The sequence below is a fragment of the Falcatimonas sp. MSJ-15 genome, assembly GCF_018918265.1.
Classification (GTDB): Bacteria; Bacillota; Clostridia; order Lachnospirales; family Lachnospiraceae; genus Falcatimonas.
In genome coordinates this window covers 57,672-173,014 of record NZ_JAHLQC010000002.1, presented here as the reverse complement: position 1 = coordinate 173,014, position 115,343 = coordinate 57,672, and the positions used below count along the sequence as shown (strand labels likewise).

General features: G+C 33.3%; 91 protein-coding genes, 3 tRNA genes, 2 pseudogenes and 2 other annotated features (1 of these 98 only partly in view). Of the genes and pseudogenes, 84 read left to right on the top strand and 12 right to left on the bottom strand.

Annotation, left to right across the window (positions count from 1 at the left end; all coding sequences use genetic code 11):
• The 18 genes from KQI85_RS01760 to KQI85_RS01675 all read left to right on the top strand — a co-directional run.
• Positions 1-923 carry the 3' portion of a DUF4132 domain-containing protein gene (locus KQI85_RS01760; RefSeq protein WP_216574379.1) on the top strand. It extends 2,614 nt beyond the left edge of the window, so 923 of the gene's 3,537 nt are visible here — the last part of the coding sequence; the start codon falls outside the window, past its left edge; it ends in the stop codon at positions 921-923.
• A gap of 66 nt (positions 924-989) precedes the next feature.
• Positions 990-1,240 (top strand) — a binding site (T-box leader).
• Between the two features lie 138 nt (positions 1,241-1,378).
• Positions 1,379-2,383: an anthranilate phosphoribosyltransferase gene (gene trpD / locus KQI85_RS01755; RefSeq protein WP_216574377.1), complete on the top strand. Its 1,005-nt coding sequence runs from the start codon at positions 1,379-1,381 to the stop codon at positions 2,381-2,383.
• Between the two features lie 12 nt (positions 2,384-2,395).
• Positions 2,396-3,175 (top strand): indole-3-glycerol phosphate synthase TrpC, encoded by a 780-nt coding sequence (trpC, locus tag KQI85_RS01750; RefSeq protein ID WP_216574376.1) that lies wholly within the window; start codon positions 2,396-2,398, stop codon positions 3,173-3,175.
• Positions 3,176-3,209: 34 nt separating this feature from the next.
• On the top strand, positions 3,210-4,394 hold the full coding sequence (gene trpB, locus KQI85_RS01745; RefSeq protein ID WP_216574375.1) for a tryptophan synthase subunit beta: 1,185 nt from the start codon (positions 3,210-3,212) through the stop codon (positions 4,392-4,394).
• On the top strand, positions 4,387-5,181 hold the full coding sequence (gene trpA / locus KQI85_RS01740) for a tryptophan synthase subunit alpha (RefSeq protein ID WP_216574374.1): 795 nt from the start codon (positions 4,387-4,389) through the stop codon (positions 5,179-5,181). Before trpB ends, trpA begins: the two co-directional genes overlap by 8 nt.
• A gap of 259 nt (positions 5,182-5,440) precedes the next feature.
• On the top strand, positions 5,441-8,965 hold the full coding sequence (gene nifJ / locus KQI85_RS01735) for a pyruvate:ferredoxin (flavodoxin) oxidoreductase (RefSeq protein WP_216574373.1): 3,525 nt from the start codon (positions 5,441-5,443) through the stop codon (positions 8,963-8,965).
• Between the two features lie 23 nt (positions 8,966-8,988).
• Positions 8,989-9,780, top strand: a complete 792-nt coding sequence (locus KQI85_RS01730; RefSeq protein WP_216574371.1) for a TraX family protein — start codon at positions 8,989-8,991, stop codon at positions 9,778-9,780.
• A 204-nt stretch (positions 9,781-9,984) separates the two neighbouring features.
• Positions 9,985-10,122, top strand: a complete 138-nt coding sequence (locus tag KQI85_RS01725) for a hypothetical protein (protein WP_216574370.1) — start codon at positions 9,985-9,987, stop codon at positions 10,120-10,122.
• 24 nt (positions 10,123-10,146) lie between these two features.
• Positions 10,147-10,422: a DUF2712 domain-containing protein gene (locus KQI85_RS01720; protein ID WP_216574369.1), complete on the top strand. Its 276-nt coding sequence runs from the start codon at positions 10,147-10,149 to the stop codon at positions 10,420-10,422.
• Positions 10,423-10,585: 163 nt separating this feature from the next.
• Complete coding sequence (locus KQI85_RS01715) at positions 10,586-11,347, top strand: hypothetical protein (RefSeq protein WP_216574368.1); 762 nt, start codon at positions 10,586-10,588, stop codon at positions 11,345-11,347.
• Complete coding sequence (locus tag KQI85_RS01710) at positions 11,328-12,170, top strand: hypothetical protein (RefSeq protein ID WP_216574367.1); 843 nt, start codon at positions 11,328-11,330, stop codon at positions 12,168-12,170. The genes KQI85_RS01715 and KQI85_RS01710 overlap by 20 nt, the downstream gene beginning before the upstream one ends.
• A gap of 18 nt (positions 12,171-12,188) precedes the next feature.
• Positions 12,189-12,848, top strand: coding sequence for an ABC transporter ATP-binding protein (locus tag KQI85_RS01705; RefSeq protein WP_216574365.1), 660 nt, complete (start codon positions 12,189-12,191; stop codon positions 12,846-12,848).
• On the top strand, positions 12,829-13,401 hold the full coding sequence (locus KQI85_RS01700; protein ID WP_216574364.1) for a hypothetical protein: 573 nt from the start codon (positions 12,829-12,831) through the stop codon (positions 13,399-13,401). Before KQI85_RS01705 ends, KQI85_RS01700 begins: the two co-directional genes overlap by 20 nt.
• A 1-nt stretch (position 13,402) precedes the next feature.
• The gene (locus tag KQI85_RS01695) at positions 13,403-14,167 is read left to right on the top strand and encodes a hypothetical protein (protein ID WP_216574363.1); all 765 of its coding nucleotides are present in this window, start codon (positions 13,403-13,405) and stop codon (positions 14,165-14,167) included.
• Positions 14,164-14,979, top strand: a complete 816-nt coding sequence (locus tag KQI85_RS01690; RefSeq protein ID WP_216574362.1) for a hypothetical protein — start codon at positions 14,164-14,166, stop codon at positions 14,977-14,979. The genes KQI85_RS01695 and KQI85_RS01690 overlap by 4 nt, the downstream gene beginning before the upstream one ends.
• 154 nt (positions 14,980-15,133) lie before the next feature.
• On the top strand, positions 15,134-15,313 hold the full coding sequence (locus tag KQI85_RS01685; RefSeq protein ID WP_216574360.1) for a hypothetical protein: 180 nt from the start codon (positions 15,134-15,136) through the stop codon (positions 15,311-15,313).
• Between the two features lie 53 nt (positions 15,314-15,366).
• Positions 15,367-17,727, top strand: a complete 2,361-nt coding sequence (locus tag KQI85_RS01680) for a glycoside hydrolase family 2 TIM barrel-domain containing protein (protein ID WP_216574359.1) — start codon at positions 15,367-15,369, stop codon at positions 17,725-17,727.
• A 10-nt stretch (positions 17,728-17,737) separates the two neighbouring features.
• A complete protein-coding gene (locus KQI85_RS01675; protein ID WP_216574358.1) occupies positions 17,738-18,388 on the top strand; it encodes an HAD family hydrolase in 651 nt (216 codons plus the stop codon).
• Positions 18,389-18,418: 30 nt separating this feature from the next.
• Here the strand turns inward: KQI85_RS01675 and KQI85_RS01670 are convergent, their stop codons facing one another.
• Positions 18,419-19,177 (bottom strand): polysaccharide deacetylase family protein, encoded by a 759-nt coding sequence (locus KQI85_RS01670; RefSeq protein WP_216574357.1) that lies wholly within the window; start codon positions 19,175-19,177, stop codon positions 18,419-18,421.
• 178 nt (positions 19,178-19,355) lie between these two features.
• On the opposite strand from KQI85_RS01670, the gene KQI85_RS01665 reads away from it, so the two are divergent.
• The 3 genes from KQI85_RS01665 to KQI85_RS01655 all read left to right on the top strand — a co-directional run bounded on the left by KQI85_RS01665 (position 19,356) and on the right by KQI85_RS01655 (position 24,212).
• Complete coding sequence (locus KQI85_RS01665; protein ID WP_216574356.1) at positions 19,356-20,945, top strand: tetratricopeptide repeat-containing diguanylate cyclase; 1,590 nt, start codon at positions 19,356-19,358, stop codon at positions 20,943-20,945.
• 102 nt (positions 20,946-21,047) lie between these two features.
• Positions 21,048-22,610, top strand: a complete 1,563-nt coding sequence (locus KQI85_RS01660) for a GGDEF domain-containing protein (RefSeq protein ID WP_216574354.1) — start codon at positions 21,048-21,050, stop codon at positions 22,608-22,610.
• Positions 22,611-22,625: 15 nt separating this feature from the next.
• Entirely contained in the window at positions 22,626-24,212 is a 1,587-nt protein-coding gene (locus tag KQI85_RS01655) for a GGDEF domain-containing protein (protein WP_216574352.1), read from the top strand.
• Between the two features lie 203 nt (positions 24,213-24,415).
• On the opposite strand, the gene KQI85_RS01650 is transcribed toward KQI85_RS01655, so the two are convergent.
• The gene (locus KQI85_RS01650) at positions 24,416-25,564 is read right to left on the bottom strand and encodes a hypothetical protein (protein WP_216574351.1); all 1,149 of its coding nucleotides are present in this window, start codon (positions 25,562-25,564) and stop codon (positions 24,416-24,418) included.
• Between the two features lie 161 nt (positions 25,565-25,725).
• Here KQI85_RS01650 and glnA point away from each other — a divergent pair, with 161 nt between their 5' ends.
• The 9 genes from glnA to gatB all read left to right on the top strand — a co-directional run bounded on the left by glnA (position 25,726) and on the right by gatB (position 35,532).
• Positions 25,726-27,057: a type I glutamate--ammonia ligase gene (glnA, locus tag KQI85_RS01645; RefSeq protein ID WP_216574350.1), complete on the top strand. Its 1,332-nt coding sequence runs from the start codon at positions 25,726-25,728 to the stop codon at positions 27,055-27,057.
• Between the two features lie 36 nt (positions 27,058-27,093).
• Positions 27,094-27,639 (top strand): ANTAR domain-containing response regulator, encoded by a 546-nt coding sequence (locus KQI85_RS01640; RefSeq protein WP_216574349.1) that lies wholly within the window; start codon positions 27,094-27,096, stop codon positions 27,637-27,639.
• Positions 27,632-27,784 (top strand): hypothetical protein, encoded by a 153-nt coding sequence (locus KQI85_RS01635; protein WP_216574348.1) that lies wholly within the window; start codon positions 27,632-27,634, stop codon positions 27,782-27,784. The genes KQI85_RS01640 and KQI85_RS01635 overlap by 8 nt, the downstream gene beginning before the upstream one ends.
• Positions 27,785-27,883: 99 nt before the next feature.
• Positions 27,884-28,729: a diaminopimelate epimerase gene (gene dapF, locus KQI85_RS01630; protein WP_216574347.1), complete on the top strand. Its 846-nt coding sequence runs from the start codon at positions 27,884-27,886 to the stop codon at positions 28,727-28,729.
• A 21-nt stretch (positions 28,730-28,750) separates the two neighbouring features.
• A complete protein-coding gene (locus tag KQI85_RS01625) occupies positions 28,751-29,965 on the top strand; it encodes an LL-diaminopimelate aminotransferase (protein WP_216574346.1) in 1,215 nt (404 codons plus the stop codon).
• Between the two features lie 856 nt (positions 29,966-30,821).
• Positions 30,822-32,153 (top strand): aspartate--tRNA(Asn) ligase, encoded by a 1,332-nt coding sequence (gene aspS / locus KQI85_RS01620; protein WP_216574345.1) that lies wholly within the window; start codon positions 30,822-30,824, stop codon positions 32,151-32,153.
• A gap of 161 nt (positions 32,154-32,314) precedes the next feature.
• A complete protein-coding gene (gene gatC / locus KQI85_RS01615) occupies positions 32,315-32,608 on the top strand; it encodes an Asp-tRNA(Asn)/Glu-tRNA(Gln) amidotransferase subunit GatC (protein WP_216574344.1) in 294 nt (97 codons plus the stop codon).
• A gap of 16 nt (positions 32,609-32,624) precedes the next feature.
• The gene (gene gatA / locus KQI85_RS01610; RefSeq protein WP_216574343.1) at positions 32,625-34,100 is read left to right on the top strand and encodes an Asp-tRNA(Asn)/Glu-tRNA(Gln) amidotransferase subunit GatA; all 1,476 of its coding nucleotides are present in this window, start codon (positions 32,625-32,627) and stop codon (positions 34,098-34,100) included.
• A 1-nt stretch (position 34,101) separates the two neighbouring features.
• Entirely contained in the window at positions 34,102-35,532 is a 1,431-nt protein-coding gene (gene gatB, locus KQI85_RS01605) for an Asp-tRNA(Asn)/Glu-tRNA(Gln) amidotransferase subunit GatB (RefSeq protein WP_216574342.1), read from the top strand.
• 363 nt (positions 35,533-35,895) lie between these two features.
• Here the strand turns inward: gatB and KQI85_RS01600 are convergent, their stop codons facing one another.
• A complete protein-coding gene (locus KQI85_RS01600; protein WP_216574340.1) occupies positions 35,896-39,102 on the bottom strand; it encodes an RICIN domain-containing protein in 3,207 nt (1,068 codons plus the stop codon).
• Between the two features lie 344 nt (positions 39,103-39,446).
• Here KQI85_RS01600 and KQI85_RS01595 point away from each other — a divergent pair, with 344 nt between their 5' ends.
• Positions 39,447-41,054, top strand: coding sequence for a hypothetical protein (locus tag KQI85_RS01595; protein ID WP_216574339.1), 1,608 nt, complete (start codon positions 39,447-39,449; stop codon positions 41,052-41,054).
• A gap of 40 nt (positions 41,055-41,094) precedes the next feature.
• Here KQI85_RS01595 and KQI85_RS01590 read toward each other — a convergent pair whose 3' ends face one another.
• Entirely contained in the window at positions 41,095-41,469 is a 375-nt protein-coding gene (locus tag KQI85_RS01590) for a PilZ domain-containing protein (protein ID WP_216574338.1), read from the bottom strand.
• 450 nt (positions 41,470-41,919) lie between these two features.
• Between KQI85_RS01590 and purF the strand changes: the two genes are divergently transcribed.
• The 5 genes from purF (at position 41,920) to deoC (ending at position 48,454) form a co-directional block, all read left to right on the top strand.
• Positions 41,920-43,365 carry an amidophosphoribosyltransferase gene (purF, locus tag KQI85_RS01585; RefSeq protein ID WP_216574337.1) on the top strand — a complete coding sequence of 482 codons (1,446 nt, stop codon included), beginning with the start codon at positions 41,920-41,922 and terminating at the stop codon, positions 43,363-43,365.
• Positions 43,366-43,378: 13 nt separating this feature from the next.
• On the top strand, positions 43,379-44,812 hold the full coding sequence (gene purB / locus KQI85_RS01580; RefSeq protein ID WP_253293708.1) for an adenylosuccinate lyase: 1,434 nt from the start codon (positions 43,379-43,381) through the stop codon (positions 44,810-44,812).
• 170 nt (positions 44,813-44,982) lie between these two features.
• A complete protein-coding gene (locus KQI85_RS01575; protein ID WP_216574336.1) occupies positions 44,983-45,870 on the top strand; it encodes a LysR family transcriptional regulator in 888 nt (295 codons plus the stop codon).
• Positions 45,871-46,099: 229 nt separating this feature from the next.
• The gene (locus tag KQI85_RS01570; RefSeq protein WP_216574335.1) at positions 46,100-47,380 is read left to right on the top strand and encodes an adenylosuccinate synthase; all 1,281 of its coding nucleotides are present in this window, start codon (positions 46,100-46,102) and stop codon (positions 47,378-47,380) included.
• A 420-nt stretch (positions 47,381-47,800) separates the two neighbouring features.
• A complete protein-coding gene (gene deoC / locus KQI85_RS01565) occupies positions 47,801-48,454 on the top strand; it encodes a deoxyribose-phosphate aldolase (RefSeq protein ID WP_216574334.1) in 654 nt (217 codons plus the stop codon).
• A gap of 210 nt (positions 48,455-48,664) precedes the next feature.
• On the opposite strand, the gene KQI85_RS01560 is transcribed toward deoC, so the two are convergent.
• Together KQI85_RS01560 and KQI85_RS01555 are read right to left on the bottom strand one after the other, a co-directional pair.
• Positions 48,665-50,890, bottom strand: coding sequence for a beta-L-arabinofuranosidase domain-containing protein (locus KQI85_RS01560; protein WP_216574333.1), 2,226 nt, complete (start codon positions 50,888-50,890; stop codon positions 48,665-48,667).
• 223 nt (positions 50,891-51,113) lie between these two features.
• Complete coding sequence (locus KQI85_RS01555; protein WP_216574332.1) at positions 51,114-51,392, bottom strand: hypothetical protein; 279 nt, start codon at positions 51,390-51,392, stop codon at positions 51,114-51,116.
• Positions 51,393-51,702: 310 nt separating this feature from the next.
• Between KQI85_RS01555 and KQI85_RS01550 the strand changes: the two genes are divergently transcribed.
• Both KQI85_RS01550 and KQI85_RS01545 read left to right on the top strand, forming a co-directional pair.
• Complete coding sequence (locus tag KQI85_RS01550; RefSeq protein WP_216574331.1) at positions 51,703-52,569, top strand: DegV family protein; 867 nt, start codon at positions 51,703-51,705, stop codon at positions 52,567-52,569.
• A gap of 99 nt (positions 52,570-52,668) precedes the next feature.
• Positions 52,669-53,169: an SEC-C metal-binding domain-containing protein gene (locus KQI85_RS01545; RefSeq protein WP_216574329.1), complete on the top strand. Its 501-nt coding sequence runs from the start codon at positions 52,669-52,671 to the stop codon at positions 53,167-53,169.
• A 138-nt stretch (positions 53,170-53,307) separates the two neighbouring features.
• Here KQI85_RS01545 and KQI85_RS01540 read toward each other — a convergent pair whose 3' ends face one another.
• Positions 53,308-54,360: a DUF6709 family protein gene (locus tag KQI85_RS01540; RefSeq protein ID WP_216574327.1), complete on the bottom strand. Its 1,053-nt coding sequence runs from the start codon at positions 54,358-54,360 to the stop codon at positions 53,308-53,310.
• Between the two features lie 197 nt (positions 54,361-54,557).
• Between KQI85_RS01540 and KQI85_RS01535 the strand changes: the two genes are divergently transcribed.
• The 7 genes from KQI85_RS01535 to KQI85_RS01505 all read left to right on the top strand — a co-directional run bounded on the left by KQI85_RS01535 (position 54,558) and on the right by KQI85_RS01505 (position 64,403).
• Positions 54,558-55,304 carry a class I SAM-dependent methyltransferase gene (locus KQI85_RS01535; RefSeq protein WP_216574326.1) on the top strand — a complete coding sequence of 249 codons (747 nt, stop codon included), beginning with the start codon at positions 54,558-54,560 and terminating at the stop codon, positions 55,302-55,304.
• A 14-nt stretch (positions 55,305-55,318) separates the two neighbouring features.
• On the top strand, positions 55,319-56,197 hold the full coding sequence (gene hslO, locus KQI85_RS01530) for an Hsp33 family molecular chaperone HslO (protein ID WP_216574492.1): 879 nt from the start codon (positions 55,319-55,321) through the stop codon (positions 56,195-56,197).
• Positions 56,198-56,584: 387 nt separating this feature from the next.
• Positions 56,585-58,069, top strand: a complete 1,485-nt coding sequence (locus KQI85_RS01525; RefSeq protein ID WP_216574325.1) for an L-fucose/L-arabinose isomerase family protein — start codon at positions 56,585-56,587, stop codon at positions 58,067-58,069.
• 198 nt (positions 58,070-58,267) lie between these two features.
• Positions 58,268-58,468 carry a cold-shock protein gene (locus KQI85_RS01520; protein WP_216574323.1) on the top strand — a complete coding sequence of 67 codons (201 nt, stop codon included), beginning with the start codon at positions 58,268-58,270 and terminating at the stop codon, positions 58,466-58,468.
• A gap of 157 nt (positions 58,469-58,625) precedes the next feature.
• On the top strand, positions 58,626-59,519 hold the full coding sequence (locus tag KQI85_RS01515) for a YhfC family glutamic-type intramembrane protease (RefSeq protein WP_216574322.1): 894 nt from the start codon (positions 58,626-58,628) through the stop codon (positions 59,517-59,519).
• Positions 59,520-59,536: 17 nt separating this feature from the next.
• Complete coding sequence (locus KQI85_RS01510) at positions 59,537-62,326, top strand: glycoside hydrolase family 2 TIM barrel-domain containing protein (RefSeq protein WP_216574321.1); 2,790 nt, start codon at positions 59,537-59,539, stop codon at positions 62,324-62,326.
• 25 nt (positions 62,327-62,351) lie between these two features.
• On the top strand, positions 62,352-64,403 hold the full coding sequence (locus tag KQI85_RS01505; RefSeq protein WP_216574320.1) for a UvrD-helicase domain-containing protein: 2,052 nt from the start codon (positions 62,352-62,354) through the stop codon (positions 64,401-64,403).
• Between the two features lie 251 nt (positions 64,404-64,654).
• Here KQI85_RS01505 and KQI85_RS01500 read toward each other — a convergent pair whose 3' ends face one another.
• Positions 64,655-66,436, bottom strand: a complete 1,782-nt coding sequence (locus KQI85_RS01500) for a GGDEF domain-containing protein (protein ID WP_216574319.1) — start codon at positions 66,434-66,436, stop codon at positions 64,655-64,657.
• Positions 66,437-66,689: 253 nt separating this feature from the next.
• On the opposite strand from KQI85_RS01500, the gene argS reads away from it, so the two are divergent.
• The 7 genes from argS (at position 66,690) to kduD (ending at position 73,729) form a co-directional block, all read left to right on the top strand.
• The gene (gene argS, locus KQI85_RS01495) at positions 66,690-68,459 is read left to right on the top strand and encodes an arginine--tRNA ligase (protein ID WP_216574318.1); all 1,770 of its coding nucleotides are present in this window, start codon (positions 66,690-66,692) and stop codon (positions 68,457-68,459) included.
• 18 nt (positions 68,460-68,477) lie between these two features.
• A complete protein-coding gene (locus tag KQI85_RS01490) occupies positions 68,478-68,822 on the top strand; it encodes a phenylpyruvate tautomerase MIF-related protein (RefSeq protein WP_216574317.1) in 345 nt (114 codons plus the stop codon).
• A gap of 4 nt (positions 68,823-68,826) precedes the next feature.
• Positions 68,827-69,774, top strand: a complete 948-nt coding sequence (locus tag KQI85_RS01485) for an N-acetylmuramoyl-L-alanine amidase (RefSeq protein ID WP_253293707.1) — start codon at positions 68,827-68,829, stop codon at positions 69,772-69,774.
• A 16-nt stretch (positions 69,775-69,790) separates the two neighbouring features.
• Positions 69,791-70,636, top strand: a complete 846-nt coding sequence (locus tag KQI85_RS01480; protein ID WP_216574314.1) for a CPBP family intramembrane glutamic endopeptidase — start codon at positions 69,791-69,793, stop codon at positions 70,634-70,636.
• Between the two features lie 2 nt (positions 70,637-70,638).
• On the top strand, positions 70,639-71,781 hold the full coding sequence (glf, locus tag KQI85_RS01475; RefSeq protein WP_216574313.1) for a UDP-galactopyranose mutase: 1,143 nt from the start codon (positions 70,639-70,641) through the stop codon (positions 71,779-71,781).
• Between the two features lie 15 nt (positions 71,782-71,796).
• Entirely contained in the window at positions 71,797-72,813 is a 1,017-nt protein-coding gene (locus KQI85_RS01470; protein ID WP_216574312.1) for a glycosyltransferase family 2 protein, read from the top strand.
• A gap of 154 nt (positions 72,814-72,967) precedes the next feature.
• Positions 72,968-73,729, top strand: coding sequence for a 2-dehydro-3-deoxy-D-gluconate 5-dehydrogenase KduD (gene kduD / locus KQI85_RS01465; RefSeq protein WP_216574311.1), 762 nt, complete (start codon positions 72,968-72,970; stop codon positions 73,727-73,729).
• 264 nt (positions 73,730-73,993) lie between these two features.
• Here the strand turns inward: kduD and KQI85_RS01460 are convergent, their stop codons facing one another.
• Complete coding sequence (locus tag KQI85_RS01460) at positions 73,994-74,650, bottom strand: phosphatase PAP2 family protein (RefSeq protein ID WP_216574309.1); 657 nt, start codon at positions 74,648-74,650, stop codon at positions 73,994-73,996.
• A 299-nt stretch (positions 74,651-74,949) separates the two neighbouring features.
• Between KQI85_RS01460 and KQI85_RS01455 the strand changes: the two genes are divergently transcribed.
• From KQI85_RS01455 to KQI85_RS01360, 21 genes and pseudogenes are all read left to right on the top strand, one after another.
• Positions 74,950-76,134, top strand: a complete 1,185-nt coding sequence (locus KQI85_RS01455; protein WP_216574308.1) for a hypothetical protein — start codon at positions 74,950-74,952, stop codon at positions 76,132-76,134.
• A gap of 86 nt (positions 76,135-76,220) precedes the next feature.
• Positions 76,221-76,293 (top strand) — tRNA-Val (locus KQI85_RS01450).
• Positions 76,294-76,300: 7 nt separating this feature from the next.
• Positions 76,301-76,374, top strand: a tRNA-Met gene (locus tag KQI85_RS01445).
• Positions 76,375-76,487: 113 nt separating this feature from the next.
• On the top strand, positions 76,488-77,045 hold the full coding sequence (gene ispF, locus KQI85_RS01440; protein ID WP_216574306.1) for a 2-C-methyl-D-erythritol 2,4-cyclodiphosphate synthase: 558 nt from the start codon (positions 76,488-76,490) through the stop codon (positions 77,043-77,045).
• Positions 77,046-77,115: 70 nt separating this feature from the next.
• Positions 77,116-77,396, top strand: a binding site (T-box leader).
• 36 nt (positions 77,397-77,432) lie between these two features.
• Positions 77,433-78,107 (top strand): serine O-acetyltransferase EpsC, encoded by a 675-nt coding sequence (epsC, locus tag KQI85_RS01435; protein WP_216574304.1) that lies wholly within the window; start codon positions 77,433-77,435, stop codon positions 78,105-78,107.
• Complete coding sequence (gene cysS / locus KQI85_RS01430; protein WP_216574303.1) at positions 78,094-79,494, top strand: cysteine--tRNA ligase; 1,401 nt, start codon at positions 78,094-78,096, stop codon at positions 79,492-79,494. The genes epsC and cysS overlap by 14 nt, the downstream gene beginning before the upstream one ends.
• Positions 79,479-79,928 (top strand): Mini-ribonuclease 3, encoded by a 450-nt coding sequence (locus tag KQI85_RS01425; protein ID WP_216574301.1) that lies wholly within the window; start codon positions 79,479-79,481, stop codon positions 79,926-79,928. Before cysS ends, KQI85_RS01425 begins: the two co-directional genes overlap by 16 nt.
• Complete coding sequence (gene rlmB / locus KQI85_RS01420; RefSeq protein ID WP_216574299.1) at positions 79,925-80,671, top strand: 23S rRNA (guanosine(2251)-2'-O)-methyltransferase RlmB; 747 nt, start codon at positions 79,925-79,927, stop codon at positions 80,669-80,671. The genes KQI85_RS01425 and rlmB overlap by 4 nt, the downstream gene beginning before the upstream one ends.
• Positions 80,672-80,988: 317 nt before the next feature.
• Positions 80,989-81,060, top strand: a tRNA-Thr gene (locus tag KQI85_RS01415).
• A 461-nt stretch (positions 81,061-81,521) separates the two neighbouring features.
• Entirely contained in the window at positions 81,522-83,435 is a 1,914-nt protein-coding gene (locus KQI85_RS01410) for an ABC transporter substrate-binding protein (protein ID WP_216574297.1), read from the top strand.
• Positions 83,436-84,126: 691 nt separating this feature from the next.
• Complete coding sequence (locus KQI85_RS01405) at positions 84,127-86,037, top strand: ABC transporter substrate-binding protein (RefSeq protein WP_216574295.1); 1,911 nt, start codon at positions 84,127-84,129, stop codon at positions 86,035-86,037.
• 189 nt (positions 86,038-86,226) lie between these two features.
• A complete protein-coding gene (locus tag KQI85_RS01400; RefSeq protein WP_216574293.1) occupies positions 86,227-87,213 on the top strand; it encodes an ABC transporter permease in 987 nt (328 codons plus the stop codon).
• Between the two features lie 17 nt (positions 87,214-87,230).
• Positions 87,231-89,057 carry an ABC transporter permease subunit gene (locus KQI85_RS01395; protein WP_216574291.1) on the top strand — a complete coding sequence of 609 codons (1,827 nt, stop codon included), beginning with the start codon at positions 87,231-87,233 and terminating at the stop codon, positions 89,055-89,057.
• 13 nt (positions 89,058-89,070) lie between these two features.
• A complete protein-coding gene (locus tag KQI85_RS01390; protein WP_216574289.1) occupies positions 89,071-90,063 on the top strand; it encodes an ABC transporter ATP-binding protein in 993 nt (330 codons plus the stop codon).
• Positions 90,056-90,430 (top strand): annotated as a pseudogene (locus KQI85_RS16430) (ATP-binding cassette domain-containing protein); the annotation flags it as partial. The gene KQI85_RS01390 and the pseudogene KQI85_RS16430, both read left to right, overlap by 8 nt.
• Positions 90,431-90,769: 339 nt before the next feature.
• A pseudogene (locus KQI85_RS16425) lies at positions 90,770-91,534 on the top strand (ABC transporter ATP-binding protein); the annotation flags it as partial.
• 310 nt (positions 91,535-91,844) lie between these two features.
• Positions 91,845-92,225 (top strand): hypothetical protein, encoded by a 381-nt coding sequence (locus KQI85_RS01380; protein ID WP_216574285.1) that lies wholly within the window; start codon positions 91,845-91,847, stop codon positions 92,223-92,225.
• Between the two features lie 251 nt (positions 92,226-92,476).
• Positions 92,477-93,664, top strand: coding sequence for a serine hydrolase (locus KQI85_RS01375; protein WP_216574283.1), 1,188 nt, complete (start codon positions 92,477-92,479; stop codon positions 93,662-93,664).
• Positions 93,665-94,152: 488 nt separating this feature from the next.
• Positions 94,153-94,995 (top strand): DUF2225 domain-containing protein, encoded by an 843-nt coding sequence (locus KQI85_RS01370; protein ID WP_216574281.1) that lies wholly within the window; start codon positions 94,153-94,155, stop codon positions 94,993-94,995.
• Positions 94,996-95,101: 106 nt separating this feature from the next.
• Positions 95,102-97,144, top strand: coding sequence for an LTA synthase family protein (locus KQI85_RS01365; RefSeq protein WP_216574279.1), 2,043 nt, complete (start codon positions 95,102-95,104; stop codon positions 97,142-97,144).
• A gap of 324 nt (positions 97,145-97,468) precedes the next feature.
• Positions 97,469-99,001, top strand: a complete 1,533-nt coding sequence (locus KQI85_RS01360) for an ABC transporter ATP-binding protein (protein ID WP_216574277.1) — start codon at positions 97,469-97,471, stop codon at positions 98,999-99,001.
• 72 nt (positions 99,002-99,073) lie between these two features.
• On the opposite strand, the gene KQI85_RS01355 is transcribed toward KQI85_RS01360, so the two are convergent.
• Positions 99,074-99,796 (bottom strand): DUF6062 family protein, encoded by a 723-nt coding sequence (locus tag KQI85_RS01355; RefSeq protein ID WP_216574274.1) that lies wholly within the window; start codon positions 99,794-99,796, stop codon positions 99,074-99,076.
• Between the two features lie 206 nt (positions 99,797-100,002).
• On the opposite strand from KQI85_RS01355, the gene KQI85_RS01350 reads away from it, so the two are divergent.
• On the top strand, positions 100,003-101,406 hold the full coding sequence (locus tag KQI85_RS01350; RefSeq protein ID WP_216574272.1) for a PLP-dependent aminotransferase family protein: 1,404 nt from the start codon (positions 100,003-100,005) through the stop codon (positions 101,404-101,406).
• A 263-nt stretch (positions 101,407-101,669) separates the two neighbouring features.
• Here KQI85_RS01350 and KQI85_RS01345 read toward each other — a convergent pair whose 3' ends face one another.
• Positions 101,670-101,888, bottom strand: a complete 219-nt coding sequence (locus KQI85_RS01345) for a hypothetical protein (RefSeq protein WP_216574270.1) — start codon at positions 101,886-101,888, stop codon at positions 101,670-101,672.
• Between the two features lie 170 nt (positions 101,889-102,058).
• Here KQI85_RS01345 and KQI85_RS01340 point away from each other — a divergent pair, with 170 nt between their 5' ends.
• The 10 genes from KQI85_RS01340 (at position 102,059) to truA (ending at position 114,477) form a co-directional block, all read left to right on the top strand.
• The gene (locus KQI85_RS01340; RefSeq protein ID WP_216574268.1) at positions 102,059-102,322 is read left to right on the top strand and encodes a DUF6171 family protein; all 264 of its coding nucleotides are present in this window, start codon (positions 102,059-102,061) and stop codon (positions 102,320-102,322) included.
• 25 nt (positions 102,323-102,347) lie between these two features.
• Positions 102,348-103,238 (top strand): DNA-3-methyladenine glycosylase, encoded by an 891-nt coding sequence (locus KQI85_RS01335; protein ID WP_216574266.1) that lies wholly within the window; start codon positions 102,348-102,350, stop codon positions 103,236-103,238.
• Between the two features lie 200 nt (positions 103,239-103,438).
• Positions 103,439-103,723 carry a co-chaperone GroES gene (gene groES / locus KQI85_RS01330; protein WP_216574263.1) on the top strand — a complete coding sequence of 95 codons (285 nt, stop codon included), beginning with the start codon at positions 103,439-103,441 and terminating at the stop codon, positions 103,721-103,723.
• 24 nt (positions 103,724-103,747) lie between these two features.
• Entirely contained in the window at positions 103,748-105,370 is a 1,623-nt protein-coding gene (gene groL, locus KQI85_RS01325) for a chaperonin GroEL (RefSeq protein WP_216574261.1), read from the top strand.
• A gap of 639 nt (positions 105,371-106,009) precedes the next feature.
• Complete coding sequence (locus KQI85_RS01320; RefSeq protein WP_216574259.1) at positions 106,010-106,990, top strand: D-isomer specific 2-hydroxyacid dehydrogenase family protein; 981 nt, start codon at positions 106,010-106,012, stop codon at positions 106,988-106,990.
• Positions 106,991-107,136: 146 nt separating this feature from the next.
• Positions 107,137-107,634, top strand: coding sequence for a DUF6106 family protein (locus KQI85_RS01315; RefSeq protein WP_216574257.1), 498 nt, complete (start codon positions 107,137-107,139; stop codon positions 107,632-107,634).
• Between the two features lie 216 nt (positions 107,635-107,850).
• Positions 107,851-109,305: an IMP dehydrogenase gene (gene guaB / locus KQI85_RS01310; protein WP_216574255.1), complete on the top strand. Its 1,455-nt coding sequence runs from the start codon at positions 107,851-107,853 to the stop codon at positions 109,303-109,305.
• Between the two features lie 281 nt (positions 109,306-109,586).
• Complete coding sequence (locus KQI85_RS01305; RefSeq protein WP_216574253.1) at positions 109,587-112,655, top strand: glycoside hydrolase family 2 TIM barrel-domain containing protein; 3,069 nt, start codon at positions 109,587-109,589, stop codon at positions 112,653-112,655.
• Positions 112,656-112,725: 70 nt separating this feature from the next.
• Positions 112,726-113,721, top strand: coding sequence for an asparaginase (locus tag KQI85_RS01300; protein ID WP_216574251.1), 996 nt, complete (start codon positions 112,726-112,728; stop codon positions 113,719-113,721).
• A gap of 15 nt (positions 113,722-113,736) precedes the next feature.
• Positions 113,737-114,477, top strand: coding sequence for a tRNA pseudouridine(38-40) synthase TruA (gene truA / locus KQI85_RS01295; RefSeq protein WP_216574250.1), 741 nt, complete (start codon positions 113,737-113,739; stop codon positions 114,475-114,477).
• A gap of 237 nt (positions 114,478-114,714) precedes the next feature.
• Here the strand turns inward: truA and KQI85_RS01290 are convergent, their stop codons facing one another.
• Positions 114,715-115,212 (bottom strand): hypothetical protein, encoded by a 498-nt coding sequence (locus tag KQI85_RS01290; protein ID WP_216574249.1) that lies wholly within the window; start codon positions 115,210-115,212, stop codon positions 114,715-114,717.
• Between the last annotated feature and the right edge of the window lie 131 nt (positions 115,213-115,343).

Here is a 115,343-nt window from a genome sequence, read left to right as displayed (position 1 = left end):
AATTCAAAGTAGTATTAACACAGACACTTGCACTTGAAGTCTATGATGAAAAAGGTAAGAAACTTAAGAATCTTCCATCACCGGGAGTAAAAGATGATGCAGAGACTGCAAAGGCATCATATGAGGAATATAAAGAGCTTAAGAAACAGTTAAAGACTGTTGTTGCAAGTCAGAAGATGAGACTTGATGAAGCATTATCAGTTAATAGAACGTGGACAACAGACAAATGGAGAGAATTATTTGTTGATAATCCTATAATGCACCAATTCGCAACTGGATTAATCTGGGGTATATATGAAGATGGAAGACTTACAGATACATTCAGATATATGGAAGATGGCACATTTAATACAATAGATGAAGACGAATATGAACTTGATGAGGCAAAAGGTCAGATAGGACTTGTACATCCAATAGAGCTTACAGATGAACAGATAAGTAAGTGGAAAGAACAATTAGAAGATTATGAGATAACTCAGCCATTAGAACAGTTAGACAGAGAAGTATTTAAAGTGACAGAAGAAGAGAAAAAGTCAAAAGAACTTGTAAGATATGCAGGAATTATAATTAATGATCTGACACTTACAGGAAGAATGACTAAGCTTGGATGGTACAAAGGTTCAGTGATTGATGGAGGTGGATTCACAGACTTCTACAGAGAAGATGGAGACTATGGAGTAGAATTAAGTTTTGAAGGTGCGTATGTAAGTCCATTTGGTGAGAGTACGACAATCTATGAGACAAGATTCTATAAAGCCGGAACAGTAGAGAGAGGTTCTTATGTATATGATTATGCTGATGATAAGAAAGCGATAGAACTTGGCGATATTCCGGAGAGATATTTTTCAGAGATAGTGCTTCAGTTAAAACAGGTAACAGCAGGATGTGAAGACATAGATAAAGATTGGAGAAAACATAAATAAAATTATAATAAAAATAAAATTGGGGGTTGACATATCTGCTTTATAGTGATAGAGTGTTAGAAGAAAGAAAAACCGATGAACAAGAAGAGTAATTAATCAGATTTCATTTTCAGAGAGCTGTGATGGTGAGAAGCAGTATTGGAACAGTTAATGAATGGACTTGTGAGGGCAGATTGAAACTTCGTTAAGAAGGAGTAGTGGCTGACGGGAACCCTGTCCGTTATCAGTGGGGAGCATATGATTGTATGTGAATGAGAGGATGTTATTATACATCAATATGGGTGGTACCGCAGAAGTTACAGGCTTTTGTCCCATACGAATATATAAGTTCGTATGAGACAGAAGCCTTTTTTATATACTTAGGATTATCCCCTGTTCTTCATTTGTATACTAAAAGCGTTTCTAAACTACAATAATTAAAACAATAACGCAGAGATAACAAGGAGGAATTTTTTATGATTAAGGAAGCAATTCAGACAGCAGTAGAAGGCAAAGACTTAACAAGTGATACAGTAAGAGAAGTAATGGATGAGATAATGACAGGTAATGCTACAGAGACAGAGATGGCAGCCTATCTTACAGCACTTAGAATGAAAAAAGAGACAATAGAAGAGATTACTGCATCAGCACAAGGTATGAGAGAACATGGAGTTAAGCTTAATCATAAAGGTGATTTGTTAGAGATAGTAGGAACAGGTGGAGATAAGGCATTCACTTTTAACATATCAACAATATCATCTTTTGTAGTATCAGCAGCAGGAATACCGGTTGCAAAGCATGGTAACAGAAGTGTATCAAGTAAATGTGGTGCAGCAGATGTACTTGAGTCATTGGGAGTTAATCTTAATGTTGATACAGATAAGAATGAGAAGATACTTGATGAGATAGGAGTATGCTTCATGTTTGCACAGAAGTATCATTCATCAATGAGATATGTTGGTCCGGTAAGAAAAGCACTTGGAATAAGAACAATATTCAATATTCTTGGACCACTTGCCAATCCGGCAGGAGCTAATATGCAATTACTTGGTGTATATGATGAAGCACTTATAGAGCCAATGGCAAAAGTACTTAAGAATCTTGGAATCAAGAATGCGATGGTAGTAAGAGGTGATGACGGACTTGATGAGATAACTCTTACAACAACAACCAAAGTATGTGAGATAAGAGATGGCTTATTTAGATCATATATACTTGATCCTAGAGATTATGGATTAGAATTATGTGATCCTAAGGATCTTGTAGGTGGAGATCCTGAAGCTAACAAAGATATTGCAATAAGTATATTAAAAGGTGAAAAAGGACCAAAAAGAGATGTTGTAATACTTAATTCAGCTGCATGTATACATATAGCAACAGGCAAAGAGATAAAAGAATGTATAGACATAGCAAGAGATATGATAGATTCAGGTAAAGCATACGAACAGCTTGCAAAACTTGTAAAGCTTACTAATGAGTAGGATGGTGAAGTGATGATACTTGATGAGATTGCCAATAAGACCATTATAAGAGTAGAAGAAGCTAAAAAGAGAATATCATTAGATGAGATGAAAGCTAAGGCAAAAGCTATGAATAGTGATACAGGATATCCTTTTTACAAAGCATTGCAAAAAGAAGGAATATCATTCATCTGTGAAGTAAAAAAAGCATCACCGTCAAAAGGAATAATAGCCGAAGATTTTCCTTATATTGATATTGCAAAATCTTATGAAGAAGGCGGTGCATCAGCAATATCAGTGCTTACAGAGCCATATTACTTCTTAGGTTCAGATGAATATCTAAAAGAGATAAAAAAGAATGTATCAATACCGGTTCTTAGAAAAGATTTTACAGTTGATGAATATCAGATATATGAAGCAAAAGTAATTGGAGCAGATGCAGTCTTACTTATATGTTCATTGCTTGAGAGAGAGAGACTTAATAAGTATCTTAAGATATGTAAAGAACTTGGACTAAGTGCACTTGTTGAAGCACATACAGAAGAAGAGATAGACAAGGCAGTAAGTTTAGGAGCACAGATAATAGGAGTTAATAATAGGAATCTTAAAGATTTTACAGTTGACTTTGATAATTGTAAAAGACTTAAGAGCATGATACCACAAGATGTAATATATGTCGCAGAAAGCGGTGTATCATCAGTGGAAGATGTAAGAAGTCTAAAAGAAGCAAATGTTGATGCAGTTCTTATGGGAGAATTCTTAATGAGAAGCACAGACAGAGTTAAGACACTTACAGAACTTAGACAGATATAATATTAATTATAGAGAACTTTAGGAGGATAATGAAATGTCAAAAGGAAGATTTGGTATTCATGGAGGTCAGTTTGTACCGGAGACACTTATGAATGCAGTTAATGAATTAGAAGAAGCTTATGAAAAATACAAAAATGATCCGGAATTCGTAGAAGAAGTTAACCAGTTATTCAAAGAATATATAGGAAGACCATCATTATTATATTATGCTAAGAATATGACTGAGGATCTTGGAGGAGCTAAGATATATCTTAAGAGAGAGGATCTTAATCATACAGGTTCACACAAACTTAATAATGCACTTCCACAGGTTCTGCTTGCTAAGAAGATGGGCAAGACAAGAGTTATAGCAGAGACAGGAGCAGGTCAGCATGGTGTGGCAACAGCGACAGCAGCAGCACTTCTTGGACTTGAATGTGAGATATTCATGGGTAAAGAAGACACAGACAGACAGGCGCTTAATGTATTTAGAATGAGATTACTTGGTGCTAAAGTTCATGCAGTAACAAGTGGAACACAGACATTAAAAGATGCAGTTAATGAGACAATGAGAGAATGGACTAAGAGACTTGATGATACACATTATGTATTAGGTTCAGTAATGGGACCACATCCATTCCCAACAATAGTAAGAGATTTTCAGAGTGTAATTAGCAAAGAGATCAAAGCTCAGATGTTAGAAAAAGAAGGCAGACTTCCAGATGTTGTAATGGCATGTGTTGGTGGTGGAAGTAATGCTATTGGAGCTTTTTATGATTTTATAGAAGATAAAGAAGTAAGACTTATAGGATGTGAAGCAGCCGGAAGAGGAATTAATACTAAAGAGACAGCAGCAACAATATCAACAGGAAGTCTTGGAATATTCCATGGAATGAAATCATACTTCTGTCAGGATGAATATGGTCAGATTGCACCAGTATATTCAATATCAGCAGGACTTGATTATCCTGGAATCGGACCGGAACACGCTAATCTATATGATACAAAAAGAGCAGAATATGTTCCTGTAACAGATGATGAAGCAGTTGCAGCTTTTGAATATCTGTCAAAAACAGAAGGAATAATTCCAGCAATTGAATCAGCTCATGCAGTAGCACATGCAATTAAGATTGCACCTACAATGCCAAAAGATAAGATAATAGTAGTTAATCTCTCAGGAAGAGGAGATAAAGATGTAGCCGCAATAGCAAGATATAAGGGGGTAGAGATCTATGAGTAATTCAATAGAAAGAGCATTTGCAAAAGGAAAAGCATTCATACCATTTATAACAGCAGGAGATCCTGATCTTGATACAACAGAGAGATTAATCTGTGCAATGGCAGAGAACGGTGCAGACTTAATCGAGATTGGAATACCTTTTTCAGATCCTGTTGCTGAAGGACCTGTTATACAAAGAGCAAGTGAGAGAGCGCTTGCAACCGGAATAACAACAGATGACATTATGGATATGGTAGAAAGTGTAAGAAAAAAGACAGATGTGCCACTTGCATTTATGACATATATTAATCTTATATTCACTTATGGTGCAGACAGATTTATGAAAAGATGCAAAGAATTAGATATTGCAGCAGTTATAATTCCGGATATTCCATACGAAGAAAAAGCAGAACTTACACCTTCATGTAAAAAATATGGTATAAAACTTATCTCACTCATTGCACCTACTTCAAAAGACAGAATTAAGATGATAGCAAAAGACGCAGAAGGCTTCGTCTACTGTGTATCATCAATGGGTGTTACAGGAATGAGAAGTGAGATGAATAAGCACATATCTGATATGATAGACAGTGTAAAAGAGGTTAATGACATACCATGTGCAGTAGGATTCGGTGTATCAACACCAGAGCAGGCAGCAGAATATGCGAGATATGCAGACGGCGTAATTGTAGGTAGTGCAGTTGTGAAGATTGTGGAAGAATATGGTAAAGACAGCATAGAACCAGTGTCAGAGTATATTAAGAGTATGAAGGAAGCGGTATCAGAAGCACTTGTTGCAACAGCATAGACAATAATATGAAGAATAGAAAACTATAAGATGCAAGAATTATGGTAAATGATACAAAATGAACATGATTATAGATGCCTTTTAGGAATTCTTAAAAGGCATTTATTTTGGGGTAATATGGCTTATAAAGAGCATTTGTAAGATATCTGGTAATTAAAAAAAATAATGAACTGGATATTGATATTTTTACATCAAACTAATATAATTTGAGTATAACCGGTAATCCGGAATTTTTTGAGTAAACAGGAGGTAAGTAACGTTGAACAGAACTAGAAAAACAATGGATGGTAACACAGCAGCAGCTCATGTATCATATGCATTTACAGATGTTGCCGCAATTTATCCAATCACACCATCATCTACTATGGCTGAAGTAACAGACAAGTGGGCAGCAGATGGACTTAAGAACATGTTTGGAGAAGAAGTAAAAGTAGTTGAGATGCAATCAGAGGCCGGAGCAGCAGGTGCCGTACATGGATCACTTGCAGCAGGAGCTCTTACAACAACATTTACTGCTTCACAGGGATTATTATTAATGATTCCTAATATGTACAAGATAGCAGGTGAACTTTTACCTGGAGTTATCAATGTTTCAGCAAGAGCACTTGCAACACATGCACTTTCAATATTTGGAGATCATTCTGATGTATATGCATGTCGTCAGACTGGTTTCGCAATGTTATGTGAAGGTAATGTGCAGGAAGTAATGGATCTTACTCCGGTTGCTCATCTTGCAGCTATCAAAGGAAGAGTTCCATTCCTTAACTTCTTTGATGGATTTAGAACATCACATGAGATTCAGAAGATTGAACAGTGGGATTATGAACAGTTAAAGAGCCTTACAGATTTTGATGCAATAGATGAATATAGAAGAAGAGCCCTTAATCCAGAACATCCGGTTCTTCGTGGTTCAGCACAGAACCCTGATGTATTCTTCCAGGCAAGAGAAGCATCTAACCCATATTATGAAGCTATACCTGATCTTGTTAATGATTATATGGATAAGATCAATAAGATGATAGGAACAGACTATGCTCCATTTAACTATTATGGTGCAAAAGATGCAACAAAAGTAATCGTAGCAATGGGTTCAGTATGCGATACAATTGAAGAGACAATAGATTATCTTGTAGAGAAAGGTGAAAAAGTAGGTCTTATCAAAGTAAGATTATACAGACCATTCTCAGCAAAATACTTATTAAATGTACTTCCAAAGACAGTTAAAAATATAACAGTTCTTGACAGAACAAAAGAACCAGGTGCAATAGGCGAACCATTATTCCTTGATGTAGTAGCAGCATTAAAGGGTTCTGAATTCGAGAGCGTTCCTGTATTCAATGGCAGATATGGTCTTGGTTCAAAAGATACAACACCTGCACAGATAATTGCAGTATATAGAAATGAAGAGAAACAGAGATTTACAATTGGTATCAATGATGATGTAACACATCTTTCACTTGATATTAAAGAGAATCCTAATACAACACCAGAGAGTACAATAAGCTGTAAATTCTGGGGACTTGGTTCAGATGGTACAGTTGGTGCTAATAAGAACTCAATTAAGATCATTGGTGATCATACAGATATGTATGCACAGGCATATTTTGATTATGATTCTAAGAAGTCAGGCGGTGTTACAGTATCACACTTAAGATTTGGACACAGCCCAATCAAATCAACATATCTTGTTAATAAAGCTAACTTTGTAGCATGTCATAATGAGTCATATCTATCAAAATATCATATGGTAGAAGACTTAAAAGATGGAGGAACATTCCTTCTTAACTGCAGTTACGAAGGTGAAGAAGTTGAGAAACATCTTCCAAACAGTGCTAAAAAATATATGGCAGAACATAATATTAAGTTCTATGTAATCAACGGTATCAAGATTGGTAAAGAGATTGGACTTAATACAAGAATTAATACAGTACTTCAGGCTGCTTTCTTCAAACTTGCAGGAATTATTCCAGTTGAAGATGCTGTAAAATATATGAAAGACAAAGCAACAGAGACATACGGCAGAAAAGGTGAAGCTATCGTTAAGATGAACCATGATGCTATCGACAGAGGTATCAATGAAGCAGTTGAATATCCTGTTAATCCAGATTGGAAGAATCTTCCTGATGATGAAGAGACATCAGCTAATGTAGAAGGAAGACCAGAAGTTGTAGATTATGTTAATAAGATCATGAATAAAGTAAATGCAAAACTTGGAGATACACTTCCTGTTTCAGCATTTAAGGGAATTGAAGATGGTACAGTAGTTCAGGGTAGTGCAGCTTATGAAAAACGTGGAGTTGCAGTAGATGTTCCAGAATGGGATCCAGAGAAATGTATCCAGTGTAATATCTGTTCTTATGTATGTCCACATGCAGCTATAAGACCTGTGGCTATGACAGAAGAAGAAGCAGCTAATGCACCAGAAGGAACTAACCCACTTAACATGATGGCAATGCCAGGATACAAGTTTGCAATCTCAGTAAGTGCACTTGATTGTACAGGATGTGGATCATGTGTTAATGTATGTCCTGGTATGAAAGGCAACAAAGCACTTTCAATGAAACCAATCGAGACACAGTTAGACAAGCAGGCTGTATTCGATTATGGTGTGAAATTACCAGATAAGACAGAAGTACTTAACAAGTTCAAAGATAACACAGTTAAAGGAAGCCAGTTCAGACAGCCATTACTTGAGTTCTCAGGTGCATGTGCCGGATGTGGTGAGACACCTTATGCGAAACTTGCAACACAGTTATTTGGTGATAGAATGTATATTGCTAATGCAACAGGATGTTCATCTATCTGGGGTGGTTCATCACCTTCAACACCTTATACAGTTAATAAGGCAGGTAAAGGACCAGCATGGGCTAACTCATTATTCGAAGATAATGCAGAATTTGGATATGGTATGCTCCTTGCACAGCAGGCAATGAGAAACAGTCTTAAGAATAAGATTGCAAAACTTGCTGAGAATGCAGATAAAGCAGAAGTAAAAGAAGCATGTAATGCATACGTTGATACATATAATGATTCATGTGAGAATGCAGTTGCAACAGAGACACTTGTAAAAGTACTCACAGAATGTGGATGCGATGAAGCTAAGAATATTCTTAAAGATAAAGACTTCTTAACTAAGAAATCACAGTGGATATTCGGTGGTGACGGATGGGCATACGATATCGGTTTTGGTGGACTTGACCATGTAATCGCAAGTGGACAGAATGTTAATATTCTTGTATTTGATACAGAAGTATATTCTAACACAGGCGGACAGTCATCAAAATCAACTCCAGTTGGTGCAGTTGCCAAATTCGCAGCAGCAGGTAAATCAGTTAAGAAGAAAGATCTTGCACAGATAGCTATGAGCTATGGTTATGTATATGTAGCTCAGGTATCACAGGGTGCAGATTATGCACAGTGTATTAAAGCATTCAAGGAAGCAGAGAGCTATGATGGTCCATCAATCATCATCGCATACGCTCCATGTATCAACCATGGTATCAAAGGTGGTATGAAGGGTGCTCAGACAGAAGAGAAGAATGCAGTATTATCAGGATATTGGAACTTATTCAGATTCGATCCAAGACGTGCAGATAATGGAGAGAATCCATTCGTTCTCGACAGCAAAGAGCCAACAGAGAATTATCAGGACTTCATCAGAAATGAAGTAAGATATACATCTCTTGAGAGACAGAATCCAGAGAGAGCAGCAGAATTATTTGCTAAAGCAGAACAGAATGCTAAAGATAAATATGAAGCACTTAAGAAAAAAGCTGAGAAATAGATAGCAGTAAGAAATATAGATTAATGTCAACAAATATATTAAAACTAATCGCATTAATATGTATGTTGCTGGATCATATAGCAGAGTTTTCACCTGATTGTCCGGTATGGTTTGAGTATATAGGCAGAATAGCAGCCCCCATATTCTTTTATTGCAGTGCATGGGGGCTGCATTATACACACAATAGGATAAGTTATACAGTAAGGTTGTACGTATTAGGAATTGTGATGTCAATAGGAGACATAATAGTTGCATGTGCTCTGAAAAACGAAGTTATTTTTGCTAATAATATATTTACAACACTTTTCTTAGGGTGTGCGATAGTACTCTTGCTTAATAAGGCTGTTGACTGCAAAAAGAAAATTCTACTTGGAATAGCACTTATTATTCAACAGATAGTAGCATTTATATTCTGTTTTATATTAGCAGAAAAGTTAGGATTCCCTGGCTTTGTAGATATGTATATGCTATATCATGCATATGGAGCAATATTTGGAAGTGCGATATTTACAGAAGGAAGTATTGGCTTTGTGTTATTTTTTGTAATAATGTATTATCTAAAAGATAAGAAGGCATACTTAACGGGATTTATGCTGATGTTTGCACTTGTTATTGAGTTTATGGTTCGAAGAACATACTATATGAGAGGTCCTGCGTCTTATTTAATTCCATATAGTTCATTCCAATGGATGATGATTATGGCAGTTCCATTTATATGGTTATATAATGGAAAAAAAGGAAAAGGAAATAAATGGTTCTACTATGTGTTTTATCCAACACATATATGGATTCTTTGTATAATTAATAATATCTAAATATAGAAAAGATGGTCGCTTTGTACGACCATCTTTTTTGCTATAATAAAGAAAAAATAACAAAATTGTAAAAAAATGTAAGAAAAAGTTAATAATTTGTAAAAAAATAAAAAAATGATAAAGAAAAATGTGCTATTATATTATCATACAAATGTATCTGCAGAAACAATGTATAAAAACTATACAAAAGGAGAGATTTACATAATGAGTAAAATCAATAAAAGATTTTTCAATGCAATACTTTTTGTAGGTGTAGTTTTTTTAGGACTTACAATAAAAGATGATCTAGTACAGGCAGGACAAAACTTAGGAGACTATCATGATAGGGCTTTTGCAATCTAGTATGATGGTGGCGGTGGTGATGTTATGCCAGCAAAGAGAAGAAAATACAACTCAACCAGTATTTATACAAAGGATAATGATAATGTTGTTGATTGGTTTGTTACACCAGTTGCTGTGGTAAATAATCGAACAATAGATTGTCATGTAGGTAATTATGCTACATATGTGCCATGTAATCAGGGGACATATGTTCAAAATTTGGTGAATGAAAGAGGATATGAATATTGTTCTCTTTGGATTACACCTTCGGTTCATTATCCATGCCTAATAAAAGGTGTTTGGAGTCCTGATAGTATTTAGTGCTAAATAAAGAAATTGAGAACAAAGATACATTTACAAGAAGATAAATAATGGAAAACAAAAGATTAATAAAGAATAAAGTGAGTATAGTAATGGTATCGTCAATTAGTTTTGGCGTATATCATTACTATACATTAATATATATCAGAGGAGAGATGATAGAATGAAAAACAAAAAGACAGCAACAATTGCATTTGGAGGTATAATTATCATAGTTGCACTTGTATGTGTTGTTGTTAATGTGACTAAAGGAAAGAATAATGACAACAATACAACATTTTCAAGTGAAGTGGCAGCTAGTGAAGAGAATAGTAGTGGAGAAGCTACAGATGAACAGACAGAAGTTGTCGATAACACAACAGCAACAGATGATAGTAATAGTGATGCGGCGCTCAAATTCTACAATATAGGCGATAGAATTCCATTAGTCTTTCCAGAGATGGGAGATATAAAAGATTATGAGATAGAAGTTGTTATTAATTCTATTAAAAAAGTTGATGAACCATCAAAAGGTGTGTATCTCTTTGATTATATAAGAGATATATATGAAGGATACAGACAAGATGGACAGGATAATTATATGCTTGTTGAAGCAAATATAACAATCTACAATAAAGATGAGAATATAGAACTTTTTGATACTGAAATGTTTGGATTTAAGGATTACATAATTGATGATACAGAGTATACTGATTATAGGAATGAGAGGGATAGCTATGATGTAATTGGATACAGTCTTGATGATGATGCATCGGATAAAGATTCACTTTTTATCTCAATACAGCCAAGAACACAGATTAATATAACATTGGCATATTTAATCGAAAAAGAAGAATTAGAAAATGGAATATTCGATATTAACCCAACTGGAAACATGAAATTTGATAATTATAGGAGACGATTACATGCGACGATTGAACAATAATATATATTCGACAGAGATAAAACGAGCATTTTTAAATAAGAAAATGTTAATAGCATTGTTAAGTGGTTTCATAATAGCAATATGGAATTTTATTGAATATGCTCTAAAATATAGCAAAGTTATCGATGAAACTATAACGTTAGAGAGTCAAAAAGGAATGAAAATCTATCCAACTTCGGCATTCACGACATGGATGGGTGCGAATACAATTAATATTCAGGGATTTGTATATTGTCTTATAATACCACTTTTAGCAGCTATTCCATATGCAATGAGCTATTATGAAGATAGAAAAAGTGGTTATTTAAAAAATATTGTTATAAGAGGTGAATACAAAGAATATCTAAAGGCTAAGATGCTTAGCGTATTTCTTACAGCAGGTGTTGTAACAATATTGCCAATGATTCTTAATCTTATGCTTAACCTCATGGTGCTTCCAGGAATAAGACCTGAGATAACTTCTAACAGATATATGATGAGAGCAGGAGGGATGATGGCAGAACTGTTATATAAGAATGTATATATCTATTATGCAATATATTTTCTCATAGATTTTGTATATGTTGGAGTGCTTACGCTGTCTGCACTTGTTGTATCAACATTTGCCAAGAGCGGATTCATTGCAGGACTTACACCTTTTATAATATCAATGGTACTGTATCTGGTGTTTGGATATCTTAATAAAGCCAGTTTTATTCCATGTTACATTCTCAATCCTGCATTCAGGAATAATGCGATTGTAATATTGGCAGAGATAATCCTGCTTACAGCTTATGCTGTTACCGGTTTTTATTATACAGAGAAGAATTCAGACATAATGTAGAAGAATGGAGAAGACAGGATGAAGATAGAGATAAAAAATTATTCTAAGAAGATTGATAGTAATGTAGTTCTTGATAATATAAATGCGACTTTGGAATCGGGAAAAGTCTATGGCTTTAAGGGAAAAAATGGTTCAGGTAAGACTATGCTTATGAGAGCAATATGCGGTCTTATAAGTCCAACGGAAGGTGAAATTGTGATTGATGGAAAAGTGATTCGCAAGGATATTACTTTCCCAGAGAGCCTTGGCATTCTGATTGAGAATCCGGGTTTTCTGGCAGATTATACAGGATTCGATAATCTTAAGATGTTAGCTGATATTAAGGGGATTGCTTCGGAAGATGATATAAAAGAAGCGATAAGGATGTCAGGTCTTGATCCTGATGATAAGAGAAAATATAGAAAGTATTCGCTTGGAATGAAGCAGAAGCTTGGAATTGCGGCAGCATTCATGGAGAATGCAAGTCTTATAATTCTTGATGAACCTACGAATGCACTTGATGAGGACAGCGTAAGTGAATTCTTTGAAAGAGTGCGCAAAGAGCGTGAAAAAGGCAAGCTCATAATACTTTCGTGCCATGACAGTGAAGAATTGTATAAGATATCTGATGAGATTTTATACATTGAAAATGGAAGACTGAAAGGAAGTGAGAAGTTGAATGTCGGACAGAATAATTAAGAGAAAAATAATATCAATTGTAGTATGTGGAATGATTTTCTTAGCAGTATGGCTTTTCTTTTTTATAAGAATTAATAGCAGGTATGGTCAGATAAAGGATGAAGTCTATAAGAATGGCGAGACATTTAATCTTAATGGTGTGGATTATACATATAAGGGAACACAGTATTGTAAGGGCGCAGATGTTGAGAATATGGTAGATATGGCTAAGATGGGAATGAGAAGTGATGACATAATAGTTATAACAGAGTTAGAAGCTACTAACAGCAGTGATGAGAGCAAGATGGTTCTTTTTGATGATAAGAGTCTTGAGAAGGACAGATGTATTGCAGCATCAGTTGATATGCAGATATATTATGCTATGAATGAAGTTGGAATTGAATATAATATAGATGCTGGAGAGACAGTTAATGTGAAGATACCATACCGTTTTACGACCGATGATTTTACAGATAATGAGAAGAACAGTATCGAAAATGTTCCATTTAAACTGGTTACAAGTCTCTATCCAGTGAAAAAATCAATAGATATCACGAGAGTGGCAGGTGAATAATATGAAGACGTTAAGAAGAGAGATGGCTAAACAGCGTGACATAGTTACAGCACGTCTTAGTATACTTGTACTTGGAATAATAGTATATCTATTCATATTAAGCCGAATGATTAATTTTACATGCAGTCTTAATTATTCACAGGGCGTGGTGACGAGTATGGCTGATATGATAAAGTCATCTCTGTATAGGCAGACAGTATTCTTCGTATATATTCCGGTTTTTTTAATATATGTATATGCGATGACAGTGCGTGAGATTCAAAGTGGACGAATAGTTATGTTTGTTAACAATAAAAATTATGCAAGAACACTTTTGATGGAAAAGATATTGTGTGTTGTCTCATTTGCCGTATTAATTGCAGCAGCGTCAGGTATTCTGTCTTATATTGTATCTGGTGGGAAGAGAATGATTAATTTTGATGTTGTTTCAAGTGCTTATTTTAAAGAAACTGGTGATGTAAGCAGTGTATCATTTGCAGAATTTGAGATTAGATATCTATTATATATGACTGCCTTTTTTTACTGCGTTGCATCAGTTTATGATATTATAAGGCTATTCACCGGTAAGTTTGTGTTATCGTATATATTATGTGTTGTTGCAGGGATAATAGTCGAGTTCTTGAAGGCTGACAGCGTTATCTCATTCAATTATACCAATATAGGCAGCCTTAAAGTCATAATTATAATGTGTATTGTGGCGGTAGTTCTAAGTGCAGTTGAATATGCTGCTATATATTTGGCAATGAAGGGACGTGACTTCTTATGAAAAATCTGATAAGACACGATTGGTGTAATGGAATAAAAAGGCAAAAAATGTTATTAACAGGTCTTGTGTTATTAACTTTTATTAACTGTATTATGATATGGTTAAGGATTGGCAAAGTGTCTGAGAGTAGTGCAGGACTGTCAGATTATCTGTATGGTGTATATGGTGGAGAGAGAAGCCTTGAAGCGATGACTATATCAGAGATTATAAGATTACCTGTACCATGGATGGTGATGATTTTGTATATTCTTATTCCAATGGTAGAATATCCACTAAGAGATCTTAGAGAATCAGGCAGATATAGTATTGTAAGATGTAGAAATATAGCACATTGGTGGTATTCGAAGATGGTATGGTGCGTTCTTTATAATATGATTACACATATAGTGATTATAATTACATGTCTTATATCAACTTTAGTATTTGGTGGGATAAATAGTGGTTTTCATTCAGAATTTTTTGAAAAAAGAGATGATATAATATTTGCTATTAATAATGTTAATAAAAATCTTAACATAGATATTATTCATTATGTGAGTATAAGTATTATAATCATGCTTTTGCTATCGTTGTTTTTTATGGCATTTGCTTATATAACTAGTCAGATGGTAGGGATGATAGCAAGTATTATATGTATATGTCTGTCTGTTTTTTATAAAAGTGATTACTTTTCTTTTAATCAGACTATGATAGCAAGAACAGCAGTTGTAGATGCTGTTAATATAGTGCCAGGCATAGGAGTGGCTTTTATACTCATGGCACTGGCTAATCTTATCGCTATTAAAATAATCAAGAAAAGAGATATATATTAAGAAGTGTATTATATACATGTATTCCGGCGATATGAAGCCATAATGCTTCAGCACCAGTTGAAGTTTCGTATGAATGTGCTTCGTAGCAATTTAACCTAATAAATCAACAATTTTAAATCTTGTATCACACTATGAAAAGGCTTATGATATAATTATGACTAACACGTTTCATCCATGGGAAGGCGAAGAAGGAAAGATATCTACACAGTATAAAATAGTACTTATACAGATGGCAAAAGAAGATATTGTTAAAGAGAGATATGAAAAAGCAATAGAGTGTCTAAAAAAAGCTGACCATGGAAGTAGTGAAGTTGCAGGAGCAGGAAGATTATGAAAAACATAGTTTCGTAATTACCTGAAGAAATTAACGTTTGTAAGGAGACATATATGAGAAAGATTGATTTAGCGGGAGAATGGCTTATAAGGGATACAAACGACGAATATACAATTGATATAAAATTACCGTCTACAACAGAACTGTCAAAGATTGCATTTGAAGGAATTAACTATGAATGTGAGAAAGAGCATCTAAGAAGACTATATTATGTTAATCGTAATATTTTTTATAAAAAACAGATATATATTGATGAATATTTTGCAGACAGGCCACTTGAGATTAATCTTGAGAGAAGTAAATATACTAAGATATATATAGATGGTGAACTTGCATCATTCTCACATGATACAGTTGTTATGCAACATCATAAGATTAAGAGACTTACAAGAGGTATGCATGAACTTATAATAGCGATTGATAATAATCTTGCAATACATGAAGATTTTGATGAAGGCTTTCTTAATGGGCATCAATATACTGACCATACACAGACTAACTGGAATGGAATTATGGGGCAGATGTATATATGCGTTGACGGTGAACGAAAAGAAAAAGAGATTATGCTTAAGGATAATATTACTGTTAAAGATAATAAGATCTATGATAATGGAAAGCGTATAAGCCTTAGAGGTAATCTTGACTGCGCAATCTATCCAAGAACGGGAGTATGTCCTTTTACAAAAGAAGAATGGAAAGATATATTCAGAATATACATAGAGTATGGAATGAATCACTGTCGTTTTCATTCATGGTGTCCACCAGAATGTGCATTTGAAGCAGCAGATGAGTTAGGAATATATCTTCAGGTTGAGATGTCAGCATTTGCTATGGAATTATACAAAAAAGGTGACAGGAGATATAATCCGACAATATATAACTATTTCTATAATAATGGAAGCAAGATACTAAAAGAATATGGCAACCATAAATCTTTTATCATATTTGCAATAGGTAACGAGCTTAAGGGCGATATAAAAGCATTTGAAGAGCTTGTTAGTGAATTAAAAAAAATAAGAAGTGATATTCTTATAACAGGTGGAGCTAATAATTTCCTTGAACAGCCGGTTACCGGTGTTAATGATGATATATGGATAACAATGAAGACGGCTGTTGGAAGTAATATACGAGGTTCATTCTCTAATGGAGATCTTCCACTTGGAAGACTTCAGAGAAAAGAGAGATTGTCTACTGACTGGGATTATGAAAGAGAAGCGGCTATATCACAAAAACCTTTGATATCACATGAGACAGGACAGTATGAGATATGCCCTGATATAACTGAAGAAGATAAGTATATAGGTCCACTTGTACCGGATGAGCTAAAAGATTATGGTGCAAGACTTATTGAACGTGGAAGGTATGACAGATGGAAAGATTATTTTGTTAATTCTGGCAGGCTTACAGCATTTTTGTATAAAAATGAGATAGAAGCAATATTAAGAACAGATGGATTATCAGGATTTCAGCTTCTTGGACTTAATGATTTTCCGGGACAAGGGATGGCACTTGTTGGGATACTTAATAGCTTTTACGAGAATAAAGGAATTATAAGTGCAAAAGAATGGCGTGAATTCTGTAATGATACGGTGATATTGCTTAAGTTCGACTCTTATGTATATGAAAAAGGTGACATAATAAAAGTTAGTGCAATGCTTTATAATTATTCTGATATAGATTATACAAGCAAAGATATGTATATCTCACTTAAATATGGAGGAAGAGAGATTGCAAAAAGTCTTGTTAAAGTTACAGATGGAAGTCGTGGACTTCATAGAATCTGTGAAGTATCATTTGACACATCTGAATGTATGCAGACAGAGACTGCGCAATTAAGATTATGTGCATCAATGGATAATATAACTAATCATTATGATATCTTTGTATTCTCTAATGAACCTGCTAAGAATCCGGGCGATATAAGGATTATATACAAAGTTACTGATGATGATGTAAGGTTTGTTGAAGATGGTGGAAAGGCGATATTTATAGATTATAATGGTTTTGATGGAACTTTTGCAACGGATTTTTGGTGTTATGATATGTTTCGCAAAGCATGCGAAGCGGCAGGCAAGGAAGTGGCACCTGGTACGATGGGATTATATGTCAACAGGTACCATGATATCTTAGCATCTTTCCCAACAGATACTTATGCAAAAGCACAGTGGCAGCAGATTATGGCTAATTCAAAAGTGCTTAATGTTAATCGTGTAAGATGCGAGAATATAATAGAAGTTATTGATAATTTTAACAGATGTGATTATCTGTCACTTATGTATGAACAGAAGATTGGAAAGGGTATTCTTATAACTACCGGATGCGATTTTTACAAGCATATGGATAAAATTGAATTTAGACAATTATATAATAGTGTGATAAACTATTTGTCAGACAAAGAACGTATCTATAGATAAGGAGATTTATATGAAGAAATATGATGTTATATTGTTTGATCTTGATGGAACACTTACAGATCCAGAAGAAGGAATAACTAAGTCTGTACAGTATGCACTTTCAAAATTTGGAATAGATGTAAGTGATAGAACACTTTTATATCCATTTATTGGACCACCTCTTAAAGATGCTTTTATGGAATTGTATAATTTTAGTGAAGCTGATGCTATGATGGCGATTAAGTATTACAGGGAGAGATATGAAGTTAAAGGTCTTTTTGAGAATATTCCTTATGAGGGGATAGACAGACTTTTAGAAAGCCTTGTTAATAAAGGTAAGAAACTTATTGTAGCAACGTCAAAGCCTGAGAAGTTTGCGGTTGAGATAATGAAGCATTTTGATCTTGCGAAGTATTTTACATATATTGCAGGTGCGGCAATGGATGAATCAAGAAATACTAAAAGTGCTGTTATTGAATATGCATTACAGACTTGCGGTATCACTGACACATCAAGTGTTCTTATGGTCGGTGACCGCAAGTATGATGTAATTGGTGCAAGACAGATGTCTATGGACTGTGCCGGCGTATTATATGGTTACGGAACAGAGAAAGAGATGAGAGAAGCAGCACCGGCATATATATGTGCAACAATTGATGAGCTTGACAAACTTATAGTATAAAAATTAGTCAGAACTAAAAAGATCCTAATTCTAATTTAAATCGGATATCTGCTTACCGGTGTCATCCATATGATAGTTATCACGAAGTATTAGTTCGCTTATTGGAACAATTTCATAACCTTTTGATATAAGCCCTTCTATTACTTGTGGAAGGGCATCTTTAGTATATTTGGCACCATTATGCATAAGAATGATAGCACCATTGGTAAGATGTTTGTGATTAAGAACAGTTGATACGATACTGTCAGCACCATAATCTTTCCAATCTAAGCTGTCAACACTCCACTGTATCGGATAGTATTTAAGTGAAAGTGTTGTACTTATTACTTCATTATCATAATCACCATAAGGTGGTCTGAACAGGAACATATCGTAGCCTGTGAGCTCTTTTACTTTATTATGTGGTTTCATAATCTCATCAGTATTATCACTTACAGACAGTTGACTCATATTCTTATGATTTTCACTATGATTGCCAAGATCGTGTCCGGCGGCAAGGATTGCTTTTACGTCATCGGGATAAGATTCAATCCATCCACCAGTCATAAAAAAGGTAGCATGAATATTATACTGCTTTAGTATATCGAGAAGAATATGCGTGTCTTCATTACCCCAGGCGGCATCGAAAGATATCGATACCTGGGGTAATGAAGTCTCTACACTGTATATAGGAAGTTCTCTGTCTTTAAAAGAGCCACACAGTGAAGATACTCCTTTTTTTAGTATAATAACCGAGCAGACAGCTATAATTACACTGAAACATATAAGGGTCATTCGTTTAAGAGTCATAAGTAATCTCCATATATGATAATCTTATTATAAAATATATGAAGAAAAGAAAAAAATATTATAAAATCTAATTGTATATTTAAACACATTTACAAATTATACGATATCTTATAAAATAGAAGAAGTAAAATAACTTCGATACAATATAGCAGAGAAGTAATATAGATGGGAAATAAGTATGGATAATAATTTTTTTAAGGAAAAAGATAAAGAAGTAATGAAATACCGTTTTGAACAGCCTAAAAAGGCTTATGATATATGCATGGAGATACTAAGGCATGGTGAAAGTACATTGAATTGGTATGAAGTTGCATATGCATATATGTACATGGGTGATACACTACTGACAATGGGTAAAGCAAATGAAGCTATTGATAGTATGCTAAAGGCTGAAGCATATGAAAAGCAATATGGATATGATGAATTGCTTATGAAAAATTATAATATACTTGGTGTTGCTTATATGATTCAGTGTGATGATTTACTCGCTCTTGATAATTGGCTTTTGTCACTTGCTATAGGACAAAAATTGAATGATTATGCATACATAGGAGCATTGTATAATAATATAGGTGCACTTTTTCATAATAGAGGAGATATAGAATCTGCAGTTTCTTTTTTTCAAAAAGGCATTGAGATTGGTAAAAAGAATAATATTAAAGATGAAAACCTGATATATAATGAAGGCAAGATGGAGATTAATATTACAGCGGGTTATCTTAAAAATGAAGAGTATATAAAAGCTAAAGAGCATCTTGATAAGGGAGTTGAGTTGCTTATAGGTAAAATGACTAGAATGTTAAAAGTGAGTATAAATTCGATGTATGCACATATATATTATAATCTTGGGGATGATAATGCTGCGTATGAAACATGCAAATATATAATTGGCAGGGATATTAGTTACTATGAAGATATAGAAACTTTTGATTATTGTATAGAGATAATACAGATTCTTATAAAGATTAAAAGATATAAGGAAGCAAAAGATATTCTTGATATACTTGTTGCAATTAATAATAAAGAATATAATGCAAGCCGTAAAATTGATATATGTCAGCAGTATATCGAGCTATTTAAAGCGACAGAGGATAAAAATAAGCTTAATTATTGGTATAGGGAATATTATAAATCAAGGCAGGATGTAAGAAAGGAAGATTATGTAAGAGTTATTACAGCACTTGATAATAGAAAAAAACTTGAGACTGAGAAGATTATCAATAATAGATTGCAGAAAGATAATATAGAACTTATAAAAGAAAGCGAATATGATGAGCTGACAGAACTTAGGAATAGGTATGGCATTAAAAAATATTTTGCATCAATATATGGAGCAGCAAAGGAAAAAAATGAAAATATCTGTGTTGTTATGATTGATGTTGATTATTTTAAACTATATAATGACACGTATGGGCATCTTGCCGGTGATGAATGTCTTAGAAGAGTTGCAGATATAATAAAGAAGAGTTTTGAAGACGATTATTATGTGGCCAGATATGGTGGTGACGAATTCTTTGTTATAGCAAAGAATAAAGCATACGAAGAGATAGATATTGTACTTATGCATCTCGTTAATGACGTAATGCAAGCAAAGATTAAGTTTGAATCACATCCAGGATCAGATGTTGTAACAGTGTCAGCAGGTGCAGTTAATGTTGTGGCGCATGAAGGTTATGAGATATCAGATTTTATACATGAAGCTGATAATATGCTTTATAAAGTGAAAGAAAATGGACGAAAAGGATATTGCATAGCAGATAACATATAGCATAATTATATATTAAGAAAACTGCATTTACAGTTAAAAAATTATTTGATAGAATAAACTGCATAATATGTAGTTATGTGTATATATTAGGAGGATTTTGATATGAATGAAAAAGAGAGCCTTATGGAAGAAATCCTTAACATAAGATATGAATCGGCAGAAAAAGAGAAGGAATTGTGTATTCAATTATTAGATTGTAGTGATGATGATTATACACAGGCTTTTGCAAGAACATATCTTGGGGATGCTTTTCATTCTCTGGGACTTCTTGAGAGTGCATTAAGAGAATGTTTGAAGGCGTTAGAGATATCAGAGAAAAATAGATATGAGAAGTTAATGCTTACACTTTGTAACATTATTGGTATTATATATATTACTATTGAAGATGAGCAAAGTTCGCTTGATTATTATTATCGTGCCATGAGGCTTGCTGATGAAGTTAATGATAGAATGATGAGCAGTATGATAATGTCTAATATTGCATCTATATATAACAAATTTGGTGAGTATAATAAAGCTATGATAAATCTTGATAAAGCTTATGAGATAGCAAACAGTGCTACTGATAATGATTTACATCTTAAGTATGCAGATACATTTTTTAACGGCAATAAAGCAGACATAGCAATATCATCTGGCAATTATGAAGAGGGACTTAGATATCTTAAGAATACTAATATAGATCCAGAGACAACATGTGATATAAGAATAGTGATACTTTATGCATATTATTATACAGGTGTGCAAGATAAAGATAATGCACTAAAGTATATAAGCAGGATTATAGAACTGATTGAATGTGATAATAATAGTGTGGATATGAAGTCATATTATTTTGATATTATAGAGATGTATCTAAAGTTGAGCGAATATGAAAGTGCAAAGCGATATGCAATTAAACTTGAAGAAGTAGTGCGCAATATGAATATTACGGGAAAGTGGGTGAAGCTATTAGATCTTGAGATTAAGATATATACAGCATTAGGTGATGAAGACAGACTTAATGAGGCGTATCAGAATTTTTTTGAAAAAGATAAAGAGTTCAATGAAGAAAGAATGAAGACTAGCATAAAGAGACTTAAGAGAAGAATTGATCTTCAAAATGAAATTGATAAACATGCAGATATGAAGGCAAAACAGGAACAACTTATTAATATGAGTGAGAATGATGAGCTTACTAATGTACTTAACAGGCGAGGACTTAGAAAAAAAATTGATGATATGTATCAAAAAGCTAAAGAAGAAGCAAGTCTGCTTGCAGTTATGATTATTGATGTTGATTATTTTAAGGAATTTAATGATACATATGGGCATCTTGCAGGTGATGACTGCCTTAGAAAGATTGCAAGTGCATTAAGAGATTCTGTAGGAATGAATGGAATTGTAGGAAGATATGGCGGAGATGAATTCATGGTAGTGGTATCTGGAATGGAGAGAAATGAGCTTGTTAATATGATAACAAGAATAAGAGATTCGATAGATGGACTTTTTATTACCAATGTCAATTCAAAAGTCTCAGAATTTATAACTGTTACTATAGGTGCAATTAATACGATACCGTCAGATAATACAGATATACTTGAATATATGCATGCAGCAGATAACGCATTATATGAGATTAAGAAAAAATCAAGAAATGGATTTCATATTGCAAATGCGTTGTAAGGAGAAGATTAAGACATGAGTACTTTTTTTGAAGAAAAAGATAGTAAAGTAATGAAATACAGATTTGATGATCCAAAGAGAGCATATGATATATGCAGAGAGATTCTTGATCATGGAATACAAGAAGAAGAATGGTATGAAGTAGCTTATGCCTATCTTTATATGGGTGATACTCTTTTCTCACTCGGTAGAATGAGTGAAGCTATAGATTGTATGCTTATGGGAGAGAAGATTCAGAAAAAATATGGTTATGATGATCTTCTTATGAAAGGATATAATATAACAGCGATCATATATATGGTTCAGTCGGATGATTTTTTGGCACTTGATTATTATTATAAAGCTATGAAGATTGCAAAAAAACATAAGAATTATGTGATGCTTGGAATGATATATAATAATATAGGTACACTTATTAATAATAATGGTGATGCGGTTGGTGCAGCAGAATATTTTGAAAAAGGTATGGAGATTAGTCATATGAAGGGAGAAGAAGATGGTGGACTTACATATAGTGAGAGTCAGTCATATATTAATATAAGCAGTAAGTATGTAGAACTTGGTGACTATCTAAAAGCTAAAGAATATCTCGATAAAGCAGTGAAAGGGGATAAGAAGTATTATATCAAACATCTAAGAATTAATATTATATTAGCTTATGCTACAATATATCATAAGCTGGGTGAAGATGAAGTGGCATATAGAGAATGTATGAAGATTTTTGATAATGAACAGAGTTCTTTTTTTGAGATAGAGAGTTATATTGGTTATATTGATATAGGAGAGATTCTAATTGACATGGGATATACTAAAGACGCTAAGAGACTGCTTAAGATAATGGAAAAAGTATGTGAAAAAGAGTATACCAATGCAAGAAGAAAAGAGCTATGTATCAGATATATAGAATTGTATAATAAAGAGAATAATAAAGAAATGTCTATTTATTGGTGCAAAGAGTATTATAAAGTAAGTGAAAAATGCTATGAAGAATTAAGGAAGACTATTATAACATCAATCGATAACAGACAGAAGCTTGAAGATGAAAGAGTAATCAATATAGAACTTAGTGAGGATAATAAGGAACTTGTAAAAGAAAGCCAATATGATGAACTTACAGGTATTAATAATAGATATGGTTTGACAAAAGAGTATAATATACTTAATGAAAAAGCATACAGGAACGGATATAGTATATGCCTTGCAATCTTTGATATTGATTATTTCAAGATATATAATGATTCTTATGGACATCTTGCAGGTGATGAATGTCTTAAAAGTGTTGCAAATATACTCAAGAAGTGCGCAGGTAAAGACTATTATACAGTAAGGTATGGTGGAGATGAGTTCATTATTATGGGTATTAATAAGAGTGATAATGAATTAAAACAGTTTGTAGATAGGTTATTTAATGATATGGCGAAAGCTCATATAGAGTTCGGTGAGCATCCATTTTCGGATATAGTTACAATATCACTTGGTGCAGTTAATGTAAGTGCAGGTGAAGAATATGATATCTCGGAATTTATTCATAGTGCAGATAATGCACTATATAAAGTAAAACAAAATGGTAAGAACTCATATTATATAACAGATTCATTATAAGTCAACTACCTACCACCTAAATGTAGTGGGTTTCCAGCTATGACAAACGAGAATTTTATAAATGAATTGCACAAAGCGAAGTGACAAGTATATATATTATATGATAGATAAAAATGAAAAGGATGATAAAGTCGGTATATGACGATTTATCATCCTTTTATCTGTTTTAATAAGAACTCTATAATTGATAAAATTAATAACAGTTATTTGGCAATATAACTTTCAATGGCGTCAGCAGCTTTTAAAGTTCCTCCCATTAATTTAGTCTCTGCTTCTGTTATAATTATGTTGTCAAGGATAGTATCATTTTTTAGAAGATCAATTACTATCTGTCTTAGTCTGCCAAGCGAAAGCTCTTTTTTAGTGAGTTTTTTACCAAGATTAAGCTGTTCGACACGTTTTGCAAGATAGTAGTCGGTACGGCTGTTACAATATACAATAACAGGGATTCCGTAGAATAAAGCCTGATTAATCTTAGCGGAACTGCCATCTGTGATAAATAGATCTGTACGCTTTAATACTTCTTTTGGAAGCATTGCAGGATATACATAGAAGTTATCTGGGATAGGACCTATAATGTTAGCATTTGCACCATTTTCGAAAGCAATAATTACAGAGATTCTTGCGTTTTTAAAGGCTTCATAGCAGTAGTTAAGAAATTTAGAATCTGTTTTACAGCCTACTGATATAAATATAATAGCATCATTCATTGCACTAAAAGGAATGATGCAGGATACTTTACTATTCTCCATGGAAGGACCTGTAAAAACATAGTTTTTCTCAGGAAATGATGTATTCTCAGGTTGAAATGTTTTTGATACAAATGAGATATTAAGGTCAGATATTGTACTTAGTGTAAGTTCATTTACAATGTCTGATATGTTAAGTTCTTTTTTGTATCGTCCTGCTTCACCAAGGGCAAAAAAGTATGAGAATGGCTTAGTAAGGCTTAAGCGTTTAAAAAATGGAAGATAGCGTCTGAACTTTTTGATAGTAGTTGTATTATAGGCAATATCATAGTATATGCGTATATATTTCTTACCAAGTTTATGTGCTATCTTGGCACCTGCATAAAAATCAGCATCAAATACGATGCAGTCATATTCATAACCAACTCTTAATGTAGTCTCGACACAGTGGCGAAACTGAAGACGATTTATATGATGTTTTTTTGGTTCGATAGGATAATTATCATACGGAATATATAATGCACCGGCTTCAGTAACTTTATTTTCCCATTCTTCTGAGATTATATAGGCAACATTGTGCCCACGTTTTTTAAGCTCTTTTACTAAATTAAATGAAGTAAGAATATGCTCTTTTATCGGTAAACCTGTAAATAGAATTTTCAATTTTAATGCCTCCTGTCAGTCAAACTTATTTTTCGTAAATATTGAATGTAAATTTCCGTATAATGTAAAGTATATATCGGCTATTATATTATTGACATTAAAGCATTAAATGATTTAAAATTTAAACAGTTTTTAAAATTAGTAAAAGGAGAAATACAGGTATGAGTAAATATACGAAACAGGATATCATCAGAATGGTTGAGGAAGAGGATGTTGAATTTATCAGACTTCAGTTTACAGATATTCTTGGAACACTTAAAAATGTTGCAATAACATCAAGTCAGCTTGAAAAGGCACTTAATAATGAGTGTATGTTTGATGGTTCATCAATCGAAGGATTTGTAAGAATCGAGGAGTCAGATATGTATCTGCATCCGGATTATGACAGTTTTGAGATTTTTCCATGGCGTCCACAACAGGGAAAAGTTGCAAGACTGATATGTGACGTATATACACCTGATGGCAAGCCATTTGCCGGAGATCCAAGACGTGTTCTTAAGAATGTTATTGAGGATGCAAAGAGCATGGGATATGAGTTTTTAGTAGGACCTGAATGTGAATTTTTCCTTTTTCACACAGATGATCTTGGTCTTCCAACAACAGAGACACATGAGAGGGCAGGTTATTTTGACCTTGGACCGGTTGATATGGGAGAGAATGCAAGACGTGATATAGTGCTTACACTTGAAGATATGGGATTTATAGTAGAAGCTTCTCATCATGAAGCAGCACCTGCACAGCATGAAGTTGATATAAAGTATGGTGAAGCACTTATGATGGCAGATAATATTATGACATTAAAACTTACTGTTAAGACAATAGCCAAGAGACATGGACTTCATGCAACATTTATGCCAAAGCCTAAAACAGGCGTTAATGGTTCAGGTATGCATGTTAATATGTCTTTATCAAAAGATGGTAAGAATGTATTTTTTGATGAGAATGATAAGAATGGTCTTAGTGAGATTGCTTATCAGTTCATAGCAGGAATTATGGAACATATAAAAGCTATAACAGCAATTGCTAATCCGATTGTTAATTCATATAAGAGACTTATACCAGGCTATGAAGCACCTGTGCATATTGTATGGAGCGCTACTAACAGAAGTCCGCTTATAAGAATTCCAACTGCTAAAGGAGATGCAACAAGAGTTGAACTTAGAAGTCCCGATCCTGCAGCTAATCCTTATCTTGTGATAGCAGTATGCCTTGCAGCAGGACTTGATGGAATAAGAAGAGGCCTTACACCACCAGCGAGTGTTAATTGCAATGTGTTTGAGATGTCAGATGCTATGATGGATGAGATGAATATAGAGAGACTTCCTGTTGATCTTTATTCAGCTATAGAAGAACTTAAAAAAGATAAGTATATAATGGATGTTCTTGGTCCTCATTTATCACAAAAATATGTTGAAGCGAAACTTGCAGAATGGAATGAGTACCGTACTCAGGTATCAGCATGGGAGTTAGATGAATACCTTCACAAATTTTAGTTTTTAATAACTGGAAATTAGGTGGAGGTGTAGAATTTGACCAATATAATAGTTGTCTTTCCAAAAATTGAAGAGGCGAAGAGTATTAAGAATGTACTTGTAAGGAGTGGATTTAATGTAATATCTGCATGTACAACAGGAGCACAGGCTATTAATGCAGCAGACGGACTTAAAAGTGGAATTATAGTATGTGGATATAAGTTTCAGGATATGCTTTACAAGGAATTAAAGGAATATCTTACTTCAGACTTTGATATGCTTCTTGTAGCATCACAAAGATACTGGGAGCAGTGTTCTAATCAGAATATTATGTGTCTTGCAATGCCTCTTAAAGTTAATGATCTGATTAATACACTCTCAATGATGGAGAATGATATGAGCAGACGAAGAAAGAAGAAGCGTCTTGTTCCAAAACAGAGGAGCGAAGAAGAACAGGCTGTTATTGATGAAGCTAAAGAGATGCTAATGAGTAGAAATAATATGTCTGAGATGGAAGCACATAGATATATACAAAAGTGCAGTATGGACAGTGGTAACAGTCTTGTGGAAACTGCGCAGATGGTTCTTAGTATATATGGCTGATATATCTGCTAAGAAGAATAAGTATATGAAGATAGTTGATATATTTGCTAAGAGGAATAGATATATGAAGATAGCTGATATATCTGCTAAGAAGAATAGGTATATGAAGATGGCTGATATATCTGATGAATATATAATATTATAGATATATTTAATATGAAAGTTAAGTTATATGGCAGATAATGTAATTGAAAAGAGTATTTTACAGAAGTATATCGTTATATGACAGTTAGGAGAAAATAATATGAAATTTACAAAAATGCAGGGTATAGGTAACGATTATGTATATGTTGACTGTACTAAAAAAGAACTTGATAATCCGGCAAAGATATCTGAGTTTGTAAGTGACAGACACTTTGGAATTGGTTCAGATGGACTTATTCTTATCAAATCATCAGATAAAGCTGATTTTTTTATGGAGATGTATAATGCAGACGGATCTCAGGCAGAGATGTGTGGCAATGGAATAAGATGTGTCGGCAAATTTGTATATGATAAAGGACTTACTGACAAGACAAGTATAACTGTTGATACACTTGTTGGTATAAAATATCTTGATCTTAATGTAGTTGATGGAAAAGTAAGTTCAGTAAGAGTTAATATGGGACAGCCTATATTAAAACCTGAACTTATACCGGTTGTTGCACAAGATGATTGTGATGAATTTGTTGATGAGAGTGTTGAAGTTGATGGAGAGACATACAAAGTTACTTGTGTATCAATGGGTAATCCACATGCAATAGTATATGTAGATGATACTGATAGTCTGCCAATAGAAGTTATTGGACCAAAATTTGAAAATCATAAGATATTCCCAAGAAGAACTAATACAGAGTTTATTCAGATAATAGATAGAAGTCATCTTAAGATGAGAGTATGGGAACGTGGTTCAGGCGAGACACTTGCATGTGGAACAGGAGCATGTGCTTCACTTGTTGCAACAGTGCTTAATGGTCTGTGTGATACAAAAGCCACTCTTATGTTACTTGGCGGTGACTTAGAGATAGAGTGGGACAGAGAGAATAATGTAGTATATATGGAAGGACCTGCAACTACTGTATTTGAAGGTGAAGTAGAGATTCCATTTTAAGATATAGAAGGAGGAAAAAATATGTTTAAAATTAATGAAAACTATTTAAAATTACCAGGAAGCTATCTTTTCTCAACTATTGGAAAAAAAGTAAAAGAATATAAGAGTGCCAATCCTGACAGAGAAGTAATAAGCCTTGGTATAGGTGACGTTACACAGCCACTTGCACCAGCTATAATTGACGCACTTCATGGTGCAGTTGATGAGATGTCAAAAGCTGAGACATTCAAAGGATATGCACCTGATCTTGGATATGAATTCCTTAGAAAAGCTATCGTTGAGAATGATTATAAAAAACGTGGTGCTGATATAAGCATTGATGAAGTGTTTATAAGTGATGGAGCTAAGAGTGATTCAGGTAATATTGGAGATATCTTTGGACTTGATAATAAGATTGCTGTATGTGATCCAGTATATCCGGTATATGTTGATACTAATGCAATGAGTGGAAGAACAGGTGAGTATCTTCCTGACCTTCAAAAATGGAGCGATGTAATCTATATGCCTTGTACAGCAAGTACTAATTTTGCACCTGAACTTCCAACTGAGACACCTGATATTATATATCTGTGCTTCCCTAATAATCCAACAGGTTCAACAATTACTAAAGACGAACTTCAAAAATGGGTTGACTATGCTAATAAAGTTGGTGCTGTTATTATCTACGATGCAGCTTATGAAGCATATATATCAGAGAGCAATGTTCCTCATACAATCTATGAATGTGAAGGTGCAAGAACATGTGCCATTGAACTTAGAAGTTTCTCTAAGAATGCTGGATTTACAGGAACAAGACTTGGATTTACAGTTATTCCAATGGATCTTAAGTGTGGAGATGTTAAACTTAACAGTCTATGGGCAAGACGTCAGGGAACTAAATTTAATGGAGCACCATATATTGTTCAAAAAGCTGGTGAAGCGGTATATTCAGCAGCAGGACAGGAACAGACAGCTAAGCAGATAGCTTATTATATGAATAATGCAAAATTAATCAGAGAAGGTCTTGCATCAGCCGGATATACAGTATCAGGTGGTATTAATGCACCATATATCTGGTTAAAGACACCTGATAAGTTAACATCATGGGAATTCTTTGATCTGTTATTAAATAAAGCCAATGTAGTAGGTACACCTGGTTCAGGATTCGGACCAAGTGGTGAAGGATACTTTAGACTTACAGCATTTGGATCATACGAGAATACATTAAAGGCAATTGAGAGAATCAAAGCATTATAGTATGTATATAATATGCATGTAGTATGTTTATAGCATACTTACAGTATGCTTATAGAACAAAAAATATCAGATTGTTTTATATTGTTTTTAAGATGATTGATTATCTGATAAGATATAGATATAACAATGAGAGAGTATAAGATACAACTTGTACTCTCTTTTTGAATCTTTATCAAAGCGTGGTAAAGTCTTTTCACGTTTGATGAGATTAAAAATATAAAGCTTATATGAGTTAATTTTTAAAGAAATTTTTGAACAGTATAAAAATATCGGGAATGGATAGGTTAAAAATATAAGTTTTATATAAAAATCATCATTTTTTTGAAAAAAGGGGTTGCATATCAAAAAATGGTGTGCTAATATAAGCGTATCTTTAATAGAGTAAAGCAATGAAAGAGACTCAGGTTATGAAAGTCAACAGGAAGAAGGTGTCACCGACTGAAAGCACCTTTAGATGGAAGTTACCATGGGAACACTCTGGAGCAGACAGATTGAACATATAGATGAATTATTACATTGATGCATCTTAATATAAGTATTATGAAGTCTATAATTAGTAGGTCTGTACGTGAACACGCGTTAAGTGTAATTAAGTGGAGAGCTGAGTAATGGGTTGAACACGACGCCACAGCTTTCAATGCGGGTGGTACCGCGGATATAGAATTTTATCCGTCCCGGAATATTTTAAAGATATTCCGGGACTTTTTTTATGCAATAATGAGCAAAAGTTCATGCTTATATAAGCAGTCGGCAGCAGTGTAATAATCAATTCTTCTTATGATTACAAAAGCAACGAGCCAAAGTCCTGGAATAAGTAACAAATTAATCAGACAGATATGAAAAAGGAGAGATTAGTATGGAATTTATTCAAGGTGTAACACCAAAAGAGACTGTAGAGATTAGTGAGATAATTGAAAAAGAGCTTTTTGATACAGAAGTAAAAGTAACAGGAGCAATTCACAGCATTAGAGATATGGGTGAAGTAGAATTTGTAATACTTAGAAAGAGAGAAGGACTTGTACAGTGCGTACTTGAGAAAGACGCAGAGAGAACTTATGAAAAAGACCTTAAAGAAGAGATGACTGTTTGCATAGAAGGAACAGCAGTAAGAGAAGACAGAGCACCTAATGGATTTGAGATAAGAATAAAAAATGTAAAAGTTCTATCAGTACCTGCAGCACCGATGCCTCTTGCAGTTAATAAGTGGAAACTTAATACATCACTTGAAGCTAACCTAAATTATCGTTCACTATCTCTTAGAAATGTGAGAGAAAGAGCAAAATTTAGAATACAGGAAGGTGTTACAAGGGCATTTAGAGATTATCTATATTCGGAAGGATTTACAGAGATTCATACTCCTAAGCTTGGAGCAAAAAGTGCAGAAGGTGGAGCTAACCTTTTTAGACTTGAGTATTTTCACAGACCGGCAGTATTACAGCAGAGTCCACAGTTTTATAAACAGATGATGGTTGGAGTATTTGAGAGAGTATTTGAGACAGCACCGGTATTTAGAGCTGAGAAACATAATACTAAGAGACATCTTAATGAGTATACAAGTCTTGATTTTGAGATGGGATATATTGATGGATTTGAAGATATTATGAAGATGGAGACAGGATTTTTACAGTATATGACCAGACTTCTTGAAAGAGAATATGCCAAAGAACTTAAGATACTTAATATAACACTTCCTAAGACTGATACAATACCAACAGTAAGATTTGACGAAGCTAAAGAAAAAGTTGCAGAAAAATATAATAGAAAGATTCGTAATCCATATGATCTTGAACCTGAAGAAGAAGCACTTATAGGACAGTATTTTAAAGAAGAATATGATGCAGACTTTGTATTTGTAACACATTATCCATCTAAGAAAAGACCATTCTATGCAATGGATGATCCAGCTGATGATAAGTTTACATTAAGTTTTGATCTTTTATATCATGGGCTTGAGATTACAACTGGTGGTCAGAGAATTCATGATTATAATGAACTTCTTGAGAAGATAGAGAAGCGTGGTATGACGACAGAAGGAATGGAACAATATCTTGATACATTCAAACATGGTATGCCACCTCATGGTGGTCTTGGAATTGGACTTGAACGACTTACAATGAAGCTTATAGGTGAAGATAATGTAAGAGAGACAACTCTATTCCCAAGAGATCTGTCAAGACTTGAACCATAATTGGGTAATTGTGAAATTAAGATTATAGTAAAGAAGATGCCACATGACTTTATTGCCAGGATAATTGTTTATAATAGAGTAAGATTTTTTACTGTATATTATTGATAAGTATAAGATTGCAGATGCTTAATGAATTAGAATATAGAGAAGGAGAGAAGAAAATGGCACATATAATTGATGATGAGACAATTGAGTATGTAGGAATTCTTGCAAAGCTTGAATTGTCTGGAGAAGAAAAAGAGCAGGCAAAAAAAGATATGGAGAACATGCTTAATTATATAGATATGTTAAATGAGTTAGACACTGACGGAGTTGAACCAATGATTAATATATTCCCTGTTAATAATGTATTCAGAGAAGATGTTGTAACTAATGGTGATGATAGAGATGATATGTTGGCTAATGCACCGGCGAAAAAAGATGGTCAGTATATGGTTCCAAAGACTGTAGAGTAGAGGAGAGTAGTGTCGTATGAGTATATTAAGACTTACAGCTGTAGAGCTTGGAAAGAAGATTAAGGATAAAGAGATCTCAGTAAGAGAAGCTTGTGAAGCTGTTATAAAACAGATAGAAGCAGAAGAAAAGGAACTTAACTGTTATGTTACAGTTCTTGATAAAGAAGCAATATTAAAAAAAGCTGATGAAATTCAGGCAAAGATAGATTCAGGTGAACTTACAGGGCCACTTGCAGGTGTACCTTTTGCAGTTAAAGACAATATGTGTACTAAGAATGTGTTAACAACTTGTAGTTCGAAGATACTTGGCAATTTTGTACCAACTTATGATGCACAGGCAGTTATCAATCTTGAAGCAGCAGGTGCAATAGTGATAGGTAAGACTAACATGGATGAGTTCGCAATGGGAAGTACAACAGAGACATCAGCGTATGGAGTAACTAAGAATCCATGGAATATAGAACATGTTCCGGGTGGTTCATCAGGTGGTTCAGCAGCCGCAGTTGCATCAGGAGAATGTATAGCAGCACTTGGTTCAGATACAGGTGGTTCAATAAGACAGCCAAGTTCATTCTGTGGTGTGACAGGATTAAAACCTACTTATGGAACAATATCAAGATATGGTCTTATTGCTTATGGTTCATCACTTGATCAGATAGGACCGATAGCTAAGGATGTTACTGATTGTGCGACAATTCTTGAAGCGATAGCATCCTATGATCCTAAGGACAGTACATCTGTTAAAAGAGACAGCTATGACTTTACATCAGAACTTACAGGAGATGTAAAAGGAATGAAGATAGGTATTCCAAGAGATTATCTGTCAGAAGGACTTGATAGTGAAGTTAAAGAAGCAGTTTTAGGTGCAGCAAAAGCACTTGAAGAAAAAGGTGCAATTGTTGAAGAGTTTGATCTAAGTCTTGTGGAGTATGCTATTCCGGCATATTATATTATTGCTTCAGCAGAAGCAAGCTCGAACCTTGCGAGATTTGATGGTGTAAAATATGGATATAGAACCAAAGAATATGAAGGACTTCATAATATGTATAAAAAATCACGTTCAGAAGGATTTGGTCCAGAAGTAAAGAGAAGAATAATGCTTGGTTCATTCGTATTAAGTTCAGGTTATTATGATGCATATTATATGAAAGCACTTAGAACAAAGGCACTCATTAAAAAAGCTTTTGATAAGGCTTTTGAAAAATATGATGTTATATTATCACCGGCAGCACCGACAACAGCACCAAAACTTGGCAACAGTCTTAGTGATCCAATTAAGATGTATCTTGGTGATATATATACAATATCAGTTAATCTTGCAGGACTCCCGGGAATCAGTGTCCCATGTGGAAGTGATAGTAAAAAACTTCCAATAGGTGTACAGTTTATTAGTAATTGTTTTGATGAAAAGTCTATACTTAATGCAGCACTTGCTTATGAAAAGACAAGAGATATAACTTATTCAGATGTACTTGTAAAGGGGGACAAATAATATGAGCAGACAATATGAAACAGTAATAGGACTTGAGGTTCATGTTGAACTTGCAACACAGACAAAGATATTCTGTGGATGTTCAACTAAGTTTGGTGGAGCTCCCAATACACATACATGTCCAGTATGTACAGGTATGCCGGGTTCACTCCCTGTACTTAATAAACAGGTAGTTGAATATGCTATGGCAGTAGGACTTGCAACTAATTGTACAATAACTAAGAATTGTAAATTTGACCGTAAGAATTATTTTTATCCTGATAATCCACAGAACTATCAGATATCACAGTTATATTATCCAATATGCAGGAATGGTGGTATAGAGATAGATGTCAATGGCAATAAGAAAGTAATAGGAATTCATGAGATTCATATGGAAGAAGATGCAGGTAAGCTTATACATGATGAGTGGGAAGACTGTTCTCTTGTAGACTTTAACCGTTCAGGTGTACCACTTATAGAGATTGTATCAGAACCTGATATGAGAAGTGCAGATGAAGTTATAGCATATCTTGATAAATTAAGACTTATAATACAATATCTTGGAGCATCTGACTGTAAGCTTCAGGAAGGTTCAATGAGAGCGGATGTTAACTTATCTGTAAGAGAAGTTGGAGCACAGGAATTTGGAACAAGAACAGAGATGAAGAATCTTAACTCATTCAAGGCAATTGCACGAGCTATTGAAGGAGAGAGAAGACGACAGATAGAGCTTATAGAAGAAGGCAAAAAAGTCATTCAGGAGACAAGAAGATGGGATGATAATAAGGAATATTCATATGCAATGCGTTCTAAAGAGGATGCACAGGATTATAGATATTTTCCAGAACCAGATCTTGTACCTATTATAATTAGTGACGAATGGATAGAGAGGGTAAGAAAAGCACAGCCCGAACTTAGAGATGAAAAAAGACTCAGATATAAAGAAGAATTTGATATTCCGGAGTATGATGCTGATATACTTACATCATCAAAGCATATGGCAGATCTCTTTGAAGAGACAGTTGCTATATGTAAAAAACCAAAAGAAGTATCAAACTGGCTTATGGTAGAAGCAATGCGACTTCTCAAAGAAACTGAAAAAGAACCGGAGGATATGGATTTTGCACCAGAGAATCTTGCAAAACTTATTGAACTTGTAGGAGATAGTAAGATTAATAGAACAGTTGCAAAAGAAGTATTTGAGTTGATATTCAAAGAAGATATTGATCCTGAAGAATATGTAAAAGAAAAAGGTCTTATGATGGTTAATGATGATGGACAGCTTAGAAGTGTTATCGAAGCAGTAATAGAAGCTAATCCACAGTCAGTAAGCGATTACAAAAATGGTAAAGAAAAGGCATTAGGATTCCTTGTAGGTCAGACTATGAAAGAGATGAAAGGCAAAGCTAATCCAGGTAAGATTAATGAAATATTAAGAGAACTCTTATAGAATTAGAGATTAGTAGAACTTTTATATAGGCAGAGATAATTAGAGACTAATAGAACTTTTATATAGATAGAGATAATTAGAGATTAATAGAACTTCTATATAGACAGAGATAATTAGAGATTAATAGAACTTTTATATAGGCAGAGATAATTAGAGGTTGATAGAACTTCTACAGATGTAGAGAGTGAAATAGCGTGTGAGAATTTCTCACACGCTATTTTAGATCATAGAATATTATATAATAATGAACAATAATCTGTATTAATCAATAAAACATATTACGAATAATCATCATATTATAAATCATTACATAGTATAAATCATTACATTTCATTAGTAATTATACTAGTAAGAACAACATAATTATTTGATAACATAATTAGCTGGCTGTGTTGATGATGAGCCTGATGCAATGAAACATACTGAACATGACTGTCCAGGAGCTAAATCTGGACTCCATGCAGGGTTAGTAACAACATAGTGATTGTTACTTGATGAGCTTAGAGTAGCTCCCCATAATGAGTTTATATTACATCCATAATCAAATTCAACAGTCCATCCACTTATTGTAGTTGAACCAGTATTAGTTACTGTAATCTCAGCACTGAAACTACTTCCCCAGTCACTTGTTACTTTATAAGTGCAAGAGATATTTTTATTACCTGTAGAAGATGAACTTGTAGGTGTTTCGGTAGATGCTTCAGTCGCTTTTTCAGTAACTTTCTCAGTAGCTTTTTCAGTAGTAGCTTCAGTAACTTTTTCTGTTGAAGTTTCAGAAGTAATAAGTGAAAGTTTCCATTTCTGGTTATTAGAGTACTTGTTATTGTATTGAATTACATTAGCACCATTATTTTTGCTGGCACCTGATACATCAATAGCTTTTTTAAATCCTGATACTTTAGTTACAATAGAGTAAGAACCGTCAGAATTCTTAATAAATGCAAATTTTTGTGAGTCGCTGTCAGCATCTTTTGAAAGCTCAATATTAGTATTGTTAGAATTCTTTCCACCTTTTACAGTAACAGCCATCTTATAATTAGAACATGCAGCAAGAAGTTTGTAATATCCGTCACTAGTCTTAACCACTTTAAACTGCTGTGGATTAAGACCATTGCTTTCCCACTGGCCTATGTTACTTCCTTCAGCTGTAAGTCCATTATATACATCAAGACATTTGCCACTGTTTACATTAGTAAATGTATAGATTCCATTATTAGTAAGTTCGGCATAAGCAGTAGAAGAAGCTGAACCAGTAGTAGTAGCTTCTGTTGACTGAGAAGTTGTTGGCTGTGTAGCAGTAGTAGAATTCTGAGAAGAATTAGATGTACACTTGCCATATCGTATACCCATACCTGATGTTGTCATATATACAGTACCAAAAGTACGCATATCACCAACAAGCTGCATACCATTACCTACGCCACCAAACTGTGTATAATCATCATTGATTCTTGTCCATGTATTACCTTCATTAGTTGAACGGAATAGACCATTAGTGCCATTAACAGTACCCCATATATATATAGTAGGATATGAAGCACCATCAGCTGCTTTACCAAATCCAACAGCTTCACATTTTGATACGTTAGATATTGCAGTAGCTGTCATCTGACCGTTAACTGTCTTATATCTTACAAGTGATGTATTACTCCATTCTCCATTAGCCTGCCATACTTCCCCGGCTTTAGTAGGAACGGCTGTGATTCGGTTAATTCTCTTGTTGCTGTCAGGGTTGGCAACTTTATTAAAGTTATTACCATAATCTGTACTGTAGTATAAGTAGTCACCGGAAGATATATATACTGTACCGGCTGTTACTGTATCAGCAACTACTCTTACACCAGAAGTAGAAGATGAGAATATCTGTCTTGAAGTATATCCTGTAAATGAACCATTTTTATATGTAAAAGTATATAATGTCTGACCATAGTTAGTTGACCATTCAGAACTGTTAGATGAAGGCATCCAGTATACATGACTTCCATCAGCTGATATAGCAACGCTGCCTAATTGACCAAGACCATGTGAATTAGGAACTTCTTTCCATGAGACACCATTATCTGTTGAGTATCTTAAGAAGTAGTAGTATCCTCCATCTTTGTAACATCTTCCGGTATATACCATAAAATTAGTATTAGTAGGACATACGGCAATACCTGTTGTATGTCCGGTTGTATTACCAAGTGAAGTTGTAGGATAAGAATCTACATTAGTAAGTCTGTATCCGCCAGTATCGAATTCAGCAGCTACAAGAACAGCATCACCGGTTGCGGGTGCAACAATATCAAGAGGAACACTTTCTTCGATACCATTTACCATGAATGTAGCTTTTACAGCTTTTGAAGTAAATAGATTGCTAAGTTCAAATATACCGTCACCTGAAGTTATAAAAGCTTTGCTTGTGTTACCCTGGTTAAGAGTTACATCACCTGACCAATGAAGTGAGTTGGATTCAATCCAGTCTCTTCCATTACTGTCAAGAACTAAATTGTTATTATCAGCAGTATGTTCAGTCCAATTCTTACCTCCATTAGTTGATGTGAGAATCTTAGTTCCCCATACAGGAGTGCTATTGCCTTCCCAATACTGTTTGGCATAGATATTAACAAGTGTTGCCACCATTCGGTTGTTATTATTATAATCAACACTTATACCACCAAGACCGTATGAAGAGTTGGTATATAATGTCTGCCATTTGCCAGTTGAGATTGTATATACAGCGATAGAACCGGCTGTTGCTGTATCATAAGTTTTATTTGCAAAAGTTACATAGAGTTTACCATTAGAGATATCATATTTCTGTGGAAAATATCCATTTCTAAGTGAGATGTCAGTCCATGACTTGCCACCATCTGTTGATTTGTAGAAGTTGTTAGATGAATTGCCAACACCTGCAAATATTGTTTTAGATGATTTATCAATGATAATCATGTCAACACCAAAATCATAACTTGTTGAAGGAGCACTCATTATCTGTGTCCATGTGCTGCCTTTATCAGTTGATTTCCATATACCATCCCATCTTGTACCACAATATAATGTTGATGAATTGTTAGGATCAACAATAAGTCGTTCACCTGTGTTACGTCCCTGTCCATTACCATGGGCTCTGAATGGTACACTAATATATTCGAAAGATTTACCACCGTTAGTAGAGCGTAATATATAGCTCTTACTGTCGTTAGTATAATGGAGTCCTGCAAACATATATACAGTATTAGAATTAGAAGGATCAACTGCGATAGATTCAATACCAAGGGCAGAACTTGTATCTTTGGATATATCAGCACTGATACTTATCCATGTTTTATTATTGTTGTTCCATCTGTATGCACCGCCGACATCAGTACGCGCATAATATACATTAGGATCAGATGTCTGAATTACACCTGTAACAAATCCGCCGCCGCCAATATTTACATTGCTCCATTCATAAGAACCATCAGTTGTAGTAACTGCAGATGCAGAAGCTGCACTTACAGTATTATTCTGAAAGTGGTTCCATGAGATGGCTGTAAAGGCAACAGTAAGGCTTAATGCTACTGAGATGATTTTTGCACTTTTTTTCATTCGTAAACCTCTCTTGTCTTATATATTATTTAAAAATATAGTACTAAAAACTAAATACTACTAATACAGTTTACCATATTGCTAAGTCAAAAGATGTCTTTTTAGTATAAGTATTTATTCCTATTTTTAAGATTAATAGTACCGAAAATAGTACTATTGTGTACAAAATTACAAAGAAAACTGAATAGTAAATAAAAATATAAAAAATGAAATAAAATGTAGAAACAAATTATTGAAAAAAGTTTGAAATTCCCCCCTAAAAGGGGGGGGTTTTAAAAAAGTGGGTACTATATAATCAGTCATGAGGTAAGGGAGTAAGAAAGTGTAATGATAAGGAGAGTCATATGAAAAAGGTTAAAAAAATTATTGCAAGGGTTACTGCAGTAGTTGTATTTTCAGCCTGCCTCTTTACAGAATATGACACTAATTATGCGGGCGAGTTTCAGAGGATGGATAAAGCTTATTATAAGGCTGATGAGATGCGGTACAATGATTTGGCAATTGATTCATCATTCAAAAAATGGAAAAACGCTTATTATACTATGGCAGATGACAGTGGCCGATTAGCTGTTTTTAATAGCCAGGGTAAGCGGATAACAGAATATGAATTCAAAGGCAGCAGTACAGAAACAGATCTTTACAGATTTGTATATGGAACCGGAATATGTAGTAATGAGAAAAAAGAATATGGAATTATGACACCAGCAGGACAGATGTTAGTTCCGTATGGGAGGTACTCAAAGATTACAAGAGCCGGAGCTTTATACAAAGCTACTTACACTACAGGAGAATCAGTTATACTTAATATGTATGGTGAGGAGACATATAAGCCTGCTGATAATGAGAAAGTCTATGGGCTTTCGGATGTGTTGTGTGTGGTAGAAAATCAGGAGAGTGGTGAAATAAAACTGTTTAATAATAATGGAGACATTATATGTATTACAGAATATGTAAATAGCGATTATGACAGGAACATAGCCGTATATCTTGATCATATTTATGTATTTACATATGGAAACAGAAGCTACCTGATTGATGCTTTTTCTGATGGAATCGTAGGAGAGTTTGAAGGAGTATATAAGATTAAGAAGGCAGTAGAGAGTGAAGGAAGTGAATGTATATTACTATCTAATGCAAGAAGGGGAATCTTTATAACGGATGGAAAAGTAATTGAGGATGAATCTGATATTGATGACTGCAGGTTTGAGAATGATATGCTTACAATCAGCAAAAATGGGCTGGTCTCAGTGTATTCTAAAAATGGAGAAGCGATATTAGAAGGTATTAAGGGTGTATATATATATAGTAAGAATACATATGCTGTACAGAGAACAGAAGAACCATTTGTAGAGATCTATAATAATGGAAACGTGACCGCAACGATAAGTAAGTATACTTTAGATAAGAATACTTCTTTTACCTCAAATAATGTATTTGCTGTAAGATCTGACAGAGATAAAAAATTCTATATGTATGATTTTAGCGGAAAGCAGATTAACGAAAAAGGATATGATACAGTTGATATTGTTAATAACAATAATTGTAAGACTTGTATAGTATCAGAGCATAAAGATATATATAAGCTTGTTAATATATATGGAAGAACTGTATCAGATGAGTATTATCGTGTTGAAGAACTTACAGAGACGAATGATGCTGTATATTTTATAGGCAGCAGTACTAATGGAGTAATGACTTTAATAGATTGTGAGGGAAATATCATCTTTAAGGGAGATGGAATGAAAGTAATAGAGAATTATGACGGTGAAACCTGCATAACAATATTGAACTGTAACGGAAAATATGAGATCTATAATATAGAAGATCATGAATATATTATAGATGATGCAGATTCAGTAGTAAACTGCGATTGTGGCTATATCACCGCAACATTTTTTGGAAAAAGAAAATATTATACATACAAAGGTATGCAGATAAACGGACTGGAGTAATCCAGTCCGTTTATTTATGTAATATTCTATTTTCATTAAATTATTTGGTTGTATCATTGTTATTAGATTCACTATCAGCGTTATTTGAATAATCATCAAAAATATAATCAAGGCTTGGAGAAAGTCCGACAATCTGACAACCGTATGAAAATTCGCCATTGTCAAGTGGTTCGCATCTCATAATTCTTATAACACAGTAAAGATTAGAAGCGTCACCTCCAAGTTTGAGTTCTGCATTGAAATAGTAATCTAATGGAAATATGCTTTTGGAAGTAAAACCAATGCCTTCTCTAGATATATTTTCAACAGTAATAGGAGAATCGATATCAGTAATACTTACATTATTCTGTCTGAAAAGTGTTGAAATACTAAGATGCATCTCAACAGGTATTCTCTTACTTCTTCTTTTTTCCATAGTAAATTCCCTCCTCATTATAAGATGTACTCTCGGAATCTTCTTTAAACAAATAATTCTGGCTATATTTCCGATATGCTGCTTCCATTTTCTCGTCGTACACACCGTGTACGCACTGCAAAAATGTTATTGCATATCAAAAATTTATCTCAGAATTCTTCATTTAGAAGATTCCGAGAGTACATTAAGCGTCTGTAACTATTATAGTACATTAGTCCCATAAAAAACAATAGTAAATTTGTTTATCAGAAAAAATAAATAAACATATATCATATATTAGAATAACTTATAAATATTCATACAATCTAACTATAATGCAAGAGGTTGATTTTACTAATTTTGTGTTATATAATTTTTGGTGATGATATTAGTTTAGTAAAAAGAATCACATGCAGTCAGACTGCAGTGATATCGTAATTATGATTTTTTATAAAGGAAAGGTTTGAGCAGATGAATAAATATCCTACACAAAAGGAATTTGATGATTTTGAAGGACCTCATGACGAATGTGGCGTTTTTGGCGCATACGATTTTGACGGAGGAGATGTTGCATCATCAATCTATTATGGCCTGTTTGCGCTTCAGCACAGAGGGCAGGAAAGTTGTGGTATTGCAGTAAGTGATACCAACAAAAAAGGTGTTAAGGTACTTTCACACAAAGACATGGGCCTTGTTAATGAAGTTTTTACACCTGAAATATTAGACAGTCTAAAAGGAAATATAGGTGTGGGTCATGTAAGATACTCTACTGCAGGAGCAAGCACTAGAGAGAACGCTCAGCCTTTAGTTCTTAATTATGTAAAAGGCATACTTGCATTAGCACATAATGGTAATCTTATTAATGCACTTGATCTTAGAGATGAACTTGCATATACAGGTGCCATATTCCAGACAACAATCGATTCAGAAGTTATAGCATATCATATAGCAAGAGAAAGACTTAATTGTGGATCAGTAGAAGCAGCAGTTTCAAGAGCAATGAAAAAAATAGTAGGTGCTTATTCACTTATTGTAATGAGTCCTAGAAAGTTAATTGGAGCAAGAGATCCTTTTGGATTCAAGCCATTATGTATAGGTAAAAGAGATAATACATATTTTCTTTCATCAGAGACATGTGCTCTTGATGCAGTAGGTGCAGAGTTTGTAAGAGATGTAATTCCTGGAGAGATAGTTACAATTACTGAAAGAGGAATCGAATCAGATACAACTTTATGTCAAAAAGAATTTGCAAGATGTATTTTTGAATATATTTATTTTGCAAGACCAGATAGTTATATAGATGGAATAAGTGTATATAATTCAAGAATTATGGCTGGTAAGATACTTGCAGAGACACATCCTGTTGAAGCAGATCTTGTAGTTGGTGTTCCAGAATCAGGTAATGCAGCAGCACTTGGATATTCACTTCAGTCAGGAATACCTTATGGCATGGCTTTTGTTAAGAATAGCTATGTTGGACGTACATTTATAAAACCAAAACAGTCTCAGAGAGAATCAAGCGTTATGATAAAACTTAATGTTTTGAAAGAAGTTGTAAAAGGCAAAAGAGTAATTATGATTGATGATTCAATCGTAAGAGGTACAACAAGTGAGAGAATTGTAAGAATGCTTAAGAATGCAGGTGCGACAGAAGTACATGTAAGAATAAGTTCACCACCTTTTACACATCCATGTTATTTTGGAACCGATATACCATCAGGAGATCAGCTTATTGCAGCTAATCATACAGTTGATGAGATATGTACAATGCTTGGAGCAGATTCACTTGGATATCTTCCACTTGAGAGACTAAGTGATATGATTAATGGAGATACACACTATTGCGACGGATGCTTTACAGGTAATTATCCTGTAGAACCACCTACACAGGACATTCGTGGCGAATATGAAAAATAATTGGAGGTTTATTATGGCAACAGACAGATACCAGACTCCTTTGGGAGAGAGATACGCAAGTAAGGAGATGCAGTACATCTTTTCACCAGACAAGAAGTTTAGAACTTGGAGAAAATTATGGATTGCACTTGCAGAAACAGAACATGAATTAGGACTTGATATTACACAGGAACAGATAGATGAATTAAAAGCACATGCAGAAGATATTAACTATGATGTAGCTAAAGAAAGAGAAAAATTAGTAAGACATGATGTTATGTCACATGTATACGCATATGGTGTTCAGTGTCCAAAAGCAAAAGGAATTATTCACCTTGGTGCAACATCATGTTACGTTGGCGATAATACAGATCTTATAATAATGACAGAAGGATTAAAACTTGTAAGAAAGAAATTATTAAATGTAATGTCAGAACTTGCAAAGTTTGCTGACAGATATAAGAATCTTCCAACTCTTGCTTTTACACATTTTCAGCCTGCACAGCCAACAACAGTTGGTAAGAGAGCATCATTATGGTTAATGGAATTAAAACTTGATTTTGATGATCTTGAATATCTTATAGGAAGTATGAAACTGTTAGGATCAAAAGGAACAACAGGAACACAGGCAAGTTTCCTTGAATTATTTGATGGAGATCATGAGAAGATAAGAAAGTTAGATAAGATGATTGCCAACAAGATGGGATTTGATGATGTATATCCTGTTTCAGGTCAGACTTATTCAAGAAAAGTTGATACAAGAGTGCTTAATGTACTTGCAGGAATTGCAAGCAGTGCACATAAGTTCTCTAATGATATAAGATTATTACAGCACTTAAAAGAGATTGAAGAACCATTTGAGAAGAATCAGATTGGATCATCAGCAATGGCTTACAAGCGTAATCCAATGAGAAGTGAGAGAATTGCATCACTTGCTAATTTTGTAATGGCAGATGCAATGAATCCGGCAATGACAGCTTCAACACAGTGGTTTGAGAGAACACTTGATGATTCAGCTAACAAGAGATTAAGTGTACCGGAAGCATTCCTTGCAGTAGATGGAATCCTTGATCTGTATCTTAATGTTGTAGATGGACTTGTTGTATATGAAAAAGTTATTAATAAGAGACTTATGTCAGAATTACCATTCATGGCAACAGAGAATATAATGATGGATGCTGTAAAAGCAGGTGGAGACAGACAGGAACTTCATGAGAGAATCAGAACTCTTTCAATGGAAGCAGGAAGAAATGTTAAAGAAAGAGGACTTGAGAATAATCTCCTTGAACTTATCGCAGCAGATCCAGCATTCAATCTTACACTTGAAGAGTTACAAAAGACTATGGATCCTTCAAAATATGTTGGACGTGCACCAGAACAGGTTACAGAATTCTTGTCAGAAGTTATTAATCCTATTCTTGATGCTAACAAAGAAGAACTTGGTCTTACAGCTGAGATTAATGTATAATAAGATAATATCTTTGTAAGATATTATATAAAAATATATAATATAGTGTATAAGATAATTATCAATAGTATTAATACAAATAAGATAGTACATTAATGCAAAATAAAAATAATTTTGAAACTTTAATACAGAATAGAATTATTAATAGATAGAATAGAGAGAAGAGTATTATGAATATTAATCTTGAGTATTACAAAATCTTCTATTATGTCGGAAAATTAAATAGTATATCAAAAGCAGCTAATAAGTTATGTATTTCACAGCCGGCAGTAAGTCAGGCTGTGAAACTTTTAGAACAAGAATTAGGAGCTGATTTGTTTATACGAACATCAAAAGGAACAAGGCTTACTCCAGAGGGGGAAGCTTTGTTTTCGTATGTGGAAAGAGGCTATGAGACAATACTTCTTGGTGAAAAAAAATTCATGGAGATGACTAATCTTACAGCAGGTGAGATACATATCGGAGCAAGTGATATGACTCTTAGATATTATCTCTTACCATATCTTGAGAGATTCCACGAGAACTATCCGAATATAAAGATATCGGTTACTAATGCACCATCACCAGAGACACTAAAATATCTTGAAGAGGGAAGAATTGATTTTGGCGTTATAAGTGAGCCTTATAATGTTCGTGGAGATTTTGTATATAATAAAGTATCAGCAATAAGAGATACATTTGTTGCCGGACGTAAATTCATTGAACTTAAGAATAAGACACTTTCATATAAACAGTTAGAGAATAATCCGGTAATATTTTTAGAAAAAAATACAAGTACAAGAAGATATATGGACGCATTTCTTGAAAGTGAAAATGTTAATATTAATCCGGAATTTCAGCTTGCTACAAGCGATATGATAGTTCAATTTGCACGTCGTAATCTTGGTATAGGATGTGTTGTTAGAAGCTTTGCAGAAGAATACTTAACGAGTGGCGAGTTATTTGAATTACAATTTGGAAGAAAGATACCCGAGAGACACATCTGTGTTGTTACTTCTGAAAAAACATCAATATCAGTAGCAGGTAAGAAATTACTTAATGAATTGATAAAAGAATAAGAATTGATAAAAACATAAGAATCGATTAAAGAATAAGAATTGAATGAAGCATAAGAATCAGATGGGGATATGTTTGATGAATTGATTGTGGTATAAGCATAACTTATACCATACATAAATAATATTGATTTTACTTATGACGATAAATAATATATAATATGTAAGTAACAGATAAGTTACTTATATATTAACAAATATTATTGATAAGTATTATCAGGAGGAAAGATACATGGTAAAAGCAATTGTTGGCGCTAACTGGGGCGATGAAGGAAAAGGTAAGATTACAGATATGCTTGCAGAGGAATCAGACATTATTGTAAGATTCCAGGGTGGAAGTAACGCAGGTCATACAATTATTAATGATTATGGTAAGTTTGCACTTCATTTATTACCATCAGGTGTTTTTTACAATCATACAACAAGTGTAATTGGTAATGGTGTTGCATTGAATATTCCTTATTTATTCAATGAAGTTAAGAGTCTTACAGATAAAGGTGTTCCAACACCTAAGATTTTAGTATCAGACAGAGCACAGATTCTTATGCCATATCATGTAGACTTTGATGCGTATGAAGAAGAGAGACTTGGAGGTAAGTCTTTTGGCTCAACAAAATCAGGTATTGCTCCATTTTATTCAGATAAATATGCAAAGATAGGTTTTCAGGTAAGTGAATTATTTGATGAAACATCACTTAGAGAGAAAGTTGAGAGAGTAGTTGCTTATAAGAATATCTTACTTGAACACTTATATCACAAACCACTTCTTAATGCAGATGAGATATTTAATCTAATGCTTGAATACAGAGAGATGGTTAAACCATACGTTGCTGATGTATCTAAATATCTTCATGAGGCAATCAAAGAAGGTAAGAACATCTTATTAGAAGGTCAGTTAGGTGCATTAAAAGATACAGATCATGGTATCTATCCAATGGTTACATCTTCATCAACACTTGCTGCATATGGTGCAATCGGTGCCGGAATTCCAGCAGCTGAGATCAAAGATGTAGTAACAGTAGTAAAAGCATATTCATCAGCAGTAGGTGCAGGTGCGTTCGTAAGTGAGATCTTTGGCGATGAAGCAGATGAACTTAGAAGACGTGGCGGCGATGGCGGTGAATTCGGTGCTACAACAGGTCGTCCAAGACGTATGGGATGGTTCGATGCAGTAGCAACAAGATATGGTTGTAGAATGCAGGGCGCAACAGAAGTTGCACTTACAGTTCTTGATGTATTAGGATATCTTGATGAGATTCCAATGTGTGTTGGATATGAGATTGATGGTAAAGTTACAAAAGATTTTCCAACAACATATCAGCTTGAGAAAGCAAAACCAGTTCTTAAGACAATGCCAGGTTGGAAATGTGATATAAGAGGAATCAAGAATTATGAAGATCTTCCAGAGAATTGCCGTAAATATATAGAAACAATCGAAGAAGAGATTGGAGTACCAATTACAATGGTATCAAATGGACCAAAGAGACATGAGATTATCTACAGAAACAGATAATAACTAACTTGCAAGGTACATTTTAATATCTGCAGGGTATATTTAAATGCAGAGTAAATAGTAAAATAGTCATAATGCTAAGGCAGGGTTTACTATAAAATAGTCATAATGCTAAGGCAGAGTTTAATATAAAATAGTCATAATACTAAGACATAGTTTAATATAATATAGGCAGATTGATAAGCAGTTCTTCATAAGATAACTTTGATAAAAGTTTTACAATGAAGGACTGCTTTTGGTACATATAAAAGGTTGACTTGTATGATGATATAATATTATAATTAAGTGAATACCTATTGCAGAAATAGTCGATTGTAAAAACTGATAGTTTTAATGAACAGTTATGCAATTGCTTATATTGCAGGAAATATAGAAAGGAGTGTCAGTGAGTAATATAATAAGCCACTGGCGACAAAAGTTATGAAATTTGAAAAGTATTTTGACCACACTATTTTAAAACCGGAAGCTAGCAAAGATGATGTTAAGAAGATTTGTGATGAAGCATTAAAATATGACTTTGCTTCAGTATGTGTTAATCAGTATAATACAAAGTTTGTTGCAGACTTATTAAAAGGAAGCGATGTTAAAGTATGTACAGTAGTAGGTTTTCCTCTTGGTGCAGTATCAACAGCTGTAAAAGTATTTGAGACAGGTGAAGCTATTAAAGATGGTGCACAAGAGATTGATATGGTAATTAATGTAGGTGCATTAAAAGATAAGGATTATACATTCGTTGAGAATGATATAAGAGAAGTTAAGAAAGCATGTGGAGATAAAGCGATTCTTAAAGTTATAATTGAGACATGTCTTCTTACAGATGAAGAAAAAGTTAAAGCATGTGAACTTTCAGTAGCAGCTGGAGCTGATTTTGTTAAGACATCAACCGGTTTCTCAAAAGGTGGAGCAAAAGCAGAAGATGTTAAGATTATGAAAGATACTGTTAAAGATAATGCAAAAGTAAAAGCTTCAGGCGGAATTCATAGTTATGAAGAAGCACAGGAGATGATAAAAGCTGGTGCAGATCGTCTTGGAACAAGTGCAACAATAGCAATCGTTGAAGGTGCAGAGAGATAGTTAAAGAAAAGTGTAAAAAGCCTTTCACCCACCTATGAGCAAGCTCACGTGGGTTTAGACCTTTTGACCCTGGCATCATAAGATATAATAAGAAGCAGAATTAAGAGTACATCTTAAAAATCACGTTTTAAAGATAAGAGTACTATATTAATTCTGCTTCTTTGAATATAGTGGTACTATATTGATTTGAATATGTAAATATTATAAGGTTTATTTAATCATATCTGTCATGCCGGCATCACAAAGGGCTTTGTAGAATACAGTAAGTGGCAGATGTGACTGAGCAAAGTTCTTAGTTCCGGGACCAGGAACTATAACACTATCTTTTACAACTTTTTTTGCACCACCGCCACCTTTGGCAGATGAGATAGTGTTAAGAAATGTTGTTATACCATATGTAAGATATCTGCTGTCACCTGTAAGCTCATAAGTATAAGTTAGAGCTTCAAGGATGATTGTATTGTTACCAAGTCGGCTAAGGCTTGGCAGTTCTTTATATAAAAAGACACCAGTATTCATGTAGCAGTTTTCAATAAGATCATCCATAGAACGTATAATCATATCTTTGATCTCTTGACTTTTATTGATTCTATAATATCTCATAAGACTGCATATAGCTATTGATATCATAAATGGAACACGAATAGTTACTGTATCCATATATAATGCAAGCCAGTGACCATAAGTCTCTTCCCATTCTCTAAAATGTCCAACAATCCAATCACATTTAGAAAGCCATTTTTTATCGAAAGTCTCTTTATATAATGCAACCATGCTTCTTAATGCCCAGCCGGTTTCTCTTGCATTAGTCTCACCTTTTTGCTTGAAAGTATCAGTTTCAAGAAGTCTCATAATATTATCACCAATTTTTAATGCACAGTTTAAAGCATAACTGTCTCCGGTAAAATGATAATAATCAAGCAGGCCTTCTACCCATTCATGGGAGCATACAATCTTGCTGTTAAGACAATGATTGTTAGTATGCATCCATTGACCGTCCATAAGCAGTGGATCATTGCTATAATGACATATATCAACATCCATCCAATGTTCGGCACTTATAAGCATATAGTCTAGAAAACGTCTTGTGCCGGTTCTTGAATAGAGAAGAGCACACTGATGAGGGTAATCATATTCATTGTTAGTCCATACAGGTTCACCATGTCCACGTCCTTGTGAAGTATAACCTGGATCGGGTGCATCTCCCCAGTTAAGAAGACCATAGCATCTTGCATGAGAATCAGCTTTAGATATTATATGGCTCTCAAAAAGTATATTTTCTGTGTCATAGAATATATCTTCAAATACATTAGCATCCCTATAGACTGACTTATCAATATAAGGTCTGTCAGGCATCTGATATATGGAACTTATTCGGTTTATCTCATCATAAGAAGTGTTACAGTCGTGAAAATGAAGTAACATCTTTTGCTGTCGTGCCATACCAGACTGAAATACAATATCCGTAACATCAGGTGGTATAATGGATGCTATAATCCCCTCTTTACTTGCACTTAAAGCCTTTGGATAATTCTGATATGCCTGAAAATGTGTTATAGTGACACCTGTATCACTGCCTGTAGAAGGTGTTACATCTGCAAAAAAAGTACCATAGAAAGTCTCTGACATATGTTCATTAGCATCATATATAAGATAATCACTGTCAATAACCTGGCTTACTTCATTACCTTCATCAGAGATGTTATAGAGAGTTCTGTAATTAGAAGTGGCAACAGCAGATTTACCATTGTTAGAAGGATTAGTATAATTTAGTATAAGTGAATTGACTTTTATGGCATTATCTGTAGAGTTAATGAGTCTGTAAGCCATCTCGAAGTATTCTTTATCATAAAAAAACGTATAGCGAATCTCAACTTTAAGAATAAGTCCTAAGTCAGATATATGATGTCCATACCCTGTTATGATTGTGGCAACAGGTCCGGATTCATTAATAACATAGTGATCTATACAAAAAGAACATTGATCATTATCGTTAATGTTTAGATTTGGACATGAAAAAGCATCCTTTGAAAAGTGACTATTATTAATCTCAATATTATCAAAAAGCGTATTCGCATGTGTTGAGAGTGTAATAGACATAGCACCTGTATTAACTTTAATACTATTATCGGAATTGATACAGATTACTTCTGACAGATTAGCCTTATTAGAATCAGTACAATTAGTGTCAAGAAAATATGTTGTTTTATCATTACCAGGTAAAGTCGCAAAGAATCTTGTAAAAAGCCACTTTACACTGCCATCATCCCATGTAGCTGTGATTGTAGACTGACTTTTTACAGGAACTTTGTTATTATCAAGTATTCTGACATTTGTTGTGCCTTTTAGCTCACCTTTTTTAAAAGGTACAGCAATAGAACATGGTTCATTAATTCGAACATCTTTATACAACTTTTCAAAATTAATATTTACCATAAGAAATACCTCCATGTATTGTTTATTATTAGCTATTATTGATAACCTAGATATAAGTAATGTAGCGATATAGATAATATAACATTTTATCTGTAAAAAAGCTACTTATATATATACTTAACATAAAAAATACAGAAAAATTGCACTATATATTAAATGCAATCTACATCTTGAGGTTTATATTAATGAATTAGCAGTTTAGTGATGATTAATCTATTGTGGTTTACTCTTTAGAAGAAGTATCGTCATCATCTTTAATGCCACGTCCTTTTAGGTATTTGGTAACCATCATAAATATGTAGATAAATACAGGAATTACAATAGTACAATACAAAGATGCCATAAATAGTGACTTGGCAAAAGGCGTCTTAATTATTGCACAGACAAGTGTAAAAATGTACATACCGATGAGTAATACAATACCGGTTATAGCTAAGATTGATTTTTTATTTTTTTTCATAATCATTGATATGTTATATAAGCAAAAAAGGCTGATTGCCATATAACATATATCTCCTTTCGAAAAATATAAGCGGGCAGGTAATGAAGAACTACATTTTTACAAAAAGTAGTTTTCAAATTATACCAAAGTATGATGTATAATAAAATTTTATTGTAAACGTAGTAATACACCTGGTATAAATATTACTTTGCAACAGTGAAAAAGTCAATTATTAAAAGCAGTTTGACAATAAAACTAATATTTATTATAATAGTTGTCAAGAGTCAATATAAGGCAGCAGACGAAGAAGCTGTCATTTTTACAAAATGTAAGAGTAATATACAAATATAAAGTTTCGGAGGCAAATGATATGAGCAAGGTGGCTGTCATTACAGATAGTAACAGCGGTATTACACAAAAACAGGCAGAAGAACTTGGAATAAGAGTTATTCCAATGCCTTTCTTCATAAATGGAGAGGTCTTCTATGAAGATATTAATTTATCACAGGAAGAATTTTATAAAAAACTTGAAGAGGGAGCAGATATTTCGACATCACAGCCATCAATTGGTGATATTCTTGATCTTTGGGACAAGACATTAAAAGAATATGATGAGATTGTCCATATACCAATGTCAAGTGGGCTTAGTGGATCATGTGAGACAGCAATGATGCTTGCTAATGATTATGAAGGTAAAGTATTTGTTGTAGATAACCAGAGAATATCTGTTACACAGAGAATGTCTGTATTAGATGCGATAGATATGGCAGACGAAGGAATGTCAGGGAAAGAGATAAAAGAATATCTTGAAGATACTAAGATGCAGTCAAGTATATATATAACACTTGATACACTCAAATATCTAAAAAAAGGTGGAAGAATTACTCCTGCAGCGGCAGCACTTGGTACATTCTTAAAGCTTAAACCTGTACTTCAGATTCAAGGTGAGAAGCTTGATGCTTATGCTAAAGCAAGAACTCTAAAACAGGCAAAGACAATAATGACAGAAGCTATTATGGATGATTTTGTAACAAGATTTAATGATACAAAAGAAGCAGAGAGTATGAATATTGCAGTAGCATATTCGGGTACAGCTGATGAATGTGAGATTTTTAAAGATGAACTTCAGAAGTTATTCCCAGAACACGATATAATGATGGATCCACTTTCACTTAGTGTATCATGTCATATAGGACCTGGAGCAGTTGCTGTAGCATGTGCAAAGAAGAGAAAGTAACATTAAGATTAATTAATAGCAAAAGTTGATTGAAATTTTTGGCAGGATAAGCTATAATTAGCGGGAACAATTAATTTTTTATTAGAAGGATGGTAGAAAATGGGATTATTACAAACATGGCGTGAATTAGCTTATGAGAGAGAGATGAGTGAAAGAGATAGTCAGATATTCTGGGCTAACTATTTCAACATTGAAAAAGGTATTTATGAGAAGATTCTTGCTAACCCTGATGAAGTAGTAAGTGGAACAGTTAAAGAACTTGCTGAAAAATATGGAACAGAGTTAATGATTATGGTTGGTTTCCTTGATGGAATTGATGAGAGTTTAAAGACTCCTAATAACATCGAAGAGATGACAGAGGATACAGTTGTAAGTCTTGATTTTGATAAAGAACTTTTATATAAGAATATGGTTGAATGTAAAGCTGAATGGCTTTATACATTACCACAGTGGGATTCTTTATTATCAGAAGAGAAGAGAAAAGAACTTTATAAGACACAGAAGTTATCACATACAGTAATTGCTGCACCAAAAGTTGGACGTAACGATCCATGTCCATGTGGTTCAGGTAAAAAATATAAAAAATGTTGTGGTAAATAATCAATAACTTAAAAAGCACGAAAACTTGAAAAATAGTTTTCGTGCTTTTTTTTGCTTGCTCTTTGTAAAGAGTGTGGGTAAAATGTTTGCCTCTTTGTAAGAAACAGATATAAAATAAGCTCTTACAAAGAGTAAGTATTATATATCAATATCATCAGATTCATCAGATTTTCCAAATAATTTCATAAAAGTATGCTTTATTCCAAGCAGGCTGTTTTGAAGCTGATGCTCATTTTCCTTAGAATAACCTACAAGTATCTCCGGATGATCACTTGTCAGACGATCCATTATCAGATCAACATCATCCTTTCTCTTGCCAATACAGACAAAAGTATGCTTATAATCATCTGTAAGATAGAGATTAGATGTTATCTTGAATTTGATAAATAGAAATTTGTGAAGTCTGTTATGATCATATATCCAGGCTATCTTATCTATTGGAACAACATTAACTGAATTAAATCCAAGATCTATGAAATAATTCTCAGTAAGATACATATCTTTTGTCTTGATAATGGTATGATTATTAATCTCATCATCAGCAAGATCTAATATTTTGTGAACATTACCGTGTTTAATCAGTTTGAAAAAGCTGTAATAGCTCTCTGGTACAGCTACATTTATAATCAAAAATAGTATATCAAATATTGAATATAAAAATAGGCAGAACAGACATAATATGAATAGAGGATTCTTAATGTCTGAGTAGTCAAGCTCGCTTACAACAATCTTACTTGATACGTTACTTAGCCCGGTTGATGTCCATGATAAGTCATTGGCAAAATTATCAAGCAGTTTGGTATATACCTGATTGCCTACGATTAATTTTGCTTTAAATTTTACATTATATAGTACATCAGGAGTTGTATTATTAAGAAATGAAGATGATATAAGATAATAGATACATCTGTCATTGTCTATAGAATAATAGAATGATCCTGATTTTTTATTATTGCGAAGGTAATCATATCCTGTATAGTATAGAGTATCTGTCGATATATTGACATGCCTTACACCATCCATAAAGGCAGTCTTGATCTGATCCGGACTGTCTACCTTAACAGGCATAAAGTATTCTTTTATTGGAAAATTTGATATTATAACAATTATAAAAACTAAAAATATAACAGGACAAATAAGATGTCTTAATGATAAGATTCTTATTCTGCTTTTTATTTTATTCTCTTTCATAATTAATCCTCTTCTAAATATATTTTATATACGTTTCATAGTTCTTTTGATATTGTATAATTTGAACGTTTATCTAAAAGTATAGAGGATAATTGAAGCATAATCAAGAAAAACTTGATTTTTAATATGTTTACTGTTAGTATTTAATTTGCAGATTTAGAAAAAGTCCTGCCAGATTGATAGAGATGAGGAATGATATGGAAGCATATAGAAGTTTTGCAAATGTATATGATGAGTTTATGGATAACATACCCTATGATGAATGGGGAAGATATATTCATGAACTATTAGTTAAGAATAATATTGCAGATGGCAGAGTTGCCGAACTTGGATGTGGAACAGGAAGCATTACACAGATACTTGATTCGTATGGATATACTATGACAGGAATTGATATCTCACAGGATATGCTTAGAATTGCACAAGATAAGAGTGCTAAGAATAACAGCAATATTACATATTCTTATGAGAGTATGACTGATTTTAGTCTTGATAAATTGCAAGATGCATGCGTATGTGTATGTGATTCATCTAATTATCTTACAGAAGATGGTGAACTTATGGCATGCTTTATGGCTGTCAGTAAGAATCTTAGAAAAGATGGAATATTGATAATGGACTTTAAAACAGAATATTTTTATAAGAAGGTTTTGGGTGAATGTACAATAGCCGAGAATAGGGATGATGCAAGTTTTATCTGGGAGAACTATTATGATGACAAAGATAAGATTAATGAGTATATTCTTACTTTATTTATAAAAGAAGATAGTGATATGTTTAACAGATATGTGGAAACACATTATCAGAGAGCATATAGTATAAGAGAGATAAAGGAAAGTCTTACATATTCAGGACTTAAACTTTTAAATATATATGAAGCATTTACAAACAAAAAACCGGATAGACATTCAGAAAGAATATATCTGATAGCAAAGAAGGAGTAATTAAGATTATGGTAATGAAAGATTATATTGTAAGAGCGACAGCAGCACATGGTCAGATTAGAGCATTTGCAGTTACATCAAGAGATACAGTAGAAAAAGCAAGAGCAGCACATAATACAAGTCCAGTAGTAACAGTAGCACTTGGAAGATTATTAAGCGCAGCATCAATGATGGGAATAATGATGAAAGGTGATGACGATCTTCTTACTATTAAAATAGAGAGCAATGGACCTGTTGAAGGTCTTACAGTAACAGCAGATTCAAAAGGACGAGTAAAAGGTTATGCATTCAATCCTAATGTAATCATTCCTAATAATAGCAAAGGACAGTTAGATGTTGCTTCAGCACTTGGTCTTGGTGTAATGAGTGTCATTAAGGATATCGGACTTAAAGAACCTTATGTAGGACAGACAATTCTTGTTACAAGTGAGATTGCAGATGATATCACATATTATTTTGCAACAAGTGAACAGGTTCCATCAAGTGTTGGTCTTGGCGTTCTTATGAATAAAGATAATACAGTAGAGCAGGCAGGTGGCTTTATAATTCAGCTTATGCCGGATGCATCTGAAGATATAATTGACAAGCTTGAGAAGAGAATCGGAGAGATTAAGTCAGTTACAGAGATGCTTGAGAATGGTATGACACCTGAGAATATATTAGAGCATATTCTTGGTGATATGGATCTTGATGTACTTGAGACAATACCAACAGAATTCTATTGTAACTGTTCAAAAGACAGAGTAGAGAAAGCAATTATAAGCATAGGTAAAAAAGATATTCAGGAGATGATAGATGATGGCAAAGAGATAGAAGTTAATTGTCATTTCTGTAATACAAAATATACATTTTCTGTAGAAGAGCTTAAAGATATTCTTGAAAAAGCAAGATAATCAGTGATTAGATTGGGAATGTTTTAATATTCAAAGTTTTAAATAGAAGAATGATATACAATGATTAGCTGTATGTTGTTCTTCTATTTTTTTGGCTCTTTGTTAGGAAGTGGGAGTAAAACTTTTTATAATATGATGAGAAAATTTCTTAATTAGCATATCTATATGACATTGGCAGTTGTTATGGTGATTAAAAAAATAGTGAAAAAGTCGCTTATAGATATTTTATAGCTATATGTGCATAATAAATAAAAATAATTAGTATATCTTCTAAACTAACTATATACAAGAGAGAAAAATGGTGATATTATTAATAAGTGAGAAGAACTGTAAAAACAGTATGTATTAGAAAAAAAGATTATACACATTAGCAGGAGGTTTTTTAAAATGAAGAACATACCAGAAGTAAAGATTGCGATAGCAGCAGTAAGTCGTGACTGTTTTCCAATGGAATTATCTGCAAACAGAAGAAAGGCAGTCGTAGAAGCATATAGACAAAAAGGACTCAATATATATGAATGTCCGGTAACAATTGAAAGTGAAAAAGACATGAGAGCAGCACTTAGTGATCTAAGAGCTAATGATGTTAATGCACTTGTAGTATTTCTTGGCAATTTTGGACCTGAATCTGCAGAGACATTACTTGCCAAAGAATTTGGTGGTCCTGTGATGTTTGTCGCAGCAGCTGAAGAGACACAGAATAATCTTGTAAGTGGAAGAGGAGATGCATACTGTGGTATGCTTAATGCAAGTTATAATCTTGCACTTCGTAATATTAAGGCATATATTCCTGAATATCCTGTTGGAACAGCAAAAGAAGTAGCTGATATGATTGAAGAATTTCTTCCTGTAGCAAGAACAATTCTTGGATTATCAAGCCTTAAGGTTATCTCATTCGGACCTCGTCCACAGGATTTCCTTGCATGTAATGCACCAATTAAGCAGTTATATAATCTTGGAGTTGAGATTGAAGAGAATTCAGAACTTGATCTGCTTGTTGCATATAATGCGCATAAGGATGATGAGAGAATACCATCAGTTATAAAAGATATGGAAGAAGAACTTGGAGAGGGTAATAAGATGGCAGGAATTCTTCCAAAACTTGCTCAATATGAACTTACACTTCTTGATTGGATGGAAGAACATAAAGGTTCAAGAGATTATGTAGTATTTGCTAACAAATGCTGGCCATCATTCCAGACAGAATTTGGATTTGTACCATGTTATGTAAACAGCCGTCTTACTAAGATTGGAATACCTGTTGCATGTGAAGTTGATATCTATGGAGCATTAAGCGAATATATTGGAACATGTGTATCTAAAGATGCAGTAACACTTCTTGATATTAACAACAGCGTACCGGCAGATATGTATAAAGAGAGTATTGAAGGAAAATTCCCATATACACACAGAGATACATTCATGGGATTCCACTGTGGTAATACACCATCATGTAAACTTACATCATTAACAATGAAATATCAGCTTATTATGCACAGATCACTTGAACCTGATAAAGAACCTGATATAACAAGAGGTACTGCAGAAGGTGACATAGTTCCGGGCAATATTACATTCTTCAGACTTCAGAGCACAGCTGATGCTAAGTTAAGAGCTTATGTTGCAGAAGGTGAAGTACTTCCTGTTGCTACAAGAAGTTTTGGCAGTATAGGTGTATTTGCGATACCTGAGATGGGACGTTTCTATCGTCATGTACTTATAGAGAAGAATTATCCACATCATGGAGCAGTTGCATTTGGACATTATGGAAAGGCAATTTTTGATGTATTAAGATATCTTGGCGTTAGTGATCTTGCATATAATCAGCCAAAGAGCGTGCCATATAAGTCAGAGAATCCATTCAAAAGATAATCTTGCAAGAATTGAGAATGTAGGAAACTGAAGTGGTAAAAAAAGTTTTTGAATATATTAAGTAAATAGTATGAAAAATTAAATAATACTATAATTTATTAAAATATTGACACAAATCTAAAAATATGTTATTCTTATTGTGTTGTTAAAAGCAACAAGAGTAACATATTTTTTTATTTAATTTTGGAGGTATTTAGGATGAACAAAGGTACAGTTAAGTGGTTTAACAACCAGAAGGGTTACGGATTTATTTCAGATGAGCAGGGTAACGATGTATTCGTACATTACTCAGGACTTAACATGGAAGGCTTTAAATCTTTAGAAGAAGGCGCTTCAGTAGAATTTGAAGTTGTTAATGGAGCTAAAGGTCCACAGGCTACTAACGTAACAAAATTATAATCCAAAGCGTTTCAAAAGTGCCTTTTGAATATTTGATATTTGAATAGCAATTATTGTGATAATTTAGATTATATAAGGGTTACATCGGATTGACGATGTAACCCTTTTTATGTTATTATACAAGATGAATTATCAATTAATCTGGAGGAAAAATATAATGTTATTAGAGTACAATTTGTCTGTTAGTACAGGCTCAATTACAGCCATGACACTTTCGGGACTGGCAGCTTTTGCAATGCTTGTCGTTGCAATAATCCTATTATTTAAAAAGTATAAAGCAAAATTTATGCCAATGGTAATTGGAGCAATATGTTATTTTGGTTTTGCATATATGTTATATATGATTGTTACAGCAGCATTATTAAGCATACCTGGTGCAAGAGAAGCTGTTGATAAGACAATTGTAACGTCTATTATTCGTAGTGCACTTCCACTTGGAATAACAACATTTGCAGGTCTTTATGTTGGTGGAAAAGTGCTTTTTGGCAATAAAGCTGATGAAAGATATCATTCAGTTCAGAATGCATTAATATTTGCTATTGGATTTACTTTTGTAAGTACAATATATATAGCTTTTAATTATCTTACTTATGTATCAGTTGCACAGGCAATTAATGAGACTGGTATAGATGGACTACTTGCTACTATGGCAGACGATGATGGAACTATGGAGAGCATGATGGTTAATATGTGTAATAGCAGTGCATGGTCATTCCTTGTAGGAGGACTTAGCAGAGTTGTTGTAATGGTATTTGAGATGGCAATATGTTCATTAATATATGCTGTTATGAAAAAAGGACTTGATAAAAAATGGATGTATATAGCTTGTATAATGCAGGTTGTATTTACATTCCCACAGACAATCATAGAGACTGGATATAAAGTTAACTGGTATGTAAGTCTTTTAGCAGAAGTAATAATTGCAGCAGTTGCAGTAGTTATTGCGTTAAAATTTGTAAAACCATTAATTAGTACAGAGATAGAAAAAGTTACAGTAAAAGAAGAAAAGAAGGCATTTCCAAAATTTGATAATAATTTGAAAAATCAATAGAAACAGAGGGTTACGAGATGGCATTATTGTTGCGAGAAGATTTTAAAGAATTTAATAATGGCTGGAAATACATCAAGGGAGATATAGCGAATGATGCTTATCTCCCTAATTTTGATGACAGCGGATTTAGAACAGTTTCACTTCCACATACAACACGATATGTAACTGATGATGATTTTGCAGCATACGAAGGTGTGAGTTATTATAGAAAACATGTATTTATACCTGATGAGGCATCTGATTACAGAATAATACTAAGATTTGATGCTATAATGCAAAGCTCAAAGATATATGTTAATGGCAGGTTTGTTAAGGAACATCTTGGTGGATATATGGGAGTTGCAATGGATATTACAGAATATGTAATTGCAGGGGAAGATAATCTTATAGCTGTAAAGGCTGATAGCAGAGGAAAAGCTGAATTTGCACCAACAGCGAATAAAGGAATAGATTTTCAGTTTCATGGTGGAATATATAGAAAAGCACACTTATATGCACTTAATGATATACATATATCAGAACCACTTATGCAGACAGAACCAGATATGGGTGGCGTCATAGTAAAGACTTCTGTGAATGACGAAGGTGCAGTTGTTAATGTAAGAACATATCTTAATTGTAATGATGAACCAGATGAGATTAATGTTGTGACATCATTATATGATGCACAGGGTGAACTTGTAGCAGAAGCTGATAGTATGTGTTATGAAGTATATGATAATATGGTGATTGAAGATGAACTTGAAGTTGACGAACCGGTGCTTTGGAGTACTAAGAATCCATATATGTATCTTCTTGAGACAAAAGTAATACTTGACGGAGAAATAGTTGATTATCAGGTTAATTATATAGGAATAAGGACAATAAGTTGGGAGAAAAAGGGATTTTTCCTTAATGGAGAGAGAATAGAACTTAATGGTGTTAATTATCATCAGGATATGTTTGCTATTGGTAATGCAGAGGAAGAAGATGATATATTAAGAGATCTTAAACTTATAAAAGAAGCTGGATTTAATTTTATAAGATGCGCTCATTATCCACATAATCCTATATTTTATAATTATTGTGATGCACTAGGTATTCTTGTAATGGATTCAATAACAGGATGGCAGGTATTTGTTGATACTGAAGAATTTGAAGAGAATACGCTTAATGAGTTAAGACAGATGATGAGAAGAGACAGAAATCATCCATCAATTGTCCTGTGGGAGACAAGTATTAATGAAGCTGGATTCTCAGATGAATGGGGACAGAAAGCACATGAAGCAGCACATGAGGAGATAGAAGGTATATATACATGTGCATGGAAACATGGTGATAGTGAGGATGCTTATCCTGATGTATTCTTATGTGCAGCACAACATGGAGCAAAGATAAGATGGAATGAGACTAAGCGTCCAATAATAATAAGTGAATATGGAGATTGGAACTTTGGAGGAACAGAGTCTACAAGCAGAGTTTCACGAGAAGAAAGTGACGAAAGACTTCTTGGACAGTGTGATAATCTTGCAGAATCGCTTTCAGATAATCGAAGACAATTTGAAAATGGTGAGATCTGTGGATATTGTTATTGGGATTTTGCTGATTATTCACCATTTAGCAGTGAAAAGGCAGTTATAAAATGTGGAATTGTTGACATGGAAAGACTTCCAAAACATTCATTTTATCTATATAAGAGTCAAAGTGAAGAACCGGTTATATATATTGCTAACAAAGGGCAGAAAGATTCGCCATCAGAAGTTGTAGTATATTCTAACTGTGATGAGGTCGAACTAATTGTTAATGGCAGATCTTATGGAAAGAAAAAGCCTGAAAAGACAGGATATAACCGCAATGCAAGAGAAGAAGCCGGCATTGTATATGACAAGGAGAGAGTTATAGATTATTCATATCTGAAGCATCCTCCATTTGTATTTAACATATCAGAATCTGGAGATAAAGTGATTAATGCGATTGGTTATATTAATGGCGAAGAGACACTTAGTGCTACATGTGATGCGATATCAGATATAGATAGACTTGTTATGTTCTCAGATTCGTTAGAATATGATGAGAATAATATTCCTATATTTACAGCTGACAGACAGAGAATGTTAATAAGGGTATATGCAGTTAATAAGTCAGGGCTTATTGTAAAAAAATATAATGCCAATGCAAGTGTTCATGTTCAGGGTAATGTAATAGCAGAAGATAAGGTTATGAATATGTATGGTAATGTTATGAAAACTGTGAAAATAAGAGATGGTATAGGTTCTTTTTATGTAACACGTAAGAATAATGGCTATGAATATGGTAAAATTCAGGTTACAAGTGGAGAATGTGAGAGTACGATACTTGATTTTATGGTTGAAGGGATAGCTAACATTGATATGTATCCTGAAGATTTTTATGAAAATGATGATGCACAGGTTGGAAAAGCATCTGATATAGCAAGAGAAAAGAGTGCCGAGAGTTCATCATATACAGAAGGATATCCTTGTGAGAATGGTAATAATGGCAATCCTGGTGTATGGTGGATGGCAGCAGATGAAGATGATGAACCTTGGTGGATGACAGATACAGGATTTGAATATAATGTAGAATCAATTAATATTGTATGGAGTGACGAGGCAGTACATCAGTATGTTATCGAGATTGCATCTGAGAATGATATGGAATATAGACCACTTGTTGACAGATGGAATAATGAGAAAGCAGAAGTTAATACTAATGATGAATGTCATGGTCGTGGAAGATATGTGAGAATAAGAGTAAGACGTAATGGAGTACCTGTTAAGTTTAATATGTTCTCTGTATATGGCAAATAATAGATACAGGTGGTAGATTGAATATATGAATGAAAATGAATATCTTGAGTATATTATTAAGAAATTGTCAGAAGCTATAGAAGCTTCTGACAGCAGGATTATTGAGAATACTAAAGAGATTAGCAAAATGCATGATTATTATTGGGAGAATTATAATGAGTTCGATGAATTTGGTTATGAAGATTTTGCTAACAGACAGATGCTTGAAACAGAAGTTAATCTTAAAGCAGATGAGATGCTTAAGAATAGAAGATATAAGAAGATGATCAAATCTCCTTATTTTGGAAGAATTGATTTTATATATGATGGGGAAGATGAAGCTGAAAGTTTTTACATCGGAATAGGTAATTTTCAGCTTAAGAATGGAAGTGCACCTCTTATATATGATTGGAGAGCACCAATATCAAGTCTTTTTTATGATTATGATAAAGGTCCGGCTTCTTTTACAGCTCCAGTTGGCATAATTGACGGTGAGATAGTTAAAAAATGTCAATATAAGATAAAAGATGGCAAGATGATATTCTCATTTGAAAGTGATATTAAGATTGATGATGATATTTTGAAAAGAGAACTTTCTTTTAATGCTGATGCAAGGTTAAAAAGTATAGTTGGTACTATTCAAAAAGAGCAAAATCAGATTATCAGAAATGAATCAGACCGAATTCTTGTAGTTCAGGGTGGTGCAGGTTCTGGTAAGACATCAATAGCACTTCATAGGATTGCATATCTGTTATATCATCATCGTAATGATATGAAAGCTGCGAATATACTTATTTTCTCACCTAATGGAGTATTTGCCGATTATATATCACACATTCTTCCGGAACTTGGTGAAGAGAATATTCTTGAGATGAATTTTGATACTTATGTATATAAGGAATTGAAGAAATATACATCGATTGAAGCTGAAGATAAATATGATGGTATTGAGAGAATATTATCAATAGATAATGCAGATGATGCCAAAGAATATGAAGAACGAATTAACAGAATGCAGAGTAAGAATGCAGTAAAAGATATCTGTGGATTCGTGATTGAAGCAGAATATGATCTTGTGAAGATTAGAGATCTGAAGTATAAGAAGATAGCAAAAACTGCTGACGAGATAGCGACTCTTTTCTATGAAAAATTCCCGGATATACCTGTGCTTGCAAGAATGGATACGATAGCATCATATATATGTGATGAAGAATCAACACTTCGTGGTAAGGATATGGAAGAATTCGAAGAAGAGATAGTAAAAGACAGATTAAAGAGAATGTATAGGACTACAAATCTGTTGGAGTTGTATAATGAATATCTTGTATCATGTGATGAAGTTCCACTCGAAAGAGATATAAAATATATTCCTTATGAACATGTATATCCAATGCTATATCTAAGATATGCACTTATGGGAGCAGGACGTGGACGTAACATGAAGCATATAATTATTGATGAGATGCAGGATTATTCTTATATGCAATATGATCTTATTAAGAAGATATTCGGTGATTGTCCAATGACTATTCTTGGAGATAGAGAACAGACTATGGCGAGTATGTGCGAGAACGTTACCGGATATATAAGAGAGATATTTGGTAAGAAGAGTAAAATAGTAGAGATGAAGAAGAGTTATCGACAGACTATAGAGATAGCTTCTTTTGCAGGTAAGTTAATAAAATCAGATAATGAATACTTCGAGAGACATGGAGAAGAAGTTGGATTATATGAATGTATTAATGAGACAGAACTTATTGATAATATGGTTGAGAATATTAATAAGCAGAGCGAGTTTGATACAATAGCAATATTATGTCTTACAATAAAAGATGCTTTGTATCTATATGAACAGTTGAAGACAAGAATGGATGTATCTATTATAGATAAAGAAAGTGAGAACTTTACTACAGGAGTTGTTATCACGACATTTTATATAGCAAAAGGACTTGAGTTTGATGCGGTTCATGTATATGATACATCGGATAAGAGATATTATAGTGACTTCCACAAACAGATATTATATATAGAATCTACAAGGGCACTTCATAGCCTGAAGCTGTATTCAGATGGTAATATGACAGAATTTGTGAAGTAAAATAAGATAATATAGAGTGATAAAGTATACTAATATAATCTTAGATACCTATATATGAGTTTGGCGTAAGTATATTATAGAAAAAATAGAAGCGATAAATAAAAGTTGAATAAAAGATAAACAAAAGATAAATAAAAAACTGAATAAAAGATAAATAAAAGGAAAAGTCTATGAGTCGTGTAATGCACATAGACTTTTCCTTTTGTATAATATGATATGTATGTTGATTGTTATATTATATCTGACAGTTACTAAGGTAAAATCTCAATAATAATATTAGATATTATAGTCAGATAACTTATATCACTTTCAGACCATTTTCGTTTACGGTTAAATACATCGAATGAAACGAGGTATTTGATATCTTCATCAAGCAGGTTATATATCTCTACAAAACCATTTATATTATTAGCAGTAAAGAATTTATATTGTGCTTTACACTTAAATTCAAAGCTGTGTATATTATTAGAAGCAAGCATGCGGTTATCATCAAATAATAACAGATATTCATTAACATCATTATAGTCAAAAGAAGATAATGGATTAGAATATTCACCTGATTCATAGATAACACTATCTGAATGTTTGCTATATATACGTATTCCATCAATATCGAGATATTTTCTAATCATATCAAGTGAATGTGGAATAAAAGCAGTTCCATTTTTGATCAGACTACATGAGATATCTGATATGATCTGTACTTTTTTATCATTTTTAATAACATTCTTAAGTAAAAGAATATCATCAGCAGATTCGGATTCACCATGTTTGGCTTCATCATATATAATAAAGCGGTTTTTACCTTTGGCTTTTGCAATATATAATGCACGATCAGCTTTTTTGAATAATGGTTCGTAAGAAGTTCCATAATCAGGTGCTTTGGCTATACCAAAGGAAACTGTTACATTAAAATTCTTATCAGAACCTGCATAAAGCCATAAAAAATGTTTTGCCATCGTCTTTAAAAGCCTTCTAAGATCTATCTCAGATTCAATATTCTCAAATACTATGAAGAACTCATCTCCACCAAAACGTCCGGCAACACCACGTGAAGACAGGACACTTCTTATTATCTCTGAAACTTTGCATATAACTTCGTCACCGAACATATGTCCATAAGTATCATTGATTGTCTTAAAATCATCAATATCCATGATCGCAATATAAGTCGAAGAATTAGGATATTGATTAAGTCTGTTAATGGTATATTCTCTTATGGCTTTTTTATTAAAAAGACCGGTAGCAGGATCTCTTGCAGCTTCTGATAGGTAATATGCCTGTGAAGTGTGTGTAGAATCATTATCATCAACAAGTAAAAGTCCTACTGATAGATGCTTTACGTCATTAGCATAAGTTGCACCACCAATCATACCGACAAGTTTGCCAGGATATACACTAAGAGGTATTCCGGTTAACGATACATTAAAAGTATCAGTTCCATTTTCTATATTATGTTTAAAACGATACAAGCTGTCACGATCTTCTTTGGAGATATTATTATTACCGGCAAAAGATTCGATAAAAGAATCAAGTGTATCGTGAATTAACATGTGACTTTTTTCATTAAAATATGTATAAATCTTAATATCACCAGTTGCAAATGCATATTCATAAAAAAGATTTCGTGATAATGACAAGAACTTACGATATTTTTTTAAATTAAGCAATTGTTTGGAATATTTGGAATTAATTGATATGATATCACTAAGTTCTAAATCAATAGATTTGAAATCACTAAGTATTTTGCCATTATAGTACATCTTAAGATACATATATCTGTATATATTATCAGCACCTCGTATTCTTAAGAGAAGATGCTGTTCTCCTTCATTAAGTCTAGTAAGTGAGTCAAAAAAATCTGAAACATCGTCCTTATGAACGAGCTCGTTGAAAGGATAACAGGAGTTAGAACCGAGAAATTTGTAAAAAAATTCATCGGCAGTAGCAATAAAATATTCATTTTTCAAAGATGCCTTTCCCCAATAGAGAAATTCACTAGAGTCAGGGGCATTGTATTGCGTTATATTCATAAGAACCACCTTTCAAATAATTGAGCCTAAGGCACATAGTAACATTTTAACATATTTTCTAAAAAATACAATATTAAAAAAACAATTTTTGTGATATTTTCACTTGTTTGAATTAATCAGTTAAATTAGATTATGTTTAAAAGCACAACTTAGGTCCAAAGGGGTAGATTTTTTGCGTAAAAAGTATTATAATCAAATAATTAATGTTATTATGGAAGACATTTGCATTTAGGAAAGGACGTGTCACAACACTATGGAAAAAATATTAGATCTTATATCTAAAGAGATTACGGATGCCTTCATAGCATGTGGTTATGATGCAAAGTATGGAAAAGTTACAATATCTAACAGACCGGATCTTTGTGAATATCAGTGTAATGGAAGTATGGCGGCTGCTAAGGAATATAAAAAAGCTCCGTTTATGATAGCAGACGAGATAGTAGAAAAGTTAAAGGATAATCCGGTATTTGAGCAGATTGAAAGCGTAAAACCTGGATTTATCAATATCAAATTAAGTAATGAATTTTTGGGCAGATATATAAGTGATATGAATAATGATGCCAGATTTGGCGTTAAAGAACCCGAAAAAGTAAAGACAATAGTAATTGATTATGGTGGACCAAATGTTGCAAAACCACTTCATGTAGGTCATCTTCGTTCAGCTGTTATAGGTGAAAGTGTTAAGAGAATCTGTCGCTTTGCAGGTCATAAAGTAATTGGTGATGTACATCTTGGCGACTGGGGACTTCAGATGGGTCTTATTATAACAGAACTTAAATATAGAAAACCTGAACTTGTATATTTTGATGATACTTATACAGGTGAATATCCAAAGGAAGCTCCATTTACAATCTCAGAACTTGAAGAGATATATCCTGCAGCAAGTGCAAAGTCAAAAGTTGATGAAGCATTTAAAGAGGAAGCAAAAGAAGCAACACATCTTCTTCAGCAGGGTAATAGAGGTTATACAGCATTATGGAATCATATACTTAATGTATCAGTAAGTGATCTTAGGAAGAATTATGATAATCTTAATGTTGAATTCGATTTATGGAAAAAAGAAAGTGATGCACAGCCATACGTTCCAGATATGGTAGAATATTTTAAGAAGAATAACTATGCATATATAAGTGAAGGTGCACTTGTAGTTGATGTAAAAGAAGATACAGATACTAAAGAGATACCACCTTGTATTGTATTAAAATCAGATGGTTCTTCATTATATCAGACAACAGATCTTGCAACTATTGTTGAGAGAATGAAGTTATTCAATCCTGATCATATAATATATCTTGCAGATAAGAGACAGGAGATGCATTTTGTACAGGTATTTAGATGCGCTAAGAAGACAGGTCTTGTATATGATGATACAAAGCTTACATTCATAGGATTTGGAACAATGAATGGTAAAGATGGCAAACCATTTAAGACTCGTGAAGGTGGTGTAATGCGTCTTGAGTATCTTATAAAAGAGATTAATGATGCTGTATATGAGAAGATTATGCAAAATCGTGAGATGTCAGAAGAAGAAGCAAGACAGATAGCTAAGACTGTAGGACTTTCAGCATTAAAATATGGAGATCTTTCTAATCAGGCTGCAAAAGATTATATATTTGATACAGACAGATTTACATCTTTTGAAGGAAATACAGGACCATATATTTTGTATACAATAGTTAGAATTAAATCAATTCTTACTAAATATGCAGAGCTTGGTAATGATATAAGTGATGCTCATGTAATAAGAACACCTGAAACAGAAAGCGAGAAGTCATTAATGTTACAGCTTTCAAAATTTAATGATGTTATTGAACAGGCATATGAAGAGACAGCACCACATAAGATCTGTCAGTTCATATATGATTTATCTAATGCATTTAATCATTTTTACCATGAGACAAAGATTATTGCAGAGACAGATACTGATAAGCAGAAAGGTTATATTGCACTTATATCATTTACAAAAGATATACTTGAAAAATGTATAGATTTACTTGGATTTTCAGCACCTGAACGTATGTAGAAGACAGGAGGAATATGTATGCCATTTATTAATTCAAAAGTAAGTATAACTATTACAGATGAGAAAAAAGAAATTATAAAGTCAAAGCTTGGTAAGATCATTGAACTTATACCGGGTAAATCACAAGAGTGGCTTATGGTAGGATTTGAAGATAATTATTCACTTTATTTTAAAGGAACTAATGATAGACCGGCAGCTTTTATAGAAGTTAAGATATTTGGCAATGCAAGTGAAGCTTCATATAATAAGCTCACAGAAGCTATTTGTAATCTGTTTTATGAAGAATTGCAGATTCCAAAAGATAGAATCTATGTAAAATATGAAGAAGTATATAACTGGGGATATAATGGGAGCAATTTTTAATATCATGAAGAGAATAATAATATTGAGTCTTATTTCTATCATGATGCTTTTATGTATATCTTGTGGAAAAAAAGATACAGCTTTTGAAGAAACTTCAAAAGCTGTATTAACAGTAGAAGAAACAACAAAAGAGACACAGACACAGGCACAGACAGAAGCGAAGATAGAAGTAACAACAGAAATACAGTCAGAAACAATGACAGAAGAAGAGACAGTATCTGTGAGCGAGGAAGAGACAGCTGAAGCAACACAAGAAGAGACAGCTATACAGGAACAGGCACAGACATATACAGAACCTTATGTTCAGACAGTTACTGGCTCTGGCAGAATAGTAGCAATAGATGCCGGACATCAGCTTCATGGAAATAGTGAGCAAGAACCAATAGGACCTGGAGCAGCTGAGACAAAAGCTAAAGTGGCACAGGGAACTACCGGTGTAAGTACAGGTGTTCCTGAGTATGAACTTACATTAAATGTATCGCTTAAACTTAGAGATGAGCTTGTAGCAAGAGGATATCAGGTTGTAATGATAAGAGAGAGTAATGATGTTAATCTAAGCAATAAAGAGCGAGCAGATATTGCCGGTCAAAGCGGAGCTCAGATATTCGTAAGGATACATGCGAATGGTTCATCTAATCAGTCTGTTAGTGGAGCATTGACATTATCACCATCACAGTCCAATCCTTATGTATCATATCTATATGATAATAGCTATTCGCTTAGCCAAAGTATAGTTAATAACCTATGTGCAGCGACAGGAGCAGCTAATAGAGGAGTTACATTGTCAGATACAATGAGTGGAATTAATTGGTGTACTATTCCAGTATCGATTGTAGAGATGGGCTTTATGAGTAATCCAAATGAAGATGAGCTGATGGAGGATGAGAATTATCAATATACTATGGCAAGTGGTATAGCAAATGGGATAGATGAGTATTTTGCATCACATTAGAATGGGAGATGACATTATGAAGAAGAAAAGTGTAGTTACACTTGTATGGAGAACTATATATCCTATTCTTATATATTTAACTATAACAATAATAGTGCAGATTATAATATATAACATCTTTGCATATCAGATATCTTCAGCTAATCCTGGAATAACAAGTGATATGCTTACTGATATGCTTGACAGCAAAGTAACAAAAAGTGCAATGATGATAAATGTTATAGCAGGAGTTATAATAATACCGGTTCTTAGTATTATATTAAAACAGGACAAGAAAAGTAGAGAAGAGAAGAGTGTAATAGTAAAAAAGGAAGAGTATATATATCCTTTTCTTGCAGGTATATTCATGTGTTTAGGATGTAACTGGCTTATAGATATGAGCGGAATCATTAATATATTTACAGGATTTAATGAAGTTGCAGATAGCCTATATGGAGGAAGTATTATATTTGAATTTATAGCAATGGTTATAATAGCGCCATTGCTTGAAGAGATTTTGTTCAGAGGAATAATATTTGCAAGACTTAGAGAATATATGTCTGTTAAGGTTGCGATAGTAATATCAGCACTTATATTTGGAATTATTCATGGCAATGTTGTTCAGGGAATGTATGCTTTTATAATAGGAATATGTCTTGCATATATATATGAACGATATAATACGCTTCTTGCAGCAGTGCTATTTCACATGTCAGCGAATCTTATGTCTGTAATAATGACAGAGTGCGAACCTGTTGTACGTTTTATATCAAAAGCACTTGTATACAATATCATAGGCGTTGTCTGTCTTGTAATGGGAATAATAATGCTAATATCTATTAATAGACATATAGCTAAGGATGTTAGCAGGGAGGAAAAATAATTATGTATGATACAATTATAGTTGGAAGCGGATGCGCAGGAGCAACAGTAGCAAGAAAATTTGCTGATGCAGGTAAAAAAGTTCTTGTGCTTGAAAGACGTGGGCATATAGCTGGCAACTGTTATGATGAAAAAGATAAAATAGGAGTTATGATACACAGATATGGGCCACATATTTTCCATACCAACAATAAGGAAGTAGTAGATTTTCTTTCAAGATTTACCAAATGGCATAAATATGAGCATGAAGTACTTGCAAGAGTCAATGGCGAATATATACCGGTGCCATTTAATCTTAATACATTATATATGGTATATGATGAGAAAAGAGCGGCAGAGATAGAAAAAAAACTTATAGATACTTATGGTGAAGGCAATAAAGTACCAATTATGAAACTTCGTGAAAATAATGACGCAGATATAAGAGAAGTTGCAGAATATGTATATAATAATATTTTCTTAAAATATACAATGAAACAGTGGGGTCAGACTCCAAGTGAAGTTGACCAGTCTGTTACAGCGAGAGTACCTGTTGTTATATCATATGATAATAGATATTTTCATGATACTTATCAGATGATGCCGGAAGATGGTTTTACAGCTATGTTTAAGAATATGCTTGATTCAGATAATATAGAAGTGAGACTTAATACTGATGCAAAAGAGATTCTGCAGATAAAAGATAATAAGATATACTTTGAAGGACAGGAATATACAGGTCAGGTATTCTATACAGGTCAGACAGATGAACTGTTTGACTATGAGTATGGACATCTTCCATATCGTTCTCTTAATTTTGAGTTTGAATCATATGATAATATGGAATACTATCAGCCTAAGGCAGTTATCAATTATACTGTTGATGAAGATTATACCAGAATAACAGAATTCAAGCATCTTCTAGGACAAAGACTTGATGGAACAACAATAATAAAAGAATATTCTGTACCATACGAAGGTAAGAAAGAACAGATACCTTATTATTCTATTATTAATGAGGAAAATCTTAATAAATACAGAATGTATAAGGAAAGAGCAGATAAGATTACAAATCTTCATCTAGTAGGAAGACTTGCAGAATATAAATACTATAATATAGATGCCATAATAGCAAGAGCATTAGAGGTATCTGACAGAGTAATGTAAGCGGGAGGTATTATTATGAAAATTTTATCAGTAGCTATACCATGTTATAATTCGCAGGATTATATGCGTAATTGTGTAGAATCACTGCTTGTTGGTGGCGATGATGTAGAGATAATAATAGTAAATGACGGATCTAAAGATAGTACAGCTGAGATAGCTAATGAATATGCATTAAGATATCCTAATATAGTTAAAGCTGTGCATCAGGAAAATGGTGGCCATGGAGAGGCTGTTAATACAGGTCTTAAGAATTCAACAGGTGTATTCTTCAAAGTTGTAGATAGTGATGACTGGGTTAACAAAGAAGCATATCTAAAGATTTTAAAGAAACTTAAAGAGATTATTGAGAGTGGAAAGAATCTTGATATGCTTATAGCAAACTATGTATATGAAAAAGTTGGTGCAAAACATAAAAAAGTTATAGCATATCATAATGTATTACCGGTTGAACAGTTTTTTACATGGGAGGATATTGGACACTTTAGAGTAGATCAATATATTCTTATGCATTCAGTAATATACAGAACTGAGCTTCTTAAAACTTGTGGATTCGAACTACCAAAGCATACATTTTATGTAGATAATATATTTGTATTCCAGCCACTTCCTTTTGTAAAAGATATGTATTATATGGATGTTAATTTTTACAGATATTTTATAGGAAGAGAAGATCAGTCTGTTAATGAGAAAGTTATGATAAGTAGAATAGATCAGCAGATCAGAGTAACTAAGATAATGATAGATTACTTTGATTATAAAAAAGTAACATCTAAAAAGTGTTCTAAGTATATGGTGAGATATTTAGACATTATGATGACAGTATCGTCTATTATGCTTATTCTATCTGGAACTGATGAGAATTATGAGAAGAAAAAAGAATTATGGCGTTATCTTAAGTCTTCAAATCGCAAGTTATATCATCATCTTAGATGGACAATACTTGGTAATTCGATGAATCTTCCGGGAAAAGGCGGAAGAAAGGTATCAGAAATAGGATACAAGATATCACAGAAATTCATAGGATTTAACTAAAAAATATAGAAAAGCTGATTGTAAGAAATGAAAATTTGTTAATAAATTATTTATTCTTGCAATCAGTTTTTTTTAATGTTATCATATCTACATACCAATATATGAATTATTGTTTCAAAATGTGGAACATATAAAAGAATGGAAGGTGCAGGATATGATATTAGATTTATTCAAATTAAACGGAAAAACAGCTGTAGTTACTGGAGCTAATACAGGACTTGGACAGGGAATGTGTGTAGCATTAGCAGAAGCAGGAGCCAATGTTGTAGGTGTAGCAAGACGTGAATGCAGCGAGACAAAGACATTAGTTGAAAAAGCCGGTGGTAAGTTCTATGAAGTAATTGCCGACCTTTCCAATCTTTCAAAAATTGATGAGATAATTACAAAGTCAGTTGAAGCATTTGGTTCAGTTGATATTCTTGTTAATAATGCTGGTGTTATTAAGAGACAGGATGCCATTGAATTCTCATTAGAGAATTGGGATGTTGTGATGGATACCAATCTGAAGACTGTATTTTTCTTAAGCCAGGCGGCAGCAAAACAGATGATTAAGCAAGGCAACGGCGGTAAGATTATTAACGTAGCATCAATGTTGTCATATCAGGGAGGAATAAGAGTTCCAGCATATACAGCAAGTAAGAGTGGTATACTTGGACTTACAAGAGCACTTGCAAATGAATGGGCAAAATATAATATTAATATCAATGCAATAGCTCCTGGATATATGGCAACTAATAATACAAAACAGCTTAGAGATGATGCTGACAGAAGTGAAGAGATATTAGACAGAATTCCTCAGGGAAGATGGGGAACAAAAGAAGATATGCAGGGTGCAATAGTATATCTTAGCTCAAAAGCTTCTGACTATGTTAATGGCTTCACATTAGCAGTAGATGGCGGATGGCTTGCAAGATAGTATAATAATTTGTGATAAATTATTATAAGTTATGATAAATGCAATATATATGTAGATAGAATGATGCAATATGCTATTCTATTTGCGTTAGATATATATGACTAAAATGGTAAATATGTACTCTTTAAGATTCGTATTTACTATAACTGAAAGAGATGGGTATAACAGATATCCAGACTCATTTGGTAAAATCTAAAAACTTCCTTACGCATAACAAAAAGTCTGCTATAATAACAGACTTTTTGTTATAATTTGTTATATTACCTATTCAGCAATTTGTTCAGATACTTTTTGTCTGTTCTTATAGAAAAAAGGGCAAAAAGTTAAATGATACATAATAAAAGCAAGTATACATGCTGCACATACATCAATAATAGAATGTTGTTTTAAGAACATTGTTGACATACATATAAGTATACATATTATAAGAGATATGATCTTTATATATATCTTATTCTCAAATGATTTGGCACGAGATACAGCAATATGTACACCAATGGAGTTATATACATGAATACTAGGGCATACATTAGTTGGTGTATCTGTTATATAAAGTCCTTTTACAAGTTTTACAAATATGTTATCTCGTGCAAAAGTCTGTGGTCTTAATGCAAGTCCATTAGGAAAAATAGTGCATATAAGAAGACAGATACTCATTCCTATACATAGGAAACTTGCCATTTTGATAAATTCGTCTTTTGATTTAAAGAAAAAATAAATACATGCTACAGCTACATAGCCAAACCATATATAATATGGGATGATGAAGTATTCGCAAAAAGGAATAAGATCATCAAGTGGTGAATGTATTACATAAAAGTCAGTTGTTACTGTTTTTTCAAGATATACAAACCATGGTAAATAAAGGAACAGGTAAAGTGCAAATAAACTGTGGTTATATTTTTTTAAAAACTCCTTCATAATTATACCTCACTCTCTTTGATGAAAAAAATTATAACATAATAATCATTTTTCATCAACTAACTTAAGAATTCTTTAAACAAAACGTAAAAAATGTTAATAAATGAAAAAAATATCGCATTTACAGAAGAACTAAAGTATAATATAATCGATAAAGAAACAACAGATAGTACATTACTTTGACAGATGTATGCTTTAGATATGGAAGAACGTTGACAACGTCCTACTGTATTAAAAATGTAGGGATAGCTTATGACAAACGAAAGGATTTTATTATGAAGAAAAGGAGATTATTTTGCATGTTAGCATTACCATTAATGTTATCAGCATGTAAAAAGGAAGTAAGTAATGTAATAGCAACTGAGGAGACATCAGAAGATTCTAATATCATAATTGATGATTCAGAGAGGGTTATTCCCGGAGAAGCACTCAATGAAGAACAGAGTATGCTTGACGTAACAGAACTTATTAAGAATGATGAAAATTATAAAGAGACAATGGATAGTGAAGAGATAATAGATGTTGAATTCTATGATACAACATCAGTTGTTATAGTATCGCAGGATAAAAAGAATGCGACAGTGAGTGCAAGGCTTTATAATCCATTAGAAGGCAAGATAACAGCTAATGTATCTTTTACAGCTAAGAAGAATAGTGAATTTGATATAAATGTTGCAATTACAGGTGGTAAAGTATATCTTGAAGATTATATTAATAAGACATTCTATGTAATTGCTGAAGATAGCAGAGAGCCACAAGTATATGATTATTCAGATGTTGATTATTCATGCAAGCTTAATATGAGCGATGGTAATGGTTTCTATTATATTAAGAATGGTGATAATGATATATATGCTTATGGTTTTGAATCAGGAACAAGTACAATGGAATATGAACTTGATGATGAGATAGAATCACCAGCCTTATATGGACTTACCGAAGATAATACAACAGTATTGTTTGAGTATACAACTAAAGCAGGTATACCATATTATGGATTTATTGATATGCATGCATTAACAGAGAATTATATACAAAAAGATATGTATGCACTTAAAATATGTGGCAACGACTATCTTGTAGTCAGAGATAAGGATAAACCGTATGTTAATCTATATTCCAAGACAAAACCAAGAGAATATGTGACATTTGCACTTGATGATACAAAAGAACTAGATAATATTACTTCTGATACAACCGGTCAATATCTATATTCGTATGTTCAAAATGGTGAAGAAGGAAAAGGAATGTTAAGACTTTATGATAAAGAAGCAGCAATACTGTTTAATGAGATTGAACTTGAAAAAGATATTTTTGATAATATTAAGAATGTAAGTATCTCTAATGAAGAACAGATGGCAGTTATAGAATATAATGATAATGGTGAGAGCAGGATTCTTATATGGAATATAGCGATTCCTGCAGATGTCATTGATATGAATGGTTCTAACTATTTTAGTAGTTCTGTTAACAATGAATTATAAATTTATAAAAAAAATTTGAAAAAGTGGTTGACATAATTAAAGAAACATAATATAATAATCAAGCAGGTCAGCGATGACTTGCTAATGGGATCATAGCTCAGCTGGGAGAGCACCTGCCTTACAAGCAGGGGGTCATAGGTTCGAGCCCTATTGGTCCCATTTATATGGCGAGATAGCTCAGTTGGCTAGAGCACACGGTTCATACCCGTGGTGTCGTGGGTTCAAATCCCTCTCTCGCTACTTTATTTTAAGTCTGCATTTATGCAGACTTTTTTTGCGTTATAAATTAGTGGCACTGAATAGAAAAGATGTTATAATGTATAATAAAATAATGATGAAAAGAGGTTGTGAAGATGCGAATAGGAATGGGATATGATGTACATCGACTTACAAAAGACAGAGATTTTATTATGGGAGGAGTTAAGATTCCTTATGAATATGGACTCTTAGGGCACTCAGATGCAGATGTTGTAGTTCATGCAATTATGGATGCACTGCTTGGAGCGGCGGCACTTGGAGATATAGGTAAGCATTTTCCAGATACAGATCCTAAGTATGAAGGAATATCAAGTATAGAATTGTTAAAACATGTTGGACAGCTTTTACTTGACAATTTGTATTTTATAGGAAATATAGATGCGACAATAATTGCACAGCGACCTAAGATGGCACCATATATTGATGATATGCGTAAGAATATAGCTGATGCACTTAATATTCCGGTTAATAAAGTAAGTGTAAAAGCAACGACAGAAGAAAAACTTGGTTTTACCGGAGATGGAAGTGGAATAAAAGCAGAAGCTATATGTCTTTTGGAAGAAGTTGCTAATTATGGTTATGGTGATGTTATGCAAAGTAGCGGATGTGCAGGCTGTGCAGGATGCAAAGGATGCACAAACAAAGCAGAATAAGTTATAAAATATTTATCATTTTTTAGTTGACAAAAAATATTTTTTTGAATAGACTATAGTAGATTGATAAGAAAAGGCTGTAAAAAGAGAGAGTAGTATCATCTGATATAGCAGAGAGAGATTGTCACCGGCTGAAAGCAATCTTTATTAGGATAATATGAAGTGCATCTTGGAGCTGGCATCGGGAAGTTGTAGTATCGTTGCACGTATTGGTAGCGTTATATACCATTGAGAAAGTCTTATTGTGATATGATTAAAAAAAGACTGATATAAGTCAGATTTAGAATATCATATATAGAACAGTAATGGCTTTGAAATAGAGTGGAACCACGTTTATTATTCGTCTCTTGCGTATGCAGGAGGCGTTTTTTTATAGGAGGGCTTGCTATGGGCATAATTAAGTATGTAAAAGAAGAGATACAGATAATAAGGGAGAGAGATCCGGCTATAAAATCTAATATGGAAGTTTTTCTATACCCTTGTTTTAAAGCATTGTTAAGTTACAGAATTGCCCATAAACTATATAAGAATGGTCACTTCTTTTTAGCAAGATATATCTCGCAAAAAAGTGCAAGAAAAACAGGCATTGAGATACATCCTGGTGCTACAATAGGTAAGGGACTGTTCATAGATCATGGTCATGGAGTTGTTATTGGAGAGACAGCTATACTTGGTGATAATATAACTTTGTATCAGGGAGTTACACTTGGTGGTAATGGTAAAGAGCAAGGAAAGAGACATCCTACAATAGAAGATAATGTTATGATAAGTGCAGGTGCAAAAGTACTTGGATCTTTTACTATTGGTGAGAATTCCAAGATAGGTGCAGGTTCTGTTGTATTAAAATCAATCCCTGCTAATTCAACTGTAGTAGGCGTACCAGGAAGAGTTGTAAAAAGAGATAATATGCGTCTGCCAAGAACAGATCTTGATCAGGTACATCTGCCAGATCCTGTAATGAATGATATAAGAATTCTTAAAATAGAGAATGAAGTATTAAGGGAAAGACTCGCTGAATTAGAGTTAAAGATAAACAAGGAGGAACAATATGAAGATTTATAATACTCTTACAAAGAAAAAAGAGGAATTTGTGCCAATTGAAGATGGAAAGGTAAGAATGTATGTATGTGGACCTACAGTTTACAACTACATTCATATCGGTAATGCAAGACCGATGATAGTATTCGATACAGTAAGAAGATACTTTGAACACAAAGGATATGAAGTTAATTATGTATCCAATTTTACAGATGTTGATGACAAGATTATAAAAAAAGCAATAGAAGAAGGAACTGATACAGATACTATATCTAAGAGATATATAGCAGAATGTAAGAAAGATATGGCAGGAATGAATATAAAGCCGGCTACAAAACATCCACTTGCGACAGAAGAGATACAGGGAATGATAGATATGATAAGCACACTTATTGAAAAAGGTTATGCTTATAATAGTAATGGTACTGTATATTTTAGAACTAGAAAATTTGAAGGATATGGAAAACTTTCAAAGAAGAATATAGATGAACTTGAAGCAGGAAAGAGAATTGCGGTAGAAGAACAAAAAGAAGATCCTATGGATTTTGTATTATGGAAACCAAAGAAAGACGGAGAACCATTCTGGGAATCACCATGGAGTGAAGGAAGACCGGGATGGCATATTGAATGTTCTGTTATGAGCAAAAAATATCTTGGAGATAGCATTGATATTCATGCTGGTGGAGAAGATCTTATATTCCCACATCATGAGAATGAGATAGCTCAGAGTGAAGCAGCTAATGGAGTACAATTTGCAAAATATTGGATGCATAATGCATTTTTAAATATTGATAATAAGAAGATGTCAAAGTCAGCAGGTAATTTCTTCACAGTAAGAGATATAAGTGAGAAAGTAGATCTTATGGTATTAAGATTTTTTATGCTTAGCGCACATTATCGTAATCCGGTTAATTTTAGTGAAGAGCTTGTTGATGCTGCTAAAAATGGACTTGATAGAATCACAACAGCAGTAGATACACTTACACATATGCTTAAAAAAGATGGAAGAGACGAAAAACTTACAGATGATGAAGCAAAACTTTTAGAGGAATATAAAGCCATTACAACTAGATTTGATGAGGCTATGGATGACGATTTTAATACAGCAGATGCTATTACAGCAATATTTGATATGGTAAAATTCGCTAATTCTAATGCTGATGAGAATAGTAGTGTGGCATTCCTTGATGCATTAAAGAATCAGATCATCGAATATATGGATATTCTTGGAATAAAAGTTGAAAAAGAAGAAGAGATTCTTGATGCAGATATAGAAAAACTTATTGAAGAAAGACAGAATGCAAGAAAAGAAAAGAACTTTGCACGTGCTGATGAGATAAGAGATCTTCTTGCTGAGAAAGGAATTGTGCTTCTTGACACAAGAGAAGGTGTAAGATGGAAAAGAAATTAGAGAGTGATTTATCACAATTGTTCAAAGAAAAACTTAACCTTAAAGATATAGATATAAGGACATATTCACCTCTTACATTGGCATATATTGGTGATAGTATCTATGATCTTATTATACGAACGATGATAGTTAATCATGCCAATATGCCGGTTAACAAATTGCACAGAAAAGCATCATCGCTTGTTAATGCAAAAGCACAAGCTGATATAATACATGCGATTATGGATGAATTATCAGAAGAAGAACTAGGTGTATACAAAAGAGGGAGAAATGCCAAATCATATACATCGGCTAAGAATGCTACAATAACAGATTATAGGACAGCTACCGGATTTGAAGCATTATGTGGATATCTATATCTTTTAAATAGATATGAAAGATTATTTGAGTTAGTAAGAATTGGTCTTATAAAAATAGGAGAAATACAAGAATGAGATATGAAGAATTGACAATTGAAGGAAGAAATGCTGTTATAGAGGCATTTAGAGCAGGTAAGACAATTGATAAACTTTTTGTGTTAGATGGTTGTCAGGACGGACCTGTGAGAACTATAATAAGAGAAGCTAAGAAGCATGATACAATAATTAATTTTGTTACAAAAGAGCGACTTGATCAGATATCAACAACAGGCGGTAAGCATCAGGGCGTTATTGCGTATGCAGCAGCTTATGAATATGCAACAGTAGAAGACATTCTCAATATAGCAAAAGAAAAGAATGAACCACCATTTATATTCATACTTGACAATATAGAAGATCCACATAATCTTGGTGCAATGATAAGAACAGCCAATCAGGCAGGTGCACATGGCGTAATTATTCCTAAGCGTAGAGCAGTAGGATTAACAGCAACCGTAGCAAGAACAAGTGCAGGAGCACTTAATTATACAGCAGTAGCAAAAGTTACTAACATTGCAACAACTATTGAAGAACTCAAAAAAGAGGGTATGTGGTTTGTATGTGCTGATATGGACGGTGAAGTTATGTATAACCTTGACCTTAGAGGACCGATAGGACTTGTAATTGGAAGTGAAGGTGAAGGTGTTGGAAGACTTGTAAAAGAAAAGTGCGATATGGTAGCAAGCATACCAATGAAAGGCGATATAGATTCACTTAATGCGTCTGTAGCATGTGGAGTACTCGCTTATGAGATAGTACGTCAGAGAATGCAGAAGTAGAATTATTAAATGAGTTAACATAAAGCATGCAAAATACACTATTATAAAGTATTATAGAGTATGTAAAATACGATCTTATAGAGTATTATAAAGCATGCAAAATACACTATTATAAAGTATTATAGAATATGTAAAATACGATCTTATAGAGTATTATAAAGTATGCAAAATACGCTCTTATAGAGTATTATAGAGTATGCAAAATACGCTCTTATAGAGTATTATAAAGCATGCAAAATATACTATTATATAGTTGACAAAAAAATAGAAAATATGGTACAATAACTAATTGTGAGAGGTCTTAAGACCTCTTACGTGCTGATGTAGCTCAGTGGTAGAGCACTTCATTGGTAATGAAGAGGTCAGGAGTCCGATTCTCCCCATCAGCTTTACAAATAGATTAATAAGAGACTGTCAAAGGCGACAAGAATAAGGGCAATTGTGTGAGGCAAGTATGTCTTTATTTTTTGCGTAAACAGATATTAATCGATTTACATAGATGTATGAAATGTAAAAAATATGAATAAAAAATTAAAAATGGAACTTTTTTACTAAGAGCTTAATTTTGTTAGGCTCTTTTTTACTATCACTTAATTTTATTAAAGTAAAGTTATAAAATGGTAAATAAAATTAAGTAATACAATCAAAAAAAGCAAGAAAAAACTGTAAAAACTTCATCAAGATAGTGAGGTATTAAAAAAAACAGTTGACACATTAAAGCGAAGAAGATATTATAATACTCACATGAGATGTGATTGTATACAATCATACGATAATCCAGTAGCATATAGACGTGATAAATCAAACTTGGATGAGTATACTGGAAAAATATAAAGAGGAGGTCGTCAATATGACAAAGAAAAAATTATTAGCTTTAACATTGTCAGCATCAATGGTTCTTTCATTAGCTGCATGTGGTGACAAGAAGACTAACACAAATTCATCAGAAAGCACTGGTGAAGGAACAAAAACAGAGGAGAGCTCATCATCAGCATCAGCTGCAGGTGGACAGATTATCATTGGTAATACAACAGAATTATCAGGTGACTGGTCACCATATTGGTCAAATAATGCAGCAGATTATGATATTTGGAATTTTATTCAGGGTTCAGCAACAGTTGAAATGGATGCAGAAGGTGAATATCATTGGAATGATACAGTACTTGCTGAAGAACCAACATCAGAGAAGAACGATGACGGTTCAAAGACAGTAACATTTAAGATTAAAGACGGTTTAACATTTAATAATGGTGATGAAATCACAGCAGCTAACTATGTTGCATCAGTTCTTTTATTCAGTTCAAAATTATTAGTAGATAACGGAGCATCAACTACTACATACGGATATAACTTTGAAGGATGGAAAGATTACAACACAGGTGCAAGTGAAGTATTCACAGGTGTTCGTTTAATTGATGATAATACATTCTCAATTCAGGTATCAGCTGATTTTCAGCCATACTACTATGAACAGGCTCAGGTATCAACAGCACCAACAAGCCTTGATTTCTGGTTAGGTGAAGGTGTTGAAGTAAAAGATGATGGAGAAGGTGCTTATATCTCAATTCCTGATTCACTTACAGAAGATACAATCGCAGCAAATCTTGATACAGCAAGACATACAGCAGATCAGGTATCAGCTGGTCCTTACAACTTAAAATCATACGATGAAGCTTCAAAGACAGCTACATTAGAGATTAATGATAAATATCCTGGTAACTACGAAGGACAGAAACCTTCAATCGAAACTTTAGTCTACAAGAAAGTAGAAACAGCTACAGCTCTTGATGAATTAAAGACAGGTTCAGTTGATTTACTTTCAGAGATGTCATCAGGTGATGAGATTAATGCAGGTCTTGACCTTGTAGAACAGGGTGGATTCGCATACAATTCATATGAACGTAACGGATATGGCCAGTTAGTATTCTCTTGTGACTTTGGACCAACACAGTTCGTAAAAGTACGTCAGGCAATTGCACACTTACTTGATAGAAATGAATTCTGTAAGACATTCACAGGTGGATATGGTTCAGTTGTTAATGGTATGTATGGTACAGGTATGTGGCAGTATAAGGATTTAGCTGATAAGCTTGATACAGAACTTGATACATATTCATACAGCCTTGATGAAGCAGTTAAATTACTTGAAGAAGACGGATGGGTATATGATGCAAGTGGTAATGCATATACAGAAGGCGTTCGTTATAAAAAATTAGATGATGGTACATTAATGCCACTTGAACTTGAATGGTTATCATCAGAAGCTAACCCAGTATCAGAATTACTTGTAACAGAATTACAGAACAATCCTGATGTTGCTAAAGCAGGTATCAAGATTAACCAGACAGTAGTTACATTCTCAGAATTACTTAACTATTACTACAGAAGTTCAGATGATGCTAAATATACAGTTCCTACATATCATTTGTTCAACATGGCTACAGGATTTATACCAATCTTCGACCCAGCTACAGAGTTTACAACAGATGAAGATATGATTGCACAGGGATACAATACTAACTATATCAGAGATGAAGAGCTTGATAAACTTGCTAAAGCAATCGCTTTAACAGACCCATCAGATAAAGAAGGATACTTAGATAACTTCTTAGCATTCCAGAAGAAATGGAACGAATTATTACCTAACCTTCCATTATATTCAAATGAATATCATGACTTCTTTAATGATAAATTAAAGAACTACAATGCTAATGCAATTTGGGATGTAACAAGTGCAATAATCTACGCAACAGTTGAAGAATAATAATTAAACAATCCTCTTAATTGAACAGGACCGGCTGTCAGTTTGGCAGCCGGTTTTTTTGAAAAATATCATTAAAATAGCAAAAAAGCTATCGGTTAGCTAATAAGAAAATAATATAAGAAAGTGATATAGCAAAATCCAGCTTAGTGATAATTACTTTTTCGCACCACATTCTTAAATATGTGAAGCAATAATATACAGAATTAAGTGTATATTCAGTAAAAAATATTTATGAAAAAACATGAATAAAAATTAAATCATGAAATATACAGGAAAACTCCTACAAGTACTGTATAGATATAAAAACAGCCTATTAGCAGGAAACGTTAAAAAAATCTTTTTTCAGAATTGTATATAAATATGCAAAAAAGAAAAAATATCCAAAATGCGTTAAAAAAATCTTGCCAAAAGGGCTGTTTTTTTGGTAAAATAATATGTATCACATAATAAAATTAAGCATAGTAATGATGTAGTAACACTACAGTAGATGAAAGTGTTGAAATGCTAAATAATTAATGTGATATGTGGGAATTGTTAGGCAAATATTTAAAAAAATGTAAAAATTACCTTACTTTTAAAATGAAATTAATATTGACACTTTAAATCCAACTTGTTAATATATAAAAAGGTCGTGATTGTATACAATCATACGATAATTCAATTCATTTTAATTATATGTAGGAGGATAATTATGAAGAAGAGATTATTAGCAGCTACTCTTGCAGCAAGCATGGTCGTATCACTTGCAGCATGTGGTGGTAATAATGGAACAAGTACAGATTCAACAACAGCTAACGATAGCGCTAATGGTGAGACAAAGCCAGCAGTTGAATCAACAGGAGAAGGTCAGCTTATTATTGGTAACACAACTGAATTACAGGGTGATTGGTCACCATATTGGTCAAATGGTGGATCAGATTATGCAGTTTGGAAGTTAATTCAGGGTTATTCAACATCTGACATGAATTCAGAAGGAGAATCATTCTGGGATGAAACAGTTGTTAAGAATGTAGAAGAAACAGCTGGTGATGATGGAAGTAAGACTTTCACATTTACAATTAATGAAGGATTAAAATACAATAATGGCGAAGAGATTACAGCTAAAGATTATGTAGCTTCAGCTTTATTATTTGATTCAAAATTATTAGTTGATAATGGTGCATCAACAACAACATATGGTTATTATTGGTTAGGATGGAGCGATTATAATACAGGTGCTTCAGACAAGTTTACAGGTGTACGTTTACTTGGTGATTACGAATTCTCAATCACAGTAGATCCACAGTATCTTCCATATTATTATGAAAAAGAGATGCTTTCAGTAGGACCAACAGATCTTGAATTCTGGTTAGGTGAAGGTGCAGACGTAGCAGATGATGGCGATGGAGCTTATATGAAGTTACCAGAATCATTAGATGATGCAACAATTGCAGCTAATATTGAAAAAGCAAGATATGCAGTAGAAGATCAGGTTTCATGTGGACCTTACAAATTAGCTTCTTATGATGAATCATCAAAGACAGCTACATTAGTAGTTAACCCAGAATATGCTGGTAACTATGAAGGACAGAAACCTTCAATCGGAACTCTTATATATAAGAAAGTAGAAGAAGCAACAGAATTTGATGAATTAAAGACAGGTTCAGTTGACTTACTTTCAGAGTTATCAACAGGTGATGAGATTAATGCAGGTCTTGACCTTGTAGAACAGGGTGGATTTGCATATAATGCATATGATCGTAATGGATATGGTCAGTTAGTATTTGCATGTGACTTTGGACCAACACAGTTCGTAAAAGTACGTCAGGCAATTGCAAAATTACTTGATAGAAACGAATTCTGTAAGACATTCACATCAGGATATGGTTCAGTTGTTAATGGTATGTATGGTACAGGTATGTGGCAGTATCAGGAACTTAAAGATGAACTTGATTCAGACCTTGATACATATTCATATAGTCTTGATGAAGCAATTAAGTTACTTGAAGATGACGGATGGGTATATGATGAAAATGGTAATGCATATACAGAAGGTATTCGTTATAAGAAATTAGATGATGGTACATTAATGCCACTTGTTATCGAATGGTTATCATCAGAAGCTAACTCAGTATCAGAATTACTTGTAACACAGTTACAGAACAATCCTGATGTTGCTAAAGCTGGTATGAAGATTAACCAGACAGTAGTTACATTCTCAGAATTACTTAACTACTACTACAGAAGTTCAGATGATGCAAAATATACAGAGCCAACATATAACATGTTCAACATGGCTACAGGATTTACATCAGTATTTGATCCATCAACTAACTTTACAACAGATGAAGATATGATTGCACAGGGATACAATAATAACTACATCAGAGATGAAGAACTTGATAAACTTGCTAAGGCAATTGCTTTAACAGATCCATCAGATAAAGAAGGATATTTAGCAAACTTCTTAGCATTCCAGAAGAAATGGAACGAATTATTACCTAACCTTCCATTATATTCAAATGAATATCATGACTTCTTCAATGAGAAATTACAGAATTACAATGCTAATTCAATGTGGGATTTATCATATGCAATACTTTATGCAAATGTTACAGAATAATCTGTTAGTTTAAATATAATTATATAAAGACAAATTGGGGGCATAGACGCCTAAGTGCTATGCCCTTTTTGTCTACTTATATATTAACATAGAGGTTGATAAGCTTCTTCACTGTAAACAGAAAGATCTTCCGTTTACAGTGAAGGGGCCTATTAAAAAAAAGATACTAAGAAGAAAGAGGTAGATAGAATGGCAAAATATGTGACTAAAAGAATCATGTATATGATATTCGTATTGATTATCATGTCGTTCATTATGTTCATGCTCTACAACGCTATTCCAGGCGATCCTGCGAGAGCAGAACTTGAAGGGCAGAAACAAAAGTTAACTGCAGAACAGTATGAAGAGAGATATCAGACTTTACGTAAGCAGATGGGACTTGATGACCCAACTATAGTTAGATATGGTAAATGGGTAGGTGGTATTCTTCAGGGTGATTTAGGTTATTCAAATGTATATAAGACAGACGTTAAGAATATTATTGCAACACCACTTAAAAATACTATCTTTATCAATATTTTTTCTGTATTCTTCGCATTGCTGATAACTATACCATTAGGTATATACTGTGCTGTGCATAAGAGGACAAAGTTTGACAGTGCCGTACAGGTATTAACAATTGTTGGTTATAGTTTACCAACTTTCATTATAAGTCTTATTGCAATATTCTTTTTTGCAGTAAAGCTTGGTTGGTTCCCAGTTTCAGGAACAAGTACTCCTAACTTCCAGGGAACTGGATGGGAGAAGTTCCTTGATAGATTGTATTATATGTGTCTTCCACTTATCGTTATGACGATTGGAGCCCTTGGTGGAATGACAAGATATGTACGAGCTGCAATGATAGAAGCTCTTGGACAGGATTATATTAGAACAGCCAGAGCGAAAGGTCTTAAAGAAAGAGTTGTTATTTATTCACATGCTTGGAGAAATGCATTACTTCCAGTAATTACAATGATTATTGGATGGTTCTTAAGTATCTTTGGTGGTTCATTAGTTATTGAGCAGATGTTTGGACTTAATGGTATGGGTAAACTTATGTATGCAAGTCTTGTAAGTCAGGATTATGAAGTAGTTCTTGCAATGCAGATGTTCTATATGGTCATATCATTATTAGGTAACCTTATCTGTGACTTAAGTTATGGTATAGTAGACCCACGAGTAAGAATTAATCAGTAAAAAGGAGGAAGAGGAAAATGAGTAATAATTCAAATGAACCAAAGAAAAAGAGTTTCCTGTCTCTTCTTTTTGCTAAATGTTTTGGTGGCAAGAAGACAATGTCTGTTTTTGAAGAAGAACAGATGCAGAGCCCAGGAAGAACAATTGTCAAGAATTTTAAGAGTAATAAGCTTGCGATGACTGGTTTAATAATATTTTTATTAATGTTCTTAACAGCATTTATTGGACCATTGATTTTTAAGATTGACTTATCTTATTCAGAATCAACACAGCTTAATGTTGCACCAGGATATACACTTATGAAATATCCAAGTGCACTTAAAGGCAATGTAAAAGAGATCTCAGTCGGACCAACATTTAGCGTAGGTGTATCAAATGATGGTACATTATATACATGGGGTAAGACAAAGATTACTAATACACTTAATCTTGCTAATATTCCAGATGAATATCAGGGACTTGATTACAAGAGAATATCAGCTGGTTTTGACCATATATTAGGTCTTACATCAGATGGAAAAGTTGTTTCATGGGGTAATGACCGTATGAAACAGGTTACAATTCCTGCAGAAGTGCAGAAATTAAATAATATTATTGATGTTATTGCCGGATATCAGTGTTCATATGCATTAACAGAAGATGGATATGTATATATGTGGGGTAATGACAGTTTAAATGATTTTAAAGAAAAGAATGATTACCAGGGACAGATTGAAAAGATAGCAGTTACTGGTGATGCATGTATAGCTTTAACATATGATGGACAGGTTGTTTACTTAGGTAAACAGGCTAATGCTTATAGTTCAATTCCTGAATTAACAGGAAAAGTTGTAGATATCTCAGCAACAGCTTCAACATTTGCAGCAGTTACTGAAGATGGTACAGTAAAAGTATGGGGTAACATCACACATAATGAAGATCAGATTCCAGAGACTTCAAGTAAGATTGTAAGTATCAAAGGTGGACGTTATCATTATACAGCTATAAAAGAAGATGGAGATCTTATTGCCTGGGGCGATGATACATTCAAACAGACACAGGTTCCATCATCAGTTAATAAAGGTGAAGTATCAGAATTATATACAGGATACTATCAGAACTATGCTGTTATGTCAGATGGAAGCATTAAGACATGGGGCTTAAAAGGATATTTATTAGGTACAGATGATCTTGGACGTGACATTCTTGTAAGACTTATTAATGGTGCTAAGATGACAATGACAATTGGTGCGGTATCAGTTATCATATCAACATGTCTTGGCGTTATTATCGGTGGTATTTCAGGTTTCTTTGGAGGCAAAGTTGACTTACTTTTACAGCGACTTACAGAGATTGTATCATCATTACCATTTATTCCATTCTGTATGATTCTCTCATCATTAATTGGTAATAAGATATCAGAGAATCAGCGAATTGCTCTTATTATGATGATATTAGGTCTGTTATCATGGCCAAGTTTATCAAGACTTGTTCGTGCACAGGTATTAGCAGAAAGAGAAAAAGAATTCGTTACAGCAGCCAGAGCAATGGGTGTTAAAGAATTCGTTATTGTATTTAAACATGTAGTTCCAAATATTGTGTCAGTAATTATTGTATCTGCTACTCTTGATTTTGCTTCATGTATGTTAACAGAGTCAACACTGTCATATTTAGGATTTGGTGTATCACCACCACAGCCTACATGGGGTAATATGTTATATGGTAGTAACAATAGTATTGTAATCCAGAGTTATTGGTGGAGATGGGTATATGCATCAATTGCATTAGGTGTATGTACAATATGTATTAACTTAGTTGGTGATGGTCTCCGTGATGCAATGGATCCAAAGTCTAATAAGAGATAGGAGGGAATAAGAAATGGCATTATTAGAGGTTAATAATCTGCATACATTTTTCAAGTCAAAAAGAGGAACAATAAAGGCTGTTAACGGCGTTTCTTATTCTGTAGATGCAGGAAAGACACTTGGAGTTGTTGGTGAAAGTGGTAGTGGTAAGAGTGTATCTGCCATGAGTATCTTAAAACTTCTTGATGATAATGGATATATAGCAGAAGGTTCAATAACATTTGATGGAAGAAATCTTGCAGATCTTTCATACAAAGAGATGTGTAAAGTTCGTGGTAATGATATATCAGTTATCTTCCAGGAACCTATGACAAGCTTAAATCCAATTTTTACAATAGAAAGACAGGTTGCTGAACCATTTATAGTTCATCAGCATATGCCTAAAAAAGAGGCAAATGCAAAAGTAATTGATATGTTAAAAGCTGTTAAGATTCCTAATCCTGAAGCTGTTGCAAAGCAGTATCCACATCAGTTATCAGGTGGTATGAGACAGCGAGTTATGATCGCAATAGCACTTGCATGTAAGCCAAAGTTATTAATAGCAGATGAACCTACAACTGCTCTTGATGTTACAATACAGGCTCAGATTCTTAAGCTCATGAATGAGCTTAAGGACAAGAATGGAACATCAATTCTGTTCATTACACATGATCTTGGTGTTATTAATGAGATGGCAGATGATGTTGCTGTTATGTATTGTGGACAGGTTGTTGAAAAAGCACCTGTAAGAACAATATTCGGTAAGGATAATAAGTATTCACATCCATATACAGAAGGATTAATGTTCTCTATTCCAAGACTTGATACTCCAACTGGAACAAGACTTGAGGCAATCCCAGGTTCAGTTCCACATCCTCTTGATTTACCAAAAGGATGTAAGTTTGCACCAAGATGTAAATATGCAACTGAAAAGTGCAGACAGGAAGAACCAGCACTTGAAAAGATTGAAGAAGATCATGTAATCAGATGCTTCTATCCTCAGAAAGGAGTAAGAGCAAATGGCTAAGAACGAAGAAAAGAAAGTACTTATTCATATAGATAACCTTAAACAGTACTTTCCAATAAAAACAACAAGTAAAAAAGGTGAAAAATTATATGTCAGAGCTAATGATGGAATCTCACTTGATATATATGAAGGTGAGACAGTAGGTCTTGTTGGTGAGTCAGGATGTGGTAAATCAACATTTGGACGTACACTTTTACAGTTATATCATCAGACAGCCGGAAGTACAATGTACTACGGAAGAGACATTGATGAGATTGCACCAGGATATGTAATGGATATTCTTCCACATCTTGATAAGAAGAGAGCAGAGATAATTGAACTTCAAAAGAAAGCAAAAGAAGCTCATGAGCAATATGATAAACTTACAAAAGAAGAAGAAAAACATGATATGGCAGATGCAGTTCGTGAAGCAGACAGACTTGCAGATGAAGCATTTCATGATGTTGTACAGTTAATCGGTGGTTTTTATGTTGCAGACAGCTTACATGAAGTATCAGAAGCACTTGTAAAAGAGTATAAAGCAGGTGTAGAAGTTGTTCAGCTTAAGAATAAGAGAGAAAAAGCAAAAGATGGAGATAAGGCTAAGTTTGATGCAGAGATAAAATCAAAAGAAGCTTATCTTGAAGAATGTCGTAAAGCAATATATGAATTACAGAAGAAGTATAAATCAAATCCTGATTTTGATAAATACGAAGCTTATAGAGATAAAGGTATTAACCTTGCCAAATTAACAACAGATGAGATGAGATTTTTAAGAAGAGACTTACAGCTTATCTTCCAGGATCCATATTCATCACTTAATCCAAGAATGACAGTAGGTCAGATTATTGGTGAAGGTCTTCTTGCTCATAATTATTTTAAGAAAAATAATGAAGAGATGCAGGAATATGTAACAAGTATAATGGAAAAATGTGGTCTTGCACCATATTTCATTCACCGTTATCCACATCAGTTCTCTGGTGGACAGAGACAGAGAATTGGTATTGCAAGATCACTTGCATTAAAGCCAAAATTTGTTGTATGTGATGAAGCTGTTTCAGCTCTTGATGTATCAATTCAGTCACAGATTATTAATCTTTTATTAGACCTTAAGGAAGAAGAGAACTTAACATACCTTTTCATCTCACATGATCTAAGTGTAATTAAGTATATCAGTGATAGAGTTGGTGTTATGTATCTTGGTAACCTTGTTGAACTTTCAACAACAGAGCAGCTTTTTGCTAAGCCAATGCATCCATATACAGAAGCTTTATTATCAGCTATTCCAACAACAGATCTTGATGATAATAAAGAGACAATCATTCTTGAAGGAGACATTCCTAGTCCAATAAGACCACCAAAAGGATGTAAGTTCCATACAAGATGTCGTTACTGTACAGATATATGTAAGAAGGTTACTCCTGAATTTGAAGAAGTTGAACCAGGTCATTTTGTAGCATGTCATCATAAACTTGGTGAAGAAAACAAATAATTAGCATATATATTTGAACCGACCTTCAAAAGTTAGAGTTAAGAATCTAACTTTTGATAGGTCGGTTTATTAGTATAAAAATGTAACACTATAATGCTAAATGGAACAACCACAGGATATATACATATATACGAATATACACAAAGGAAATATGCACAAATAAGAATTCGAATGAAAAATAGTATGGAGTTATTATGCAATTATGATATAATTAATGTAACTGTGATTAATAATCAGTAATTATTAATTAATGATTACTAATTAATGATTAAGATTAATATGTATGGAATTGATAAGGAGAAAAATATAGATGGTTTTTGATAGCAAATTTGACAGAGCTATGGAGTGGCTTAAGAAACAGGATAATGGTCATGGACATAAGAATATACAGGATGATGAACATAATAAGACGACAGAAAGTGAGATGTCAGATAATAAAGTTATAGTTCAAAATGAGAATATGTCAAATATGTCAGATACTAATGAGTCAGATTCGATTGATAAGAAAGATCTTCCTGATATGGAGACGATAAGAGCAGAAGCACTTATGGATTATGAAGAAGATGAAGTAAAACCAGGTTGGAAAGATGTAGTTGCAATGGTATTATCAGCATTTATGATGATATTGCCTGTAGCACTTATCATATTTGGTATGGTATATCTTGTAGCATGGCTTATGTTTCTTAGATAAGAGTAAGTTATATTAAAAGAACACGATGTCTTATATTAAAAGAACATTATGTTTTATATTGAAAAAACATTATATCGTGCGATATAGTTTTGATTAAGAAAATATAGAAAATATATAATAGTTAAAATACATGATTGTAAAGATGAAATTGATGATATAGATACCATATCTTGAATAAATATCAGAATTAATGTTGCAATTGTGTGGATATATATAATATGTAAATATATAAAAAAGGAGATAGTAAAAGTATGGGGATGGGAAATTACATTGACAGAATAATCGAAGCAGATGTTGAGAATGGAGAGATTAGTGGTGCTGATATATGTGTCATTAAGAATAATGAAGAGATATATCGTAAGCAATATGGATATTCTGACAAAGAGAGACATATTGCTATGCCTGATGATGCAATATTTAGAATGTATTCAATGACAAAGCCTGTTACAGCAGTTGCTATGATGATACTTGTTGAGAGAGGGATAATAGATCTTAATGATCCGGTATCTAAGTATATGGATACTTACAAGAATCCTAAAGTTCTATCAAATGGTAAGGTCATAGATGCAAAACGTGAGATTCTAATAAAAGATATTATGAATATGACTTCAGGAATGTCATATCCAGATAGTAATACACTTGCCGGAAGAATTGTTGGAGACTTATATGATGTTCTTCAAAAAGAGCAAAGAGAAGGCAAAGGTAGAACTACTGTGGAATGGTGCAGGGAACTTGGTAAACTTCCACTTGAATTCAACCCAGGGGAAGAATGGCGATATGGTACAAGTGCAGATGTCTGTGGTGCTGTTATAGAGATTGCAAGTGGTAAGAGATTAAGTGAATTTATGAGAGAAGAGATATTTGAACCACTAGGAATGAAGGATACAGACTTTTATGTACCAGAAGAAAAATGGGACAGATTCACACAGGTATACGAATATACAGAAGATGGTATTCTAAGTCCTTATGAATGTAGACATCTTGGAATTACAGATTATAGAACACTTCCAGCTTTTGAATCAGCAGGTGCAGGTCTTGTATCAACTATTAATGATTACAAACGTTTTGCACTTATGTTACTCAATGATGGAGAATATAATGGAAGGACAATTCTTCACAGAAAGACGATGGATTATTTAAGAACACCTTGTGTTGGTGACGAACTTTTAGCTAATAGAGAATGGGAATCGCAAAGAGGTTACACTTATGGTAATCTTATGCGAATAATGAAAGATATAGCACAGGCAGGAACATTAGGAAGTGTTGGTGAATTTGGTTGGGACGGCTGGACAGGCAATTATTTTTTTGTTGATCCGGCAGAGAATATGATAATGTTATATTTTATCCAGAGAATTAATGGAGGAAAATTTACGACTATTAATAAACTTAGGAATGTCATATATGGCAATCTTGGAGAATATATAAAACGTTTTGAATAGAAATAAGTAAAATAGCTCAGACATCCTAATAGATACAAGAAAATATGTGAATGAGTAAAATATAGAATAAGTTAAAAATATGAAAATTGATTAAGGATTGAATGACTAAGAAATGTGAATAGTTAGACGTATAAGTGTTATAAAAAGGTATATAAAAGAGGAGGGGCCGGTATCTGGTCAGGATACCGGCCTTATGCATATCTGCATATTATGAAAAAACTAAAAAGCATTAGTTATATATTAATCTTAAGGAGAAGTGGTCAGCTTCTTTATTTCTTAAGACTCTTATAGTATAATTCCAAAATATGGTGAGTTTATGAACAAATGTTAAATATAGTGTGAAAAATGAAAATAATTTATTCATATTTAGAAGTATTGCTGGTATTTAAAAATGATGACTTTGCCGATTAAATAATAGAGTAACATACGATTATGCGAAATGTGTAAATAAAATCAGCAAATTTAAATAAAAAGTCGGAGGTAATAGTATGAGTGATTTATTTTCAGGGTTAGAAAGTCTTGGACTTGGAAGTCTAGAAGGAATGTCGATATACGATGAGGAGAAAAAGGCAGCAACAGATGCAAAAGGTCAGGCTGCTGTACATGAAGTAACAGAGGAAGAACTTCTATTAGACAGAACTTTCAAATGTCCGGTATGTGATAATCAGTTTAAGAGTAAAACTGTAAAAACAGGAAAGGTGAGATTATTAAGCCAGGATACGGATTTAAGACCAAAATATACACCATTTGATGCATTAAAATATGATGCTGTAGCATGTCCAAAGTGTGGATATGCAGCTGTAGCAAGATTTTTTAATGTGATGACAACTCCACAGGCAAAACTTATAAAAGAGAAGATATCTGTTGGATTTAAAGGAATTGATAATGAAAAGGCAACATATTCATATGAAGATGCAATAGAGAGACATAAACTTGCTCTTGTCAATGCTGTTGTAAAAAAAGCAAGAATCAGTGAAAGAGCATATACATGCATGAGACTTGGATGGTTATACAGAGGAATGGCAGAAGCACTTCCAAAGGATACACCTAATTATGAAACTACTATCCAGTCATTAAAAGCACAGGAGAATGAATTTATTAAGAATGCTTATGAAGGATTCTCAGCAGCACTTAGTAAAGAAGATTTTCCAATATGCGGAATGGATGAGAATACACTTGTATATCTTGTAGCGGATCTTGCAAGAAGAAGTGGTAAATATGACATAGCACTTAAGCTTTTATCAGAAGTTATTACATCAAGATCAGCAAAAAGTGCCTTAAAAGATAAAGCACGAGATCTTAAAGAAATAATAAGTGCCGAAAGAAAGTAAGGTAATCTTAAGAAATTGTAAGTTTTTTACCATTGAATTAATCTCGACTTTGTGATAATATTAGCAATCGGTAATAATATTATTAAGAATGTTGAGGTTACTTATTATGAAAAAGATAAAACAGATTTTTTCAAATTTGTATGTTAATTACATTTTGTCTGCTTTAGTTCTCAACTTGTTAATAGAGAGCTTTAGCAGACATTCTTTTTTTAAGGCATTATTGTATATAAAAGACAGTCCATTAATGTTTTTATTAAATGCGGCAATAATACTATGTACATTATCAGTAGCACTTATATTTAAGAGAAGAATGTTTGCAGTTACATTTATTGGTGCTATATGGTTACTTGCAGGTATAACTAATGGTATAGTATTAGGAAGCAGAGTAACACCGTTTACAGCATCCGATCTAAAGCTTGTAAAATATGCAGTAGCAATTATCAATAACTATATACCAATGTATAAGATTATACTGATAATAGTAGGTCTTATTACATTTATAGTTGTTACAGTTGTATGGTGGTTCAAAGCACCAAAAGTAACAGAGAAGATACCTTATATAAGACATGTTGTTATTGTGGCAGCTGTATTTTTTGGTCTTATTAATATAATATATATATCAACAGATACAGGAATATTACCAACTAAGTTTGGTAATATAGCACAAGGATATCTTGATTATGGTTTTCCATACTGCTTTTCTAATACTCTTCTCAATACAGGTATAAGCAAGCCTAGCAATTATTCAACAGAACTTGTTGATGAGATCGTTGAAGAAGTAGAGACAGAGATGCCAGTAACAGAACCAGAGAGTGAGACAGCGACACAGACACAGGAGAATCCGGCTAACAAAGATGAAGGTACACCTAATATCATATTCATTCAGTTAGAATCATTTTTTGATCCTCTTGAGATGAAGAATCTTACATTCTCAGAAGATCCTATACCTAATTTTAGAAAGATATATGAGACTTATTCATCAGGATATCTTAGTGTACCATCAGTTGGTGCAGGTACAGCTAATACAGAATTCGAGATTATATCAGCAATGAACCTTGATTTCTTCGGACTTGGAGAGTATCCATATAAGACAATACTCAAGAAGTCAACATGTGAATCAATTGCATATGACCTTTCAGATAAAGGATATAAGACACATGCAATTCATAATAATGATGCTACTTTTTATGATAGAAATAATGTATTCTCAAAATTTGGATTTGATACATTCACACCAGTTGAATATATGAGAATTACAGAGACAACTCCTATGGGATGGGCAAAAGATAAATTCCTTATTCCAGAGATTATGCAGACACTTGATTCAACACAAGAACGAGATTTTATATATACAATATCAGTTCAGGGACATGGTGAATATCCTTCTTATGATGTTGGATTAGATAAAAAGATAACAATAGATGGTATCGAAGATGAGAGTCGTAAGAATTCATTTGAGTATTATGTTAATGAGATATCAGAGATGGATGATTTTGTAGCTTCACTTCTTGCTAAGCTAAGTCTTAGTGAAGAGAAGACAATCGTTGTTATGTATGGAGATCATCTGCCTAGTCTTTCAATAACAGAAGACGAGATAAGCAATGGAGATCTATTCCAAACTAAGTATGTTATCTGGAGTAACTACGATATGCCAGTTGTGCATAAGGATGTTGAAGCATATCAGCTTACATCACATCTCTTCTCAATTCTTGGATGGTCAGATGGTACAATGATTAAGTATCATCAGGCATGTGCTAATAATGAAGATTATCTTGAGAAGATGCAGGTACTTGAGTATGATATGTTATATGGAGATCATAATGTATATGATGGAGAGAACCCATATAAGCCATCAGATATGCAGATGGGAACACAGCCAATAGTTGTAAGTCGTGCTTATGAGAACTCAGGCGAACTATTTGTTGCAGGTAAGAACTTCACAGAATATAGTAAAGTATATATTAATGGTAAAGAATATGATACTGAATATCTGTCACAGTATACATTAAAAGTTAAAGACTATGAGATAAAAAATGGTGATGAGATAAAAGTAGGACAATGTGGAGATGACCATATAGTTCTTGGATATTCAGAAGCATTCAAATATACAGCGACAACAGGTAATACAACGAATGGAAATGATAAGTAGCATAAAGACAATGCACATATCTAAAATATAATTATGTGATTTTATTAAGAAAAGATGCGTTTATGATTACAAATATGTAATTATAGACGCATCTTTTATACAGATGGAGCACTTTACAACGTTAAAACTTTGCAAAAATGTTCTTGGAAATTAAAAGCAATGATGGTATACTAAGATTAGTAACAAGTTGTGAGAAGAAAGAAACAGGAGGGAATGTCTATCCTTGCTGTTCACCGTTGGGAAAGAAAACTAACTTTAAGTTAGGAAATATAAGAGATTAGAGAAAAATACTAACCAAAACAACAACAGTAAAGGAGACATAAAATGAGACTATTTAAGAAAATTCTAGCAAATCTTTTGTTGGCAGTTAATTCCTTAATGATAATATATCAGGGCGTTTTACTTGGTGATGTAATCGATACATTATATCATCTTGAAGCTTCGCAACTTAAGCAGGAACTGATTCTTATGGCACTAAGTATTGGTATAGGAGCTGTATCGGGTATAGGAGCATGGAATATAATTCATGATCTGACAGGTATGAAGATGAAACGACTAAAACTTGCAATCTTTCATTTTGACCTGAGAGCTGATGAGAAACCGGAGCTCACAGACTATAATACGAATCTTGATATGATATATAGTAAGAATATGGCAGCAAACTGGAATATGATGTCAGTTCTGTATCTTATGATTTTTGCAATAATAGCTATGTGTAGAATTAATGTTATAATGATGATTATAGGAATAATTGTGTCAATGCTTCCGCTTTGCGTTCCTAAGTTCGCAGGAGAATTTGTTAAGAGAGCAGTTACCAGCTTTGCTAAGGAGAACCAGCGATATCAGGAATATGTCTCAGAACATCTCAATGGAAAAGAAGAGATAAAACAGTATCAGGTAACGAAGAAAGTTGAAGAAGAACATGAAGAGATGGCAACTTCTGTCGAAGATAGCAGAAAAAAGGCAAAAAGAATATCTTCAGCAACTAATATTGTTAGCTCAATGTTAGCGTCACTTTCCTTTTTCTTAATTATATTGTGTGGTGGCATATTAGCTATCAACGGGCTTATTACGGCAGGAAATGTTATAACGATGATTGAACTTATGAATTATACGGTAGAGCCTATGGTTAAAATATCCGAACTTCTTAAGGAGAAGAAAGGCTGTGCTGATATTATGAATAAGTTTATACAAAAAGAAAAAGATGGCAAGGTATTGGCAGATAATGCTGTAAGTATAGAATATAAACCAGTAGAAGTGTGTATGGAAGATGTATCTTTTACTTATGATGGTGAGAATAAAAAAGAGATATTGCATGGATTTAACTATCGCTTTGAAGCAGGCAGGAAATATCTTGTATGTGGCAGCAGCGGAGCTGGTAAGACAACTCTTGGACGATTGATTGCAGGTGAACTTAGACCGGATACAGGCAGAATATATATTGACGGCAATACAAAGGAAGATATTAACAGAGATGTATATAATTATATTCGTAAAGTTAATCAGGATAATCGTGTATATTCCATGAGCCTTAGAGATAATATACGTTTTTACAGAGAGATATCAGATTCTCAGACAGATGTGTTAATGAAGGAGTTTAATCTTAATGGACTTGAGGATAATAAAGAAGATATACATTCTCTCTCTGGTGGTGAAAAAGAACGTATATCTATTGCAAGAGCCTTTGTGGATGTACCAGGCTTTGTGATATTTGATGAACCGACATCTTCACTTGATATAGATAATGCCAAAAATGTTATGAGTCAAATATGTGCTCTTAAGAGTACAGTTCTGTGTATCTCGCATATTGAATCAGATGAGATAAAAAGTATGTTTGACGAGATTATTACACTATAAACGATACATTGCAAAAATACATCGTAGACGATAATACAATATTGTTATAATACAATACCGATATAACAGAGATTATTCAATATCTACACTGTTAGTCTTTAGAATCGCACGCTGCAGTGAGTCTTTGGAATTCTTCCATGGCTCATTATCATAACGAAAATCGAATTTGTTAATAAACCAGTCGATGTCACCAAGGACACGTTCCATATTCTCGATATAGAGCTTATCAGTGATAGAGAGAAATTCATTAAGAGCAGAATCTTTAAGCTCCTTTGGTGCGTAATCTGTGAGAACCGCATAATGCCTTTGGCAAAAACCTTTGGAAGATTTATATTTTTCACGAAATGCTTCATCAGTCTTCCAAAGGTGAAAGATTGTAGCAATATAGCGGTCAAATATTCCGTTGATACGACTGCATACAAAGCATGAATTATCGAGATTGTGGATATATTCAGTTACAGGATTGCCTGTAGTCTTGTTCTTAGAGAATAGTGATATCTTAGGCATAGTTCTGTGCTTAGTGGCAGCCTTAACGTCACCAATAGTCTTGCGAAGATGTGTGCTCATAACAAGAGCCATTCCGAGACGATTATTCTGATCATATACCATCTTAACGTGTTTGTCACAAAAACCAAGACGGTCAGTAACAGCACGAATATCATCTTCCATATATGAAGGTCCCATTGTATATTCAACAGCATTATTCTCAAGCTCCTTATACATTGCACATACAGGACACTCACAATCTTTTGAAAAAGCATCATTTACAGGAATTGCATATAATTTTTCTTTCATAATGTTCTCCTTAATCTTTATAATATAGTTTGGTATTATGACATCATGTAGATAGTATAGCATAAAAAATTTTTTTTTGGTATACTGTTGATAACATAGTAAATAGTGAATATATAAAGAAAAGAGTATTGCATTTATATATGTGTGAAAACGAAAAATATGACTAAAAGGATATAAGTAAACAATAATATAGCTGAGGTGTCAGAATGAATGAATTAACTATTAATCTAAAAAGTGGCAGCGATAAGCCAATGTATGAACAGATATATGATTATATAAAAAATGAGATAATATCAGGTAAAATGTATGTGCAGTATAAGTTACCATCAACAAGAGCATTATCTAAACATCTTGATATAAGTCGTAGTACTGTTGAGATGGCGTATGAACAACTTTTATCAGAAGGTTATATAGAAGCTGTTCCATGTAAAGGATATTATGTTGCAGCGACTAATTCACTTTTGTCTTATAAAAAAAGTGAGATAAAGAAGAAAGATAGGGAAGACAACCTAAAAGATAGTAAAAAATATGATATAGACTTTTCGCCAAGAGGAATCGACCTTGAATCTTTTCCTTATAATGCATGGAGAAAAGTGACAAAAAATATTCTTATAGATGATAACAAGGAATTATTCAATGCAGGAGACAGGCAGGGAGATTATGAATTCAGAAGCACAATATGCAATTATCTGTATCAGGCAAGAGGTGCAGTATGTGAGCCGGAGAGAGTTATAGTAGGTGCTGGTAATGAATATCTGCTTATGCTTCTTAATCAGATAATAGATGAGAATAGTATTATTGCAATGGAAGATCCAACATATAAGCAGGCATATAGAATATTTAGGAGTATGGGCAGATGTGTAGAACCGGTAATGTTAGACAGATATGGTATAGATATCTCTAAGTTAGAAAAGACTAATGCATCAATAGCTTATGTAACACCATCACATCAGTTCCCGCTTGGAATTGTTATGCCGGTTCATAGACGTAATGAACTTCTTGCATGGGCTGAATTAATGGAAGACAGATATATAATAGAAGATGATTATGATAGTGAATTCAGATATAAAGGCAAACCGATACCATCACTTTTTGGAAGTGACACCAAAGACAAAGTCATATATATAGGAACTTTTTCACGTTCGATAGCACCGGCAATAAGAATGAGTTATATGGTACTTCCGGAATCATTATTTGCAAGATACAAAGAGAGGATAAGTTTTTATTCAAGCAGTGTTCCACGAATAGATCAGAAGATTGTTAATGCTTTTATTAATGAAGGGTATTATGAGAGACATCTTAATAAGATGCGAGCTACATATAAGAATAAAAAAGAGACACTTGTTAATGCGATTAAAAAATATGGAAAATGCAGCCGGATAATTGGGGATGAAGCCGGAATACATATTCTTGTAGAGATAGATAATGGGCTTAGTGAAAAAGAACTTGTTGAACGTGCGAAGATAGCGGGAGTCAGAGTATATCCTTTATCAGATTATTATATTGATATAAATGATCTGACAGGGCGTCCTACAATTCTTATAGGATATGCAGTTATTGGAGTTGAAGAGATTGAAGATGGGATAAAAAGAATAGCTGATATATTGTAGAAAATAATATATATAGGTAATGATTCTAAATGCAACTATTATAAAAGTGATAACATGAATACAATAGATAGAAAAAATGAAAAAATGATGACATGAATATAATAATAGATAGAAAAATAATAACTGTAAAGTTAATAGATAGCGAATAGAACATACAATAATACAACAGCTACAAAATTGATACATGTATAATAAAGAACAGTATAAATACAAGATAACCTGAGAATATAATATATCATTCTCAGGTTATCTGTATTAATATACTAGTTAATATTAATATAAGTTCTTCCGTTGTCACTAAAAGAAGCGACATCCTGATCATCTGATTCATCTTCAAAAAAATCGTCCTCAAACTCATCAGTGTCAGCATTAACAGCATCTCGGAAAGCATTATATTTTTTAAAATAAGCTAAAAGAAAACCAATAGCACTTCCTACAATAGCAAAACCGGCAACCAGTTTAGCAATATCTTTTTTACTCATAAGCATAAGCTCCTTTCAGATATACATCTTATAGATTATAATCGTTAATTAAACATAAATACATAATAGTTAATTGTAATACGAAATGGGAAAAAAATAAAGTAGTTTTTTGAACTCTGCTATGGTAATATTTGAGTACAGAAGGAAATATATATGGAGTGTGTGTAAAGATGGAAAAAAGAATATGTGATTGTAATATACCGGCTAATTTGAAAGAAGATATGATGTATGAAAAAATAGCAGAGTATATTGCAAACCTTGATGAAGACATGTGCGTTAATGATAAAGAATATGAGAGGAGACTTAATATATGTAGTAAGTGTTCGGACATATTTGGCGGTTTGACATGCAGATATTGTGGGTGTTTTGTGCTTGCAAGAGCAAAGAAAAAAGATATGTTTTGTCCTGCACCGGATAAAGACAGATGGAAATAAGAAGAAAGGATATTAGTGATAGATAATGAAAGTACAAAGAATAAATGAAGATATACATATTACAGAGATTGAAGATTTTGATTTGTTTCAGACGATGTTATGTGGACAATGTTTTCATTTTGAAGTAATCGATGACGAGAGAATAGCACTTGTTGCTGGTGGAAGGCTTGTTGTTGCAAGACAGCCACAAAGTGGAACGTTAATACTTGAAGATATGACAATAGAAGAGTATGATACATATTTTAGACATTATTTTGATCTTGATAGAGATTATGCGAGTATCAAGAGTAGATTGCTTAGTGAAGATGAACTTCTTAAGACTTCAATAGAGAGTATGAATGGTGTGAGAATACTTAATCAGGACTATTTAGAGACACTTATATCTTTTATAATATCTCAGAATAAACAGATTCCACATATTAAAAAGATAGTTGCAGGAATATCAAAGGAGTATGGAGAATATGTTGGAAGTGTAGGAGACATGCACTTTTATTCATTTCCGGATGTTGATGAAATCAAGAAGATAACTGAAGATGGACTTAGAGAGTTAAAGACAGGATTTAGAGCACCATATATTATGGATGCAATAGAATGTTATCTTGACGGCAGAATATCAGAAAAAGAACTTAGAGAAAGTACAACAGATGAATGTATAGATAAACTTATGCAGATAAAAGGCGTTGGTAGTAAAGTAGCTAACTGTGTAGCACTTTTTTCTCTTGAAAAAAGAGATGCATTTCCGGTTGATGTATGGATAAAACGAATAATGGAGAATATGTATTTTCATGGGGATACCAAAAAAGAAATTATTGAAGAATTTGCTAAGAAGAAATATGGGGAATATGGCGGTTATGCACAGCAATATTTATTTTTTTATGGAAGAGAAAATGGTATAGGTAAGAATGATAAAAAATAAGATATCATAATGATAAAAAAGATAGAAAGTGAGTAAAAAAGAGAAAATGATAGAAAACGCAAGTTATGATGAGAAAAAATAAGGAAAATACAAAAAAACATAACTTGCATAATAGGCACATTTTGACTAATATATAGCTAACGGTTAGCACTCGATGTGAGTGAGTGCTAATAGGTCTTTTTAAGAAGGAGGATTTTACCATGACATTAAAACCATTAGGAGACAGAGTTGTTATTAAACAGCTTATCGCAGAGGAAACAACAAAATCAGGAATCGTTTTACCAGGTGGTGCTAAGGAAAAACCACAGCAGGCAGAAGTAGTTGCAGTTGGACCAGGCGGAGTAGTAGATGGAAAAGAAGTTACAATGCAGGTTAAAGTTGGAGATAAAGTTATTTATTCAAAATATTCAGGAACAGAAGTAGAACTTGATGAAGAAAAATTAATAATCGTTAAACAGTCAGATATATTAGCAGTTGTTGAATAATTATAAATCAGGAGGTAATTGATTATGGCAAAGGAAATTAAATATGGCGCAGAAGCTAGAAAAGCTCTTGAAGCCGGTGTAAATAAATTAGCAGATACAGTAAGAGTTACATTAGGACCAAAAGGAAGAAATGTAGTACTTGATAAATCATTTGGTGCACCACTTATCACTAATGATGGTGTTACAATTGCAAAAGAAATCGAATTAGAAGATGCTTTTGAGAACATGGGTGCACAGCTCGTAAAAGAAGTTGCAACTAAGACTAATGATGTTGCAGGTGATGGTACAACAACAGCTACAGTTCTTGCACAGGCAATGGTTAATGCAGGTATGAAGAACCTTGCAGCAGGAGCTAATCCAATCATCTTAAGAAGAGGTATGAAGAAAGCAACTGATAAAGCAGTTGAAGCTATCAAGGCAATGAGTTCAAATGTAACAGGCAAAGAACAGATTGCAAAAGTTGCATCAATCTCAGCTGGTGATGAAGAAGTTGGACAGTTAGTAGCAGATGCTATGGAAAAAGTATCAAATGATGGTGTAATCACAATCGAAGAATCAAAGACAATGAAGACAGAATTAGACCTTGTTGAAGGTATGCAGTTCGATAGAGGATATATATCAGCATATATGGCAACAGATATGGATAAGATGGAAGCTGATCTCGATAATCCATATATCTTAATCACAGATAAGAAGATTGCTAATATTCAGGAGATATTACCACTTCTTGAACAGATTGTACAGTCAGGTTCTAAGTTATTAATTATTGCTGAAGATATCGAAGGCGAGGCATTAACAACATTAATCGTTAATAAACTTCGTGGTACATTCACAGTTGTTGGTGTTAAAGCTCCAGGATATGGTGACAGAAGAAAAGAGATGTTAAAAGATATAGCTATCTTAACAGGTGGTCAGGTAATCTCAGAAGAAGTTGGCCTTGAACTTAAAGATACAACAATCGATATGTTAGGTCGTGCAAAATCTGTTAAAGTTCAGAAAGAAAACACAATCATCGTTGATGGTGAAGGTGACAAAGAGCAGATTGCAGCAAGAGTTGCTCAGATTAAGAAACAGATTGAAGAGACAACTTCAGAATTTGATAAAGAAAAATATCAGGAAAGACTTGCAAAACTTGCAGGTGGTGTTGCAGTAATCAGAGTTGGTGCAGCAACTGAAACAGAGATGAAAGAAAATAAGTTAAGACTTGAAGATGCACTTGCAGCTACAAGAGCAGCAGTTGAAGAAGGTATCATCTCAGGTGGTGGTTCAGCTTACATTCATGCATCAAAAGAAGTTGCTAAGTTAGCAGATGTACTTGAAGGAGATGAGAAGACAGGTGCACAGATCATTCTTAAAGCACTTGAAGCTCCATTATACCATATCTCAGCTAATGCAGGACTTGAAGGTTCAGTAATCATTAACAAAGTTCGTGAATCAGAAGTAGGAACAGGTTTTGATGCACTTAATGAAAAATATTGCAATATGGTTACAGCAGGTATTCTTGATCCAGCAAAAGTTACAAGAAGTGCATTACAGAATGCAACAAGTGTAGCTTCTACATTACTTACAACAGAATCAGTTGTAGCAACAATTAAAAAAGATGAACCAGCTATGCCAGCAGGTAACCCAGGAATGGGAATGATGTAATTCAGATAACATAAATATAGATAAGATATTTGAATTAATAGCATAGTTAATAACTAAATATAAATATAAAACATAATAGATATAATGTTAAAAGCAGGTATTGTATACATATAAGTATATAATACCTGCTTTTGTGCATAATAGAGTTATAAATGCTATGTTATTAAAAACACGATATAAAAAACACGATATTATTTTTCTAACAAGAGTAGTCAGTAGTAGATATTCTGCATCAAAAGTAAGATTAGCAAAGTCAGCAAAGTCAGATTATAAAAGTTAGACTAGTTAGGTTAGAAAAGTCAGATTAGTAAAGTTAAGTTAGAAAAGTTAGATTAGTAAAGTTAAGTTAGAAAAATCAGATTAGAAAAGTTAGGCTAGTTAGGTTAGTAAAGTCAGATTAGCAAAGTTAGATTAGACTAGTCAGGTTAAAAAAGTTGGTAGAATTCATATTAAAAAGCATAAATATACAAATATAATGAATTAATATACAATAAAACATACTCAGTTATAAGTATTTTAGATTATTTTTTATAAGATATACCAGACCTTTAAACGATAAAAGCGTTAAAGCATTGGTGTTTACATATTACAAAAAATGTGTATAATTATTAGAAAAAGTTTATTTGGAGATGATGTAATATGAAGATTTATGCGTTTGAAGTGAGAGAAGATGAATTACAGGATTTTGAAAATGTAAAGCAACGATATAATGTTGAGATAACAACAGATAGCAGCAGACTTGATCTTGATAATATAGACAAAGTTAAGGGATATGAGGCTATAACAATCCTTGGTCATAGTTACATTACCAGAGAAGTAGCAGACAAACTTGTGGAAAATGGTGTGAAGTATGTATCAACACGAACTATAGGATATAATCATATAGATGTTCAATATGCAAAAGAAGTAGGACTTAAAGTAAGTAATTCCGGATATGCACCAAATGGTGTAGCTGAATATACAGTAATGCTTATGTTGATGACACTTAGAAATTATAAAGCTTCATTATATAGAGGTAACTGTAATGATTATTCACTAAAAGGACTTCAGGGAAGAGAACTGCGTAATATGACAGTAGGAGTAATTGGAACAGGAAGAATAGGTTCATGTGTTATAGAGAATCTTAAAGGTTTTGGCTGTAAGATTCTTGCGTATGACCATGCTAAGAAGAATACTACAACACCTGGTGTAAAATATGCAAAACTTGATGAGCTTTTAAGAAATAGTGATATTATAACACTTCATACACCACTTACCGACACAACATATCATATGATTAACAAACGTACATTAGCTAAGATGAAAGACGGTGTAATAATAATCAACTGTGCAAGAGGCGAACTAATGGATGTTGATGATGTTATAGAAGCGATTGAAAATCAGAAGATAGGTGGAATGGGTCTTGATGTATTTGAAAAAGAAGAAGGAATATATCATGAAGACAGACGTTCAGACATTATAAGTAATAAAGAGATGGCATATATAAGACAGTTCCCTAATGTTGTAATGACACAGCATATGGCATTCTATACAGATACAGCAGTTAGTGACATGGTAGACTATGGTGTAAAAGGTCTTGTGGATTTTGCTGAAAAAGGAACATGTGATTTCAAATTATAGTAGTAAAAAGTTTTGTAAAATTTAATATTTAAATTTGAAAAATCCCTTTTAATTAGTGCAAAAAAACGATATAATTTAATAGTGCGAAAAACAGAATAAATATTTTTCGGCATATTTTAGAAATAATTAACAGGGAGGAAATAACAATGAGCGAATATTATTCAGAGCAGATTGTTAAAAGAAAAACACCTGCATATAAGCAGGCAGTAAAAATTATACTTATTGCTTTTACAGCATTATTTTTTGTACTGGGAATGATGGTTCCGATATTTCTGTTACCAACACTTCTGTTTGGTCTTTTGACATATTTTTTTATCTCAAGACTTGAGATTGAATATGAATATGCATTTGTAAGCGGAGAACTTAGTATTGATAAGATTTATAATAAGTCAAGACGAAAAAAGTGTATGGATGTTGACTTTGATCAGACAGAAATTATTGCACCACTTGGAGCATATCAGCTTGACGAATATAAGAATAAGCAGTTAAAAGAATGCGATTATACTTCAGGCGAATCAGAAAAAGAAGTATTTGTTATGATTGCTCATAAAGGCAGCGAGCTTGTAAAAATACTCTTTGAACCAAATGCCAGAATGTTAGAAGATATGAGAAACTGCTCACCTAGAAAAGTTATTCTTAAATAAATGAATAAACTAAGTGAGTTATAAGCAATACTTATTAAATGGCAATATAAAAAATATATACTAATATATTGACAATTAAGAGTACATTTGTTAAACTTGTGGAAAGCTAAGAGGAACATAGGGCTTATGTTCCAAACTTATACTACATACTGTGTGGTTATGCCGGATTACATAATCACACATAAGTTTTATATTATAGAAAGTGAGGATTTACAAATGGGTAAAATAGTTGGCGAAGGAATTACTTTTGATGATGTATTATTAGTACCTGCATATTCAGAAGTTACTCCTAATCTAGTTGATTTATCAACCTATCTTACTAAGAAGATTAAGCTAAACATTCCTATGATGAGTGCTGGTATGGATACAGTTACAGAACATAGAATGGCAATTGCAATGGCTAGACAGGGTGGTATCGGAATTATTCATAAGAACATGTCTATTGAGGCACAGGCAGAAGAGGTTGATAAAGTTAAACGTTCAGAGAACGGTGTTATCACAGATCCTTTCTATCTATCACCAGAACATACACTTGAAGATGCTAACAATCTTATGGCAAAATTCAGAATATCAGGTGTGCCAATTACTGAAGGCAAGAAACTTGTAGGTATTATTACAAATCGTGATCTTAAATTTGAAACAGATTTCTCAAAGAAAATTAAAGAATCAATGACAAGTGAGAATCTTGTAACTGCTAAAGAAGGAATTACACTTGAAGAAGCAAAAAAGATTCTTGCAAAAGCAAGAAAAGAAAAATTACCTGTAGTTGATGATGATTTTAATCTAAAAGGACTTATCACAATTAAAGATATTGAAAAACAGATTAAATATCCATATTCAGCAAAAGATGCGCAGGGACGTCTTCTCTGTGGAGCAGCAGTTGGTATTACAAAGAACTTAATGGAAAGAGTAGACGCACTTGTTAAAGTAAAAGTTGACTGTGTTGTACTTGATTCAGCTCATGGTCATTCAAAGAATATCATTGACGCTGTTAAACAGATAAAAGAAAAATATCCTGATCTTCAGGTAATAGCTGGTAACATAGCAACAGGTGAAGCTGCAAAAGCATTAATTGAAGCTGGTGTAGATGCAGTAAAAGTTGGTATTGGACCAGGTTCAATCTGTACAACACGTATCGTTGCAGGTATCGGTGTTCCACAGATTACAGCTATTATGGATGCATCAGAAGTTGCTAAACAGTATGGAGTTCCAGTAATAGCAGATGGTGGTATCAAGTTCTCAGGAGATATCACAAAAGCAATTGCAGCAGGTGCTAACCTCTGTATGATGGGAAGCATATTTGCAGGATGTGATGAAAGTCCAGGAACATTCGAATTATATCAGGGTAGAAAATATAAAGTATATCGTGGTATGGGTTCAATCGCAGCTATGGAGAATGGTAGTAAAGACCGTTACTTCCAGACAGATGCCAAGAAGTTAGTACCAGAAGGCGTTGAAGGACGAGTAGCTTATAAGGGAACTGTAGAAGATACAGTATTCCAGCTTATTGGTGGCCTTCGTTCTGGTATGGGATATTGTGGTGCAAAAGATATCGAGACATTAAAAGAAACAGGAAGATTTGTTAAGATATCATCAGCTTCATTAAAAGAAAGCCATCCACATGATATTCATATTACAAAAGAAGCTCCTAACTATAGCGTAGATCAGTAATATTATAGACTAATATTAATAATATACAGAGATAATTAGAATAATGCCTGTAAGCTTATGATTAGCTTACAGGCATTATTTTAATTATCTCTGTTCGATTTATCTTTTATATGGATCTTTGTCGGATTTTTGTTAAGAGTGGAAGTAAAAAATAGAAATAATGTCTGATTGATAACAAACACTTAATATGCTACAATTTGAGAAGATACTGCAGGTAATTGTAAAAGTAAAGATTTCCAATTGCCTAAGAAGACACTTGGATTAAGGGGGATTTTGCTATTATGAGAGAGAATAGAGCGGATATTAACTGGCTTTCTAAGACAGAAGTATTTAAAATTAATGCAATTTGTGCACATTCAGATCACAGGTTTTATCTGAATAAAGAAGATGCTGACAGAGAGAATATGACACTTAGACATTCACTTAATGGAACATGGAAATTTTTATATTCTAAGCATATAGCACAGAGAGAGACAGATTTTTACAGAGAAGATTATGATGATAGTAAAATGAGCGAGATTGAAGTACCATCAAGTATACAATCGGTAAGATATAATTATTCAATTCCACATTATACTAATCAAAAGTATCCATGGGATGGACATTCAGCTATTATACCACCACAGATATCAGAAGGTGAAAAAGACGAAGTAGGAAGTTATGTAAGATATTTTGATTTGCCACAGGAATATAAAGATATGAGAGTATTTGTGTCATTCCAAGGTGTTGAAAATGCTTTTTATGTATGGCTTAATGAAGAATTCATAGGATATAGTGAAGATAGTTTTACACCATCAGAATTCGAGATAACACAATATCTTAGAGATAAGAATAACAAGATAGCAGTTGAAGTACATAAAGCCAGTACAGGAGCATGGCTTGAAGATCAGGATTTTTGGAGATTATCAGGAATATTCAGAGATGTATATATATATGCTATCCCTGATATACATCTAAGAGATATGTTCATAACATCATCTTTTAATAATGATTATACTAGTGCTACTCTTAATATCGAAGGAAATATAGAGAAAGAACTAGAAACAGAACTTAATATGAATAAAGTATCAGTTAGCGCAGATGTTATATATGATAGAGAAAGAGTAGCATGTATACAGGAGACGGATATATCTGACAGCAGTTTTATTTTAACTACGGATATTGACAAACCAAGACTTTGGAGTGCAGAGACACCTCATCTGTATGACATATATATCTATATAAAAAAAGATAACGTTATAGAAGAAGTAGTGCGTTACAGATATGGACTTCGAGAATTCAAGATGGATAATGGAGTTATGAAACTTAATGGAAAGAGAATTGTATTTAAGGGAGTAAACAGACACGAATTCTCATGTTATAACTTAAGAAGTGTAAGCGAAGAAGAGATGTTATGGGATATAAAGTTCTTAAAAGCTAATAATATTAATGCAGTAAGAACATCACATTATCCTAATAACACAAGATGGTATGAGTTGTGCGATGAATATGGAATATATCTGATAGATGAGACTAACCTTGAGACGCATGGAACATGGAATTATGGAAAAGAAAGAGATATGAATGCAATACCTGGAGATAAGCCGGAGTGGCTTTATATAGTCTTGGACAGGGCAAAATCAATGTTTATGCGAGATAAGAATCATTCAAGTGTGCTTATATGGTCATGTGGTAATGAATCTTATGGAGGACTTGATCTATATAAGATGTCTGAATTCTTTAGAAAAGCAGATAGTACTAGACTTGTCCATTATGAAGGTATATATAATGATAGAACATACAATGATACAAGCGATATGGAGAGCAGAATGTATGCAACTGTCACTGATATAAAACAATATCTTGATACAAAACCAACAAAACCATATATAAGCTGTGAATATTCACATGCTATGGGTAATTCATGTGGTGGATTAAGTCTGTATACAGAATTAGAAGACATGTATGAACAGTATCAGGGTGGCTTTATATGGGATTACATTGATCAGGGCATAATGAGAGAAGATATATATGGTAATAAAGTACTTGCGTATGGTGGAGATTTTACTGACAGACCTACAGATTATAATTTCTGTACTAATGGAATTATATTTGCAGACAGAAAGACTTCACCTAAGATGCAGGAGATAAAACATCTCTTTGCTAATATAGTAATAAAACCTAACAAAGCAGGAGTACATATTAGTAATAATAATCTTTTTGTCAATACTGATTATGTTAAATTTGAGTATACAGTTGAACTTGATGGAAGCCTGGTAGACGAAGGTGGTTTTGTAGTAGATGTGAATCCGGGAGAGGACAGGCTTGTGTCAGTGCCATATAGAAGCATGAATGAATCTGGCGAATATGCGATTACGATAAAAGCCCTTCTTAAGAATGATACAAAATGGGAAAAAGCAGGATATGAAGTAGCTTTTGGACAGTATATTTTTGTCAATGAAAAAAACATTAGCGAGAAGTTATATGAACAAATTAGCAATGTACAGACAACATACAGAGTTGTCAATGGTAAAGATACACTTGGTATTAATGGAGATAATTTTAAAGTAATGTTTGACAAACAGAAAGGTAGTATTATATCCTATGTATTAAATGGCATAGAATATATGGCTAAGCCACCTTATCCTGATTATGGAAGAGCTATGACTGATAATGACAGAGGTTGTGGATACGATTATGAATTAGCCGAATATATGACAGCATCGATAGTGAGAAAGTGTGTTCATTTTTCATATACAATAGAAAGTGGACATGTTAAGGTTCGTGTAGAATATAAGAATGCGATGTCAGCAGATACAAAGACAACAATTATATATACAGTATTTGCAGGTGGAGAAGTTCTTGTTGAAGAAAAATATAAAGGTGCAAAAGGTATGCCTGTAATGCCACAATTTGGAATAACTTTTGCAACATATAGACAATATAACTATATGAGATATTATGGCAATGGACCGATGGAGAATTATTCAGACAGAGCTAAAGGTGCAAGACTTGGAATATATGAGACTAATGCCACAGATAATATGACACCATATATAATTCCACAGGAATGTGGTAACAGAACAAAAGTAAGATGGATGCAGATTACAGATAAAAAAGGGCATGGTTTTGAGATAATATCAGGTAAGCGTAATATAGAAGTAACAGTACTTCCTTATTCATCCGTTGAGATTAATCAGGCACTTCACCAGGAAGAGCTGCCTAACCCATATTATACATACATAACCGTATCAGGATGCAAGATGGGTGTTGGTGGTGATAATAGCTGGGGTGCAAGACCACATGATGAATATCTGATAAGCGGAGAAGAAGAACATGAATTTAGTTTTATGATATCTCCACTAAGATAAGTATATACTAATAGAAGTGCATACTACTTAACAATAATTTATGAAATAGAAGTATATTGAGGTAATTACAATGAATAACAGAAAGAAAAGAATTCATATAATAGCAACAGGCGGAACAATAGCAGGGAAAGGACTTGAAGGTGTAACAGCACAGTATCGTGCCTGTGGAATAAGCATAGATTCTCTCGTGAGTGAGATACCAAGTACAGAGCATCTTGCAGAACTCACTTATGAACAGATGATTAATGTAGACAGCAATAATATTACATACGATAATTGGCTAAATCTTGCAAAGAGGGTTAATGAACTTGCTAAAAGTGATGACATAGACGGTTTTGTAATTACTCATGGTACTGATACTATGGATGAGACAGCTTATTTTCTTAATCTTGTACTTAAGACTAACAAGCCTATTGTACTTACAGGTGCTATGAGACCTGCGACAGCAACGAGTCCTGACGGACCTATGAATCTGTATCAGGCGATAGCACTTGCATCAAGTAATCAGGCAGTTGGAAAAGGTGTGCTTGTTGTATTCTCAGATGGAATATATAGTGGACGAGATGTTCAGAAAGTTAATAACTTTAAGACAGATGCATTTAATGAGAGAGATTTTGCGTGCCTTGGTTATATGCGTGATGATAAGCCATATTTTTTCTATGAATCAATTAAGACGCATACAACAGATACAGTATTTGACATAACAAATGTAGACAGATTGCCACAAGTATCGATAATATATTTTTATCTTGGAGCACCGGTTTCTATCCTTGATTATTATGCAAAAAACAATGATGGACTAGTAATCGCTGGAACAGGTAATGGTTCATATTCAGATGAATGGATAGAAAAAGTCAGTGAGATAAGTGATAAAAAAGGAATACCGGTTGTACGTTCATCACGAGTTGGAAGCGGTATGATTATCAAAAATAAATATATGGACAAGAGTCCTAATTGTATACCTGCTAATTCACTTGTACCACACAAAGCGAGAATATTATTATCACTTGCACTTACAAGGACAAATAGCATTGAAGAGATAACTGCGATGTTTAAGCAGTATTAGTAAAAGGAGAAAATAATGAGAAATTTTAAATTGACACTTGAATATGATGGTTCAAGATATGATGGATATCTTAGAATGGGAAGAGATGAATCAACTAATACAATAGAGAACAAACTTCTTGACTGTATTAACAGAATGGTAGATGGTAATGTTGAGATTAACTGCGCAATGCGTACTGAGACAGGAGTACATGCGTATGGTCAGGTAATTAATTTTAAAGCCAATACTAAGATGAAGCCTTTTGAGATTAAGCATTATATGAACAGATATCTTCCAGGAGATATCTCGGTATTATATGTTGATGAAGTCGATGATAGATTTCATGCAACGCTTAATGCAAAAGAGAAGACGTATGTATATAGAATTGATATGGGTGAAGTAATGAATGTATTTGAAAGAAAATATATGTATTATTCATTTAAAAAATTGAATGTTGAAGCTATGAAAGAAGCAGCAAAATATATTGTTGGAAAACATGATTTTAAGAAGTTCTCAACAGTTAAGAAGAGCAAATCAACTGTAAAAGAAGTTAAGGCAGTTGATATATATGAAGATGGAGAATCACTTCAGATAACAATAACAGCGAATGATTTTCTTCATAATATGGCAAGAATGATAGTAGGACTTCTTATTGATATAGGTAATGATAAGAGAACACCATCTTCAGTTAATGAATATTTTGAAGATAATAATGATACATTAATATCACCACCTGCAGATCCTAAAGGATTATTCCTACAGAATATAGAATACTAATAAGACGCTTTTTGAGACTGTGCTTATTTTACATTTATACCGAAGTTAAATACAATGATGCCAGGGTCAAAAGGTCTAAACCCAAATGAGCTTGCTCATAGGCGGTAGAATTACATATAGCCATTATGGAGCCTAAGTTCTCTGTAATGGCTATAATATTTTTTTTGAGCATCTGCAACAATACCCTTTTAATAGTTAGTTTCGTATTATCAACTACTTGTGCTATTGAGTATAGATTTAGACTGCAACCATATTATGAGAAGCAAATATAGCTTTTATGTCAGAAAAATCAGGAAAGTTGTCTTTTTTTAAAAGAGCCAGCATCTTCTTATCTCCATATATAAGATAGTATCCAAAGCGGTCATATACTTTTTTAATATCTTCCCATTTATGAAGTTCTCTTATGTCATGTTCATTATTAATAAGAAGAATTCCATTATCCATTATATTAACTTCACAATAAGCATTATCTTTAGCTTTTCTATTTCGCAGATGTTTTTTGATAGTAGCTTTAAATTGCAGATAAGCAAGCAGCGGATATAGGATAAAGAATATATATGCCGGTGTAAATATTGGTGAAAAATATCCCATTGCGATAGATATAATGCAGATGAGAGCAGGAGCAAATATTATAATCAGCTCAGATTTCTTTCTTAAGAATCTGTTCCATATAAAAATCTTCTCATATTCTTTGCCTTCAGGTCTGTACTTTTGAGTAAAACGTATAACATTCATATAAAAACCTCCAATAAAACTTATTAAAAAAACCTCTATATATAATATTTTAGCATAATATACAAAAATATACAAATTATTAAAAATATATACTAGCCATAAAAAATATAAACAATACAATAAAAAAACAT

Excerpts from the sequence above, each read along its gene's own strand:
- KQI85_RS01715 (WP_216574368.1), top strand. The coding sequence starts at position 10,586 with ATGAAAAACAAAAAGACAGCAACAATTGCATTTGGAGGTATAATTATC.
- KQI85_RS01575 (WP_216574336.1), top strand. The coding sequence starts at position 44,983 with ATGAATATTAATCTTGAGTATTACAAAATCTTCTATTATGTCGGAAAA.
- KQI85_RS01545 (WP_216574329.1), top strand. The coding sequence starts at position 52,669 with ATGGGATTATTACAAACATGGCGTGAATTAGCTTATGAGAGAGAGATG.
- KQI85_RS01490 (WP_216574317.1), top strand. The coding sequence starts at position 68,478 with ATGCCATTTATTAATTCAAAAGTAAGTATAACTATTACAGATGAGAAA.
- KQI85_RS01540 (WP_216574327.1), bottom strand. The coding sequence starts at position 54,360 with ATGAAAGAGAATAAAATAAAAAGCAGAATAAGAATCTTATCATTAAGA.
- trpB (WP_216574375.1), top strand. The coding sequence starts at position 3,210 with ATGTCAAAAGGAAGATTTGGTATTCATGGAGGTCAGTTTGTACCGGAG.
- groES (WP_216574263.1), top strand. The coding sequence starts at position 103,439 with ATGACATTAAAACCATTAGGAGACAGAGTTGTTATTAAACAGCTTATC.
- KQI85_RS01315 (WP_216574257.1), top strand. The coding sequence starts at position 107,137 with ATGAGCGAATATTATTCAGAGCAGATTGTTAAAAGAAAAACACCTGCA.
- guaB (WP_216574255.1), top strand. The coding sequence starts at position 107,851 with ATGGGTAAAATAGTTGGCGAAGGAATTACTTTTGATGATGTATTATTA.
- KQI85_RS01680 (WP_216574359.1), top strand. The coding sequence starts at position 15,367 with ATGAGAAAGATTGATTTAGCGGGAGAATGGCTTATAAGGGATACAAAC.
- KQI85_RS01365 (WP_216574279.1), top strand. The coding sequence starts at position 95,102 with ATGAAAAAGATAAAACAGATTTTTTCAAATTTGTATGTTAATTACATT.
- KQI85_RS01660 (WP_216574354.1), top strand. The coding sequence starts at position 21,048 with ATGAATGAAAAAGAGAGCCTTATGGAAGAAATCCTTAACATAAGATAT.
- purF (WP_216574337.1), top strand. The coding sequence starts at position 41,920 with ATGAATAAATATCCTACACAAAAGGAATTTGATGATTTTGAAGGACCT.
- KQI85_RS01635 (WP_216574348.1), top strand. The coding sequence starts at position 27,632 with ATGGCTGATATATCTGCTAAGAAGAATAAGTATATGAAGATAGTTGAT.
- KQI85_RS01515 (WP_216574322.1), top strand. The coding sequence starts at position 58,626 with ATGTTATTAGAGTACAATTTGTCTGTTAGTACAGGCTCAATTACAGCC.
- KQI85_RS01320 (WP_216574259.1), top strand. The coding sequence starts at position 106,010 with ATGAAGATTTATGCGTTTGAAGTGAGAGAAGATGAATTACAGGATTTT.
- KQI85_RS01550 (WP_216574331.1), top strand. The coding sequence starts at position 51,703 with ATGAGCAAGGTGGCTGTCATTACAGATAGTAACAGCGGTATTACACAA.
- KQI85_RS01390 (WP_216574289.1), top strand. The coding sequence starts at position 89,071 with ATGGCATTATTAGAGGTTAATAATCTGCATACATTTTTCAAGTCAAAA.
- KQI85_RS01340 (WP_216574268.1), top strand. The coding sequence starts at position 102,059 with ATGGAAAAAAGAATATGTGATTGTAATATACCGGCTAATTTGAAAGAA.
- KQI85_RS01360 (WP_216574277.1), top strand. The coding sequence starts at position 97,469 with ATGAGACTATTTAAGAAAATTCTAGCAAATCTTTTGTTGGCAGTTAAT.
- ispF (WP_216574306.1), top strand. The coding sequence starts at position 76,488 with ATGCGAATAGGAATGGGATATGATGTACATCGACTTACAAAAGACAGA.
- KQI85_RS01685 (WP_216574360.1), top strand. The coding sequence starts at position 15,134 with ATGACTAACACGTTTCATCCATGGGAAGGCGAAGAAGGAAAGATATCT.
- KQI85_RS01485 (WP_253293707.1), top strand. The coding sequence starts at position 68,827 with ATGAAGAGAATAATAATATTGAGTCTTATTTCTATCATGATGCTTTTA.
- KQI85_RS01700 (WP_216574364.1), top strand. The coding sequence starts at position 12,829 with ATGTCGGACAGAATAATTAAGAGAAAAATAATATCAATTGTAGTATGT.
- KQI85_RS01665 (WP_216574356.1), top strand. The coding sequence starts at position 19,356 with ATGGATAATAATTTTTTTAAGGAAAAAGATAAAGAAGTAATGAAATAC.
- kduD (WP_216574311.1), top strand. The coding sequence starts at position 72,968 with ATGATATTAGATTTATTCAAATTAAACGGAAAAACAGCTGTAGTTACT.
- KQI85_RS01520 (WP_216574323.1), top strand. The coding sequence starts at position 58,268 with ATGAACAAAGGTACAGTTAAGTGGTTTAACAACCAGAAGGGTTACGGA.
- gatC (WP_216574344.1), top strand. The coding sequence starts at position 32,315 with ATGGCACATATAATTGATGATGAGACAATTGAGTATGTAGGAATTCTT.
- dapF (WP_216574347.1), top strand. The coding sequence starts at position 27,884 with ATGAAATTTACAAAAATGCAGGGTATAGGTAACGATTATGTATATGTT.
- KQI85_RS01670 (WP_216574357.1), bottom strand. The coding sequence starts at position 19,177 with ATGACTCTTAAACGAATGACCCTTATATGTTTCAGTGTAATTATAGCT.
- KQI85_RS01380 (WP_216574285.1), top strand. The coding sequence starts at position 91,845 with ATGGTTTTTGATAGCAAATTTGACAGAGCTATGGAGTGGCTTAAGAAA.
- glnA (WP_216574350.1), top strand. The coding sequence starts at position 25,726 with ATGAGTAAATATACGAAACAGGATATCATCAGAATGGTTGAGGAAGAG.
- KQI85_RS01470 (WP_216574312.1), top strand. The coding sequence starts at position 71,797 with ATGAAAATTTTATCAGTAGCTATACCATGTTATAATTCGCAGGATTAT.
- KQI85_RS01335 (WP_216574266.1), top strand. The coding sequence starts at position 102,348 with ATGAAAGTACAAAGAATAAATGAAGATATACATATTACAGAGATTGAA.
- KQI85_RS01460 (WP_216574309.1), bottom strand. The coding sequence starts at position 74,650 with ATGAAGGAGTTTTTAAAAAAATATAACCACAGTTTATTTGCACTTTAC.
- KQI85_RS01570 (WP_216574335.1), top strand. The coding sequence starts at position 46,100 with ATGGTAAAAGCAATTGTTGGCGCTAACTGGGGCGATGAAGGAAAAGGT.
- KQI85_RS01355 (WP_216574274.1), bottom strand. The coding sequence starts at position 99,796 with ATGAAAGAAAAATTATATGCAATTCCTGTAAATGATGCTTTTTCAAAA.
- epsC (WP_216574304.1), top strand. The coding sequence starts at position 77,433 with ATGGGCATAATTAAGTATGTAAAAGAAGAGATACAGATAATAAGGGAG.
- cysS (WP_216574303.1), top strand. The coding sequence starts at position 78,094 with ATGAAGATTTATAATACTCTTACAAAGAAAAAAGAGGAATTTGTGCCA.
- KQI85_RS01305 (WP_216574253.1), top strand. The coding sequence starts at position 109,587 with ATGAGAGAGAATAGAGCGGATATTAACTGGCTTTCTAAGACAGAAGTA.
- argS (WP_216574318.1), top strand. The coding sequence starts at position 66,690 with ATGGAAAAAATATTAGATCTTATATCTAAAGAGATTACGGATGCCTTC.
- trpA (WP_216574374.1), top strand. The coding sequence starts at position 4,387 with ATGAGTAATTCAATAGAAAGAGCATTTGCAAAAGGAAAAGCATTCATA.
- KQI85_RS01590 (WP_216574338.1), bottom strand. The coding sequence starts at position 41,469 with ATGGAAAAAAGAAGAAGTAAGAGAATACCTGTTGAGATGCATCTTAGT.
- glf (WP_216574313.1), top strand. The coding sequence starts at position 70,639 with ATGTATGATACAATTATAGTTGGAAGCGGATGCGCAGGAGCAACAGTA.
- purB (WP_253293708.1), top strand. The coding sequence starts at position 43,379 with ATGGCAACAGACAGATACCAGACTCCTTTGGGAGAGAGATACGCAAGT.
- KQI85_RS01695 (WP_216574363.1), top strand. The coding sequence starts at position 13,403 with ATGAAGACGTTAAGAAGAGAGATGGCTAAACAGCGTGACATAGTTACA.
- KQI85_RS01705 (WP_216574365.1), top strand. The coding sequence starts at position 12,189 with ATGAAGATAGAGATAAAAAATTATTCTAAGAAGATTGATAGTAATGTA.
- KQI85_RS01410 (WP_216574297.1), top strand. The coding sequence starts at position 81,522 with ATGACAAAGAAAAAATTATTAGCTTTAACATTGTCAGCATCAATGGTT.
- groL (WP_216574261.1), top strand. The coding sequence starts at position 103,748 with ATGGCAAAGGAAATTAAATATGGCGCAGAAGCTAGAAAAGCTCTTGAA.
- KQI85_RS01300 (WP_216574251.1), top strand. The coding sequence starts at position 112,726 with ATGAATAACAGAAAGAAAAGAATTCATATAATAGCAACAGGCGGAACA.
- KQI85_RS01405 (WP_216574295.1), top strand. The coding sequence starts at position 84,127 with ATGAAGAAGAGATTATTAGCAGCTACTCTTGCAGCAAGCATGGTCGTA.
- KQI85_RS01350 (WP_216574272.1), top strand. The coding sequence starts at position 100,003 with ATGAATGAATTAACTATTAATCTAAAAAGTGGCAGCGATAAGCCAATG.
- KQI85_RS01655 (WP_216574352.1), top strand. The coding sequence starts at position 22,626 with ATGAGTACTTTTTTTGAAGAAAAAGATAGTAAAGTAATGAAATACAGA.
- KQI85_RS01400 (WP_216574293.1), top strand. The coding sequence starts at position 86,227 with ATGGCAAAATATGTGACTAAAAGAATCATGTATATGATATTCGTATTG.
- KQI85_RS01510 (WP_216574321.1), top strand. The coding sequence starts at position 59,537 with ATGGCATTATTGTTGCGAGAAGATTTTAAAGAATTTAATAATGGCTGG.
- aspS (WP_216574345.1), top strand. The coding sequence starts at position 30,822 with ATGGAATTTATTCAAGGTGTAACACCAAAAGAGACTGTAGAGATTAGT.
- KQI85_RS01290 (WP_216574249.1), bottom strand. The coding sequence starts at position 115,212 with ATGAATGTTATACGTTTTACTCAAAAGTACAGACCTGAAGGCAAAGAA.
- KQI85_RS01595 (WP_216574339.1), top strand. The coding sequence starts at position 39,447 with ATGAAAAAGGTTAAAAAAATTATTGCAAGGGTTACTGCAGTAGTTGTA.
- KQI85_RS01425 (WP_216574301.1), top strand. The coding sequence starts at position 79,479 with ATGGAAAAGAAATTAGAGAGTGATTTATCACAATTGTTCAAAGAAAAA.
- KQI85_RS01370 (WP_216574281.1), top strand. The coding sequence starts at position 94,153 with ATGAGTGATTTATTTTCAGGGTTAGAAAGTCTTGGACTTGGAAGTCTA.
- KQI85_RS01500 (WP_216574319.1), bottom strand. The coding sequence starts at position 66,436 with ATGAATATAACGCAATACAATGCCCCTGACTCTAGTGAATTTCTCTAT.
- KQI85_RS01480 (WP_216574314.1), top strand. The coding sequence starts at position 69,791 with ATGAAGAAGAAAAGTGTAGTTACACTTGTATGGAGAACTATATATCCT.
- KQI85_RS01725 (WP_216574370.1), top strand. The coding sequence starts at position 9,985 with ATGAGTAAAATCAATAAAAGATTTTTCAATGCAATACTTTTTGTAGGT.
- KQI85_RS01525 (WP_216574325.1), top strand. The coding sequence starts at position 56,585 with ATGAAGAACATACCAGAAGTAAAGATTGCGATAGCAGCAGTAAGTCGT.
- KQI85_RS01345 (WP_216574270.1), bottom strand. The coding sequence starts at position 101,888 with ATGAGTAAAAAAGATATTGCTAAACTGGTTGCCGGTTTTGCTATTGTA.
- KQI85_RS01710 (WP_216574367.1), top strand. The coding sequence starts at position 11,328 with ATGCGACGATTGAACAATAATATATATTCGACAGAGATAAAACGAGCA.
- trpD (WP_216574377.1), top strand. The coding sequence starts at position 1,379 with ATGATTAAGGAAGCAATTCAGACAGCAGTAGAAGGCAAAGACTTAACA.
- KQI85_RS01375 (WP_216574283.1), top strand. The coding sequence starts at position 92,477 with ATGGGGATGGGAAATTACATTGACAGAATAATCGAAGCAGATGTTGAG.
- KQI85_RS01395 (WP_216574291.1), top strand. The coding sequence starts at position 87,231 with ATGAGTAATAATTCAAATGAACCAAAGAAAAAGAGTTTCCTGTCTCTT.
- KQI85_RS01675 (WP_216574358.1), top strand. The coding sequence starts at position 17,738 with ATGAAGAAATATGATGTTATATTGTTTGATCTTGATGGAACACTTACA.
- KQI85_RS01455 (WP_216574308.1), top strand. The coding sequence starts at position 74,950 with ATGTTAGCATTACCATTAATGTTATCAGCATGTAAAAAGGAAGTAAGT.
- hslO (WP_216574492.1), top strand. The coding sequence starts at position 55,319 with ATGAAAGATTATATTGTAAGAGCGACAGCAGCACATGGTCAGATTAGA.
- KQI85_RS01535 (WP_216574326.1), top strand. The coding sequence starts at position 54,558 with ATGGAAGCATATAGAAGTTTTGCAAATGTATATGATGAGTTTATGGAT.
- truA (WP_216574250.1), top strand. The coding sequence starts at position 113,737 with ATGAGAAATTTTAAATTGACACTTGAATATGATGGTTCAAGATATGAT.
- rlmB (WP_216574299.1), top strand. The coding sequence starts at position 79,925 with ATGAGATATGAAGAATTGACAATTGAAGGAAGAAATGCTGTTATAGAG.
- KQI85_RS01625 (WP_216574346.1), top strand. The coding sequence starts at position 28,751 with ATGTTTAAAATTAATGAAAACTATTTAAAATTACCAGGAAGCTATCTT.
- KQI85_RS01690 (WP_216574362.1), top strand. The coding sequence starts at position 14,164 with ATGAAAAATCTGATAAGACACGATTGGTGTAATGGAATAAAAAGGCAA.
- KQI85_RS01555 (WP_216574332.1), bottom strand. The coding sequence starts at position 51,392 with ATGGCAATCAGCCTTTTTTGCTTATATAACATATCAATGATTATGAAA.
- deoC (WP_216574334.1), top strand. The coding sequence starts at position 47,801 with ATGAAATTTGAAAAGTATTTTGACCACACTATTTTAAAACCGGAAGCT.
- gatB (WP_216574342.1), top strand. The coding sequence starts at position 34,102 with ATGAGCAGACAATATGAAACAGTAATAGGACTTGAGGTTCATGTTGAA.
- KQI85_RS01560 (WP_216574333.1), bottom strand. The coding sequence starts at position 50,890 with ATGGTAAATATTAATTTTGAAAAGTTGTATAAAGATGTTCGAATTAAT.
- KQI85_RS01730 (WP_216574371.1), top strand. The coding sequence starts at position 8,989 with ATGTCAACAAATATATTAAAACTAATCGCATTAATATGTATGTTGCTG.
- KQI85_RS01505 (WP_216574320.1), top strand. The coding sequence starts at position 62,352 with ATGAATGAAAATGAATATCTTGAGTATATTATTAAGAAATTGTCAGAA.
- gatA (WP_216574343.1), top strand. The coding sequence starts at position 32,625 with ATGAGTATATTAAGACTTACAGCTGTAGAGCTTGGAAAGAAGATTAAG.
- KQI85_RS01600 (WP_216574340.1), bottom strand. The coding sequence starts at position 39,102 with ATGAAAAAAAGTGCAAAAATCATCTCAGTAGCATTAAGCCTTACTGTT.
- trpC (WP_216574376.1), top strand. The coding sequence starts at position 2,396 with ATGATACTTGATGAGATTGCCAATAAGACCATTATAAGAGTAGAAGAA.
- KQI85_RS01720 (WP_216574369.1), top strand. The coding sequence starts at position 10,147 with ATGCCAGCAAAGAGAAGAAAATACAACTCAACCAGTATTTATACAAAG.